Origin of the sequence: Halomonas sp. PAMB 3264, assembly GCF_031954245.1 — a bacterium.
GTDB lineage: Bacteria > Pseudomonadota > Gammaproteobacteria > Pseudomonadales > Halomonadaceae > Vreelandella.
Map to the genome: position 1 here is coordinate 1,653,890 of NZ_CP134866.1, position 112,961 is coordinate 1,766,850.

Consider the following 112,961-nt stretch of genomic DNA (forward strand, 5'->3'; position numbering starts at 1 on the left):
ATCGGCGGGCTGCGCTTGGAGCTCGACGATCTGTTCGCTGCCGGTAGCGAAACTCAGGCGATCGTCAACGATCTCGGGCCGGGCTACATCGGTCGGGACTGGACCTTCACCCAGGGCAGTCTCTTTCAGGCGATCCAGATGGAGAAGCGCATGATCGGGCTGCTGCTGACCGTGATCGTCGCAGTGGCCGCGTTCAATATCGTCTCGACGCTGGTCATGGTGGTCACCGACAAGCGCGCCGACATCGCTATTTTGCGCACCATTGGCGCCACACCGCGCTCGATCATGGGCATCTTCATCGTTCAGGGGTTGACCATCGGCATCATCGGTATCGCGCTTGGCGTGTTGGCCGGGGTGGTGCTGGCGCTAACGATTTCGGACGTGATCGGCTGGTTCGAATCCGTCACCGGCATTCAGTTTTTGGATTCCGGCGTCTACTTCGTCAGTCACCTGCCCTCGAAACTGATTTTCAGCGACATTCGCAATATCGTACTCGCCGCTTTCGGCCTGACCTTCCTGTCGACGCTCTATCCTGCCTGGCGGGCCGCGCGCGTGCAGCCGGCGGACGTACTGCGCTATGAATAAGGACGCGCCCATGACCACAGCCACTTCCCACGCCCCGGTGATGCTCTCCTGTCAGTCGCTCACCCGCATCTATAGCGAAGGGCCCCAGGATTTGACGGTACTCGACGGGCTCACCCTCGAGGTGCGCGCTGGCGAGCGCGTGGCCATCGTCGGAAGCTCCGGCTCCGGCAAGACGACGCTTTTGAACCTGCTCGGCGGTCTCGACCGCCCAAGCCAGGGCAGCATCACCATCGCCGACGAGTCGCTGGCCGGGCTCAACGAGACCCAGCTTGGCCACTTTCGAAACCGCTACATCGGCTTCGTCTATCAGTTTCATCATCTGCTGGCGGAATTCAGCGCGCTGGAGAACGCAGCGCTTCCGCTGATTATTCGCGGTCAGCGCAAAAAGGTCGCCGAAGAGCGTGCCATGCAGATTCTGACGCGGGTAGGAATGAAGGCGCGGGCGGATCACAAGCCCGGCGAGCTCTCCGGCGGCGAGCGCCAGCGCGTGGCGATCGCACGCGCCCTGGTCACCGACCCGAGCCTTGTACTGATGGACGAGCCGACCGGCAACCTGGATCAAACCACCGCCGGCACCATCCTGAGCTTGATGGACGAACTCGCCCGCGAGAGCGCCTGCGCTTTCGTGATCGTGACCCACGATGTGGGCCTTGCCGCTCATCAGGATCGCGTGATGCGCCTGAACGCGGGGCGGCTGGAAAACGACACGCCCGGCGCTACGTTCAAGTAGCGCGTTACTTGTCGAACTCGGATTCGATTTTGGCCCGACGCCGCCGACGCTTTTGTCGGCGGCGTTTCCAGTTGTAGGAGACGTGCCAGCGCCAGAGCAGGCGAATGGCCACGTTGGCGAGAACGGCGAGCACAACGGCCGTGACGATCGAGCCTAAAAACAGCGGCGGCAAGAGATCGTGCATCTGCTCGGCCAGCCAGCGCGTCGAAATACGCGACGGTGCCTCGCGCACCGGCGCGCCCATCAAAAACGTTCCCACCCGGTAGTTGAAGTAAAAAATCACCGGCATGGTCAGCGGGTTGGTGATCCAGACCAGACTCACCGATAGCGCCAGGTTGCAGCGCACGATCCGCGCGCCGAGCGCGGCCACCATCATCTGCAGCGGAATCGGCAGCAGGGCGCAAAAGATACCGACGCTAAAGGCGTTGGCCACGCTTTTACGCGTCAACAGCCAGAGCCCGGGGTCGGCGATCAGGGGCGCCATGAAGCGAAGCGATCGCTGGCGTCTCAGGGTGTCGGGCTTGGGCATGTAGCGCTGCAGGAAACGGCGCGGCATGTCGGTTACTCTTTGAGATAGTGCGCTCCATTATCCACATCGCGCGCCGCGAAGGCTACGCCGGTCGTCACGTACCGGTATGGGGGGGAACATGCGAACAGGGGTGGTCGCGCCGGCGGCCATGGCAGCGCTCGGCGCGGCGATACTTGCCGAGTACAGCGGCGCCGAAGGGCGTTTACTGCCCGCCCTCGGCGCGGTGCTGGTGGCCGCGCTTTTGCTCGTCAATCGCGTTCCCCGGGTGCTGCCCGCGCTGCTGGCCGGCGGCTGGGTACTGTTCGGCGTTCATCTCGAGTGGCAGCGAACCCTGCCGGCGGGGCTCGGCGGCGAGGATCTCAGCGTCATTGCGCGCATCGATGAGGCGCAGCGCGATGAAGGCTTGAGCCGGCTAAACCTGCAGCTGCTCGAGTGCGAAAGCCCGGCGCAGCGCCTGGCGTGCTCCGGGCTCGATCGCGTGCGCGTCAGCGCCTACGGCGATACCGCCTTTGAAGCGGGCCAAACCTGGCGGCTCACGCTTCGCCTGCGCCCGCCCGGCGGGTTCAAAAACCCACATCGCTTCGATTACGCCCGTTGGCTCTGGCGCGAGGGCATCCATGCCACCGGCTACGTGCGCCCGGCCCCGGCCCCGCAGTTGATCACCCCAGAGCGTTCGACGTTGAGGTCACTTGCACTTGCACATATCGACGCCACTTCCCTGGATGCACGCACCAAACGCTGGCTCGCCGCGCTCAGCCTGGGCGCGAGCCAGCGGTTGACCCAGGACGATTGGACGCTCTTGAACGCCACCGGCACCACGCACCTGGTGGTCATCTCAGGCTTGCACGTGGGGCTGGTGGCCTCAATGGTGCTCTGGATCAGCCGGCTGTTGGCCAGGCTGACAACGCCGCAAAACTGGCGGCTGCGCGCCTGGCCCTGGGCCGCGGCGGGGCTTGCCTGCGTGGGTTACGCCGCGCTTGCGGGGCTGGGGCCGCCGGCAATGCGCGCCATGGTGATGACGCTGCTCGGGCTCTGGGTACTCAGCGGGCGCCACGCGCCAAGGGTCTGGCAGGCCTGGTGGCTGGCGCTTTTACTGGTCGTGCTGGTCGACCCACTTGCACCCTGGCGTCCAGGGCTATGGCTATCGTTTGTCGCCGTGGCGTGGCTGATCGTCATTTGGCAGGGGCGAGCGCGCCCTCAGGGCGTCAAGGGCTGGGTCTGGGCGCTGGTGCGAACGCAGCTTTTATTGTCGCCGCTGATGGCAGCGGCGGTGCTGGTCAGCTTTGGTCGCGTGGCGCCGGGGGCGCCGCTGGTGAATCTGCTCGCCGTGCCTTGGGTGAGCGCGGTCATGGTTCCGCTGGCGCTGCTGGGCTGGCTGCTGGCGCCGCTGTTCGGCGCCGGCGAGCTCGTCTGGCGCGGCTTTGGAGCCGCCCTCAACGTTTTTGATGCGCTGTTACGCATCGCCCTTGAAGCGCTACCGCTTTGGGAGCCCGCAATCGAGCTGCGTTTTGCGCTGGCCGCGGCGCTTTTACTATTGGCGCTCTGTTTCGGGCTCGCCTTCGTGCCACGCTGGCTGCGTGCGGCCTCCTGCGCGGTGGCCGCCGCGCTGCTGTTTTTCTCCCAGCCCAAATCGCTTGCGCCCGGGGTTTTGCGCGTCACCGTTTTCGATGTAGGCCAGGGCCAGCTCATCGAGCTTAAAAGCGCCACACAGCGGTTTTTGTACGATACCGGCCCGCGTTTTCGAAGCGGGTTCATGCCGATCGAGTCCTTATGGCCGCCGGGACAGCGCTTCGATCGTGTGATCGTCAGCCACGGTGACAGCGACCACGCCGGCGGCGTTCGGGCGCTTTTGAGCGAACACAAGGTTACGGCCTGGCAGGCGCCCGAAGGCGAGGCGGTAGCCGCACCGTTTACGCCCTGCGCCCGAGGCCAGCACTGGACACACGACGAAATCGCGTACCGCGTGCTCTGGCCACCGGCCGGGGAGAACGCGCTCACGCCTAACGAGCGCTCCTGCGTGCTCGAGGTCAGCGTGGGCGAACATCGGCTATTGATCACCGGTGACGTCGGGCGCCAGACCGAGCGGCGTCTGATCGGTGATTTGAAGTCCCCGGTCAGCGTGCTGGTGGCGGGCCACCACGGCAGCCGCTCGAGCTCCGGGGTACAGTTCGTACGTGAAAGTGCGCCTGGGCATGTGATCTTCAGCGCCGGGCGTGACAACGCCTTTGGCCATCCGGCGGATGAGGTGGTGCGCCGGTATCAAAGCGTGGGGAGCTGCCTTTGGAGCACCGCGGAGGACGGAGCGCTGACATTTCATGTCGAGAGGGGCCAAGCAATACGCGTCGAAACGGCGCGCGCGTCGGTGAAAGGGCGCAAGCGGTGTTGATACGCCGCGCCTTAGGGTAGAATTCGGCGCACTGCACTTTAGGGCTGGAGCACGCGTGACCGATTCGAGCTGGGCGTTGTACAAACGCTTGTTGGAGTACGTAAAACCCCATTGGAAAATGTTTGCGTTGGCGATCATCGGTTTCGTGATCTACGCCGCGTCCAGCACGGCGCTGGCCGAGATGATGAAGCGCCTGATCGACGGGATACAGAACCCGGACGCCGCCTTTCGCTTCTTTTTGCCGCTGTTCGTGGTGCTGATGTTCGCCGCCCGCGGGGTAGGAACGTTCTTGAGCACCTACTACATGGCGTATGTGGGTCGCTACGTGATTCATACGCTGCGCTGCGACGTGTTCGATCACATGCTGCATCTGCCCGGGCGCTTTTTCGATCAGCACTCGAGCGGTCATCTCGTCTCGCGCGTCACCTACCACGTCGAGCAGGTCGCGGGTGCGGCAACCAACGCGGTCACGGTGATTCTGCGCGAAGGGCTCTTCGTCGTCGGGCTGGTGCTCTATCTGCTCTGGACCAATTGGATGCTGACGCTGCTCTTTTTGGCCGTGACGCCGGTGATCGCCGTGGTCGTGAGCTTCGTCAGCAAGCGCTTTCGCAAGATTTCCAAGCGAATACAGAACTCTGTAGGCGATGTGACCCACGTGGCATCAGAGGCGCTCTCCGGCTATCGGGTAGTGCGCACCCACGGCGCCGAGACCTTCGAGAAAAAACGCTTCGAGCGCGCCAGTGAAGAGAACCGCCGCCAGAGCATGAAGCAGGCGATGACCAAGGCGATCAGCTCGCCGGTGATTTTGATGCTGGTGGCGATTTCCATGGCGCTACTGGTGTGGCTTGCCATGGCGCCGGCCTTTTTGGCCGACATGACGCCAGGCGAGTTCGTGGCCTTCATCACCGCCGCGGCGCTGATGATCAAGCCGGTGCGCCAGCTCACCGAAATCAACGGCGACATTCAAAAGGGGCTGGCCGCCGCTTCCGAGCTGTTCGCGGTGGTGGATCTGTCTACCGAGCCGGATAACGGCACTTTGGACCCCGAAACGCTCAAGGGGGAGGTGCGCTTTGAAAACGTGAGCTTTCGCTACGATGAGGAGCAGCCCAACGTGCTCCACGGCATCGACCTGCACATCGCGCCGGGGGAGATGATCGCCATCGTGGGACGCTCCGGCGGCGGCAAGTCCACGCTGGTTGGGCTACTGCCGCGCTTCTATCGGCCTTCCGAGGGGCGCTTGCTCATCGACGGTGCCGATAGTGACGACTACGCGCTCGGCGCGCTTCGTAAGCACATCGCGATCGTCTCGCAGCAGGTGACGCTGTTCAACACCACCATCGCCGCCAATATCGCCTACGGCGAGGACGCGCCAGACCGGGCGCGCATTGAGGAGGCTGCAAAGGCGGCCTACGCCAGCGAGTTCATCGACCAGCTTCCGCAGGGCCTTGATACGGTGGTCGGCGAAAATGGCCTCACGCTTTCCGGCGGCCAGCGCCAGCGCCTGGCGATTGCCCGTGCGATCTATCGCAATGCGCCCATTCTGGTGTTCGACGAGGCGACCTCGGCGCTCGATTCCGAATCCGAGCGCTATATTCAAAAGGCGCTCGAGTACGTCTGTAAAGGCCGCACGACGCTGGTGATCGCTCACCGACTCTCTACCATCGAGCGCGCCGATCGCATCGTCGTGATGGACCAGGGGCGGATCGTCGAGCAGGGCACTCACGAGGCGCTGCTCGAGCGCCAAGGCGCTTACGCCGCGCTCCACCAGATACAGTTTCAGGAGTACGCGTGAGCCTTGCCAGCCGCTGGCTCGACGGGGTCTACCGGGAGCGTCTCTCCCGGGCGCCCTGGCTTCTACCGCTTCTGCCCTTGAGCGCGCTTTATGGCGCCGTGATCAAGCGCCGCGCTCGCGCCTATCGCACGGGTAAAAAAAGCGTCTGGCGCGCGCCGGTGCCGGTCATCGTGGTGGGTAACATCACCCTCGGCGGTACCGGCAAGTCGCCGCTGGTGGCCTGGCTTGCCGCTTTTTTGACGCGTCAGGGCTATACGCCTGGCATCGTCACGCGAGGCTACGGCGGCCGCGCGCCGGCTTATCCGCTGATCGTGGAGGAAACGACCCCGGTCGAGCACTGCGGCGACGAGCCGCTGATGCTCTTTCGCCAAACCGGCGCGTGCGTGGCGGCGGACCCGAACCGTCCGCGCGGCGCCCAGGCGCTCATCGAGCGCGGCTGCGACATCATCATCAGTGACGATGGCCTGCAGCATCTGGCGCTGGGCCGCGATATCGAGCTTCTGGTGGTCGACGGCGTGCGGGGGCTTGGCAACCGGCGCTGCCTGCCCGCCGGGCCGCTGCGGGAGCCGGCGGACAAGCTTGAAAGCGTGGACGCGGTGATCGTCAACGGTACTCTCGCAAGACCGCTGCCCGTCGAGCCGGTCATGATGACGCTCGCCCCGGCGCGATGGCAGCGGGTGGGCAGCGGCGAGCACGCCGCGCTCACACCGCTCCCCTTCGAGTCTCCAGTGCACGCGGTGGCGGGTATCGGCAATCCCGAACGCTTTTTCAAGACGCTGGAGGCCCTTGGCGTCGAAGGCGAACGACACGCGTTTTCTGATCATCACGCGTTCGATGCCAAAACGCTTGCGTTTACTCCGCCCAGGCCGCTCGTGATGACGGCCAAGGACGCGGTAAAGTGTCGGACGTTGGCACCAAAAGAGAGCTGGGCGCTGGAGGTCGAGGCCGAGCTTCCCGACGCGTTTGGCGTTTGGCTTACCGACGCGCTGGCCACGCGGCCCCCGAATGAATCACTATCGACCCACACACACGAGGAAGGCGTTCATGGATAAGGAACTCTTGGCAATGCTGGTTTGCCCGCTCTGTAACGGCAAGCTCGAGTATGACCGCGACGCGCAGGAGCTCATCTGCTACTACGATGGGCTGGCCTACCCGATTCGTGAGGGTATCCCGGTAATGCTGCCGGAAGAGGCGCGCGTACTCAGCGCCGACGAGAAGCTCAACACCTCCCCGGGACGCACGGGGCAGGCGTAAATGGCAGGCTCAACGGATTTCGTCGTCGTCATTCCGGCGCGCTTTGGCTCCTCGCGCCTGCCCGGTAAGCCGCTTCTGGAGATCGCCGGTGAACCAATGGTGGCCCACGTTTGGCGCCGCGCCAACCAGAGCCAGGCCCAGCGCGTGGTGGTGGCCACCGACGACGAGCGTATTCGCGAGGCGCTGGTGCCGCTGGGCGCCGAGGTCGTCATGACCCGCGCTGATCATCCCTCCGGCACCGACCGCCTGGCGGAAGTGGCCGAGCGGCTGGGCCTCGACGACGACACACTGATCGTCAACGTCCAGGGCGATGAGCCCTTGATTCCGCCGGCGCTGATCGACCAGGTGGCCGGGCGGCTGGCCGACGACCCCGAGGCGTCGATCGCCACGCTTGCCGAGCCGATCGTGGATGTCGAGACGCTATTCAATCCGAACGTGGTGAAGGTGACCTGCAGCCACGCCGGGCGCGCGCTCTACTTCTCACGAGCGCCTGTGCCCTGGGATCGCGAGCAGTTCGCGCAGAAGCCGAGCCTTCTGAGTACCGATGCCTGGCTCAGGCACATCGGCATCTACGCCTATCGGGCGAGCTTTTTGCGCGATTACCAAAACATGGCGCCCTCCCAACTCGAGCAGCTGGAGCAACTCGAACAGCTCAGAGCGCTTCAGCACGGCCACTTCATTCAGGTGGCGCTGGCCTGCGCGCAAAACCCCACCGGGGTGGATACGTTTGAAGATCTGGCGCGGGTGCGTTTACTCATCGAACAAACGGAGGCCCAATGACGCGGGTACTGTTCGTCTGTCTGGGCAATATCTGCCGCTCACCGAGCGCCGAAGGCGTGTTTCGCAAGGCACTCTTTGACGGCGGGCTCTCTTGTGATGTCGAGGTCGATTCCTGCGGCATCGGCGACTGGCACGTGGGTAAGGCGCCGGACGAGCGCGCCCAAAAAGCGGCGCTTCGCCGCGGGGTGGATATCAGTGGGCTCAAGGCGCGCACGCTTCGTCGCGAGGATTTCGACGCCTTCGACTACGTGCTTGGCATGGACCGCGATAACCTCGATGCCATTCGAGCAATGGCGCCTGACGGCTGCCGTGCGCGCACCGGGCTCTTTCTGGAGTACTCGGATGCCGGCGAAACCGAGGTGCCGGACCCGTACTTCGGCGGCGAGCAGGGCTTCGAGCACGTCCTGGATCTGATCGAGGCGGCCTCGCACGGGCTGATTAGAGCGCTGAGAAAGCGCTGATGGCTGCAACGCTTGAACAGCGGGTGGATCTGACCCGCGCCAATACGTTGAGACTTCCCTGCACGGCGGACATCGGCGCCCGCCCCAGAACGCCTGATGAGCTTCGCCAGGTGCTGGATACGTGCCGCGAAAACGAGTGGCCGGTCACGCTGCTCGGCGGCGGCAGCAACGTGCTGCTGCCAGAGCATCTTCCTGGTGCGGCGATCACGCTGGAGTTCGATCAGTGGTGGATCGAACGGCGCGGTGATGGGGGCGTCGCTTACGTAGGCGCCGGCGTTCACTGGCATACGCTGGTGATGACGCTCGCCAAGCGCGGCTGGTGGGGGCTCGAGAACCTGGCGCTGATTCCTGGGCGCTGTGGGGCGGCGCCAGTGCAGAACATCGGCGCCTACGGCGTCGAGCTCGGCGACTGCCTCGAAGGCGTACAGGTCATGGCGCTTGACTCCAGACGCGTCTACTGGCTCTCACGGGAGCAGTGTGAGTTGGCCTACCGTGACAGCATCTTCAAGCGCGAACTGTCGGGAAAAGTCGCGATTCTGCGCCTGGCGCTGCGGCTCTCCCGAACCGGAGCGCCCAAGCTTGGCTACGGTGATCTGGCCCAACGAGTCACTAGCGAGGCAACGCCGCTTCAGGTTGCAAAGGCGGTGTGCAGCACGCGTCGGGAGAAACTGCCGGACCCGAACGTGCTCGCCAACGCCGGCAGCTTTTTCAAAAACCCGGTGGTAAGCGACGCCACGGCCCAGACGCTGCGCACTCGGTACCCGGATATGCCGAGCTTTGCACAGCCTGACGGGCGCTATAAGCTCGCCGCGGGCTGGCTCATCGATCAGTGCGGGCTCAAGGGCCAGCGCTTCGGCGCCTTTGGGGTACACGAGCGCCAGGCGCTGGTGATGGTGCATTTTGGCGGCGGCAGCCGTGTGGAGCTGCTCGATGTCGCCCGGCGCCTGGTCGAAACGGTCGAATCCCGATTTGGCGTGCGTTTGGAGCCGGAGCCGCGAAGGCTGTGAGCGCTTTTGTAAGCTCGCGTTTTTCCAGGCACGTCCTGCCAAACACGTGATTCAGACATAAAAAAACCCCGCCAGAGGCGGGGTTTTTCATGGGCGCGGTTTACTCCTGGCCGGTACTGCCTTGCTTGCGCTTCTCGCGCGGGTCGTTGTGCGCCCGGCGGCGGCGCTTCGGCGCCGGTTTGGCGGAGGCGCTGTCGCCTTGAGAGGCAGGCTCGGCGTTTGCCTCGTCAGCGCTCTTTTGCGCCTCGGTTGGCTCGGCCGCTGCGCGTTCTGTCGGCGCAGCAGGCGCTGCCTCCGGCTCGACCTCGGCCGCTACATTGGCGGCGCTGTCAGCGTTCGGATCGGTTTGATCCTCGGCGCTGGCATCGACCGTCGCGGCGATTTCGGCTTTTGGCGCTGGCTCAACGCTTTCGAGCTGCTCCGTCGGGTTTGACGTCTCGCGGCTCACGTTGAGTGAGGTCTCATCGGCAGGGGCTTCGTCCTGAGCCTCGGAAGAGGCGAGGGCTTGCTCCTTCGGCGTCTGAGCATCGTTTTCAACCGGCACGGGTTCGTCGGTCGGCGCCGGCTGCGCTTTGGGCGTTTCCTCGGCAACCGCTTGCCCGGAAGCCGCTTCCTGCTCAGCGGTCGCGGGCGTCTCGACGGCCGGGGTTTTTTCCGGCTGCGGTGCGACGCTTTCCGGCGCGGGAGTCGGCTCGGCGGTTTCGGCGTTTATCAACGCTTCGTCGGCGCTTGAACCCGTATCGGCATCCAGGGCATCGCTGTCGGTCGACGCTTTGGGCGCCTGGGCCGAGGGCTGAATGTCGCTCGGCGTCGGCGCGCTTGCCGCGTCAATCGTTTCCGGCTTGGCGGTGTCTGCCTGCGGCGTTTTTTGCTCAGCAACGGGCTCGCTGGTCTCTTGCAAAGCCTGTGCTTTGCTTTCCTGCTTCAGGGGCTGCGCGGCGAGAGCGTCTTCGGTGCCTGGCGCCGGCGCTGCAGCCGGGGCGTTCTCGGCGGCAGGCGCTTGCTCGCTCTTCGCCTTGTTTGCCGGTGCCTGCTCGCGCTGAGGGGACTCGACGCTTGCGGGCTCGCTTGCCGTACTCTTCACGTCGCTGACGCTTTCAGCGGGCGCCGGCGCGTTGGCGGCATCGCGCTGAAGCGCAAGCTGCTCGGCTTCGGCTTTCGGGTTGATCGCCTGCTTGCGCGAGCGGTTGCGCGGGTTGTTGCGAGTGCGCTTGGGCTTGCCATCGTCCTTGGGCGTGTCCTGCTTCGACTCGGCCTTGACGTCGGCTTTCTGCTCGCCCTTGGGCTCGGGCTTTGGCTCGCTTTTGGGCGCTGCCTTGGCGTCGGTCTCGGCGGGCGCGCGGCTCTCGTTTTTAGGCCTGGCGTCGCGCGACTTGTCGCGGCGGCCGTCGCTTCGTTTGTTGGACTGAGCCTGGCCGGCGTCGCTTTGCTCACCGCCGCGCTCGCCTTGACGCGCAGGCTTGGCGCTATCGCTGGCCTTCGCCTCGCCGGATTGCGCGTTGCTCGCCTGGGCGCTGTTGGACTGGCCGTTGCGACGACGATTACGCGTGCGGTTCGGGCCGCTGCGCTTGTCGCTCGACTCGTCGTCGCCCTTGGCACTTTGGCCACTGCGGGCCTCCGCTTGGCTCGACTCGCTGCGGGCCGCGTCGTTGTCCGGGCGCTTCTCGCGCGCCGGCTTTCCGCGCTCGCTGTTTTGACCGCGCTCACTGCCCTGGCCGCGCTCGTTGGAGGCGCTTTTTTCGCTTGTCCGGGGCTTGCGAGAGGCGGGCTCGGCGGCGGGCTTTTGCTCGCTGGTGGCGGCTTCATCGCTGCCCAGCAGTTTGGCGAAGCCGCGAATCAAGCGGCCCAGTACGCCGGTCTCCGCATTGCCCGGCGCCTCGGATTTGGCGGCGGGAGCGGGGGCGGTATCGGTTTGCAGCGATGCTGGTGCCGGGGCGTTGTGAGCGACGGTCTTGACCGCGGCTTCGGCGCGTTGGGCCGGCGGGGCGAAGCTTACATCCGGCTCCTTGCCGACCTCGGTCTCCATCGAGAGCTCGTAGCTCGAAAGGGTATGGCTTTCGTCCTCGTCGAGGTGATCCGAGCGCAGGCGTTGCACGTCGTAGTGTGGCGTGTGCATGTCCGGGTTGGGTAAGAGCACCACGCGAACGTCCTGACGCGCTTCGATATCGGCGAGCACGCTGCGCTTTTCGTTGAGCAAGAAAGTGGCGACCGGCACCGGCAGAATGGCGCGAATCTGGGCGCTGCGCTCTTTCATCGCCTCCTCTTCGATCAAACGCATGATCGAAAGCGACAGTGAGCGTACGTCACGAATGCTGCCCTGGCCGTCACAGCGCGGGCAGACCCCGCCGCTGGTTTCGCCAAGTGAGGGGCGCAGACGCTGGCGCGACATCTCCATCAGGCCGAAGCGCGAGATACGTCCGATCTGGACGCGCGCACGGTCGAGCTTGAGCGCGTCGCGCATGCGGTTTTCGACCTCGCGCTGGTTGCGCGCTGGGCCCATGTCGATGAAATCGATGACCACCAGCCCGCCGATATCGCGCAGGCGCAGCTGGCGGGCGATCTCGTCAGCGGCTTCCGAGTTGGTCTGAAGGGCGGTTTCCTCGATGTCGCTGCCACGGGTGGCGCGCGCCGAGTTGATGTCGATGGAGACCAGCGCCTCGGTATGGTCGATCACGATCGAACCGCCGGAGGGCAGCTTCACTTCGCGCTGATACGCCGTTTCGATCTGGGATTCGATCTGAAAGCGCGAGAACAGCGGCACTTCGTCGGTGTAGAGCTTGATCTTCTGCTGATACGACGGCATTACCTGGCGAATGAAGCCCAGCGCCTCGGCGTGAATGTCGGGGCTGTCGATCAGCACCTCGCCGATGTCCTGGCGCAGGTAGTCGCGCATGGCGCGAATGATGACGTTGGATTCACGGTAAACGAGAAACGGTGCCGGACGCTTGGAGGCTTCGGCAGTGATCGATTCCCACACCTGGGCCAGGTAGTCCAGATCCCACTGAAGCTCTTCGGCGCTGCGCCCGATGCCGGCGGTACGCACGATCAGCCCCATCTTGTCCGGCACGGTCATCTGCGACATCGCATCCTTGAGCTGGCTGCGATCATCGCCTTCGATACGCCGTGAGATGCCGCCGGCGCGCGGATTGTTGGGCATCAAGACCAGAAAACGTCCGGCCAGGCTGATGAAGGTGGTCAGCGCCGCCCCTTTGTTGCCGCGCTCCTCTTTATCGACCTGAACGATGACTTCCTGACCTTCCTTGAGCACTTCCTTGATGCTGGGGCGCCCGGAAACGTCTTTCAGAAAGTATTCGCGTGAGATCTCCTTGAGCGGCAAAAAGCCGTGGCGCTCGGCGCCGAAGTCGACGAACGCCGCTTCCAGAGAGGGCTCGACCCGGGTGATCTTGCCGCGGTAGATATTGGCTTTTTTCTGTTCGCGGGCGCCGGATTCGATATCCAGATCGTACAGGCGTTGACCGTCGACGAGCGCAACCCGCAGCTCTTCGGGCTGGGTTGCGTTGATGAGCATTCTTTTCATGGTGTCTCGCAATGCGTGTGCACCGATGCGCCGTCAAGGCGTTGGCGTCGACGAATCGCTTTTGCTGCGTGCTTGTGCTCGGCGCATGGCTATGCTGACGCATTGAGCCGGGGGCAGTGTGGCCCACGCGGCTAGGAGGCGTTGAGTACGTGGCGGAGGCAGAACGTGTTTCGGTGGCGTTGACGTCCATCCGGCCCTGCTGACACCGCCGACACCTGGCATTCATCGATTCGTCAACGCCGGTATCGGCACAGCGTTGATCCTGACGCGCCGGGCCGGGTTTTGGATGGCACTTTCGATCGATAACTCGAGCAGTGACATTTGAACCCCGAGCCGGGGCGTAACGTATATTCCAATTTTTCGCGGCGGCCAACCAGGCATCACCACGAACGCTACCGCCTGTCGGGCGGCAGGTTTACTGCGTTTTTTTACATCCGGTAATGGGTAATGCGTACACTATTCCATTGGACCTTCGCTCGGGCCTGCGTGTTGGACGGGCAGGCGCTTGGGCAGAGCGCTTGGGCAGGAAAACAACGGTGTCTGTCGGGCGTACCCAACCTGCATCACGCCCTGCCAATGAGCCATTTGGAATATAACAGGTAAGCCTGGCGCCAGCAATTGACGCAATGGCGCTAGCACTGGGTTAGAATGGGGCGCTTTGGCATTGATGGTTCTACAACCGACCAGACGAGTGTCACAACCGACCAGGAGCATGCGGCGATGGCCGAAGGGCGCGAAGTGCAGTGGGTGGAGATCGCCCCGGAACAGGCGGGTCAGCGGATCGATAATTTTTTGATGACCCGTTTAAAAGGGGCGCCCCGCGCCTTGATCTACCGCATCGTGCGTAAGGGCGAAGTGCGCGTCAATAAAAAGCGCGTCAAGGTGGACTATCGACTCAACGCCCATGATCTGGTGCGCGTGCCGCCGCTTCGCCTGACCCCGCGCGAGGCGCAAAAGGAGGTCAGCGACAGCCTGCGCGATCTTCTGATCGGCAGCGTCATCATGGAAGGCCCGGAATGGATGGTGTTGAACAAGCCATCGGGCCTTGCGGTGCATGGTGGAAGCGGCGTGAAGATCGGGCTGATCGAGGCGCTTAGGCAGGTGCGCGACGACCTGAGCTTTTTAGAGCTGGTTCATCGGCTGGATCGTGACACCTCCGGATGTTTGCTGCTCGCCAAGTCCCGCGAGGCGCTGGTGACGCTCAATGAGTCGCTCAAAAAGCACGCCATGGACAAGCGCTACGTGGCGCTGGTCAGCGGGCGCTGGCCGGCGCGCAAGACCTATGTCAGCGCACGCCTGGACCGGTATGACGCCGGCAACGGCGAGCGCCGCGTGCGGGTCGACCCGAATGGCAAGGTCTCGCGCACCCATTTTCAGGTGCTGGAAGCCTTCGAGAAAGCGACGCTGATCGAGGCGGAGCCGGTGACCGGGCGTACCCACCAGATTCGCGTGCACGCCGCCCACGCCGGCCACGCGCTGTTGGGCGACGACAAGTACGCCACTAAAGAGAGCGGCCACATGTCGCGCCAACTCGGCGTCGAACGGCTGTTTCTGCACGCCCGCGCGCTGACCTTTCCCGAGCCCGGTAACGGCCGCCCTGTTACGGTGAAGGCGCCGCTGCCCGAAGCGCTCGAATCCGCCCTTGCCCGCGCGCGCCGCTAAGGATCGACCATGCGTTATGAGCTGATCATTTTCGACTGGGACGGCACGTTGATGAATTCGGTGCCTAAAATCGTCGCCTGCATGCAGGCCGCCGCCCGGGAGGCCGAGTGGGGCGAACTCGAGGTGGGCGCGATCGAGAACATCATCGGCCTGGGGTTGCCCGAAGCGATTGCCACGCTCTGCCCGGGCATCGACGATGAGCGCGCCGAAGCGCTCAGGCAGCGCTACTCGCACCACTTCGTGGTCGAAAACACCACACCCATGCCGTTTTTCGATGGCGCCCTGGAGGGGCTTTCGCGGCTCAAGTCCCGTTCGGGGCAGCGCCTGGCGGTGGCCACCGGCAAAAGCCGCCGCGGGCTCGACCGGATCTTTCGCGAAACCGGTAGCGGCGAGCTTTTTGATGCCAGCCGCACTGCGGACGAAACCCGCTCGAAGCCCCATCCGCAGATGCTCGAGGAGCTCTTGTGCGAGCTCGATATCGATGTTTCCCGCGCGGTGATGGTCGGCGACACCGAGTATGACCTTGAAATGGCCCGCGCACTCGGTATGGACCGTGTCGGCGTCACCTACGGTGTCCATACCTCTGCCAGACTTCGCCAAAGCGAGCCCCGCTGGGTGGCGCACAGCGTTTCCGATCTTTTCAACTGGCTCGAAGGCGAGTAGCTCGCCCGACCGCCCATCCCGCTGACAGGAACATGCCATGAACAACGACGAGGGACGTTTCGACCCGCCGCCGCGCCGCCGTCTGGACGCGCAGAACGATACGGCGACCGGCCGTGAGGATCGCTGGACTCAGGGGCCGGAAGTGGCCAAAAGCGAGCGCGGCGAGACGCTTGCGGGCGCGCCGGATGACAGCAGCGAGACCCTGCGCGAGCGCCAACGGCTGGCGCAGATCGAAATGATGGATCGCTGGATCGGCGGCGTACTCACCGAGCAGCGCCGCAGCCGGCGTTGGAAGCTCTTTTTCCGTCTTCTCATGCTGACGCTGGTGCTCGCGCTACTCTTTTTTGCGCTCTACCGCGTATTCTTCCCGACTTCCGGTAGCGTGGCGCCAACGCAAAAGCACCTGGCGCTGGTCGAGGTTCATGGCGTGATCGCCGGTGATGCGCCGGCCAACGCGGAGCGCATCATCAAAGGGCTCGACCGCGCCTGGGAGGCGGACAGCGCGGCCGCCATCGTGCTGCATATCGACAGCCCCGGCGGAAGCCCGGTGCAGTCTCAGCGAGTCTACGCGGAGATCATGCGGCTCAGAGAGCAGGGCGACAAGCCGATCATCGCCGTGATCGAGGATATCGGCGCCAGCGGCGCCTACTACATTGCTTCGGCGGCGGACACCATCGTCGCCTCGCCGGCGAGCCTGGTGGGCTCCATTGGCGTGATCTACGCGGGCTTCGGTTTTCAGGAAGCGATCGATGAGCTCGGCGTCGAGCGCCGGGTGATGACCGCTGGCGAGAACAAGGCGTTTCTGGACCCGTTCCAGCCGCTGGATGACGAGATCGCCGCCTTCTGGCAGGGCGTGCTGGAGCAGACGCATCAACAGTTCATCGATGACGTCGTCGCCGGGCGCGGCGACCGGCTGGTGCAGAGCGACGAGCTCTTCTCCGGTTTGATCTGGAGCGGTGAGCAGGCAATCGAGCTGGGGCTCATCGATGAGTTGGGTAGCCTTGAGCAGGTCGCCCGCGCGCAGGTCGACGAGGCCGCCTGGGAGAATTATACCCCGCGCCTCGACCCCTTCGAGCGCTTTACGCGGGGCTTCACCGGCGCGGCGGCAGAGCTTCTGGGCGTCGAAACCACGCGCTCGCCGCTGCGTTTCGAGGCGCGTTAGGCCGTCGCCACGCGCTCGCCGAGCGGGTCCATGCCCGCCTGGCGCAAAAGCGTGCATAGCGCCATGAGCGGAAGGCCGATGAGCGCGTTGGGGTCACGCCCGTCGAAGGCGTCGAACAGCGTGATCCCAAGCCCTTCCATGCGAAAGCTGCCGGCGCTATCCAAGGGCTGCTCGGTCGCAACGTAGCGCTCGATCTCGTATTGAGTCAGCGTTCGAAAGACGACCTCGAAGGGCTCGACGATGACCTCGTGCTGACCGCGGCGGGTGTCGAGCAGCGCCAGGCCGGTCAAAAAGCGCACCCGGTGGCCGGAGAAGCGCGAAAGATTGGCGCAGGCGCGCTCATGAGTGTGCGGTTTGCCGAGGATCTCGCCGTCGAACAGCGCGATCTGGTCCGAGCCGATGATCAGGTGGTCGGGAAACTCATCGGCAACGGCGCTCGCCTTGCCCAGCGCCAGGCGGTGCACCAGCGCCTCTGGCGACTCATTCGACTCAGGCGTTTCGTCGATATCCGGCGAGCGGCACTGGTAAGGAAGCTGGAGGCGGTCGAGCAGCGCTTTACGAAAGCGGGAGCTCGAGGCGAGTACGAGCGGGGCATTGGCGACTTCGGGCACGGTGTTCTCCTTGGGCCTTTAAAGGGCGTTATAAAACGTCAGTATTCAAAAGTCGGTCAGCTCGGTAAAAGCACTCGTCCGGGTTGTATTAAACCGCTGTCGCCCACAAATTTTAAAACGCAGTGCAAGGCGGTTTATAAAAGACTTTGAAAACCTGATCTAAAACAGTAGTTAAAAACAGCCCGCCAGGGTAGTGCCGGATGACTCAACGTAGCTTTAGGCAGGCGGGCGCTTAAAGAGGAGAGCGCTTTTTAGAACGTTTTAATACCCATTGATAACGCTTTTTATACCGCCTTGCGTAAAACGTGTGAGATTAACGCCTAAAAGGGCAAAGAAATGGCGGTACGGCTTTGACAGGGCCGCGGCGAGTGCCTATCATTGCGCGCCTATGTTGACCTCACAACTCCCCAGTCGGGTCGAGCCTTATAAGCTCGCCGCCCGCGACGAACGACTCGAAGGCCAGGTGGCGCTCGATAGAATGCCCCGTTTGGCCGAAGAGGCTGGTGAACAAACCGGCGAATGCTTTGCATCGCTTGCGTTTGGTATCGATGCCCAGGGTCGTCGTGAAATTCGTGGCCATGTGCGTGCAACGCTCTCGCTTGCGTGTCGCCGCTGTCTGGTGCCGCTAAGCCAGGACGTGTCGAGCGACTTCCTGCTGGGAATGATTGCCGACGAGGCGCTGGCGTCCGAGCTTCCTGCCAGTCACGAGCCGGTACTGGTGGAAAACGAACAGCTGGACTTGCTGACGGTTCTCGAGGACGAACTCATCCTCAGTTTGCCGCAAGTGGTCTATCACGACGAGGCCGAGTGTCATGTCTCGTCAGATCAGCTGGTCAGCAAGACGGACGGCGCAGCCGATGCGCCTGCCCCCGCATCGAATCCTTTCGCGGTGCTTGGCGCCTTGAAAGGAAAGGACTCATCCGACGGTAAGAAGTAAGCGGTACTTACCTACTTAATCCAGGAGTAACATCCCATGGCAGTTCAAAAAAGTCGTAAAACTCGTTCCAAGCGCGGCATGCGTCGTAGCCACGACGCCCTGACGGGCCCGACCCTGTCCCAGGACAAGGAAACCGGCACTACCCACCTGCGCCACCACGTTGCGCCGGACGGCTTCTATCGCGGTCGCAAGGTCGTCGAGGTATAAGCCTCACGTCTTGTTTAAACGGCAAAACGGAGCCAGTCTCACGTGCGCCTGGCGATTGATGCAATGGGGGGCGATGAAGGCCCCCGTTGTATCGTCGAAGGGTCTGCCAGGGCGGTAGTCGAACGCCCGGAGCTTGAACTGGTTCTGTTTGGCCCTGCTCAGCGCCTGGCGACTGAGCTTAAGCGCTTGCCGCGGCCTTTGGCTGCGGCAGCGTCGCGTTTGGTGGTTCGTGATACGCCGGATTATGTGCGTCCGGACGCCACTGCGGCCTGGGCGCTACGCTACGGCCACGCCACCAGCATGGCCGCCATGCTGTCGATGGTCAAAAGCGGCGAGGCGAGCGCAGGCGTGAGCGCAGGCAACACCGCCGCGCTCGTCGCGCTGGCCCGACGCGACGTGGGGCTTTGCGGTGGGCTCTCGCGCCCGGCGATCAGCACGTCGATTCCGTCCGGGCAAAACGGGCGCTGCTATTTACTGGATCTCGGCGCCAACGTGGACTCGCCGCCGGAGCGGCTGGTGGATTTCGCCCTGATGGGGGCGGCGATGGCGCAGTGTCTGGACGGCATCGAGAAGCCCAGCGTTGCGCTATTGAACGTGGGAGTCGAGGCAGTCAAGGGCAGTGCCAGCGTGCGAAAGGCCGATGCGTGTCTTCGCGAGCGCGCCGAGTCGCTCGGTCTTGATTATCGCGGCTATGCCGAGGGCGGCGATATCTACCAGGGCGAGTTCGACGTGGTGGTCTGCGATGGTTTCATCGGCAACGTGACGCTCAAGGCGAGTGAAGGTCTGACCCGTATGCTCGTAAAGCGTTTGCAAACGGCGCTTGGGTCGCGTCCGAGCGGGCGGCTGGCGAGTTGGCTGGCAAGGCCCTTGTTGCGCCAGCTTCAGCATGAATTGAGTCCGGTGCGCTATAACGGTGCCACTCTTTTGGGTCTTAAAGCGAGCGTGGTGAAAAGTCACGGCAGCGCCGACGCCGAAGGTTTTTACTACGCGATCGAACGCGCGCTACACCAGGTAGCGCACAGTCTGCCCGCCCGTGTCGAGCGCCTGCTTTTAGAGCGAGGCCCGCGCGGGGCGAGCAATAAAACAACGCATTGAAAGTTGATTGGACGGCCGGCTGCCAGCGGCGCCGTCTTGTCCATGTGCTCGAATGAGCAAATGCCTACTAGAGCAAAGGTGAACGATATGTCACAACCCCTTGCCTTCGTGTTTCCCGGTCAGGGTTCGCAGCAGCCAGGCATGCTGCGCGAGCTGGCCGAGCGCTACAGCGTGGTGGGAACGACATTCGAGGAAGCGTCGGATGCCCTGGGCTTCGATCTGTGGAAAATCGTCCAGGATGGACCGGAGGAGGCGCTCAACAAAACGGCGTGCACTCAGCCGGCGCTTTTGACCTCAAGCGTTGCGATCTGGCGCGTCTGGCAGGAGCTCGAAGGCCCGCGGCCCGGCATCATGGCCGGCCACAGTCTGGGTGAGTACAGCGCCATGGTGTGCGCTGGGGTCGTGGGGTTTGCCGAAGGCGTGCGCATGGTGCGCCTGCGCGGCGAGGCGATGCAGGATGCCGTGCCCGACGGTGAGGGCGCGATGGCTGCGATTCTGGGCCTTGGTGACGACGCCGTGGAAGCGGCGTGCGCAAGTGCTGCCCAAAACGAGGTGGTCGCCGCCGTCAACTACAATTCGCCCGGCCAGGTCGTGATCGCTGGCCACAAGGGCGCGGTGGAGCGGGCGATCACTGCCTGCCAGGAAGCCGGTGCCAAGCGCGCGATGGCGCTACCGGTATCGGTGCCATCACACTGCGCGCTGATGCGTCCGGCCGCCGAGCGGCTCAGCGCCCACATGAAAGAGATCGAATTTCGCGCGCCACGCTATGAGGTCGTGCAAAACGTCGATGCAAAGGCTCACGCCGACATCGACACGCTGCGCACGCGGCTGATCGAGCAGCTCTATCAGCCGGTGCGCTGGTCGGCCTGCGTCGAAAAGATGGTCGACCAGGACGCAAGCGTTTTCATCGAGTGCGGGCCGGGCAAGGTATTGACCGGGCTCAACAAGCGTATCGTACGCTCGATCAAGGGGTTGGCGGTCAACGATCCGGACAGTCTCGAGCAGGCCCTCGAGCTTGCCCGCGAAGCGGTCGCCGACCATCGCGCGTAGGCGCTACACTGGTCAGATTCTCAAACGGTTAAAGGCAAAGCGTTATGACCATCGAAAGTAAAGTTGCGCTGGTAACCGGCGCCAGTCGCGGCATCGGTCGCGCCATCTCGCACGAGCTCGGCCGCCAGGGTCGCATCGTCATCGGTACGGCCACCAGCGAGTCCGGTGCGCAAAAGATCGATGCGGATTTGAAAGAGCAGGGTATCGAAGGCGCGGGTATCTGCTTGAACGTCACCGATCAAGCGAGCATCGATTCTGTGCTCAAGGAGATCGGCGAGCGTTTTGGTGCCCCGACCATTCTGGTCAATAATGCCGGCATCACGCGCGATAACCTGTTGATGCGCATGAAAGAAGACGAGTGGGATTCGGTCATGGATACCAATCTCAAATCCGTTTATCGTGTAAGTAAAGCTTGCCTTCGCGGTATGACAAAGGCACGCTTTGGGCGTATCGTATCGATCAGCTCGGTAGTGGCCACCATGGGCAATCTGGGCCAGACCAACTATGCGGCCGCCAAGGCGGGCATGGAGGGCTTTAGCCGGGCGCTGGCGCGGGAAGTCGCGTCTCGTGCGATCACCGTCAATACCGTGGCGCCAGGGTTTATCGCAACCGATATGACCGAGGCGCTGCCCGAAGCGCAGCACGAAGCGCTGTTGAAACAGATTCCTCTGGCGCGCCTGGGCGGGCCGGAAGAGATCGCTGCGGCGGTGGGCTTTTTGACCAGCGACGCGGCAGGCTACATTACCGGCGAGACGCTTCACGTGAACGGCGGTATGAATATGCGTTGATGGCCCGGATTCGACGGTTGCGTCGACCCTGGGGCGTCTATAAACTACCCGCAGCTTTTGGCTAGCGGTTCCCGATATAGCTGGTTATCAATAACGGCTAACTGTGAATGACTGGAGTACGTTGATGAGTACCATTGAAGAGCGCGTTAAAAAAGTCGTGGCCGAGCGCCTGAACGTCAAGGAAGAGGATATCCAGAATAGCTCTTCGTTCACCGAAGATCTGGGCGCTGATTCGCTTGACACCGTAGAGCTCGTTATGGCGTTGGAAGAGGAATTCGACACCGAAATTCCTGACGAAGAAGCCGAAAAGATCACCACGGTTCAGGAAGCGATCGACTACGTCAACGCCCATCAGTAAGGGCTGATCGACGCGATCGTCCAGACAGGCAGTCGATGTCTGGAGAAAAAAGAGCCGCCCCCATCCGGGGCGGCTTTTTTGTGTCGGCGGTTAAGTGAATTCGTTGGCCAATCTCCGGTATACTAGGCGAAATTTTTTACAGCAGGCCGTTTGGGTCTTGTACCAAGGATGCCGGGAGGAAAGCTGATGGCGCGTAGAAGGGTAGTGGTAACCGGGCTTGGCCTGGTCACGCCAGTGGGCAATACGGTCGAGCAAACGTGGGCCAATATCGTGGCGGGTAAAAGCGGCATTGCGCCGATCGAGCATTTCGATGCCAGCAGTTTCAATACTCGTTTTGGCGGGTCGGTGAAGGATTTCGATATCGGCGAGTACCTTAATCCCAAGGACGCTCGCAAGATGGATCTGTTCATCCAGTACGGCATGGCCGCGGGTGGACAGGCAATCAGCGACGCCGGGATCGAGTGCACCGAAGAGAACGCCGCGCGTATTGGTGTGGCGATCGGCTCGGGCATCGGCGGGCTTCCGATGATTGAGCAGAACCACAACGCGCTCAACAAGGGCGGCGCGCGGCGTGTGTCGCCGTTTTTCGTGCCCGGCTCGATCATCAATATGATCTCAGGCAACATGGCGATCCAGCACGGCTTCAAGGGCCCGAACATTGCGATCACCACCGCCTGTACCAGCGGCACGCATAACATCGGCTACAGCGCACGCACCATCGCCTATGGTGACGCCGATGTAATGATCTGTGGCGGTGCCGAAATGGCGACTACGCCACTGGGTCTGGGCGGCTTTTCTGCAGCGCGAGCGCTCTCCACGCGTAACGACGACCCGCAGGCGGCCAGCCGCCCCTGGGACGTGGATCGCGACGGCTTCGTGCTCTCCGACGGCGCTGGCGTGCTGGTGCTCGAAGAGTACGAACACGCCAAGGCGCGCGGCGCGAACATCTACGCCGAGCTTTCGGGCTTTGGCATGAGCGACGACGCCTTCCATATGACCGCGCCGCCGGAAGACGGCCGCGGCGCGGCGCTCGCCATGAGCAACGCCATCAAGGATGCCGGCATTGACCCGGAGAAAGTCGACTATATCAACGCTCACGGCACCTCGACCGCGGCGGGCGATCTCGCCGAAAGCCGGGCCATCGAGCGCGTCATCGGCGCGGGGGCCAAAAACGTGGCGGTGAGCTCGACCAAATCGATGATCGGCCATCTTCTTGGCGCGGCGGGCGCGGTCGAAGCGGTCTTCAGCATTCTGGCGATTCGCGACCAAATCGCGCCGCCGACCATCAACCTGGACAACCCGCAGCCGGGCTGCGATCTCGACTACGTGCCGCACACGGCGCGCGAGATGCGCATCGACACTACGCTCTCCAACTCCTTTGGGTTTGGCGGCACCAACGGCTCGCTGCTGTTCACGCGGGTATAAACGCCGATGCCCGAGGCCTGCCACGTACCCGGCGATGACCGCGGGCTCGCGTTTGGCGACGGGCTGTTCGAGACGGTGCTGATGCGCGCGGGCCAGCCGCTTTTGTGGTCTTCCCACGTCAAGCGTCTGGCCCGCGGTTGTCAACGGCTCGACCTTCCCATGCCTTCGCTCGATGCGCTGGAGGCGAGCTTTACGCTTGACCCGGCGCGCGGGCTCGAAGTGTTCAAGCTGGTCGTGACCCGGGGCAGCGGTGGCCAGGGGTACCAAACGCCCGAGGTATCCGAGCCGCGCCTGCTGGTGAGCTACCGCCCCTTTACCGCTCCGGTCGAGCGCTGGCGCCACGGCGCCTGCGTGCGACTTTGCGAGCTTCGCCTGGGCCATCAGCCCCGGCTTTCGGGCATCAAGCATCTGAGCCGGCTCGAGAACGTGCTGGCGCGCCAGGAGTGGCGTGACCCGGACATTCACGAAGGACTTTTGCTCGATACCCAGGGGCTGCTCATTGAGGCGGTCAGCATGAACGTGTTCTGGCGTGACCGCGGGCGAGTGTTCACCCCAATGCTCGAGCAGTGCGGCGTGGCGGGAACGCTTCGCGACGCGCTGATCGAGCAGGGCCACGTCGAGGTTGCCGAGATCGACGCGCGCGCGCTTTTGGGCGTCGAGGCGCTGTGGGTCGGCAACTCCGTTCAGGGGCTTTGGCCGATTCATACCCTGCTCGACGCCGGTGGTGCCGCGCTTGCGCACTGGCCGCTCACGCCAGGCAGCCTTCAGCGCGAGGCGCATCGTCTTCTGGGCTACCCGGATTCATTTTGACAAGAGGCAGCGAGTGACATGGTGAAACGACTGCTGGGGGCGCTGCTGGTACTAGCGCTGCTCGTCGGGGCGGCGCTGGCCGGCGGCTACGTGTACTGGCAAAGCCGGCTCGACGCGCCGGTGACCCTCGATGAACCGACGCTTTATTACGTAGCCCCCGGTACCGGGTTCAACCAGGCGATCGCCGATCTCGACGCCCAGGGCGTGGTCGACGATAGCTGGGCGTTTCGCCTGCTGGCGCGCATCGCACCCGATGAGGTGCCACGGCTTCGCGTCGGCGAGTACCGCATCACGCCGGACATGAGTGCGCGCGAGGTCATGGCGCTACTGGGCAGTAATGACGTGGTGACTTACGCGCTGACCGTGCCCGAAGGATGGACGTTTCGTCAGATGCGCGAACGTCTGGACCGCGCCGAAAAGCTCGACAACCGCACTGCCGGCATGAGCGATGACGAGGTGATGGCGCTTCTGGGTCGCGAAGGCACCTACCCGGAAGGCTGGTTCTTCCCGGATACCTACCGCTATCACTTAGGCATGAGCGACGTCGACATCCTTCGCCAGGCGCTCGAGCGTATGGAGCAGATGCTCGATGAGGCCTGGGAAGACCGCGCCGATGATCTCACCATCGAGTCGCCCTATGAGGCGCTGATCATGGCTTCGCTCATCGAGCGTGAAACCGGGGCGCCGGAAGAGCGTCGCGAAATCGCGGGCGTGTTCAAGCGGCGCATGGAGCAGGGCATGCGCCTGCAAACCGACCCCACGGTGATCTACGGTATGGGCGAGCGCTACGATGGGCGCATCACTTACGCGGATTTGCGTGAAGCCACGCCCTACAATACCTACGTGATCGACGGCATGCCGCCCACGCCCATCGCAATGCCTGGCCGGGCCTCACTCGAGGCCGCCGTCAACCCGCTTCCCGGTGAGACGCTCTATTTCGTCTCCAAGGGGGACGGCACGCACCATTTTTCGCGCACCCTGCGCGAGCATAACAACGCCGTCAATCGCTATATACGCAATCAGTAAGGCAGCGCCGGGGAGCCCGGCGCTGCTCACGGTTTTACGAGGTGTCAATGACCCAGCGCGGTCGCTTTATTACCCTGGAAGGGGGCGAAGGGGTGGGCAAATCCACCAACGTTGCCTTCGTGGCGCAGTGGCTTCGAGCACAAGGGCGTGAGGTCATCATGACCCGCGAGCCCGGCGGCACCCCGCGGGCCGAGTCGATCCGCGAGCTGCTGCTGGCCACCACGTTTGATGAGCCGCTCGATAGCGACGCCGAGCTTCTTTTGATGTTCGCCGCCCGCGCCCAGCACCTGGCCGAGAAGATCGAGCCGGCGCTGGCCCGCGGGGTTTGGGTGGTGTGCGACCGCTTCACCGATGCTACCTTTGCCTACCAGGGCGGCGGGCGCGGCATCGATCCCGCACGCATTGAAATTCTCGAGCGCTTCGTACAAAAGGGGCTCGCGCCGGATCTGACCCTGCTGCTCGATATGCCGCCGGAGGCGGCGAAGGCGCGTTTGGAGGGCCGTCGACAGGCCAGCAATACCGAGCCGGATCGCTTCGAGCGCGAGCAGGCCGCCTTTTTCAGCGCCGTACGCGATGCCTACCATGCGCGCGCCGCGGCCGACCCAAAGCGCTTTGCCTTGATCGATGCGCAAAAGCCGCTCGATCAGGTTCAAGCCGCCCTGACGCGGGCGCTGAGCGAGCGGGTGGCGGCATGGCGCTAGCGGATCTTCTGCCTTGGCATCGCGAGATGTGGCAGCAGTTTCTGCGGCTCTCACGCGAGGGGCGCATGCCCCACGCGCTGCTGCTCAGCGGCGCCCGCGGGCTTGGCAAACAGCAGCTTGCCGATGCGCTGGTGGCGCGTACGCTGTGCCTGGACCCTGGTGAGCAGGCCTGCGGCCACTGCCACAGCTGCAGCATGCTCGCCTCGGGCTACCATCCTGATCTGATGCGCATTAGCCTGGAGGAGGGCAAGCGTCAGATTCGGATCGACCCGATTCGTGAGGTCAATCGCTTCGTTCATCAGACCGCCCAGCAGGGCGGCTACCGGGTGATCGTCATCAGCCCGGCCGAGGCGATGAACAGCGCCGCCGCCAACGCGCTGCTCAAGAGTCTCGAGGAGCCCGGCGAGCAGACGCTGTTTATTCTGCTGTCGGACGTGCCCTCGCGCATGCTGCCCACCATACGCTCGCGCTGTCAGCAGTGGTCGCTGCCGAGCGTGCCTTTCGAGCAGTGTCAGGGCTTTTTGACCGAGCAGTTGGGCAGCGACGAGGCACTTTTCTGGTGGCAGGTGTCCGGGGGGCTGCCGCTCTTGGCCGTCGAGCTTGCCGCCCCGGACGAGCGCGCGCTGCGCCACCAGATTCACGATAGCTTCGAGCAGCTGGTGCGCGGCGCGGAGCCGGTTTCTGAAGCGGCGCGGCTGGACCGCCAGATGATCGACGCCATATTATGGTACGGTATCGCCTGGCTCGAGGATCTGATCCGGCTCGGCCTGACCGGCCAAACCACGGCGCTGCACAATCCGGATCTGGAGCCGCTCTACCGGCAGGCGGTCAAGAATGCCCGTGTTCAGGACTGGTTTCGCCTGCTGGATTACGCGCGCGAGCAGCGCCGGCTATTGTCGATGGGTACCAACCCCAATCCTCAGCTGGTGCTCGAGGCGTGGCTGGTGCGCTGGTCGGCGCTTCTGCGCTCCTGACCGCTGCCTGGCCGCCACCACCCGTTTAACGCCACTGCACGAGGTGTCGATGACCGCTCAAAAAGCCCTTTCGCTGACGGTGCCGGATATTCCCACGCTGCTCTCGGCCTACATGCCTTATCTTGAGCGCGGCGGCATGTTCGTTCCTGTCGACACGTTCTATCGCCTCGGGCAGGTAGTGCACCTGCTGATCACGCTGCCCGGTGAAAGCGAGCGGCTGAGCGTGACCGGCACGGTCGTTTGGGTCTCGCCGGCCGGTATCAGCGGGCGGCGTATGGCGGGTATCGGCGTGCATTTTGGTCTTCAGGACTACGCGGTACGCGACAAGATCGAAACCCTGCTCGCCGGCCAGCTCGACGATGCGCCGCCCTCCTTTACGCTCTAGCTAATACGTCATACCTTCGCACCCAACGTGTCGTTTTATCCGAGGCCTTAATGTTTGTTGACTCGCACTGCCATCTGGATCGTCTTTCCGAACACACCCACGACGGCGATGTAGACGCTGCCCTCGCGGCGGCGCGCGCCGCCCACGTGAGCCAGTTTCTGGCGATTGCGGTCACGCTCGACGATATGCCCGGTCTGGCCGCGCTGGCACGCCGCCATCAGGACGTGGCGATCTCTGCGGGGCTTCATCCGCTGGCCAGTGTCGAGCGCGAGCCCGATGTCGAGATGATCAAGGAAGCCGCGGAGCAGTTCGCAGCGGTGGCGATCGGTGAAACCGGGCTCGACTATCACTACCGCGATCGCGTGAGCATCGAGGTGCAGCACGAGCGTTTCAAACGCCACCTGATCGCCGCCACCGAGCTCGAGCTTCCGGTGGTGGTACACACGCGCGAGGCGAAAGAAGAGACCCTGGCGCTTTTGCGCGAGCATACCGACCCTAATGTCGCCGGGGTGCTGCACTGCTTCACCGAAGATATCGAGATGGCCCGCGAGGCGATTCGCCTCGGCTTCTACATCTCGCTTTCCGGCATCGTCACGTTTGCAAGCGCGAAGTCGCTTCGCGAGCTCGCTCGAGTGCTGCCGCTGGATCGGCTGTTGATCGAAACCGATAGCCCATATCTTGCCCCGGTACCTCATCGCGGTAAACCCAACGAGCCCGCCTGGGTAGTAGAAGTCGCCGAATGCATCGCCGCCGAGCGCGGTATCAGCGTCGACGAAGTCGCCATGCAGACGACGGCCAACTTCTACCGTCTGTTTCGCGGCGCCTCCCCCGATGCGCCGCCCCACGTTCAACAGGCACTCGCTCAGGCCGGGCTCGTGTGAGCCCCGCCTGCGTATGCCCCGTCGAGAGAACGCCATGAACATCGATCGTCTGCTCACGCACCGCCCGGACTCGGCCACTGTGCCGCCGGTGGATCAGTGGCACCCGGCGCTTAGCGGCGATATCGATATCGTCATCGACGCCGACGGGCGCTGGCGACACGAAGGCGAGCCTTTCGGCCGCCCGGAAATTCCACACCTTCTGGCCACGCTCTTGCGCCGCTTCGACGAGGGGGTATGTCTGGTCACGCCGGTCGAACGCTGGCGAGTCACGGTCGAGGATTTACCTTTCGTGATCGTCGAGGCGGATTTCAGCGAGGGCGCCTGGTGGTTCACCACCCAGTTCGACGACGTCGTGCGCCTCGATGACGCCCGCCCGATGACGCTCAGCGAAGCCCCGAACGGCGAGCTCATGCCGGAAATCCCGGTGCGCTTTGGCCTGGCCGCCAGGCTTCACCGCAACGTTTTCTACCGGCTGGTCGACGAGGCGGTGCTCGAGGAGCACCCGGCTGGGGCAAGGCTGTGTCTCGAGAGTGCCGGCGCGCGCTACCCGCTTGGCGAACTTGGCGGCGACGAGCGCGCCCGCGAGACGCCGTGAACCTGACGCCGGAACAGCGCGCGGTCATCGAACACGCAGATGGCCATGCCCGGGTGGCGGCGGTGGCCGGTGCGGGCAAAACCACGACGATGGCCGCCCGTGTGCTGCGCCTTCTCGAGCGCGGTGTCGCCCCCAGGCGTATTCTGGTGCTGATGTTCAACCGCTCCGCGCGAGAGGATTTTCAGCGTCGCCTGACGAGCATGGCGCCCGCCGGCCAAGCGCTTCCCGACGTGCGCACGTTTCACTCGCTGGGGCACCGGCTCACCCAAAGCCTGGGCCGGTGGGGGGCGCTGGAGCAGCGCCAGCTTCTATCGGCGGAGTGGCAGCTCGAGCGGCTGCTGCGCCAGGCGAGTCTCAACGTGCTGGCGGATCAGCCCGAGCGGCGCGAAACCGCGCTCGACGCCGACCGGCTCGAAACGCTGGCGCACTTTTGCGGGCTGGTGAAGGCGGAGCTCTGCACCCCGCAGATGCTTTTCGAACGGTTGGAGCTCGAGCAGGAGAGCGATTACTTTCCCGACGCCTTTGTCGAGGCCGAGCGGCTTTTGAAGGATCACGCGCTGATGACCTACGCGGATCTTCTCTATCGCCCGCTGAACGCGCTGGAGGCAGACGCAGCGCTTCGCGCGCGCGTCGAGGGCTTTCTCGACCACGTCATCATCGATGAGTATCAGGACATCAATACCGCCCAGCAGCGGCTTTTGAAGGTGCTGGCAGGCAACACGGCGAGCGTGATGGCGGTAGGAGATGCCAACCAGTGTATCTACGAGTGGCGCGGCGCCCGGCCGGACACCATGCTCGATGATTTTACCGCGACCTTTGGTGCAGCCACCGACTATCCTTTGTCGACCACCTTTCGTCACGGCCACGCGCTGGCGCTGACGGCCAATCACGCGATCATGCAAAACGCTCGCCGCCCGGACCAACTTTGCCTGGCCGCACCGGGCAATGTCGCTACCCGGATCGAGGCCGGCCAGGGCAATCGGCTGCTGCTCGAGGTGCTCGGTCAGTGGCAGGCGTCAAACAGAGCGCTCGACGAGGTGAGCCTTCTGGTGCGCAGCTGGGCGCTGTCGGTGCCGTTTCAGCTGGCGCTGCTGCAAGCGGGCATTCCGTTTCGTTTGGCACGCGAGGACCGCTTCGTGTTCCGCCTGCCGCTGGTGCAGGCGCTGGCCGGGTATCTCAAGCTTTCGCGCCGCCCGGCGCTGTTGAAGGACCCGAACCATCTCATGCTGCTGCTCGCCCAGCCCACGCCCTTCGTGGCGCGAGAGCGGCTGAGCCGTCTGGCGCACCGGCTGGCCGAGACCCAGACCTTTCCCGAGCGCAGTGACCCGCTTCTGGCCTCGCTCAAGCCGATCCAGCAGCGCACGCTGAAAAAGCGCTGGGCACTGCTGTGCGACCTGCCGACGCTCAGCGCCTGGCCGCCGGCGAAACTTTTGCAGCACGTGGTGACGACCATCGAGGCGGAAAAGACGCTCAAGCGCGCCGCCGCGCGCCGCGATAAAGGTGAAGAGGACGTGCGTCTTCTGGACGTGCTGATCGAGCAGGCGCAGAGCGTGCAGGACCCGGACGCCTTCATCGAGCTGCTGGAGCGCCCGGTGGAAAATCAGGCCGGCGGCGTGCTGATCAGCACGGTGCATGGGGCGAAGGGCCTGGAGTGGCCGCTGGTCGTGGTCGCCGGGGTCAACGAAGAGGATTTTCCCCATTACAGCCGCGACAACCCGCTTTCCGATGCGCGCCTGGAAGAAGAGCGTCGGCTTTTCTACGTGGCGATCACTCGCGCCCAGGAGCGGCTTTTGATTCTCAACGACGCGGGGGCGCACCGTGCCAGCCGCTTCATTGCCGAGAGCCGCTGGCACGACGGCGTGCGGGTGGCCGAGGCGCTTAAGGCACCGTCCCCGCCGGAAGCGGCGCTTAGCGTCGAGTCGACGGCGCTGATCGAGCGCTATCTCACGCGCCTGGGGCGTGAGGACATCCCCTTGACGACGGCCCCGGCAGGCAAAGCGCCGGCGCAAGGCGCGGGCGAGTTCTATCCGGGGCAGCGGTTGATGCACGAGGTATTTGGCGAAGGGGAGGTCGCCGCGGTGGAGGGCAATCCTCAGGATCCGGTGATCGACGTGCGCTTTACGCAGGCCGGGCGGCGCCGGCTGATTGCCCGGCGCGCGCCGATTACGCTGCTGGAAACCGCCAGGCCCGCCTGATCGGCGGGCCTGGCGGTTTGAGAAGGCTCGGCCTCGTGAGGCCGAGCTGATACATGCAAAGGTGCTACATGTTGGGGTAGTTCGGCCCGCCGCCGCCTTCTGGTGCCACCCAGGTAATGTTCTGGGCCGGGTCCTTGATGTCGCAGGTCTTGCAGTGCACGCAGTTCTGGAAGTTGATCTGAAAGCGCGGTTTGCCCTGATCGTCCTCCACCACCTCGTACACCCCGGCCGGGCAGTAGCGCTGCGCCGGTTCGGCGTATTTGGGCAGGTTGTGCTCGATGGGAATCGACGGATCCTCGAGTTTCAAGTGACAGGGCTGGTCCTCTTCATGGTTGGTGTTGGAGAGAAACACCGAGGAGGGCTTGTCGAAAGAGAGTTTGCCATCCGGTTTGGGGTAATCGATCTTCTCGAACTCATCGGCGGGCTTTAAAGCGCCGTGGTCGGTGGTGGTGTCATGAAGCGTCGGCAGCTTGTTGCCAACGAGCTGGTTGACGAAATTGAACGCGCCGCCGCCGACGTTACCGTACTTGTGCATCGCCGGGCCAAAGCTCGCATTCTCCTTGAGCTCCTGATAGGCCCAGCTCGACTCCCACTTCGCGGTGAAGCTTGAAAGCTCGGCACCACCTTCATCATTTGACTTGATCGCCTCGAATACGCTCTCGGCGGCCACCAGCCCGGATTTCATCGCGGTATGAATGCCCTTGATCTTGGCGAAGTTCAGCGTGCCGGCATCGCAGCCGATCAGAAGCCCACCGGGGAAGGTCATTTTCGGCAGGCAGTTGTAACCACCCTTGGTAATGGCGCGCGCGCCGTAGGCGACGCGTTTGCCGCCTTCCAGATACTGGCGTAGCACCGGATGGTGCTTCATGCGCTGGAATTCGTCGAAGGGCGAGAGCCACGGGTTTTTGTAACCCAGGTCCATGATCAAGCCGACCACGACCTGCTGGTTTTCGGCGTGGTAAAGAAACCAGCCGCCGTGGGTGTCATTTTGAAGCGGCCAGCCGGAGCCGTGGACTACCAGCCCCGGCTCGTGCTGTTCGGCGGGCACGTCCCAAAGCTCCTTCAAGCCAATACCGTAGTGCTGGGGGTCGCGGCCTTCGTCGAGGGAAAACTCGCGGATCAGGCGCTTGCCCAGGTGCCCGCGCGAGCCCTCGGCAAAGAGGGTGTATTTCGCCCGCAGCTCCATGCCCGGCATATGGCCATCCTTGGGCGTGCCGTCGGCGGCAACGCCCATGTCGCCGATGAGAATGCCGCGCACCGCGCCATCTTCGATAATCACGTCCTGAGCGGCAAAGCCGGGAAAGATTTCGACCCCCAGGGCTTCGGCCTGCTCGGCCAGCCAGCGACACAAATTGCCCGCGCTGATCACGTAGCGGGTCTGGTCGCCGCCGGTGTTGTGCATGCTCTTCGGCACCAGCGCGTGGGGCAGTTTGCGAGCGTTCTCGCTATCCTTCAACAGGTAAAGGTCGTCGCGGGTGGCCGGCGTGTTGAGCGGGGCGCCGCGCTCTTGCCAGTCCGGGAAGAGCTCATTCAGCGCGCGCGGCTCCAACACCGCGCCGGATAGAATATGGGCGCCGACTTCGGAGCCTTTCTCCACGACGCATACGCTGAGCTCCTGCTCGGCTTCGTTGGCTTGCTGCATCAGGCGACACGCCGCCGCCAGGCCAGAGGGCCCCGCACCAACGATGACAACGTCCATCTCCATGACATCGCGCTCTGCGTTTTCCACTGGTCTCTCCTTATTCTCGTTAGTACCGTATCTTATAAAAACACGGACTTAATACTAAACGGTCGTTTGCTTCTGGTTATACCCCATGATAGGCATAATACCGGGCCTGGGTCATCACGACGATGGTCTGCCGGGCATTTGTGGCGCCTTGACCAGCGTTTCGGCTTTGTCGGAGCGCCGGATTTATCGTTTCAAAAGCGCTATATTAGCGTCAGACGGCATTTTAACGGTCTGGCGTTGTCGGGCGTAGACAAGCTGTGGCACATTGATGTGAACACTCGTCTGTCAAACGCTTGAATGAATATCGTATCGAGCAGGCCTTTTTCATTTTTTAGAGCCAGGCGGCATTAGCCACCGCCACAACGCACTGGCCGCCGAGTTACTCACGCCAGCGCCCGGGCTTCTTATCAGCCAAGCGAGGAAACCATGAAAGTACTAGTCGCGGTCAAACGCGTCATCGACTACAACGTGAAAATTCGCGTCAAGGCCGATCATTCGGACGTGGATCTGACCAACGTCAAGATGGCCATGAACCCCTTCTGCGAGATCGCCGTGGAAGAGGCGGTGCGCCTGAAGGAGCAGGGCGTGGCCACGGAAGTGGTCGCCGTGAGCATCGGCCCGAAAGCTGCCCAGGAGCAGCTGCGCACCGCGCTGGCGCTGGGCGCCGACCGGGCGATCCAGATCGAGACCGACGAGCGCGTCGAGTCGCTGGCAGTGGCGAAGCTGCTGGCGAAGGTGGTCGAACAGGAGCAGCCGGGGCTGGTGATTCTCGGCAAGCAGGCGATCGACACCGACAACAACCAGACCGGGCAGATGCTCGCAGCACTGTCCAATCTGCCCCAGGCCACCTTCGCCTCGAAGGTTGCCGTCGACGGCGACCGGGTCAGCGTCACCCGCGAGATCGACGGCGGCCTGCAGACGCTGTCACTGTCGCTTCCGGCGATCGTCACCACCGATCTGCGCCTCAACGAGCCGCGCTACGCCAAGCTTCCCGACATCATGAAAGCCAAGAAGAAGCCGATGGACGTCAAAACGCCGGCGGACTACGGCATCGAGGTGGCCTCGAAAGTGAGCCTGGTGAAGGTCGAAACGCCGGCCGAGCGCAAGGGCGGGGTAAAAGTGGCCTCGGTCGACGAGCTGGTCGACAAGCTCAGGAACGAAGCGAAGGTGCTTTGATCCCCCCACCTTCCGCTTGCCTCTTTCACCGTTATTCCAGGGAGTACACTCCATGAGCATTCTGGTACTGGCCGATCTTCACGACGGCCATCTGCTTGACGCCACCGCCCACGTGGTGGCCGCCGCCCGCGAGATCGGCGGCGATATCGATGTGCTGGTCGCCGGCGACGGCGTCCAGGCCGCGGCGGAGGCCGCCGCGAAACTCGACGGCGTCACCCGGGTTCGCCTGGCGGATAACGCCGTCTACGCCCACCAGCTCGCCGAGCCGCTGGGTGCGCTGGTGGTGTCGCTGGCCGACGACTACAGCCATATTCTCACCAGCGCCTCGACCACGGGCAAGAACGTGCTGCCGCGGGTCGCCGCGCTCAAGGACGTCAGCCAGCTTTCCGAAATCGTCGCGGTTGACGGCCCGGACACCTTCAAGCGTCCGATCTACGCCGGCAACGCCATCGCCACGGTGAAAAGCGACGACACGCTCAAGGTCATGACCGTGCGCACCACGGCGTTCGATGCCGTGGGCCGCGACAACGCGGCCGCCATCGAGGCCCTCGACACCGTGGTCGAGAACGACCAGTCGCAGTTCGTCGGTGAGGAGCTCGCGCAGTCCGACCGCCCGGAGCTGGGGGGCGCGAAGGTCGTGATCTCCGGGGGCCGTGGCATGGGCAACGGCGAGAACTTCAGACTGCTCGACGGCATCGCCGACAAGCTCGGTGCGGCGGTCGGCGCCTCCCGGGCGGCGGTGGACGCGGGCTTTGTGCCCAACGACATGCAGGTGGGTCAGACGGGCAAGATCGTCGCGCCGGATCTGTACATCGCGGTGGGCATCAGCGGCGCCATCCAGCACCTGGCGGGGATGAAGGACTCGAAGGTGATCGTGGCGATCAACAAGGACGAGGAAGCGCCGATCTTCCAGGTGGCGGACTACGGCCTGGTGGGGGATCTGTTCGAGCTTCTGCCAGAGCTCGAGAGCAAGCTCTGATCACGTCTTGACGTTTTTCCGCCTGTTGGCGGATGATCGAAAGCCGGCTGCCGGGCAGCCGGCTTTTTATTGCGCGCCTATTAGATAAAGCGCTGATTGTTAGCTAGAGTGCTAGGGCGCGCAGCGCCAATGCACGTTTGCGTTTCGAGGAAAATTCCGCCCAAGCGGTTGAAAAGAGTAGGGCGTGACCGCACCTATTCGATGAACATCAAAAGTCACTCAAGGAGATGATGACATGGCACATACACTACCCGAACTGCCGTATGCCTACGACGCACTCGAGCCGAACATCGACGCGATGACGATGGAAATTCACCATTCGCGTCACCACAACACCTACGTGACCAACCTGAACAGCACGCTCGAAGGCACTGGCCTTGAAGATCTGTCGATCGAAGAGCTGGTGTCCAACCTGGACCGCGTGCCGGAAGAGAAGCGTCAGGCCGTGATCAACAACGGCGGCGGTCACGTCAATCACTCCATGTTCTGGCAAATGATGTCGACCAACGGCGGCGGTCAGCCCAAGGGTGACGTTGCCAAGGCGATCGACAGCGAACTGGGTGGCTTCGACACCTTCAAGGAAGAGTTCAAAAAGGCCGCGACCGGCCGTTTTGGCAGCGGTTGGGCGTGGCTCTCCGTGACGCCGCAGAAAAAGCTGGTCGTCGAGAACACGCTGAACCAGAACAGCCCGCTGATGGACGGCAACACGCCGATTCTGGGTCTCGACGTGTGGGAACACGCCTACTACCTGAAGTATCAGAACAAGCGCCCGGACTACATTGCCGCCTTCTTCGAAGTCGTCAACTGGGATGAAGTCGAGCGTCGCTACCAGGCCGCTATTGCCTAAGACGTTGACCGATCAGCAAGGCGCTTTGAGCGCCTTGTCGAAAGCCCGGCTCCGGCCGGGCTTTTTGCTGCGCGCTTGACGCATACGCTGTTTTTCATCGCGGCTCTTTCGCCGCCTCGCTGCCTTCTCCATCGCCGTAGGGCCTGGGTATTCATTGTCGGCATTCATCCCGACATGCCACCACGCACATTCTTGCGTTTTCACACGGCTCGATTTTGCTGGAAGCGTGTTTTTTTGACGTCAAAACTGAGGTGGATAACCTTTCAAAACCCGGTCATTAACGTCGCTCAAAACGGCTTTAATCGATGGATATCGCGCTTGCAGTTCGCTTTTTTTCAAAGCCCTTTTTGGCTGAGCCGCGCCGCTGCGCTGGGTACACTTTGTCAATAACCTGTGGATTAAAAAATACCATATATGCTTGAATTGATTTTGCAGTGGTCTATATATAGTATGCGTAGTCTGTTTAGAGGGGGTCGGGCACAACCGGTGCTCTAGCCCAAAAACGCCGCTATGAAAAGGAAAAAATAGCCATGGCCATCCAGATTTACAGCAAGCCCGCCTGCGTTCAGTGCACCGCCACTTACCGCGCGATGGACAAGCAGGGAATCGAGTACACCGTGATAGATATCACCGCTGAAGACGGCGCCCAGCAGGAAGTCGAGGCGCTGGGTTATCGCCAGCTGCCCGTCGTCGTGGCCGGTGACGATCACTGGTCGGGCTTTCGTCCGGATCGTATTCAGGCACTGGCTTAATTTCGTGCCATGCTGACGGACGCTCACGCACCGTTGGTTGGCACGCTGGTGTATTTTTCCACCCGGTCAGGCAACACCCATCGTTTCGTGGAAAAGCTGGGGTTGGCGGCGCACCGGCTGCCGATCAACCGCAACGACCCGGTTCCTCATATCGACGCCCCTTACGTGCTCATTACCCCGACGTATGGTGGGGGCGGCACTAAAGGGGCGGTGCCGGGCCCGGTGATCCGCTTTTTGAACGATGAGCACAACCGGCGCCTCATCCGAGGCGTCATTGCCGCTGGCAATACCAATTTTGGCGAGGCTTACGGGCTGGCGGGGCGTATCGTCGCCCAGAAGTGCCAGGTGCCGCTGCTTTATCGATTTGAGCTTTTGGGCACTGACGATGACGTCGCCAGGGTTCGCAAAGGAGTAGAAGAGTTTTGGAAACGACAAACGTAGCCACTACCAACGTGCCTGAAACGAAAAAACCGGCGGCAGAAGCGAGCCAGACGCGTACGCTGGACTATCACGCGCTGAACGCGATGCTGAATCTTTACGGTGCCAATGGCGAGCTTCAGCTCGACAAGGACCGTGAAGCGGCGCGCCAGTACTTTCTGCAGCACGTCAATCAAAACACGGTTTTTTTCCACTCGCTGGAAGAGAAGCTCGACTACCTGGTGGAAGAGGGCTACTACGAAGCCGAGGTGCTTGGCCAGTACGCGCCGACTTTCGTCAAGGCGCTGTTCGAGCAGGCCTACGCCTACAAGTTTCGTTTCCCAAGCTTTCTGGGCGCGTTCAAGTACTACACCAGCTATACGCTGAAAACCTTCGATGGCAAACGCTATCTCGAGCGCTACGAAGACCGCGTATGCATGGTGGCACTCACGCTTGCCCGCGGTGACGAGGCGCTTGCCAAATCGCTGGTCGACGAGATCATCAGCGGGCGCTTCCAGCCGGCTACGCCAACGTTTTTGAACTGCGGTAAGCAGCAGCGCGGCGAGCTGGTGTCGTGCTTTTTGCTGCGTATCGAAGACAACATGGAGTCGATCGGCCGTTCCATCAACTCGGCGCTGCAGCTCTCCAAGCGCGGCGGCGGCGTGGCGTTCTTGCTGAGCAACATTCGCGAGTCCGGCGCACCGATCAAGCGCATCGAGAACCAGTCCTCCGGCATCATTCCCATCATGAAGCTGCTGGAAGACGCCTTCTCCTACGCCAACCAGCTCGGCGCGCGCCAGGGCGCGGGTGCGGTCTACTTGAACGCCCACCACCCGGACATCCTGCGCTTTCTGGATACCAAGCGCGAAAACGCCGACGAGAAGATTCGTATCAAGACGCTCTCGCTCGGGGTGACCATTCCGGATATCACCTTTGAGCTTGCCAAGCGTAACGACGACATGTATCTGTTCTCGCCCTACGACGTGGAGCGGGTCTACAGCAAGCCGTTTGGCGATATCAGCGTCAGCGAGCACTACCACGAGATGGTGGCAGATGCGCGCATTCGCAAGCAGAAGATCAACGCACGCGCCTTCTTCCAGACGCTGGCGGAGCTGCAGTTCGAGTCCGGCTACCCCTACATCATGTTCGAAGACACGGTGAACCGGGCCAACCCGATCGCCGGGCGCATCAACATGAGCAATCTGTGCTCGGAGATTCTGCAGGTCAACACGCCGACCGAGTACGATGAAAGCCTGAACTACAGCAAGATCGGTCAGGACATCTCCTGCAACCTGGGCTCGATGAACATTGCCAAGGTCATGGACTCCGGCGATATCGGCACCAGCGTGGACATCGCCATTCGTGGCCTGACCGCCGTCTCCGAGATGAGCAACCTCAAAAGCGTGCCCTCGATCGCCGAAGGCAACGCCAAGTCGCGCGCCATCGGTTTGGGTCAGATGAACCTGCACGGCTTTTTGGCTCGCGAGCACATCTACTATGGCTCGGAAGAGGGGCTGGATTTCACCAATCTCTACTTCTACTGCGTGGCGTTTCACGCCATTCGTGCGTCGAATCAGTTGGCGATCGAGCACGGTGATACCTTTGCAGGCTTTGCCGACTCCACCTACGCCTCGGGCACGTTCTTCGACAAGTACACTGACGAGGCGTGGCTACCGAAGACCGAGAAGGTGCGCGAGTTGTTCGAGCGCAGCGGCATCGCGCTTCCGACTCAGGGTGACTGGGAGCAGTTGAAGACGTCGGTCATGGCGCACGGCCTTTACAACCGTAACCTGCAGGCCGTACCGCCGACCGGTTCGATCTCGTACATCAACCACTCCACCTCGAGCATTCACCCGGTAGCGGCGAAGATCGAGATTCGCAAGGAAGGCAAGCTTGGCCGCGTTTACTACCCGGCGCCGTTCTTGAACGAAGAGAACTTCGACTACTTCCAGGATGCCTACGAGATCGGCCCCGAGAAGATCATCGACACCTACGCCGAGGCGTCCAAACACGTCGATCAGGGCTTGTCGCTGACGCTGTTTTTCCCGGATACCGCCACCACGCGCGATATCAACAAGGCGCAGATCCACGCGTGGCGCAAGGGCATCAAAACGCTTTACTACATTCGTCTGCGTCAAAGCGCGCTGGAAGGCACCGAAGTCGAAGGCTGTGTTTCCTGCACGCTGTAACCACGTAACGAAAGAGACCACTCAATGAACACCATGCAACGTCTATCACGGGTCGACGCCGTTAACTGGAACCGGCTGCAGGACGACAAGGACCTGGAGGTCTGGAACCGTCTGACGAGCAACTTCTGGCTGCCGGAAAAAGTGCCGCTGTCCAACGATATCCAGTCCTGGAACACGCTGACTCAGCAGGAAAAGCAGCTGACCATCCGTGTGTTCACGGGCTTGACGCTTCTGGACACCATCCAGGGCAGCATCGGCGCGCCAACGCTGATGGAGGATGCGCGCACGCCCCACGAAGAAGCGGTGTACACCAACATCGCCTTCATGGAGTCGGTGCACGCGCGCTCCTACAGCTCGATCTTCTCGACGCTTTGTACCACGCGCGACGTCGACGACGCGTTTCGCTGGAGCGAAGAGAACCCGATGCTCCAGGCGAAATCCGAGCTGATTCTCGAGCGCTACCGCGCAGACGATCCCTTGATGCGCAAGGTGGCCAGCGTTTTTCTGGAGTCGTTTCTGTTCTACTCCGGCTTCTACCTGCCCATGTACTGGTCGAGCCACGCCAAGCTCACCAACACGGCGGATTTGATCCGCCTGATCATTCGCGATGAGGCGGTGCACGGCTACTACATCGGCTACAAGTTCCAGCAGGCGCTCGCCGAGGCCACCCCGGAGCGCCAGCAGGCGGTCAAGGATTACGCCTACGAGCTGCTTTTGGAGCTTTACGACAACGAGGTGCGCTACACCGAGTCGCTTTACGACGCGGTCGGCCTGACCGAGGACGTGAAGAAGTTTTTGCACTACAACGCCAACAAGGCGCTGATGAACCTGGGCTTCGAGCCGCTCTTTCCGAGCAGCGTGACCGACGTGGACCCGACCATCATGGCCGCGCTTTCGCCAAGTGCCGATGAAAACCACGACTTCTTCTCCGGCTCCGGTTCGTCCTACGTGATCGGCAAGGCGGTCGCCACTGAAGATGACGACTGGGCGTTCTAGCGTACTTTGGCGCCGGTGTCTCGCCGCCTGAAAGTCTGCTAGGCTACGCGCCTGCTCATCAATGGGCAGGCGCTTTTGCGTTTGAAACGAACCCTCAAGCCATTGATAGCGATATGTGATCCCTGGTATGGATCACCACTGCGCTCAAGGAACACCCGAATGCCCATAGTGACACTGCCCGACGGCAGCCAACGTACGTTTGACGAACCGCTTTCCATCATGGCTCTCGCCGAGTCCATTGGCCCTGGTTTGGCCAAGGCGTGCGTGGCCGGAAAGATCGACGGTGTGCTGGTCGATGCGGCCGATGTAATCGAGCACGACGCCGAGGTCGCGATCATTACCGCCCGCGACCCGGAAGGCATCGACATCATTCGCCACTCCAGCGCGCACCTGATTGGGCATGCGGTAAAGCAGCTCTACCCGGACGCCAAAATGGCGATCGGCCCGGTGATCGAAAACGGCTTCTATTACGATATCGATTTTGGCCGCTCGGTCACGCCGGATGATCTGGAAGCGATCGAAAAACGCATGCAGGCGCTGATCGACACCGAATACGACGTGGTCCGCGAATACGTCGACCGCGACCAGGCGCTGGAAACCTTCGTTGCCCGCGACGAGCCCTACAAGCAGGAGATCGTGCGCGAGATCCCGGACGGCGCGGCTATCCGCCTGTACCACCACGAAGAGTACACGGACATGTGCCGGGGCCCGCACGTGCCCAACACGCGTCATCTTAAAGCGTTCAAACTGACTAAGCTGGCCGGCGCCTACTGGCGCGCAGACGCCTCCAACGCCATGCTCACGCGCATCTACGGTACGGCTTGGGGCGACAAAAAGCAGCTCAAGGCCTACCTGAAGCGCCTGGAAGAGGCGGAAAAGCGCGACCACCGTAAGCTGGCGCGCAAGCTCGATCTCTTCCACATGCAGGAAGAGGCGCCGGGCATGGTGTTCTGGCATCCCAACGGCTGGGCGCTGTGGCAGCAGGTCGAGCAGTACATGCGCGGCGTCTATAAAGAGGGCGGCTACCAGGAAATCCGCTGTCCGCAGGTCATGGACGTGTCGCTGTGGAAGAAGTCCGGCCACTGGGACAACTACGCCGACGGCATGTTCTTCACCGAATCGGAGAAGCACGAGTACGCGCTCAAGCCGATGAACTGCCCGGGCCACGTCCAGGTGTTCAACTCCGGGCTTAGAAGCTACCGCGAGCTTCCGGTACGCTTTGGCGAGTTCGGCGGCTGCCACCGCAACGAGCCGTCCGGCGCGCTGCACGGTATCATGCGCGTGCGCGCCTTTACCCAGGACGATGGCCACGTCTTCTGCACCGAGGCTCAGGTCGAGCCGGAAGTCACGAGTTTCCATCGCCAGGCGCTGAAGGTGTACCAGGACTTTGGCTTCGAGGACATCGCGATCAAGATCGCGCTGCGCCCGGAAAAGCGCATCGGCAGCGACGAGGTGTGGGACCGCGCCGAAGACGCTCTGCGCGGTGCGCTCAAGGCCTGTGACGTCGAGTGGCAGGAACTTCCCGGCGAAGGCGCGTTCTACGGCCCCAAGATCGAGTATCACATGAAGGACTGCCTGGGTCGTGAGTGGCAGGTCGGCACCATGCAGGTCGACTTCATGATGCCCGAGCGTTTGGGCGCGCAGTACGTGACCGAAGAGGGCGAGCGCAAGGCGCCGGTCATGCTGCACCGGGCGATCGTCGGCTCCATGGAGCGCTTCATCGGCATCCTGATTGAACATTACGCCGGGGCTATGCCATTATGGCTGGCACCCGAGCAAATGGTCATCATGAATATCACCGATTCGCAGCGTGATTACGCGCTGGAATTGGAGAAACGCTTGCAAAAAAGCGGTCTTCGCGTCAAGGCAGACTTGAGGAACGAGAAGATCGGCTTTAAAATCCGTGAGCATACGTTACAGAAAATTCCCTATCTCCTTGTGGTCGGAGATAAGGAAGTCGAAGCTGACTCAGTGGCCGTGCGAACTCGCAGCGGCGAAAACCTCGGCACCATGACCGTCGATGACTTCATCGAACGCGCAAGCGCCGAGAGAGCAGCCCTGGCGACATCGTCAATTGCCTAAGGAGACAGAGCAATCAAGCGAAGCAACCCGCGCGGGCGTCCTGCAGACAAGCGCCCACCAATGAACGAGCGTATTACCGAAGAAGAAGTCCGTTTGATCGACGCTGAAGGTGAGCAGCTGGGCGTTGTGCCCACTACCGAAGCGTTGGAACGTGCTGAAGCTGCCGGTTTGGACCTCGTGCAAATTTCAAATGCCGATCCTATCGTCTGCAAGATCATGGATTACGGCAAGTTCGTTTTTGAGTCGAAAAAGCAAAAAGCGGCTCAAAAGAAAAAGCAAAAGCAAATCCAGGTCAAGGAAGTCAAATTCCGGCCCGGCACTGACGAAGGCGATTACCAGGTGAAGCTCAAAAACCTGATTCGCTTTCTCGAAGGTGGTGACAAGGGCAAGGTCACTTTGCGTTTTCGTGGTCGCGAAATGGCGCACCAGGACATCGGCCGCAAGCTGATGGAACGGATCGCGGCAGACCTCGAAGAGATCGGTTCGGTGGAATCCTTCCCGAAAATGGAAGGCCGCCAGATGATCATGATTCTTGCCCCCAAAAAGAAGTGATCCAACGGCGAATTTAACGGGTCAGCGCTTGGCGCTGACCGGCCCTGGGTTTTCTAAAAAACATCGAGCGGAGTTATTCTCATGCCGAAAATCAAAAGCAACAGCGGCGCTGCCAAGCGCTTCAAGAAGACGGCTAACGGCTTCAAGCACAAGCAGTCTTTCCGTAGCCACATCCTGACCAAGAAATCGACCAAGCGTAAGCGTCAGCTTCGCGGTATGAAGCAGATTCACGCAGCAGACAAGCCGCTGATCCAGCGCATGCTGCCGAATCTGTAAGTCGTTTTCGAATTTTTTTAAAGTCAGGAGTGTGTCATGACTCGAGTCAAGCGTGGCGTTGTCGCCCGTCGTCGTCATAAGAAAGTACTGAAGCAGGCTAAAGGCTACTACGGTGCTCGTTCGCGCGTTTTCCGCGTTGCCAAGCAGGCCGTCATCAAGGCCGGCCAGTACGCGTACCGCGACCGTCGTAACCGTAAGCGTCAGTTCCGTGCCCTGTGGATCCAGCGTATCAACGCCGGTGCCCGCATTAACGGCATGTCTTACAGCCGTTTCGTTGGCGGCTTGAAGAAAGCCGGCATCGAAATCGACCGTAAGGTACTGGCGGATCTGGCGGTTCACGAGAAAGCAGCGTTCGCTGCCATCGTGGAAAAAGCCAAGGCTGCCCAATAAGGTTTTAGGCCCGCTTTGGCTTGAAACCAGGGTCATGTCCCGATGACCCATGCAGGGGAAGAGCAGCCGCTCTTCCCCTGTTTTTTTTGCCATCGAAAAATCATTGCTATTGAAACCCTGGCTATTGAAAATTCATCCAATAAGGTCCCGTTCTGGCGACGCCTTATTGGATGAAAACCGCTTAATTCGGAGTTTAATGGATGGACCACCTGCCTACGCTGGTATCAGAGGCGCGCGACGCGATCAAGGCCGCGCAGAGCGTCGCTGAACTGGACGAATTACGAGTTCGCTACCTGGGCAAGAAGGGCGAGGTCACCGCGCTGTTGAAGGGGCTCGGTAAGCTCAGCGCCGAGGAGCGCCCGGCGGCGGGCGAGCGGATTAACCAGGCGAAACAGACGTTAGCTGGGGAAATCGACGCCAAGCGTGAGGCGCTGGAAAGCGAAGCGCTCAACGCGCGCCTGGCGGCAGAGAAGATCGACGTGACGCTGCCGGGGCGCGCCCACGCGCCGGGTGGACTGCATCCGGTGACGCGTACCCTCGAGCGTATCGAGAGCCTGTTTACCCGTATCGGCTATGACGTAGCGGTGGGGCCTGAGATCGAGGACGACTACCACAACTTCGAAGCGCTCAATATTCCCGCGCACCATCCGGCCCGCGGTATGGCGGACACCTTCTATTTTGACGCCACGCGCCTTCTGCGTACCCACACCTCGCCGGTGCAGGTGCGTACGATGAAAGAGAGCGAGCCGCCGATTCGCATTGTCTGCCCCGGGCGGGTCTATCGCAGCGACTCGGATCTCACCCACACGCCGATGTTTCATCAGGTCGAGGGGCTGCTGGTCGATGAGGGCGTAAGCTTCGCCGATCTCAAGGGCACTATCGAAGACTTCCTGCAGGCGTTTTTCGAGCGTGACGATCTGATGGTGCGCTTTCGTCCCTCCTACTTTCCGTTCACCGAACCCTCTGCCGAGGTGGATATTCAGTGCGTAATGTGTAGCGGCGATGGCTGTCGGGTCTGCTCGCACAGCGGCTGGCTCGAGGTCATGGGCTGCGGCATGGTGCATCCGGAAGTGTTCAAGCACTCTGGCATCGACACCGAGCGCTACACCGGTTTCGCCTTTGGCATGGGCGCCGAGCGCCTGGCGATGCTGCGCTACGGCGTCAACGACCTGCGACTGTTCTTTGAGAACGATCTGCGTTTTTTACGTCAGTTTGCCTAACCACGCCGCCAGACACAGGAACGAGCATGAAATTTTCAGAACAGTGGCTGCGTGAATGGGTATCGCCGCAGCTGGACACCCAGGCGCTTGCCGACCAGATCACCATGGCGGGCCTCGAAGTCGACGCCGTCGAGCCCGTGGCCCCCGCCTTTGAAGGCGTGGTAGTCGCCGAAGTCATCGCCAAGGAGCCGCATCCGGACGCCGACAAGCTCAACGTGTGCCGCGTCAACGACGGCACCGGTGAGGTGCAGGTGGTGTGCGGGGCACGCAACGTGGCCGTTGGTCAGCGTGTGCCTTTCGCCCAGGTCGGCGGGTTGCTGCCCGGCGACTTCAAGATCAAGAAAGCGAAGCTTCGCGGCGTCGAGTCCTTCGGCATGATTTGCTCCGCCTCGGAGCTTGGCCTCGAAGAAGAGACCTCCGAGGGTATTTTCGTCCTGCCGGAAGACGCTCCAATCGGCGACAGCGTGCGTGCCTACCTGATTCTCGATGACGCGACCATCGAAGTGGACCTGACGCCTAACCGGGGCGATTGTCTGAGCGTCAAGGGCATGGCCCGAGAAGTCGGTGTGCTCAACCGTCTGCCGGTCCAGGCGCCCGCCTGTGAGCCGGTGGCGCCGAGCATCGAGCAGCGCTTTCCGGTCAGCGTCAGTGCCGGTGAGCAGTGCCCGCGCTACGTATCGCGGGTGATCGACGGTATTGATCTGACTCGGCCCACGCCGCTCTGGATGGCCGAGCGCCTGCGCCGTAGCGGCGTGCGCACCATCGACCCGGCGGTCGACGTCACCAACTACGTCATGCTCGAGCTCGGCCAGCCGCTTCACGCCTTCGATCTGAATAACCTGAGCGAGGGTATTCAGGTGCGTATGGCAGAAGAGGGCGAGCGACTGACGCTGCTCGACGGTCAGGACATCGCGCTGCGCCCGGATACGCTGGTGATCGCCGACGCCTCTGGGCCGCTGGCCATGGCCGGCGTCATGGGGGGTGAGTCCTCCGGCGTCAGCGCCACCACGCGCACGCTGTTTCTCGAGGCCGCCTACTTCACCCAGCTGGCGGTCGCCGGCCAGGCACGCTCCTACGGGCTGCACACCGACGCCTCTCACCGTTTCGAGCGCGGTGTCGACCCGTCGTTGACCGTTCAGGCGATCGAGCGGGCTACCCGTCTTTTGATTGATATTTGTGGCGGTCAGGCGGGGCCCGTGTGTGAAACGCAAAACGAGGTGGATCTACCCAAGGCGCGCCGTATCACGCTGCGTGAGACGCGCCTTGGTCAAGCGCTCTCCAAGGAGCTCGCGGTTGACGAGGTCAGCGATATTCTCGACCGTCTCGGGCTTACAAGCTCGTATGCCGACGGCGAGTGGCAGGTCGCGGTGCCGAGCTGGCGTTTCGATATTGCCATCGAAGAGGATTTGATCGAAGAGATCGCCCGCATCCACGGCTACAACAACCTGCCGGTACGCCGCCCGGCGGCGCGTTTGGCGTTGCGCTCGGCCAACGAGGCGCGGCTGACCCAGTCAGCGCTCAAGAACCGGATGGTCGCCCGCGGCTATCAGGAGGCGATCACCTACAGCTTCGTTGCGCCGGAGCTGCAAAAGACGCTGCTGCCCGAGGCGGTTTCGCCGGTGCTGGCCAACCCGATCTCGGCGGATCTGTCGGTCATGCGCGCAAGCCTCTTCCCGGGGCTGGTGCGCGCGCTTTCGCACAACCTGAACCGCCAGCAGCACCGTGTACGCCTGTTCGAAACCGGGCTGGTTTTCCAGGGCGAGCTCGATTCGCTCACCCAAGCGCCGATGCTGGGCGCGCTTGCGTGCGGGCCGCGCGAGCTCGAAGGGTGGAGTAGCGACAAGACCGCGGTGGATTTCTTCGATCTCAAGGGCGATCTCGAAAGCCTTCTGGCGATGGGCGACGACAGCGCCTGGCGCTTCGAGCCCGGCGAGCACCCGGCGCTACATCCGGGCCAGTGCGCCGAGCTGTTCCACGGCGATCAACCCGCCGGCTGGATCGGTACGCTACACCCGAAAGTGCGCGCGGAGCTTGGTTTAAAAGTCGACGCGGTACTGTTCGAGGTGCGCCTCGATGCACTGAGCGAAGGCGTGATTCCCGCCTTCGCGCCGCTGTCCCGCTATCCGGAAGTGCGCCGCGATCTCGCCTTTAGTCTCGATGCGCAAACGCCGGTGCAGGCGCTTCTCGACTGTGTGAGCCGCGAGGCCGGCGATCATCTTGAGGATCTCAAGCTTTTCGACGTCTACACGGGTAAAGGGGTGGAACCGGGGCAGAAGAGTATCGCCCTGGGCTTGACCTGGCAGCATCCATCGCGCACGCTGAATGATGATGAAATCAATCAGCGGGTGGATTCGATCGTGGCCGAGGCAAACGCCACGTTGAATGCGCAGCTTCGCGGCTGACACGTAGCGGTCGCAAGCAACATCGTTGGCAATGGTGGGCGACAAGGAGAAGCGATATGGGGGCGTTGACCAAAGCGGAGCTGGCCGAGCATCTACACACTGAGCTTGCGCTGTCCAAGCGCGAAGCCAAGGCCATGGTAGAGACGTTTTTCGAAGAGATTCGTGCCTGCCTGCGGGAAAACGAGCAGGTCAAGCTTTCCGGTTTTGGCAACTTCGATTTGCGCGACAAGCGCGAACGGCCGGGTCGAAACCCGAAAACCGGCGAGGAGATCCCGATTTCCGCCCGCCGCGTGGTGACCTTTCGCCCGGGCCAGAAGCTCAAGCAGCAAGTCGAGCACTTCACCGACGCTTGAAGGTCCATACCTGAGTCGTTGCGCGCGACGCGCGTGCCCGTATCAGGCGCCTCTTAACGGGGGCGCCTTTTTTGTGCGCTGCCTTGCGTCAGCGGGCGGGCGCCAACGCGCCCGAAATGCGTTTTGCGGTCAAGTCGTGTTAATATCCGAGCAAATTCATCGGGTATAGGTCGGATACTGTCCGCCCCGTGCTTTCATCGTTTATAAGAACGTTTATCGAGAACGTTTTTCAAGAATTGCTTACCGAGGAGTTCATCAATGCCTCAGCTCAATATTCTGGTGGGTACCATGTACGGCGGGGCGCTCGATGTGGCCGAGCAGGTCAAGCCGCTGTTCGAAGCCGCCGGGTATACGGTCGCCATCAAGGAGCAGCCGGTCGTTGAGGACGTCAAGGAGCAGGCGCTGGCGCTTTTTTGCGTCTCCACTACCGGCAGCGGCGATTTTCCGGGTAACTTCGTTCCCTTCGTACGCCAGCTCAAGGATCAAAGCCCGGCGCTAACAGAGCTCAATTACGGGCTCATCGCGCTTGGCGATAGCTCCTATGACGATACCTTCTGCGGTGCCGGCCGGGCGCTTGACGCGCTGCTCGAGGATCTGGGCGCAAAACGCCTGGGCGAGCGTCTGGAAGTGGACGCCATGGAGACCTTCATGGCGGACGACGCCGCGCTCCCCTGGGTCGAGGCCTGGATCGACGAGCAGTCGCTCAAGGTCGCCTGATGCAGCCGGGACGCTGTGAACGGGTAGGGGTAGCGATCGGCCTGTGCGTGCTCATGTTGTCGGTGATGCCACGCTACGTGGCCGGCGGTTTCGATACGCGTTTGACCCTACTGCTGGTCGCCATCGTTTTGGTGGCCGGCGCGGCGATTGCCAACTGGCGCATGCTTTCCAAAGAGGAGCGCAAGCGCCTGCCGTCGCTGTTGAAACGGCTGGTGTTGTCGCTGGGTCTTGGCACCGCCGCTATGGGAGTGTGGCATCTGCTGATGACCGACTGGCTAAGCTGGCAGCAGTTCATCTCCCACGCCGCCACCTGTGGACTTTTACTGTTTGCCGTCAGTCTTGGCTGGCAGCGAAAACCGTCTGACTGAAAAGGGAGCGCGGAATTTCACTGAAACTCCCTTGTAATTACGCAGTACGCCCCCATCTTGCGAACATGGTGGGCACCCCGGCGCTTGCCAGTTCGCGCCGGGGTTCTTAAAATCGCCCCTTTAACTATCGATACATATTCACTACAACGCCCAGCCGCTAGAGGACAATTCATGCAAGTTTCTGTCGAGACGACCTCCCCCATCGAACGTCGCATCACCATCCAGGTACCGGCGGCGGACATCGACGAGGCCGTCAGCGCTCGCTTGAAAGACACCGCGAAAAACGTTCGCTTGAACGGTTTCCGCCAGGGCCGGGTTCCGATGGACGTCGTGCGTCAGCGCTATGGCGACAGCGTTCGCAGCGAAGTGGTGGGCGAAGTCATGCGCGAGCGCTACGTCCGCGCCATTACCGACGAGGGTTTGAACCCCGCCGGCTACCCGCAGATCGAGCCGAAGGTCAACGAAGCGGGTAAGGATTTCGAATTCGTGGCGGTCATGGAAGTGTACCCGCAGGTCGAGCTGAACTCGATCGAGGGTACCGAGGTGGAGCGCCCGGTCGTTGAAGTCAGCGAAAGCGACGTCGACGAGATGATCGAAACCCTGCGCAAGCAAAATGCCGAGTGGCAGGAAGTGGACAAGGCCGCGGCAGACGGCGACCAGGTCACCATCGATTTTCAGGGCTACCTGGGCGACGAGCCGTTCGAAGGCGGCAGCGCCGAGAACCATTCGCTGGTCATCGGCTCCAACAGCTTCATTCCGGGCTTCGAAGAGCAGCTGATCGGCGCCAAGGCGGGTGAAGAGAAGACGCTCAACGTCACCTTCCCGGAAGATTACCAGGCCGAACATCTGGCCGGTCAGCAAGCGTCCTTCAAGGTCACGGTTCATAAGGTCAGCGCCCAGGAACTTCCGGCGGTCGATTCCGCGTTCTTCGAGCGTTTCGGTGTCGAAGATGGCGACGAGTCCAAATTCCGCGCCGAAATCAAGAAGAACATGACCCGCGAAGCGTCCCAGGCGGTTGATAACCGCGTCAAGCAGCAGGTGCTAGACGCGCTTAAAAACGCCAACGACATTTCCGTTCCCAGTGCGCTGGTGCAGCAGGAAACCGACGGTATGAAGCGTCAGGCCGCTCAGCAGTTCGGCCTCGGCGAAGACTTCGACGTCAGCCAGCTGCCGAACGAATTGTTCGCCGACCAGGCCAAGGGGCGCGTTCAGGTCGGCCTGCTGCTTGCCGAAGTCATCAAGGCCAACGAACTTGACGCCTCTGACGACGAAATCAAGGCGAAAGTCGAGGAGTTGGCCGAGCAGTACCAGGACCCCTCTGAAGTGGTCGAGTACTACATGGGTAACAACGAGCTCAAAACGCAGGTCAAATCCGCTATTCTCGAAGAGAAAGCGGTCGACAAACTTCTTGAGCAGGCAAACGTCAAGGATGTCGAAATGAGCTACCAGCAGGCGCTGGCCGCGGCTCAGCAGCAGGCGGAGCAGGGCGAGGAAGAGAGCGAAGAGTCCAACGCCTGACCTTGATCCTGAATGATCTCGTGGCGCACTCCCTCCGGTGCGCCTCTCCCTTACCGGACGCAAGGAATCACCCGTATGAGTGAGTTTGATATTCAAAACGCCGGCGGTTTAGTGCCCATGGTGGTTGAGCAAAGCGCCAAAGGGGAACGAGCTTACGATATTTATTCACGGCTTTTGAAAGAGCGCGTCATTTTTCTCGTTGGCCCGGTCGAAGACTATATGGCCAACCTGGTCGTGGCGCAGATGCTCTTTCTCGAGTCGGAAAACCCGGATAAAGACATCCACCTGTATATCAACTCGCCGGGTGGCTCGGTCACTGCAGGAATGTCGATTTACGACACCATGCAGTTCATCAAACCGGACGTGTCGACCGTGTGTATCGGTCAGGCCGCCAGCATGGGCGCGCTACTTTTGACCGCAGGTGCCGCGGGCAAGCGTTACTGTCTGCCCAACTCACGCGTCATGATCCACCAGCCGCTGGGCGGCTATCAGGGGCAGGCCTCTGACATCGAGATCCACACGCGGGAAATTTTGGGTATTCGCGAAAAACTCAACCACATTCTTGCCCATCACACGGGCCAGGATATCGAGAAAGTCGCCCGCGATACCGACCGCGACAACTTCATGAGCGCCAACCAGGCTCAAGAGTATGGCCTGATTGACGCAGTGCTGGATAAGCGGCCTGCATCCTGATAGCGTAAACGGATTTCCGCTTTTCCAACGAGCTTTTCCGGCGGCGAAAGCCGCCGCAGTGATAGGGGTACGCCAATGGCCGACGGCAAAGGCAAGGACGAAGGTGGCAAACTGCTTTACTGCTCGTTTTGTGGCAAGAATCAAAACGAAGTTCGTAAGCTGATTGCTGGCCCGTCCGTATATATCTGCGATGAGTGTGTCGATCTGTGTAACGACATCATTCGCGAGGAAGTTCTCGAAGCCGATGCCGAGAGCGACGAAGAGCGTCTGCCTACACCTCGCGAAATTCGTTACACCCTGGATGACTACGTCATTGGGCAAGACCGCGCGAAAATGGTGCTTTCCGTTGCGGTGTACAATCACTATAAGCGGTTGAAGACCGACGTGCGCGAAAGCGATGTGGAGCTTGGCAAGTCCAACATCCTGCTGATCGGCCCGACCGGTAGCGGCAAGACGCTTTTGGCCGAAACCATGGCGCGGCTTTTGAACGTGCCGTTCACGATTGCCGATGCCACCACGCTGACCGAAGCGGGCTACGTGGGTGAAGATGTCGAAAACATTATTCAAAAGCTTTTGCAAAAGTGTGATTACGACGTCGAGAAAGCCGAACGCGGTATCGTCTACATCGATGAGATCGACAAGATCTCGCGCAAGTCGGACAATCCCTCGATCACTCGCGACGTGTCCGGCGAAGGCGTGCAGCAGGCGCTTTTGAAGTTGATCGAAGGCACGACCGCGTCGGTTCCGCCCCAGGGCGGGCGCAAGCATCCGCAGCAGGAGTTCGTGCAGGTCAACACGGCGAATATGCTCTTCATCGTAGGTGGCGCCTTTGCCGGCCTCGACAAGGTCATTCGCGACCGCTCCGAAAAGGGCGGTATTGGCTTCAACGCCAGCGTGAAGAGCAAGGAAGCGTCCAAGGGCGTGGGCGAGCTTTTGGCCGCTGTCGAGCCGGACGATCTGGTCAAGTTTGGTTTGATTCCCGAGTTCGTCGGGCGTCTACCGGTCATCGCAACGCTCACCGAGCTTAACGAAGACGCGCTGATTCAGATTCTGACCGAGCCGAAGAACTCGCTGGTCAAGCAGTACGCCAAGCTCTTCGAAATGGAAGATGTGACGCTTGAGTTTCGCGAAGAGGCGCTTCGCGCCGTGGCCGCCAAGGCCATGGAGCGCAAGACCGGCGCGCGGGGCCTGCGCTCGATTCTCGAATCGGTACTGCTCGACACCATGTACGAGATTCCCTCGCTCGAGGACGTCAGCAAGGTAGTGATCGACAAATCGGTCATCGAGGGCGAAAGCCAACCGCTTTTGATCTACACCAATCAGCAAGAGAAGCGCGTTGACGGAACCGACGGCTAATCGCCCCGCGTTCGATCCAGGATCTGCTTGCACCACCGTCAAGGGGTCGCCTATGCGACCCCTTGTTGTTGTAGAAAGGTCGCCGACGCAAGGTTCTTGACCGAAGGTTGACCCAGCGCCGATCGCGTGGCGCTTTACCAGTGCGCCGCGCCGGGCCGAACCCGGATCACTCAGCGAGCCAGCGGCTGACGTTACCAGGCCGCGTCTTCCACATTGTTGGGCGCTTTGAAGTGGTAACGCTTTATCGAGCGCCTATCCGATTTGAGGAACGTCTGCGATGCAGCAGAACGCCGATCAGACACAGTGTTTACCCATGTTGCCGCTGCGCGACGTGGTGGTATACCCGCAAATGGTGATTCCGCTGTTTGTGGGGCGGGAAAAATCCATCCATGCGCTGGAAGCAGCCATGGAAGCGGACAAGCGCGTCCTGCTGGTGGCCCAGCGCGAAGCCTCCCAGGACGAGCCCGATAACGACGACCTGTACCGCATGGGTACCGTCGCCGACATCATGCAGCTTTTGAAACTGCCCGACGGCACCGTCAAGGTGCTGATCGAAGGCAGTTTCCGCGCCGACGTGGTCGATATCGAAGAGAACGAGGCGGGCTACACCCAGGCCCATTTGACGCCGCGGGAAAGCGAGCCCTTGACCTCGCGCGAGCAGGAAGCGCTGGTGCGCGTGCTGCTCAATCAGTTCGAGCAGTACGTCAAGCTCTCCAAGAAGGTGCCCAACGAGGTGCTCAATTCGCTTTCCGGCATCGAGGATCCGAGCCGGTTGGTGGACACCATTTGCGCCCACCTGTCGCTCAAGATCGGCGACAAGCAGGAGCTTTTGGAGATGGATCGCGTGCGCGATCGCATCGAGCACCTGATGGCGCTGATCGAGTCCGAAATCGATCTGCTGCAGGTCGAAAAGCGCATCCGCTCCCGGGTCAAGGAGCAGATGGAGAAGACCCAGCGCGAGTACTACCTCAACGAGCAGATGAAGGCCATCCAGAAAGAGATGGGCGAGCTCGACGACGTGCCTAACGAAGCCGAGAAGTACGAGAAGGCGATTGCGGACGCCGGTATGCCCAAGGAGGCCGCCGAGAAAGCCACTCAGGAGCTCAACAAGCTCAAGATGATGGCCTCGAACTCCGCCGAAGCCACGGTGGTGCGCTCTTATCTTGACTGGCTGATCGCCGTGCCGTGGAAAAAGCGCACCCGGGTCAAGCACGACCTGATCAAGGCCCAGGAGGTACTCGACGAGGACCACTACGGGCTTGAAGAGGTAAAGGCGCGCATTCTCGAGTACCTGGCGGTACAAAAGCGTGTGAAGAAGATGAAAGGGCCGGTGCTTTGTCTGGTCGGCCCGCCCGGGGTGGGCAAGACCTCGCTGGGTCAGTCGATTGCGCGGGCCACCAACCGCAAGTACGTGCGTTTGGCGCTCGGTGGGGTGCGCGACGAATCCGAGATTCGCGGCCACCGGCGCACCTACATCGGCTCGCTTCCGGGTAAGCTGATGCAGCGCATGGCGCGCGCCGAAGTGAAAAACCCGCTGTTTCTGCTCGACGAAGTCGATAAACTCGGTATGGATCACCGTGGCGATCCGTCTTCGGCGCTGCTCGAGGTGCTCGACCCGGAGCAGAACAACAGCTTCAGCGATCACTATCTCGAGCTCGATTACGATCTCTCGGAGACGCTGTTCATCTGCACCGCGAACTCGATGAACATTCCCGGGCCGCTGCTGGACCGGATGGAGATCATTCGCCTACCGGGTTACACCGAAGACGAGAAGCTCGCGATCGCCAAGCGCTATCTGTTGCCCAAGCAGCTCAAGGCCAACGGCCTGAAGAGTGAAGAGCTGGCGCTCGATGACGAGGCGCTATTAGAACTCGTGCGCTACTACACCCGCGAGGCGGGTGTGCGTGAGCTCGAGCGCCAGATCGCCAAGGTGTGCCGTAAGGTGTTGCGTGAGCGTGTCGAGGCAGAGGTAAGCAAGTCAAAAGACGCCAAGGAGCCGCCGCGCACGCTCGAAGCCGAGCACATCGAGACCTACGCCGGCGTGCGTCGCTACAGCTACGGCCTGGCCGAGCAGGAAGACCAGGTGGGCCGCGTAACCGGGCTTGCCTGGACCTCAGTGGGCGGCGAAATTCTCAACATCGAATCCGTGGTCACGCCGGGCAAGGGGCGGATCAACAAGACCGGCTCGCTTGGCGATGTGATGAAGGAGTCGGTGAGCGCTGCGCACACGGTGGTCAAGGCGCGGGCGGCCACCTTTGGTATCGCTGCAGAGCGCTTTGAGAGCGAAGATCTGCACATCCACGTGCCAGAGGGCGCTACGCCGAAAGATGGCCCCAGCGCCGGCGTTGCCATGGTAACGGCGATGATCTCTGCCTACACCGGTCGCCCGGTTCGCTGCGATGTGGCGATGACCGGCGAGGTCAATCTGCGCGGCGAAGTGATGCCGATTGGCGGGTTGAAGGAGAAATTGCTGGCAGCGCGCCGGGGTGGTATAAAGACCGTCCTGATCCCTGAGGAAAACCGCCGTGATCTCAAGGAGGTACCGGATAACATCAAGGGAGCGCTTGATATTCGCCCGGTACAGTGGATAGATGACGTGTTAGCGGTAGCCTTGGCCGAGGAGCCGGTAGCGGGGGCGCCTGCGCTTAAAAACGCCGATCCGTCGTTTACCGGCAGTACCACGGCCAGTACGCATTAAGCGTTAGAGCCCGTAGAGGCTTGCAAGTATAAGGAGCGCCCGGGCCCTTCGTTGGGGCGGGCGCTCGTATCCGGGTCGCTTGACAGGTATTTCAAGGCATTGCTATAAAACGCAGCTATGCTTTGAGCTTGTACCCGCCGGTGACCGCGCCGTTCAGAGCCATTTTTTCGAAACATTTAAGGGGTGAAGTGTGAATAAGTCCGAGCTGATTGAAGCTATTGCCGCGTCTGCAGATATTCCGAAAGCAGCGGCAACCCGCGCATTGGATGCCATGGTCGAGTCTGTCACCGATAGCCTCAAAAAAGGCGAGAGCGTTTCACTGGTGGGCTTTGGTACGTTCGCCATCAAGGAGCGCGCCGCGCGCACCGGCCGTAACCCGCAAACCGGCAAGCCGATCCAGATCAGCGCTGCCAAGGTGCCCAACTTCAAGGCGGGTAAAGCGTTGAAAGACGCCGTCAACTGATTGACCCGCGTTTGCTGTAACGTAATGGGCGCATCGCGAAAGCGATGCGCCCATGTTATTTAAAGGGCCCTCACCGGGCGCGACAAATGGCTGTGACGATCTGAGGCAAGCATGCTGCAAAGTATTCGCAACGGTTCCCGAAGCTGGGGGGCTAAAATCATCATTGGGCTCATGGTGGCCGCCATGGCGCTGTTTGGCGTGGAGTCGCTGTTCAGCGCCTTCGGTCGCGACCCCAATCAAGTGGCAAGCGTCAATGGCGAACCCATTATGCGCCAGCAGGTAGAGGTCGAGGTGCAGCGAGCGATGCGCTCGGGCCAGGTACCGCCGGAGCAGGAGCGCGCGCTTCGAAACGACGTGCTCGACCAGCTGATTACCCAGGAACTGTTGGGCCAGTACGCCGACAACGGCGGCTTCCATCTGTCCGACGAGCAGATCGATCAGGTCATCGTCACGCTGCCTGAGTTTCAGGACGGGCAGGGCCGCTTCAACGCAGATATCTTTCGCAACCAGCTCGGCCGTGCAGGCTATACCCCACTGGCATTTCGCGAAGAGCTAAGAAACGATCTCAAGCGCAGCTACCTGCAACAGGGCCTGGCCCAAAGCGATTTCGTGCTGCCCAGCGAACGCGAACGCATGCTCGCGCTGCAAAACCAGCAGCGCAGCTTTCGCTACGTGATGCTCGACCAGGGCGATATCGACTTCAATCCGAGCGTCACCGACGAGCAGGTCAGCGACTACTACGATACCCACCCGGAGCGCTTCGAGCGTCCAGAGCAGGTGAAGGTGGAGTACGTGGTGATCGACCGTCAGGAGATGGCTGAGAGCGTCGAGGTCGACGATGCGGCGCTGCGCCGCGCTTACCGCGCCCAGAGCCAGACCAGCGACCGCCAGATGTCCCACATCATGGTCACGTTTGGCGACGAGCGCAGCCGTGAAGAGGCAAAGGCGCGCGCCGAGCAAGCGCTGGCTGCCATCGAAGGCGGCGAATCCTTCGAGCAGGTCGCCCAGGAGTACTCCGACGATACCGCCAGCGCCGAGCAGGGCGGTGATCTGGGCGTCGTCTCCCCGGGCATCATGGGCGAGGCGTTTGACGACGCCGCGTTCTCACTGGCAGAAGGTGAAACCTCGGGGCTGGTGGAAATGGGCAACGCCTTCCACGTGCTGCGCGTGACCAGCGTCGAAGGCCCGAGTTTCGAGGAGCAGCGCGAAAGTCTTGAGCAGGCCGCCGCCCTCGATGAGGTCAACGACGACTTCAACCGCCAGGTACAGCGTTTGATCGACGAAAGCTTCGCCGCCGACGATCTGCAAAGTGTGGCGGAGGATCTCGGCTTGACGCTATACCAGACCGACTGGATCACCCGCGATGGCGGTACCGGCGTGCTTTCAGAGCCCGGCGTCATGGACGAGGCCTTCACCGACGACGTGCTGGAAGAGGGTTACAACAGCCAGGTCATCGAGCTCGACGACGACCGCCGGCTGGTGCTGCGCGCGGCGGATCACCGTGACGCCACGCTGCTGCCTTTGGACGAGGTACGAAGCGACATCGAAGGATACGTCGCCGCCGCCCAGCGCCAGGATGCGCTGCAGGAAGAGGCCCAGCGGCTTATCGAGGCGCTGAGAGATGATGAGTCGGTCGACATCGACTGGCAAGAGGCCAGCGATATTTCCCGCCAGGGGCCGACGACGCTGCCGGCGACGCTGGTCGACGGCGTGTTTGCCATGCCGCGCCCGGTTGACGGTGACTCAAGCTACGCAAGCGTACTGATGCCCGCAAGCGTGGCCGTGGTGGCGCTCGATAGCGTGAGCACGCCGGAGAGCGGCGAAGGCGATCAGGCGAGTGAGTTCGTCGCCCGCATTTCCGAGCAGCTTCGCGCCCAGGCCGCGGTCCAGGGTCTGATCGAGCAGCTCAGAGACGACGCCGACATCGAGCGTTAGACACTCAATCGAGCCCTCGTTATCACTGGAGGGCTCTCTTGAATGATACGAAAAAGCCGATCCAGTGGATCGGCTTTTTCATGTCCGCGGGTTGCGTGCCTTTGGCGCCGCGCCGGTCGTGTTTAACCGGCGTCCGGCTCGGGCGGCGCATCCAGCGCGAAGCGGCGAAGCCGCGGGGTCGGCAAGCCATCACAGGCTTCGATCACGATGTCCCACCCCTGGTGCGGCTGCCAATCGCCCAGCACAAAGCGCCGGGCCGGTACGTCCTCGACGGTCAGCTCGTGCACCATCGGGCGATGGGTGTGGCCGTGAATCATGGTGCTCACGCCGGTTTGGCGCAGTAGCGCCGTCACCTCTGACGGGGTGACGTCCATGATCGCCTCGGCCTTGCCGGCATTGGCGCTGTCCGACTCCAGGCGCAGCTTTTTGGCCAGCGCCAGGCGCTCGCCCAGCGGCATGGCGAGAATGTGCGCCTGCCACTCGGGGTTTCGCGACTGGGCGCGAAACGCCATGTAGCTCTCGTCCTGAGTGCAGAGACTGTCGCCGTGCAGCAGCACGACGGGCAGGCCCTGAAGCTCGGTCTCGAAGGTGTCGGGCAAAAGCGTGGCGCCGCAGTCGCTTAAAAAGCGCTCGCCAAGCAAGAAGTCGCGGTTGCCGTGCTGAAAATAGACGGCGGTACCGGCATCGACCAGCGCGCGCAGGCGCGTGGCGACCTCGCTTGCCACCTGGGCGCTGGGGTGCGGGGCGTCGAGGGTGTCGTCGCCGATCCAGGCGTCGAACAGATCGCCCAGAATGTAGAGCGCCTCGGCCCCCTGGGCGGTGTGTTCAAGATAGCGAAAGAACCCCCGGTTGATCTCGGGGGTATCGCCGCTCAAGTGCGTATCGGCTACCAGCAGCGTGCGCATAGGCCTCCCGGTGATCACTCGTCTTTGACGTAGGCGCGCTCGATGACGACGTCCTCGGCGGGTACGTCGGCGTGCATGCCGCGGCGGGTCGTGGAGACGCCCTTGATGGCGTTGACCACGTCCATGCCGTCGACCACTTCGCCGAACACCGCGTAGCCCCAGCCCTGCAGGTTCTTGCCGCTGTGGTTGAGAAAGCTGTTGTTACCCACGTTGATGAAAAACTGCGAACTCGCCGAGTGCGGGTCCTGGGTGCGCGCCATGGCGAGTGTGCCAACGGTGTTCTCAAGGCCGTTGTCGGCTTCGTTTTCGATCGGGTCGCGGGTTGGCTTTTGCTCGAAGTTGGTGTCGAAGCCGCCGCCCTGGACCATGAAGCCGTCGATCACGCGGTGAAACAGCGTGCCGTCGTAGAAGCCGTCACGCACGTACTGCTCGAAGTTGGCGGCGGTGTTCGGGGCCTTGTCGTGATTGAGCGCAACGGTGATGTCGCCCATGCTGGTCTGTAATACGATCATGGTTAAATTCCTGTTGAATGAAGGCGTTCGCCTTGGCGCTGTGCATCGGCGTCGCGTTATAATAGCGGTTTTGCCCGGCGCCGCGAAGCGCTACGGTTTTACTCCGGGACGACGCGCACTGCTTTTCGTCCGGCACGCCATCCACTGTGAGGTTATCAACACCGCCATGACCAACGAGACCACCAAAGCGCCGAACTTCATTCGCAACCAGGTACGCGACGAGATCGAAAGCGGGCAGGTCAGCACGATCGTGACGCGTTTCCCCCCGGAGCCCAACGGCTTTTTGCACATTGGCCATGCCAAGTCGATCTGTCTCAACTTCGGGTTGGCCCGTGAACTCGGTGGTGACTGTCATCTGCGGTTCGACGATACCAACCCCGCGAAGGAAGAGCAGGCCTACATCGACGCCATCAAGGAGGACGTCGAGTGGCTGGGGTTCGAGTGGGCGGGCGAGGTGCGCTTTGCATCGAGCTATTTCGACCAGCTCTACGCCTGGGCGCAGCACCTGGTGCGCGAAGGCAAGGCCTACGTCGATGACCTGAATCCTGATGAGATTCGCGAATACCGCGGCACGCTGACCGAACCCGGCCGCCCGAGCCCTTATCGCGAGCGCGGGGTCGAGGAGAACCTGGATCTGCTCGAGCGCATGCGCCTGGGTGAGTTCGGTGAAGGCGAGAAGGTGCTGCGCGCCAAAATCGACATGGCCTCGCCGAACATCAACCTGCGCGACCCGATTCTTTACCGCATTCGCCACGCAAGCCACCACCAGACCGGCGATGCCTGGAAAATCTACCCCTCATACGACTTCACCCACGGCCAGTCGGATGCGCTCGAAGGCGTCACCCACTCGATCTGCACCCTGGAGTTCGAGGATCACCGCCCGCTTTACGAGTGGTTTCTGAACAACCTGCCGGTGCCCAGCAAGCCGCGCCAGATCGAGTTTGCGCGCCTGAACCTGAACTACACGCTCACGTCCAAGCGCAAGCTGAAACTGCTGGTCGATGAGAAGATCGTCGAGGGCTGGGACGATCCGCGCATGCCGACCATCTCCGGCATGCGCCGGCGCGGCTACACTCCGGCCTCGATTCGCAAGTTCTGTGAAATGATCGGCGTGACCCGCGCCGACGGCGGTCTGGTCGACATCGCCATGCTGACCCACGCGATCCGCTCGGATCTCGAGGACAATGCCCCGCGCGCGATGTGCGTGATGAAGCCGCTCAAGGTGGTGCTGACCAACGTCGACGAAGGCTTCGAGGAGGTGTACGAGGTGCCCGGTCACCCGGCCCGCGACGACATGCCCGTACGCCGCGTGCCGCTGACCCGCGAGCTCTATATCGATCAGGAAGACTTCATGGAGGATGCCCCCAAGAAGTTCTTCCGCCTGGCGCCGGGCAAGGAAGTGCGCCTACGTAACAGTTACGTGATCTGCTGTGACGAAGTAATCAAGGATGACGCCGGCGAGATCGAGGAGCTTCGCTGCTCGGTGGATTTCGACACCTTGGGCAAGAACCCGGAAGGTCGCAAGGTCAAGGGTGTGATCCACTGGGTGAGCGCGGTTCACGGCGTGCCGATGGAAGTGCGCCTCTATGACAACCTGTTCATGGTCGAGCAGCCGGACCGTGACAAGGACGCCGACTTCCTCGATCACCTGAACCCTGAGTCGCTGGTCGTCTGCCAGGCCGTCGGCGAGCCGAGCCTTGCGGATGCCACGCCGGAGTCACGCTACCAGTTCGAGCGGGTGGGCTACTTTTGCGCCGACCGCCACCTCTCGACGCCGGAAAAGCTCGTCTTCAACCGCACCGTCGGGCTGAAGGACAGCTGGGCGAAAATTCAGAAAAAGGGCTGAGGTGGCCATGCAGATCTACAATACGCTTACCCGGGCCAAGGAAACCTTCACCCCGATCGAACCCGGCAAGGTGCGCATGTACGTGTGCGGCATGACGGTGTACGACTACTGCCACCTGGGTCACGCCCGGGTGATGGTGGCGTTTGATGTGATCACCCGCTACCTGCGCGAGCGCGGGTTCGAGGTCGACTACGTGCGCAATATCACCGACATCGACGACAAGATTTTAAAGCGCGCCGAAGAGAACGACGAGCCGATCGGCGCGCTCACCGAGCGCATGATTGCCGCGATGCACGAGGACGAGGCGCGTCTTGGGGTGCTTCCGCCGTCACGAGAGCCGCGGGCCACTGGCCACATCGACGACATCACCGCGATGATCGAGACGCTGATCGACAAGGGCTTTGCTTACCGTGCCGACAACGGCGACGTCTACTACCGGGTGCGCAAGTTCGCAGGCTACGGCAAGCTCAACAACCGCCAGCTCGACGACATGCGCGCGGGTTCTCGTATCGAGGTGGACACGCACAAGGAAGACCCGCTCGATTTCGTACTCTGGAAAGCCGCCAAGCCGGGTGAGGCGCACTGGGGCTCGCCCTGGGGCGACGGTCGGCCTGGCTGGCACATCGAGTGCTCGGCGATGTCGACGTGCTGCCTGGGCAATACGTTCGATATTCACGGCGGCGGCCCGGACTTGACCTTCCCGCACCACGAAAACGAGATCGCTCAATCCGAGGCCGCCACCGGCCAGACCTACGTCAACACCTGGATGCACGCGGGCGCGGTGCGCGTCGACCAGGAGAAGATGTCCAAGTCGCTCGGCAACTTCTTCACCATCCGCGACGTGCTCGAAGAGCATGACCCAGAAGTGGTGCGTTTTCTACTGGTGGCGAGTCACTACCGAAGCCCGATCAACTACTCGGTGGGCTCGCTGGTCGAGGCGCGAAAATCGCTGATCCGCTTCTACACCGCGCTTGACGGTGTCGAACTTGCCTCTGCGTCGCAGCCGATGGAGGAGACATCGTTCGATGCTCGCTTCAAGGCGGCGATGGACGACGACTTCAACACCCCGGAAGCGCTGGCGGTGCTGTTCGATCTGGCCCGCGAAGTGAACCGCGCCAAAACGGAGGCGCCGTCGAGCGCGCCGGCGTTGGCTTTTGAGCTCGTGCGCCTGGCCGGCGTGCTGGGGCTTTTACAGCAGGCACCGAGCGCGTTTCTCAAGGGCACCGCGAGCGCGGCGATCAGCGACGCCGACATCGAAGAGAAGATCGAGCAGCGCAAGCAGGCCAAGATGGACAAGGACTTCGCCCGGGCCGACGCCATTCGCGACGAGCTGGCAGCGCTCGGTATCGTGCTCAAGGACTCCCGCGAGGGCACGACCTGGGTGGTCGAGGCGAGCTAGAGCGGGGAGTGGGTGTGGCGCTTGACGGCGCGGCACCTATACTCAACGCTTTGATGAGCCAATTGAATAAAGGATGATGACAATGCGCTCCATGGTTAAACCCACGCTTGCAACGCTGGCGCTCGCCCTCACAACCAGCGCCGCCCAGGCCGATGATCCGGTGGTCGTCGCGTCGAAAATCGATACCGAAGGCTCGGTGCTTGGCGAGCTGATCATTCAGACGTTGGAGCGCGAAGGGATTCCGACGGAAAACCGTCTGCAGCTCGGTGCCACCAGCGTGGTACGAAGCGCCATCGAAGCCGGCGAAATCGATCTCTACCCGGAGTACACCGGCAACGGCGCGTTCTTTTTCGACATGACCGACAGCCCGGTCTGGAACGACGCCGATCAGGCTTTTGAAGCCGTGCGCGAGCGCGACGCGCAAAATGGTCTGGTGTGGCTGCGCCCGGCCAGCGCCAACAACACCTGGGCGATCAGCGTGCGCGGCGACCTGGCCGAGGAGAACGATCTCAAGACGCTGGACGATTTGGCCGAGTACCTGGAGCAGGGCGGTGAATTCAAGTTCGCCGCCAGCGCCGAGTTCGTCGAATCCGAGCAGGCGCTGCCGGCGTTCCAGAACGCCTATGGCTTCGAGCTGTCCGACGATCAGCTGCTGGTGCTTTCCGGCGGCAACACGGCTGCCACCATGCGCGCCGCCGCTCAGCAAACCAGCGGCGTCAACGCGGCGATGACCTACGGCACCGACGGCGGACTCAACGCGCTCAACCTCGTCGTGCTCGAGGACACCAAAGGCGTGCAGCCGATCTATCAGCCCGCGCCGCTGGTGCGTGAAAGCGTACTCGACACCTACCCGGCCATCGAGGAGAGCCTGGAGGCGGTGTTCGAGACGCTTGATCTCGAAACCCTGCAGCGCTTGAACGCCGACGTAGCGGTCAACGGACTGTCGCCGGATCAGGTGGCCCGCGACTACCTCGATAGCCTGGGCGACTGATCGATGCCATTACGGGCAGTGGCCCGGCTCAAGGCCGGGGCGCGAACGCTTGCGCCCAATGCGGTACTGCTGACGCTTTCGATCGTCATGCTCGCGGCGCTTTGGCTGACCTCCACGGTCAGCGTTGCGCCCAACCGTATCGTCCCCGGTAGTGCGTTTGGCGTCGTCGATGCGTTCGGCTTAGTGGGAGCGCTTTTGATCTCGCTGCTGCTGCTGGCGCTGGCGGCGCTGTCGCTCAAGGCCGAGCCGGTCAATTACCAGGCGATGCTGCTGCTCGTGGTGCTGATTTTGCTGCTGATGCCCTTCGGGTTGATGGTCGCTGGCCATTTACTGATCGACCCGGCGCTTGCCCAGGCGCGACTCGGTATCGGTGCGGGCTACTGGACGCTGCTGTTCGTGCTGCTGTTGTGTCTGATCGAGCTTCGCCTGCGGCTTGGGCTCAAACGCCTGGCCACCGCCGCGCTGCTGGTCGGCGTGACGCTCATCTGGTGGCTCTGCGCTCGCCTCTGGCTCGACGAGCTGGCGCTGGTACAGGAGTTTCATTCGCGTCAGAGTGCGTTTTACGCCGCCTTGTCCCAGCATCTGGTGCTGGTCGCCAGCGCCGTGGGCGTAAGCCTGGTACTGGGCATGACGATTGCGCTGTTGATGCGCCGTTTCACTCGAGTGGAAAAAGTCGGGTTTGCGCTACTGAACTTCTTTCAAACCATCCCCAGTCTGGCGCTTTTCGGGCTCTTGCTGGCGCCGCTTGCCTGGCTTGGTGCCAACGTGACTTTTTTGCGCGATCTCGGCGTGAGCGGCATCGGCAATACGCCGGCGCTGGTCGCGCTGATCGCCTATAGCCTGCTGCCCATTGCGCGAAACACCTATATTGCGCTGGGCGAGGTGCGCCCGGACACGCTGGAAGCCGCTACCGCCATGGGGATGCGACCGGCCCAACGGTTCTGGCAGGTTCGGTTTCCGCTGGCGCTGCCAGTGCTGCTGGAAGGCGTGCGTATCACCACCGTTCAGGCCGTGGGACTTACCGCGGTGGCCGCACTGATCGGCGCCGGTGGATTGGGCACGTTCATTTTTCAGGGGCTGGGCCAGGCCGCCATGGACATGGTGCTGCTCGGGGCGCTGCCGATCGTGGTCATGGCGCTGATCGTGGATGCCGGGCTCGGGGCGCTGGCCGAACTCACCCGTCACGGAGGACAGGCATGATCGAGCTCTCTCACGTTTCCAAGCGCTTTGGTGAAGCCACCGCGGTCGACGATATCTCGCTGACCGTCGGCCAGGGCAAGTTCTGTGCGCTGGTCGGCACGTCCGGCTGTGGGAAGTCGACCACGCTTCGCATGATCAACCGGCTGATCCCGCATAGCGACGGCGAGATCACGCTGAATGGCGAGCCTCTCGAGAGCTTCGATCCGGTCAAGCTAAGACGGCGTATCGGCTACGTTATCCAGAGTACCGGGCTGTTTCCCCACTGGAGCGTGGCGCGCAATATCGGCCTGGTGCCAAGGCTTTTGAAATGGCCCGCCGAGAAGGTCAACGCGCGGGTGGAGGAGCTGATGGGCGTTTTCGGACTGCCCGTGAACGAGTTCGCCCACAAGTACCCTCACCAGCTCTCCGGCGGTCAGGCGCAGCGAGTGGGCGTTGCCCGGGCGCTGGCCGCCGACCCGGATATTCTGCTAATGGACGAGCCGTTTGGCGCGCTCGACCCACTGACGCGCGAAAAACTCCAGGACGAGCTCTTACGCCTGCAGGCCAAACTGCACAAGACCGTAGTGTTCGTTACCCACGACATGGACGAGGCGTTGAAGCTTGCCGACCACCTGGTGGTGATGCGCGATGGTCGCATCGTGCAGCAGGGCAGCCCGCTGGCGCTTTTACAGCACCCGGCGGACGCCTTCGTGGAATCCATGCTCGGCGGGCTCGAGCGCGGGCTCAAGCAGGCCGCGCTGACCAGGGTGAGGGATCACATGACCTCGCTTGGCTCGGCCATTCCTGCCCATGCGCGTATTCCCGGCGACTTCACCCTGCGCCAGGGGCTTTCGATGATGATGCGCGATCACTGCGACCGGCTCACGGTGGTCGACTCAAGCGACGTGCCCATCGGTGAGCTCACGCTTCGCCGGTTGATCAAGGAAGCCCAGACCGAGCGGGGCGCTCACCGTGCAGGCTAATGTTGAATCGTTGCGCCCCGGTTGTTCACCGCGCTGGCTGGTGCCGCTTGGCTGGGTGGCGCTGCTGGCGCTGGCGGTCTTCGGCATGCCCTATGTCGACGGTTTTTTTCGCTGGGTTGCACCGGATGCCCGCCAGGTCATCTATAGCCGCGCCAGCTTTCTCGACCTGTTGGGCCGCCATTTACTGGTGGTCGGCGTGGCCGGAGCGGTCACTATCGTGGTCGGCGTGCTGGCGGGCATCGGCGTCACCCGCCGGCGTGGGCGCGACTTTTTGCCGCTGGCGGGTCAGCTTGCCTCCATTGGCCAGACCTTTCCGCCGGTAGCGGTACTGGCGCTGGCGGTGCCGGTGCTGGGCTTTGGCACGCTTCCGATCATCGTTGCGCTCATGCTGTACGGGCTTTTGCCCATTTTGCGCAACACGCTGGCGGGTCTACAGGGCGTGGACGTTGGTACCAAAGAGGCGGCGCTCGCCATGGGCATGACCCAGCGACAAATTCTCTGGCGTGTGGAGCTGCCGCTCGCTGCTCCGGTGATTCTCGCCGGCATCCGCACTTCGATCACGATCAATATCGCCACCGCCGCGCTGGGGGCAACGGTCGGGGCGAGCAACCTGGGCGACCCGATCATCTCCGGCATCGTCAATGCCAACATGGCTTACGTCCTCCAGGGCGCGCTCTTGATCGCGCTGCTGGCACTCACCGTCGATAGCCTTTTCGACCTTTTCCAGCAGGCGCTGGCCAGGCGCTCCGCCGCTTAACCCCCATCTTGTTAGCGCTTTCCAAGCGCGCGCTTGGGCTCTGCGCCCTAAGTCGTATCTCTAAAAGTGGTTCGCTGCGTTACTGTTCACGTGTTGCGTTGATCGCTGCCGGTTATATCCACTGGCAAAAACGGTCGACACCGACAACACTGCCTTCAAAAGGGGCATACAAGGATAAAAAATGACACGCTTCGATCACCAGCCGAGTTTCATGACCGGCGACGAGTTTTCCATCCCGACCTTTGGCCTGCTCGACCCGGAAGGGACGCTTTATGACGGTGCCACGGCCCCGGCGCTCGAGCGCGACCACGCTCGGCGCTTGTACAAGGCGATGCTCGCCACCAGGCTTCTCGACGAGCGGATGCTCGCCGCCCAGCGTCAGGGCCGGCTGAGCTTTTACATGCAGTGTACCGGTGAGGAGGCCGCCATCGTCGGTGCCACCGCTGCCCTCGATGAGCGCGACATGATCATGGCGCAGTACCGCGAGCAGGGCGCGCTGATGTATCGCGGCTTCACCATCGATGAGTTCATGAACCAGCTGTTCGGCAATGAGCTGGACTACGGCAAGGGCCGGCAGATGCCGGTGCACTACGGCTCGCGCAAGCTGCACTACATGACCATTTCATCGCCTCTGGCAACCCAAATCCCCCAGGCTACGGGCTACGCCTACGGCCAGAAACTCGCCGGTGACGGCCTCTGCACGCTGACCTTTTTTGGCGAAGGCGCGGCCTCGGAAGGCGACTTTCACGCCGCGCTCAACATGGCGTCGGTCCACCAGGTACCGGTCATCTTTTTTTGCCGTAACAACGGCTACGCCATCTCGACGCCCGCGGTCGAACAGTTCGCCGCCGACGGTATCGCCCCACGGGCGATGGGCTATCGCATGCACGTCATTCGGGTGGATGGCAACGACGCGCTGGCGGTGTTCGAGGCGACCCGCCAGGCGCGCGTCATCGCCGTCGAACAGAACAAACCGGTGCTGATCGAGGCGATGTCCTATCGTCTCGCGGCCCACTCTTCGTCAGACGACCCGTCGGGCTACCGCGCCAAGAGCGAAGAGGAGACCTGGCGGCTCAAGGACCCGGTGCTGCGCTTTAGAAAGTGGCTTACCCACCAGGGGTGGTGGAGCGACGATGAGCAGAGCGAGCTCGAGGAGTCGCTGCGCCGCGAGGTGCTGGAGACCCTGAAGCGCGCCGAGAAGCGTGCCGCGCCGCCGCTGGACTCCCTGATTACCGACGTTTACGCCGAGGTGACCCCGGAGCTTACGCGCCAGCTCGACGGGCTCAAGCGCCATATCCGCCGCTACCCGGAGGCCTACCCGAAAGGCGCCAAATCGCTGGATCTGGACATCGCGCCCGCCGCGTCCACGGATGAGGAAGTGTAGCCATGGCTAAAATGAATCTGCTTCAGGCGATCAACGGGGCGCTGGATATCGCCATGGCCGAGGATGACAAGGTCATCTGCTTTGGCGAGGACGTGGGCGTGTTTGGCGGCGTTTTCCGCGCCACCAGCCATCTTCAGGAGAAGTACGGCAAGGCGCGCTGCTTTAATACGCCGCTGGTCGAGCAGGGCATCATCGGCTTCGCCAACGGCCTGGCCGCGCAGGGCTCGGTGCCGGTGGCCGAGATCCAGTTCGCCGACTACATCTTTCCGGCGTTCGATCAGATCGTTAACGAAACCGCCAAGTTTCGCTACCGCTCCGGCGATCTTTTCAACGTCGGCGGTTTGACCATCCGAACGCCCTACGGCGGTGGCATCGCCGGCGGGCTCTACCACTCGCAGTCGCCGGAAGCCTATTTCACCCATACGCCGGGGCTCAAGGTGGTGGTGCCGCGAAACCCCTACCAGGCCAAGGGGCTTCTGCTCGCCGCGATCCGTGACCCGGACCCGGTGCTGTTTCTCGAGCCCAAACGCCTTTACCGCGCCGCCACCGGCGAGGTACCGGAAGAGGACTACCAGCTCCCCCTCGGACAGGCGGAGATCACCCGCGAAGGCGGCGACATCACGCTGGTCGGTTGGGGCGCGCAGATGGAGGTGATTCACAAGGCCGCCGAGCTTGCCGAGGAGCAGGGCATCGACTGCGAAGTGATCGATCTTCGCACGCTGGCGCCCTGGGATAGCGACGCCGTAGTCGAGTCGGTGCTAAAGACCGGGCGGCTGGTGATTAGCCACGAGGCGCCGTTGACCGGCGGGTTTGCCGGCGAGATCGCCGCCACCGTGGCCGAGCGCTGCTTTCTCTACCTGGAATCCCCCATTCGCCGCGTGACCGGGCTGGACACGCCGTTTCCGCTGGTGCTCGAAAAAGAGTATCTGCCGGATCACCTCAAGATCTTCGAGGCGATCCGTGAAAGCGTCGATTTCTAATCCGGGAGAGACACCATGAGTGATTTTGTACTGCCGGACATCGGCGAAGGGATCGTGGAGTGTGAAGTGGTCGAGTGGCGCGTCCAGGAGGGCGACCGGCTCGAAGAGGACCAGCCGGTCGTCGAGGTGATGACCGACAAGGCGCTGGTCGAGATCACCGCCGCCGAGGCGGGCGTGGTCACCAGGCTTTACGTGCAAAAAGGCCAGATCGCCAAGGTGCACGCGCCGCTCTACGCCTACCAGGCCGATGACGCTGAACCCGATGAGGAGAGCGCTGGCGCAGCGAACGAGAGCAAGGTCGAGGCATCCCCGAGTGAACAGCCGGCGTCACGACCGACAGCGCCGGAAGCTTCATCCGTCTCCAATACTGATACCCAAAAGGCGCCGGATGCTTCGCCTCAACAGCGCCATAGCAAAACGCCGGCGAGCCCGGCTGTGCGTCGGCTAGTGCGCGAGCACGATCTCAAGCTCGACGAGATCAAGGGCAGCGGTAAGGACGGCCGGGTGCTGAAAGAAGACGTGCTGGCGCATCTGAACGGCGTAAGCAGCGATAAGAACCAGGTGCCAGCCGAGAACACTTCTGGCGAGCGCACCGAGCCACTTCGCGGAATGCGTGCCGCGATGGCCAAGCGCATGGTGTATTCGGTCAGCACCATTCCCCACTTTCACTACGGCGAAGAGATCGACGTCACCGAGCTTCTGGCGCTTCGCGAGCGGCTCAAGCCTGCGGTCGAGGCAGGCGGCGAGCGGCTGACCCTGATGCCGTTTTTCATGAAAGCGATGGCGCTGGCGATCGCGTCCGAGCCGCTGGTCAACGCCCGGCTTAATGAGGCGGCAGACACCCTTCACTACGCCGCCCACTGTAATATTGGCATGGCGGTGGATGGCAAGGCGGGGCTGATGGTGCCCAACGTCAAAGGGGTCGAGGCGCTCACGCTGATGGAGCTTGCCCGGGAGATTGGCCGGCTGACCCAAGCGGCGCGAGAAGGGCGCGTCGATCAGGCGGATCTCAAGGGCGGCACGATCACCGTCTCGAACATCGGTGCGCTTGGCGGCACCTACGCCGCGCCGATCATCAACGCCCCGGAGGCGGCGATCGTCGCCATCGGCAAAAGCCAGTGGCTGCCGCGTTTCGATGCAGCGGGGACGGTCGAGCGCCGGGCGATCATGACGGTGACCTGGGCAGGCGATCACCGCTTCATCGATGGCGGCACCATTGCGCGCTTTTGTAATGCCTGGAAAGGCTTTTTGGAGGCGCCGGAGTCGATGCTTTTGCATCTACGCTAGCCACTGACCGCAAAAGCCCGACGAGGGAGCGATGCCCAAGGCGCTACAGCAGTTCTACATTCCCGAAGAGCAGTCGGTTTATCTTCTCAACCATCGGGATGCGCGAAAGCTCAAGGACTGGGTAGCGCTTTGCCAGGCCGAGCTCGGCCAGCTCGGGTTCGAGGCGATCGAGCTGATCGGCAAGGGCGCCTACGGCTTCGTCTTTGCCGGCCGCGCCGAGCAGGGCGCCACCCTCCGCCATTACGTGTTCAAATTCTCGCGTATCACCCTACCCACGCATCTGCAGGAGCGCCTCGAGGAGGAGGCGTTCATGCTCGATCAAATTGATCATCCGCGCATACCGCGGCTGATCAGCTATCAGCGCATTCGCGGCCAGTCGATTCTGGTCATGGAGCGGGCGCCGGGCCTGAATCTGGAGGAGATTTCGCTGCGCTACGGGCGGCTATCGCCCCGGCTGGTCGTCAACATCGCCGCGCAGCTCGCCGATATTCTGCTGGCGCTGCGTCAGGAGACCGGCCCCCACGGCCGTCCGCTAGTGCATGGCGACATCAAACCCTCGAACCTGGTGTATGACGCCGCTCGTGAGACCGTGGCGCTGATCGACTGGGGGTCATCGGTCTTCGCCCAGTTGGATAGCGATCTGCAGCCGGTCGGCAGCAACGTCATGGAGCTGATGTCCAATCATCTCCAGCACACCAACGCGCGCCTGGGCGACGTCTATTTCATTGGCGAGGAGCAGCTGGGCGGAGCGCTGTCGTCACCGCGTTTTGATGAGCAGGGCGTGGCCGGCACGCTCTACGCACTCGCCTCGGCTCAGTCCTGCCGATTCGGCCACCGCGCCATTCCGGCAAGCTCGCTGGGCCTTCCCGTCGAGTTCGCCCGCACGCTCGACGCCATGCTCGACCCGGACCCCGCTACGCGCCGCCAGGCCGGCGACTACTTTCTCGCGCGCATGCCCGCCATGGCGCGCACGGTGATGGTGGATCTGCCTGAAAAGCCCGCCGTGGCGCTGATTCCGGTCTGGGCACGCCCGGGCGGCGCCGAGATCGATACCGTGGTATACAGCTCGCGCAAGGCGTTTCTGCGCGAAGCCAACGTCGAGCCGGCGCTGGATGACGTCAATGACGTGCAGCTCGACCGCTACTACAAGCAGTTCATGCAGGGGATGGGGGAGACCGAAAAGGCGTTTCTCGCCTCAGTGAGCCGGCTGGGCAGATACCCGGTCGTGGGGGGGCTCGCCATTCGCTGGGAAGCCGACGGGGTCTATATCGACTCCTCCTTGAACCTGCACGACCCGGCCAAACGCCCGGCGTTCACTCAGGCAGTCAACAACATGGTACACCTGGCCCGCGCCATTCATCGTCAGGGGGTGTTCAAAAGCTGCCTGTTCGACGCCCGCCAGACGCTGCATCTGGAGCGGGCGAGCGAAGCTGAGCCTTTTGAGCGCCAGCCAGACACCCGTATTCGCTTCGAGCAAAGCGCCACGCCGGAGGAGAACCGCACCCGCCAGCACAGCTACTTCGAGGACGGCCCCGATCCGGAAGAGCTTTTGGCGCTGCCTGAGACCATCATGGCGCTGCTCAAACGGCTCAACGAGATCCACCACACCGGCATGATCATCTTCGAGGCCCATCCGCGACACCTGAAGATTCACAGCTACTACCGGCTGCTCGACCCGGACCAGGAGCACGCCTTTACAGCGCTACTGGATCGGATACTCGACGCGGTCAATTTGATCGACGGGTTGGGGGTCTCCGGCTTCATGAAAATGCCCTATAAGGACACCCGGTTTTTTTCCCACCTCGAGCGCCAGCCCGAACGCTTTTACCCCAAAAACCCGCGGGCGCTTTGACGTTTCAATTCAGGCGCTCGGATTCGAGCGCGTCGCTTGAAAGGTTGGCGAGCCACTCGACGAGCGCAGCGCTCAAGCGGTCGCTGGCCTCGCCAAAGGCGTCGACGACATCGGGAATTTCGACGCTTGCCGCGCGGGCGCTAGCGATCAGGGTTTCGTTGGCGATCGGCTGTCGCTTTCCATCGACGAGCTGAACGTCGAGCTGGATGCGCGCCATCGGCGGTGTGCGGTCATACTCGCTTTGAAAGTGCCTGAGCTCGCTCACCAGCAGCAGATCCGACGGCAGCCGGTCGACGCTAACACCTTCGAACAGACCGCTTTGCGAAAGCGCATCGATCAGGCGGGTTTGTATCAGCGCTGGAGCGTCTTCGTGCCAGCGCGCTCCTTCGTAAACGTTGACCACGTTGCGATCCGGATAGACCACGATGCGGTTGCCGCTGAACAGATGCCCCGCTTCCGGGGCGGCGACGCCCAGGCGCTTATCGCCGAGCAAGGGGTTGTTCGCCGGGGTTTGACTGGCGGCGACCGGCAGGCGGTAGAGCGTGGCCGGTTCGCTTTCCGGCAGCACCGAGCAGCCCGCCAGCAGCGCGGCCGCGAAAAGGCCAAGGCCTGCGCGAATCTTCATGGGCGAAACTCCTCTATTTGGTCACGACCCAGTAAAAAGTCGGTCGGGTTCTCTTCGAGATCGCGGGTGATACGGTCAAGCGTGGTCAGCGTCGAGCGCAGCGCTGACAGCGCCGGGGCGACGTCCTGAGTGCTGGCAAGGGTACTTTCGACCGCGGCGGCGTTGTCGTCGACCAGCTGCTCGATGCGCTGAGCGGCCCGGGCAACGTCCTGGCTGGCGCTGGCCGCGCTCGCCATTACCTGCTGGCCATCCTCGCGCAAAAGCCGGGTGGTCTCGTCGCTGAGCACCTCGATGCGTTCAAGTGTGGCGGTAGCCTGGCGGGACGTATCGCCAAACAGCGCCATGTTCTCGTCGAGCGCGGCGCGCTGGGACGCGATCATGTCAGTGATCTCGGCAATATCGGTCAGAATGTTGCCCGCCTGCTCGCGGCTCTCGTCGTTGAACAACCGGTTCACGTTCTCGAGAATGGCGTTGACGTTGTCGATCATCTCCTCACCCTGCTCCATGAACGTGGCAATGGGCGAAGGATCCGCCTGGATGAACGGCACCGCATCATCGGACTGCGCGTACAAAAGCGGACTTTCCGGCGCGCCGCCTTCAAGCTGTACCGACATGCTGCCGGTGATGCTGGGAATCGAGAGCTTGGCGCGGGTATCGATCTTGATCGGCGTCTCCCTTTCGACGCGAATCGACACCACTACCTGGCGCGGGTCGGTCGGGTCGAGCGCCATATGGGTGACCTCGCCGACCTCAATGCCGTTGTATTGCACCGAGCTCCCTTCGGATAGCCCGCTGACGCTTCTGTCGAACAGAATGCGGTAGGGCCGATACTCCTGTTCACCGGCGGCCTGGCTCATCCAGAGCGCGAACACGAGCGCGCCGGCCGCGGTCAGCAGGGTAAAAAGGCCAATTAAAACGTGATGCGCACGGGTTTCCATGAGCGTGTCACTCCTGATCGAAAGAGGAAGCGGCGGCGCGACCCCGCGGGCCGTTGAAGTACTCCTGAACCCACTCGTCGTCGGTTTGGGCAACGTTTTCCAACGTATCCGCCACCAGCACGCGCTTTTGCGACAGCACCGCGACCCGGTCGCAGGCCGCATGGAGCGTGTCCAGGTCGTGGGTCACCAGAAACACGCTGAAACCGAGCGCATCGCGCAGCGTCTTGATCAGCTGATCGAAAGCGGCGGCGCCGATGGGGTCGAGCCCTGCGGTGGGCTCGTCCAGAAACAGGATATCCGGGTCCAGTGCCAGCGCGCGGGCCAGCGCCGCCCGCTTGATCATGCCGCCGGAGAGCGATTCCGGCGACTTGCGTGCGCCCTCTGGTGAAAGCCCCACCAGCGAGAGCTTGATGCGCGCCAGATATTCGGCCTCCTCGCGCGGCAAGCCGCTGTGCTCGATCAGCGGCAGGGCGATGTTCTCCTGCAGGTTCAGCGAGCTAAACAGCGCCCCCTGCTGAAACAGCACGCCGAAGCGACGCTCGACCCGGCTGCGCGCCTCATTGTCCAGCGTCGAGAGATCCGTCCCCAGCACCTCGATGGTGCCTTCGTTAGGACGCTGCAAACCAACGATGCTTCGAAGCAGCACCGACTTGCCGGTGCCCGAGCCACCCACGACACCGAGAATCTCGCCTTTTTCGACGGTCAAATCGAGATGCTCGTGCACGGTGTGATCGCCGAACCGGTTGACCAACCCCTGAACGCGGATGACCGGCTCGCGACCAGCTTCTGTGCTTTTTGCGGTCGTGCCATCGTCGCGACTCACCAGCCCATCTCCATGAAAAAGAGCGCGGCCAGCGCGTCGATCAAAATCACCATGAAGATCGACTGCACCACGCTCGAGGTGGTGTGAGCGCCGACCGACTGGGCGCTCCCGGCGACCTTGAACCCCTCGAGACAGCCAATGACCGCGATGATGAAGGCGAACACCGGCGCCTTTACGAGCCCGACGAGTAAATGATTGAGCGAGACGCTCTCCTGCAGCGTACTCATGAACTGATAGAACGGTATATCGAGCGACACCGCACAGACCACCGCACCGCCGAGCAGACCGCTGAGCATGCCGATGAACGCCAGAAGCGGCAGACTCACCAGCATCGCCAGAATGCGCGGCAGCACCAGAAGCTCGATCGGGTCGAGTCCCAGCGCCTTGAGCGCATCGATCTCCTCGTTGGATTTCATTGCGCCAAGCTGGGCGGTAAAGGCGCTGGCCGTGCGCCCGGCCAGCAGAATGGCGGCCAGGAGCACGCCGAATTCGCGCAGAAACGAGAACGCTACCAGATTGATGGTATAGACGGTCGCGCCGAAGCTCTGCAGCACCGTTGCGCCTAAAAAGGCGACCACTGCACCCACCATGAAGGTGAGCAGCATGACGATGGGCACGGCGTTCAAACCACTTTGCTGAACATGGGCGACGGTCGCCGTTACCCGCCAGCGCCGCGGATTGACCATCACCGGCAGCGCCGTTGCCAGCACCAGCCCGATAAAGCCTAAAAGCTCGCGCTGCTGACGATAAAGCGCCTCGACCTTCTCGCCGATGCCGGCGAGCATCGACACCAGCCGATTCGGCGTGTCGGTCTCCAGGGTCAGCGAAACGTCCATGGCGCTGGCAATACGCATGATCAGCGCGCGCTGCGAGTCGGGTAAATCGCTTGCCCACTCATCGACCTGAACGGCGCGCTCGACGCCTAGAAGATCGACCAATAGCGCCGCGCCGGCAGTATCAATGCGATCAAAGCCCTCGAGCTTTACCTCGGGTTCGGGCTTTTGACCAAGGTCGTCGAGCGCCTTTTTAAGCGCCATGTAATGCTCGAGCGTCCACTCCCCCTTGAGAGTGAGCGTGTCTCCCTCGCGTTTGATCCACTCCGTTGGCATTGCCGCTCCCGCGTCCTTTCGATCTCGCGCTTTTCATGATGCATTCAAACGAACGTTAGTGAAAAGCTCTGGACGCAAGCTTAGCGCACTATGCGCGGTTTGGGAGCGATCAGTAAAATTCGCGCCAAGCGGTGTAGGTACTCAAAAACACCCGTCCGGTGAGCGCATCCAGAAAGTCGCTCTGCTTGAGCCGGTCCATGACCGGCCCCTTTACTTCGGAAAGGTGGAGCTTCACGTTTGAGTCTTTTAGACGTGCGTTGATCGCATCCAGACTTTCGAGTGCCGAGGCGTCGATCAGGTTGACTGCCGAGCAGATCAACACCACGTGCTCAATTTCCGGGCGGCTGGCCACCAGATTGTAGACGGTATCTTCCAGGTAGCGCGCGTTGGCGAAATAGAGGCTTTCGTCGATACGCAAGAGCGCGGCGCTCTTCGGCGCCTGCACATCGTGGCGCTGGATATTGCGGAAGTGCTCGGTGTCCGGCACCCGCCCGACCAGCGCACTGTGCGGCCGGCTGGTACGGTAGAGAAACAGCGCAAGCGAGAGCGTTACGCCGCCGATAATCCCCGCCTCGACGCCTTCCACCAGCGTCAGCACGATGGTGAGCGCCATGGCGGCAAAGTCACTGCGGGAGTAGCGCCAGGTCTGAAGCAACATGGGGATGTCCACGAGGGTCAAAATCGACACCGTGATGGTCGCGGACAGCGTCGCGATAGGGAGATAAAACAGCCAGCCGGTGAACGCCAGCGTGACCAGCGCAATGCCGAGGGCAGTAAAAGCGCCGGCCGCGGGCGTTTGCGCGCCGGCATCGAAATTGATTACCGTGCGCGAGAGCCCACCGGTCACCGGCATGCCGCTGGTCACCCCAGCGGCCAGGTTCGCCGCACCCAAACCCACCAGCTCCTGATTGGGTGAAATGCGCTGGCGCCGTTTGGCGGCGAGCATCTGTCCCATCGAGACCGACTCTACAAAGCCCACCAGGCTGATCAGTAGTGCGGGAATAAACAGCGCCTTCCACAGCGTAATGTCGCTTAGCGGAAAGCTGAACGCGGGAAGGCCGCCGGGTACGTCGCCGACCACGGCCACACCTTGTGACGCCAGATCCCAATGCCAGCAGACGATCGTAGTCACGATCACTGCGAATACCGGCCCCGCTTTGGTCAGAAGATCCGCAAGCCCCGCTGGAACGCCAATCTTCGCAAACGCCCGTTTGCCAAATCGACGCATGCCGACCAAAAAGAGCAGCGTGCCCACGCCGATCACGACCGTGAAAACATTGATGGACATCAGGTTGGGCGCAAGCGTTACGACGCGCTCGACGAGGGTGAAGCCGCTGCTCTGGATGCCCAGCAGGCTTCCAAGCTGACTGGCGGCGATCAAAATGCCCGAGGCGGTCAAAAAGCCGGAAATCACCGGATGGCTCAAAAAGTTGCTAAAAAAGCCCATGCGGGCGATGCCCATACCCACGAGTATCAGCCCGGAAAGTAGCGACAGCACCAGCGCCGCCTCCAGGTACATTGCGGAGCCGGGCTCGGCGACTGCGCTCAGCGCCGCGCCGGTCATCAGCGCGATGATCGCCACTGGCCCGACCGCCAGCGTGCGGCTGGTGCCCATCAAGGTATAGAAAAGCTGCGGCAGAATACTGGCGTAGAGCCCCACCACCGCAGGCAGGCCCGCCAGCAGCGCGTAGGCGAGTGATTGCGGAATCACCATGACCGTCACGATGAGTCCGGCCAGAAGGTCCGCGCTAAAAAGCCCCCGGTGGTAGTGGGGCAGCCAGGTAAGGATGGGGAAGTAACGCTTGAGCATAAAAAAGGAGTCGGCCTCTGAAACGTTGCATTACGCCTCTATAGTAGCGCGTTCGATCTAACCTTAGAGCTTATCGATAAAAAAAGAGCGCCATTCTCCCAAAGTGCTACTTTCAGACCGCGCATTACGGGGTAATCTCGGTGGCAAGTACCAGGCTTTTCGAGGGTGCACTGTCAGTAAAAAGTACTGCCACACGTTTTAATAGACGCCACCTTTATAACCATAATAATCATGTTGAAAAGGGAATTTTATGTTTTTACTCCGATGGCTGATGCCAGCTGTGCTTTTAATGCTTGCTTTTTGGCTGGTGACGCTTGGGGGGCATTTTGGCTATCTTGCCCAGCTTCCAGGCGTGCTGGCAGGCGCGCTGGCGCTCGCCGCTTTTTTACAGCGTGTGTACGACTCGCGGGATCAGGGGGCGGCCCGCGCGGGGCACTTCAAGCCGCTTGCCGACTACGCCTCGCTCAAGGCGATGGCCTACCGGTTGATGGGGCGAGCCAGCAGCACGGCGATCGCCTCGGCACAGGTGTCGCACACCGCCGATCTGATGGATCAGCGGCTTGTCAATCAGGAGCGCATGGCAAGCAAGGCGGCATCGAGCATGGCGTCGATCAACGCGACGATTCTACAGGTCAGCGCCAGTGCGACGCGGGTCGCCGAGCTCGCCGAAAAGGCACGCCATGCAAGCCATCATCATCAGTCGAGCCTAACGGCGATCGTGGACGACATGAACGACGTGGCGAAGCAATCCGTCGAGGCCCTCGATGAGCTGGCCGCACTCAACGATAGAATCGAGCGAGTGCGCAGCGTGACGTCGATGATCGAAGCCATTTCCGAGCAAACACATCTTCTTTCGCTCAATGCGTCGATCGAGGCGGCCCGCGCCGGTGAGCACGGCCGTGGCTTTGCCGTGGTGGCCGGCGAAGTACGAAGTCTGGCACAGAAAAGCTCTGAAGCGACTCAGCGGGTCGACGAGCTGGTGCGTGACATGCACCAGAGCGGTCAACGCGTCATGTCGACCATGAACGAACTGATGGTACGGGTTCGCGAGCGCTCCAGAGGCATGCAGGCGGTCGGGGCTGGGCTTGATGACACGACCCGCGAATTCGATGATGTCGGTGAGGAGATCGGCGGGGTGGCAAAGGCAATGGAGAATACGAAGTCTCACAGCGAGACGGTGACCCGAACGCTCTCCCAGCTCGAGCGCGATGTAGACGAGGGCAATCGCGACATGCACGACCTGGCGGTTCAGGCGCGAGAGCTCATGGCCGCCGCCGAAGGCGTGGATGGTGAACTTGCTCAGCAGCGCCTGCACGGCCGCCATCAAACGGTTTTCGCCGCCGCGCGCGAAAGTGCCGATCGCATCCAGGCCCTGTTTGAAAAAGCGATCGCCCGCGGCGAACTCACTCAAGAGGCGCTGTTTGCCCAGAATTATCAGCCCGTGGCGAATACCGACCCACCGCTTTATCGAACCGGTTTCGATGCCTTCACCGATGCGCATCTACCCACGCTTCAGGAGCCGCTGCTGATGTCGCTGGGGGTGAACTACGCCATCGCCTGCGACCGTCAGGGATACGTACCCACTCATAACGCGGCGGTGAGCCGCGCGCCCACCGGCGACCCGGCCCACGATCTGAAGTATTGCCGCAGCAAGCGAATTTTCGACGACCCGACGGGAAAGCGCTGCGGCGCGCACACCCAGCCACTTCTGCTGCAAACGTACCGGCGCGACACCGGCGAGATCATGCACGATCTGTCGGTGCCGATTTTCATCAACGGCAAACATTGGGGTGGTTTTCGCGTGGGCTACCCGCCCGAACGCATCGAGCGCGAGCAAGGCGAGAAGCTCAGGCCCCCGGCGCTTGCCTCGCTAAGCGCCGGCGCGCGGACGTGACTGCCAGGAGGACCACGAGTAGAGCGCAAGCCCCAGCCAGATCATGATGAACGTGATGAGTTGGATGGTGCCGAGCGGCTCGTCGAACACGGTCAACGCAATCAGAAACTGCATGCTCGGGTTGATGTACATCAAAAAGCCGATGGTCGACAGGCGCAGCCGTCGGGCGGCGCCAGCAAAGGCCAAAAGCGGAAGCGCCGTTGCGACACCACAGCTGATCAAAAGCGCGCTGGTCGGCGCATCCATTAGGAAATGCGAGGCGCCCTGGGCGCTGAGCCAGGCCAGCGCGAGCAGTGCCAGTGGCAACAGCAATAGCGTTTCGACGAACAGCCCCGAAAGGCCGTCCAAAGGCACCTGCTTGCGAAAGAGCCCGTAGCTTCCGAAACTCAGTGCCAGCATCAGACTAATCCAGGGCAGCTCGCCAAGCGTGACGAGCTGAATGACGATCGCGATGCTCGCAAGCCCGAGGGCGGCGAGTTGCGTTTTGACCATCGTTTCACGCAGCACGATCACCCCGAGGGCGACGTTGATTAGCGGCGTCAAAAAATAGCCAAGGCTCGCCTGAAGCACCTGGTGGCTTTCCACCGCGTAGATATAGAGCCCCCAGTTGGCGCCGATCAGCACCGCGCAGATCAATACCCGCCCCAGCCGCCTGGGCGCTCTCAATGCACTCGTCACCGGCGCCCAGCGCTTGAGCAGCGTGATCACCGCGATCAAAAACACGCAGGACCAGACGATGCGGTGAAGCAGCACCTCAAAAGCGGGCACGCCGCTAAACAGTGCGAAATAGAGCGGAAAACAGCCCCACATCACATAGGCGGTCAGTCCAAAGGTAACGCCCTTGACGGCTTCCGGGTCGCGAGTAGGGGGCGATAGCATGACGGCCTCATCATCAAAAAATGCTAATCTAGCACACAATGTCATCATTCATCGGTAGAGCAACAAGGAGACCCGGTATGGCCGAGTTGAAAACGAGCCTGGTGCAGTGCGACCTGCGCTGGGAAGACCCCAGGGCCAATCACACGCATCTTCAAACGCTACTTGGCGAGCTCGACGGCCGCGATACCGACCTGATCGTGCTGCCGGAAATGTTTGCCACCGGCTTTACCATGAACTCCCGAGACATGGCCCAGCCCATGGCGCAGAGCGAGAGCGTGGCCTGGCTCTTGGACCAGGCGAAGGCGCGCGACTGCGTGATCACCGGGAGCGTGGCAATCGTCGATGACGGTGAGTACTACAACCGCATGATCTGGGCCACTCCGGACGGCAAGATCGACTATTACGACAAGCGCCATCTGTTTCGCATGGCCGGCGAGCACGAGCGTTACGGTATGGGCCGCGAGCGCAAACTCGTCGAACTCAAGGGCTTCAAAATCCTGCTCAGCGTCTGCTACGACCTGCGCTTTCCAGTCTGGTCGCGCCAGCAGCCGGGCGAGGGCGAGCACTTCGAGTACGACGCGCTTTTGTGCGTGGCCAACTGGCCGGCGCCGCGGCGCAGTCCCTGGCGCACGCTGCTTCAGGCGCGGGCCGTCGAGAACCTGAGCTACGTCATCGGCGTCAACCGCGTGGGCGAAGACGCCAAGGGGCTCGCCTACAGCGGCGATTCGATGCTGGTCGACTTCAAGGGCGAGCCGCTCATTGACCGGCCCGCGCATAGCGCCTTCATTGAAACCGGCACGCTCGATAAAACCGCCCTCGATGAATTTCGTGAGAAGTTTCCCGCCTGGCAGGACGCGGACCGCTTCGAGCTTTTGCCAGGATTGGGCCAGTAATGCGTCTGGATCGTTTTCTTAGTGAAACCACCGAACTCACGCGAAGCCTGGCCAAGCGCGCGCTCAAAAATGGCGAAGTGACGCTCAACGGCGAACCGGTCAAGCAGGCATCCATTCACGTCGATACCGCCCAGGATGTCATCGAGTTAAGCGGTGAACGGCTGGCGCTCGTTGGGCTTCGTTACGTGATGCTCCACAAGCCCGAAGACGTGGAGTGCACCGCACGGCGCGGGCTCTACCCGCGCGCGATAGATTTGATCGATCTGCCCAGGGCGGAGCGGCTACAGCCGGTCGGACGCCTCGATGTGGATACCACCGGGCTTTTGCTGTTGACCGATGACGGACAGTGGTCTCACCGCATCACCTCACCGAAGCACCGCTGTGCCAAGGTTTACATTGCTGACCTTGCCGAGCCCGTCGAAGGGGCCGCAGCAGAGCGCGCCGTTGCGCAAATCGCCGAAGGCGTGCTGCTCGATGACGACGATACGCCTACCGCACCGGCGACACTCGAATTTCTGAGCCCGACGCGGGCATCGCTTGTGATCACCGAGGGGCGCTATCACCAGGTCAAGCGGATGTTCGCCGCGCTCGGCAACCGCGTGGTGTCGCTTCATCGTCAATCGATCGGGCCGATCGCGCTGCCCGACGAACTCGCCCCGGGCGAGTGGCGCGAACTGACGGCGGAGGAGATAGCGCGTTTCTGAGTATTTCAGAGGCCACCCATAACTGCGTACTCATAAGCTCAATTTATACCGTTATCTTGCTTGCTGCTTACAAGCTACAGGGTAGTGGCGAAATTAAAAATCGTTAAACAGGGTACTCGAGCAGTGCTATGCACCGGTCTTGAAAACCGGTGCATTTGAGTCGACGCAATGCCCGTTTTGGGCTGAAACCCGTTCTAGTCGCGCCCGCTAGGGTTCTACGGCAGCGAGCTGAGCGGCGTCGAGCAGTGCGCGGGTGTAGGCGTGCTGCGGGTTTGCCAGCACCTCGTTGGTGGGCCCCTGTTCGACGACTTCACCATCCTTTAATACCAGTACGCGGTGCGCCATGGCGCGGACCACGGCCAAGTCGTGGCTGATGAACAGATAGCTGAGCTGGCGCTTGGCCTGCAGCTCGCGCAGAAGGGCGATGAGCTGCTTTTGCACCGTGCGGTCCAGCGCCGAGGTCGGCTCGTCCAGCACCAGAAGCTCGGGCTCCAGAATGATCGCCCGGGCCACCGCGATGCGCTGGCGCTGGCCGCCGGAGAACTCATGCGGGTAGCGCGCCGCACAGCTTTCGGGCAAACCCACCTCTTTGAGCGTGTGCGTCACGCGGCGCGCGACCTCTTCGCTTGAGAGTTTTGGGTAGTGAAAGCGCAGCCCTTCGCTGACGATATCGAACACCGACATACGCGGTGACAGTGCGCCGTAAGGGTCCTGAAACACCATCTGCAGGCGGTGGCGCTCGGCTCTCAAGGCGCGACCGCCCAGCCTACCCAGCGGCGTCTCGCCCAGGGTGATTTCACCCCGAGAAGGCACCAAACGCATGATCGCCGAGGCCAGTGTCGTTTTGCCAGAGCCGGATTCGCCCACTACGCCCAGGGTTTCCCCCGGGGCGATGTCGAGGTCTACCGTTTTGACTGCCTCGAACGCGGGGCGCTTGCGTTTGAATAGCCCGGCGGCGGGGCGCTCGAAGCGCACGCTGAGCCCGCGGGCACGCAAAAGCGGCTTGGTGGCGCTGACCGGCGCTGGCTGCCCGGTAGGCTCGGCATCGATCAGCGCCTGGGTATAGGCGCTTTGTGGGTGGCGAAACACCTCCTCGACCCGGCCGGTCTCCTCAACGCGGCCCGCCTTCATGACACACACCCGCTCGGCGAAGCGGCGTACCAGGTTCAAGTCGTGGGTAATGAACAGCATGCCCATGCCGTACTCGTCGCGAAGTGCTTTCAACAGCGCCAGAATCTCCTGCTGCACGGTAACGTCGAGCGCGGTGGTGGGTTCGTCGGCGATCAAGAGGGCCGGGTTGTTGGCGATCGCCATGGCGATCATCACCCGCTGGCGCTGCCCACCGGAAAGCTGGTGCGGCCAGGCACTCAAAAGCTCGTCGGCGCGGGGCAGTTTGACCTGCTCCAGTAGCTCCTTCGCCCGCCGGTGGGCGGCCTGGCCTCTCAATCCCTGATGCAAGCGCAGCGCCTCAAACAACTGCTTGCCGATGCGGTGCAGCGGATTCAGTGAGGTCATGGGCTCCTGAAACACGAAGCCCACGCGGCTGCCCCGAAGTCCGCTCCACTGCGCCTTGCTTTGACGGTTCAGGTCGGTGCCCTCCAGCCAGCGCTCGCCGCTCACCCGGGCGCTGGCGGGCAGCAGATCGATCGCTCCCAGCGCCGACACCGACTTGCCCGAGCCGGATTCCCCCACGATCGCCAGCGTTTCGCCGCGATGAACCTCGAGTGAAAGCCCGTCCACCACCGGCTGACCGTCGAAGGCAACGCTAAAATGGTCGAGGCGAAAAAGCGGTTCAGGCATGCGAGGCTCCCGGCGCAGGCGTGGCGCAGTGGCTGACGTGGCGAGGATCGAAAGCGTCTCTCAAACCCTCGCCGATGAACACCAGCAGTGAGAGCATGATGGCAAGCGTCATGAAGGCCGTGATGCCAAGCCAGGGCGCGTGCAGGTTGTTCTTGCCCTGGGCCGCCAGCTCACCAAGCGAGGGCGCGCCCGGCGGCAGGCCAAAGCCGAGAAAGTCCAGCGCGGTTAGCGTGCCGATGGCACCAGTGAACAGAAACGGGATGAAGGTGAGCGTGGCGACCATGGCGTTGGGGAGCACGTGGCGCCACATGATCAGCCGTGAGGGTAGCCCCATGGCTTTGGCCGCGCGCACGTACTCCAAATTACGCGCGCGCAGAAACTCGGCGCGCACGATATCGACGAGCCCCAGCCAGGAGAAGAGCAGCATGATGCCCAACAGCCACCAGAATCCGGGTTGCACGAAGCTTGCCAGAATGATCAGTAGAAACAGCACCGGAAGCCCCGACCAGATCTCGGTAATGCGCTGGCCGATCAGGTCCACCTTGCCGCCAAAATAGCCCTGCACGCCGCCGGCGAGTACGCCCATCACGATCGACCCGGCGGTGAGCACCAGGGCGAACGCCACCGACAAACGAAAGCCGTAAATGACCCGAGCCAGCACGTCGCGGCCCTGGTCGTCGGTGCCCAGCCAATGGCGCGAATCCGGCGGTGCCGGCGAGGGCCGGCTCATCTGCATGTCGAGCGTTTGATAGGAGAACGGAATTAGCGGCCACAGCGCCCAGCCGTTGTCCGCGATCTGCTCGCGAATGAAGGGGTCGAGGTAGTCGGTGCGGGTCGGTAAGAAGCCGCCGAACTCGGTTTCAGGGTAGTCGATGAGAAGCGGGGCGTACCATTGGCCATCGAAGTGCATGACCAGCGGCTTATCGTTGGCGATCAGCTCGGAGGCTAAGCTTACGACGAACAGTACGCCGAAGATCCAGAGCGAGACCCGGGCGCGGCGGTTGGCGCGAAACGCTGCCAAGCGGCGTCGGGTAATGGGCGAGAGGCGGTGAGCAGCGGCCATGGTCAGGACTCCCTGGTCGCAAAGTCGATGCGCGGATCGACCCAGACGTAGGTCAAATCGGACAGCAGCTTCAATAGCAGCCCGATGACGGTATAGAGAAACAGCGTGCCGAAAATCACCGGGTAGTCGCGCTGCATCACCGCTTCGAAGCCGAGCAGGCCCAGCCCGTCGAGCGAGAAGATGACCTCGATCAAGAGCGCCCCGGTGAAGAAAATGCCGATCAGCGCCGCGGGAAGCCCCGCGATAATGATCAGCATCGCATTACGAAACACATGGCCGTAGAGAATGCGATTTTCGCTTGCGCCCTTGGCGCGGGCGGTGAGCACGTACTGCTTGTGGATCTCGTCGAGAAAGCTGTTCTTGGTCAGCATGGTGAGCGTGGCGAAGCTGCCAATCGCGGTGGCCGCGACCGGCAGCGCAATGTGCCAGAAGTAGTCCTTGATTTTGCCAAGCGTCGAGAGCTCGTCGAAATTGGGCGAGGTGAGGCCTCTGAGCGGAAACCAGTCCAGGTAGCTGCCGCCGGCGAACACCACGATCAGCAGGATCGCGAATAGAAAGGCGGGGATCGCATAGCCCACGATGACAAGCCCCGAACTCCACACGTCAAAGCGCGAACCGTGGTGCAGCGCCTTGCGAATGCCCAGTGGGATCGAGATCACATAGACCAGCAGCGTCGACCAGAGCCCGAGCGAAATCGACACCGGCAGGCGCTCGATCATCAGGTCGATCACTGGGCGGTCGCGAAAGAAGCTGGTGCCGAAATCCAGCCGCGCGTAGTCCCACAGCATGGTGAAAAAGCGCTCGTGAGCGGGCTTGTCGAAGCCGAACTGCTGCTCGAGCTGTTCGATGAAGCGCGGGTCGATCCCTCGCGCCCCGCGGGAGTCGTCGTTGACCTGGATGTCGGCGCCGCCCATGTCCAGTCGCGTGCTGGCCATGGCGTTCGCGCCTTCGAAGCGCGCCAACATCTGATCGATCGGCCCGCCTGGCGCGGCCTGCACGATGATGAAGTTGAGCAGCATGATCCCCAGCAGCGTGGGGATCATCAGCAGCAGTCGGCGAAGAGTGTAGCGGGCCACGGTGCGCTCCTGGCGGTGGTCGAAAAAGCCCTAGCGGTGGCGCTCGAGCCGGGCTTCGCGTTCGCGGTCCACCCACCAGGCGTCGAGGTCCATGGCGTAGGCGGGAAACGGCTCCGGATAGCCGAACTTGTCCCACACGGCGATACGCGTCTCGCCGGAGTAGTAATGCGGGATGGCATAAAAGCCCCAGCGCAGCACGCGATCCAGCGCTCTTGTCGCGGTGTCGAGCTCCTCGCGGTCGGAGGCCGAGATGATGTGGTCGACCAGATCGTCCACCGCCGGGTGGGCCAGCGCCATGCGGTTGCGGCTTTGCGGCGCCTCGGCGGCGGCGCTCGTCCAATAGTCGCGCTGCTCGTTGCCCGGGTTGTTCGACTGCGGATAGTGGCTGATGACGATATCGTAGTCGTAGTTGCGCACCCGGTTCAGGTACTGGTTGATATCGACGATGCGCATCGAGGTCTCGATACCGAGGCGCGCCATGTTCCGGAGCATCGGCTGCACCACGCGCTCGAGCGCGGCGTCATACATCAGCACTTCCAGCCGCAGCGGCCTGCCCGTTTCACGGTGGATCAGCTCGCCGTCCTCCACCTCGTAGCCGGCCTCGCGCAAAAGCGTGAGCGCCCGGCGCAGGCGTTCGCGAAGCGCGGTAGGCTCATCAATGGGCAGCGGCTCGGTGAAAAGCCGATCCGAGCCGTGGGAGGCCAGCAGTTCCTCACGGTGCGGCTCCAGAAGCGCAAGCTCGGCTTGCGAGGGCAGCCCGGTGGCTTCCATCTCGGAGTCCTGGAAGTAGCTTTCGGTACGCTGGTAGGCGTTGTAGAAAATATTGGTATTGAGCCAGGGGAAATCGAAGGTGAGCGAGAGCGCCTCGCGTACCCGCGGGTCCTGGAATTTCTCTTTTTTCAGGTTGAAAACGAAGGCCTGCATCATGGCCGGGTTGACGTCCGGCACGGTGATACGCTTGATCAACCCTTCGTTGTAGGCGGTAAAGTCGTAGCCGATCGCCCAGGTCGCGGCGCGGGCGTCTTCGCGAAAATCGATCAGTCCCGCCTTGAACGCCTCCCAGGCGATATCGCGGTCGCGATAGTAGTCGTAGACGATGCGATCGAAATTGTAGCGGCCGATATTGACCGGCAGGTCCTTGCCCCAGTAGTTCTCGTCGCGCTCGAACACGATACGTCGGCCCGGGTCGACCTCGCCGATGCGGTAGGGCCCGGAGCCCGGGTGGGCGGCGAGGGTGGGCGAGGTGAAATCCCTGGGCTCCCAGTAGTGGCGCGGCAGGATCGGCAGCTGCGCCACGATCAGCGGAAGCTCTCGGGAGGTGGTGTCGCTGAACTCGAAGCGTACCTGGTGCTCGCTCTGGGCGATCACGTTCGAGACCCCCGCGTAGTAGCTGGCAAAAAACGGGTTACCTTCTTCGCGCAACAGGTTGAACGTAAACACCACGTCGTAGGCGGTGACCGGTTCGTTGTCCTGAAAGCGCGCCTCCGGGCGCAGGTCGAACTCGATCCACTCGCGCTCCGGGTCCAAGCGTACGCCTTCGGCGAGAAGCCCGTAGAGGCTGAAGGGCTCGTTCGGGTTGCTCGCCATGAGGGTATCATAGACGTAGCTGCTCACCCCGGTGGCAGGGGTGCCGCGAATGATGAACGGGTTGGTCGAATCGAAGCTCGACCCCACCGCGGTGTGCACGATGGAGCCGCCCTTCGGCGCCTGGGGATTGACGTGGGGAAAATAGGCGAAGCTGTCGTCAAGCTCCGGGCTATCGTAGAGCGAGAGCGCATGAGTGGTTTCGACCATCGCGCTTTCGGGTTCGTCCAGAAGTGCCTGGGGCACGTGCTCGCTCTGCCCCAGCGCCGGTAGCGCTAGCGCCCAGGCGGTAAGCGCCAGCGCGCGCAAGCTCGTTACCCGTAAGCTCTTTATCCAAAAGCTCTTTACAAAGGCCACACCGCTTCGCATCGAGGATGTCCTTGGGGTTAAAAAGTCACGACGCAGCAGCCTGAAAGCGTTATGTGTTGCTCTCCTGACGCGCCGACAGTGCCAAAAGCTGGCCCGGCTGGATCGCACTCGGCCGCTCGAGTGCATTCCAGCGAATCAGGTCGCGCTGGTCAAGATTATAGCGCGCAGCGATGGCAGAAAGGCTATCGCCGCTTTCAACGCGATGCACCGACGGCGTCTGCGTCGAGGCGAGCACCGGGGCGCTGTTTTGCGAAAGCTCGGCGATTAGCGCGGTGTCGGCCTCCTCGGGAACCAGCAGCGTCTGGGCGCTGCGCGGGCCGGCCTGTGCTGCCAGAAGCCCCGGGTTCAGCTCCACCAGACGCTGCTGGCTGACGTCCAAAAGGGCCGATGCCTCGGCCAGGCTCAAGGGCGTTGCCAGCTGCACCTTGGCGAAGGCTGGCGAGGCGTGAATGTCGGGTAGCGTCACACCGTAGCGCTCAGGATCCTGAATGATGGTCGAAATCGCCTTGAGCTTGGGCACGTACTGCAGCGTCTCCGAAGGCAGACTGAGATCCCAGTAGCTGCCTTCCAGCCCTTGTCCCTGGGCGCGGCGCACCGCCTTGTTCACCGTACCGGCGCCAGCATTATAGGCGGCAAGCGAGAGCATCATGTCGCCGTGGTACCACTGCTCGGCCTGGGATTCGAGATAGTCGAGCGCCGCCTGGGTCGAGGTTAGTACGTCCAGCCGGCCGTCGTAGCGGCTGTTGCGGGTCAAGCCCAGCGCGTCGCCGGTCCGTGGCATGAACTGCCAAAGCCCCGCCGCGCCCATGTGGCTTTTCGCGCTGGGGTCAAACGAGCTTTCCACAAAAGGAATCAGCGCAAGCTCGCCGGGCAAGCCGCGTTCGCTGACCTGCTCGGTGATATAGGCAAGCCAGGGCGTTGCCCGCTCGATAATGGCGACGATGTTTTCCGGGCGCGCGCGGTAGTGTTCGATCCACTCGTCGACACGGGCCTGGGCGTCCGGGCGCAGTGTTTTGTCCTGCCACTGAAAGGAGGTGCGAAGCGTGGTCCAGACGCTTTGCGGCTCCAGAGTGAGTGAATCCCAAAAGTGAGCGTGATAGGCATCGAGTCTGGCCGGGCGCTCGGCGGCGCGCTGTGAAACGCTCGGCGCGGTTGGGGCCGGCGTGAAAGTCGGGCGGTTGGCAGAGGCTTCGGAGTTCGTCGCAGCGGCCATCAAAAGGCCCATGATGACGGTGCTGCCAGCGCTTAGCACAAAGCGCTGGCGAATCGTTTGATAGGTCATAGCAAATCTTGTCGGGTAAAGGCGTTAGAAACGGTTTTTCCACTCGCGAAGCGTGGTAAACGTCGCGAGGTCGTCACCATTTGGGCCCTGTTCCCCGGCGGCGCGGCGCACGCTGTCGGTGCCCACGCGCAGATAGGGATTGATGGCAAGCTCGCGCCCAATGGTGCTTGGGAGGGTGGGGCGATCCATCGCACGCGCTTTCTCGCACTCATCCAGTGCGTTGGGAATGGCCTTGTTGTCCGGGTCGGCCGCCCGGGCGAAGGTGAGGTTGGCCTTCGTATATTCATGCCCGCCAAACACCAGCGTATCGTCGGGAAGTTTTGCAAGCGTTTGGAGCGAGGCGTGCATCTGCGCGGGCTCGCCTTCGAACAGCCGCCCGCACCCGGCGCAAAAGAGCGTGTCGCCGCAAAACAGAAGCGCTGGAATGCCCGCGGCAAAGTAGCTCACATGATCCAAGGTGTGGCCGGGGGTGGCGATGACCTCGAACATGCGGCCCATGACGCGAATTTCGTCGCCGTGACCGACCACCTCATCGAGTCCTTCGATGGTGGAGTCCTTCGGGCCGATGACGTGAGGCGAATAGCGTTTTTTGAGCTCCTTGATCCCACCGGTATGGTCGTGATGGTGGTGGGTGATCAGGATAGTGGCGAGCGTCAGGCCCTCACGCTCCAGAAGCTCGATGACGGGGGCGGCTTCACCGGGGTCCACGACACAAACGTTGGGGCTGGTATCCTGTCTTAGCAACCAAATATAGTTGTCGCTAAGGGCGGGAATCGGTGTCACGCTCATCATGGGCGAGATCCTTTAACGTTTTTCAAAACGCTACTGCGTGTGCCTGCCGCGTCTGCAAGAATTCGCACGTAGCCGCGCAAAAAAGTCGCTACTTTGGAGGGAAGCGCGTTTCATGTCAAATTCCCCGATGGCCGCAGAGCTTGCTCGGCGTATGGTCCAAAGCCAACCTTATTGGCAGGGCCCGGCGGGTCGCTCGCTTTGGGAAGCCCAGCGCGCCTGCCTTGGGCCGGTAGTCGAAAATCGCCGCGGCCAGCACTGCCTGGAGATGAGCATGGGCCGTTCGCTGATGTCGCTTTCTCAAATTCCTCATCGCGTGCGCTGGGCGCCGACTCATGAGCTTGCCGAGTCGGACTCGACACTGGTGTGTCCGCCGGACTGCTTTGCGCTGCCGGAGCGGTCCATGGATACCGTGATCCTCCATCACTGGCTCGAACAGCTGCCGGATGCCCACTTCACACTCAAGGAAGCCGCCCGGGTGACGAGTGACCACGGCGTACTGGTACTATTTGGCTTCAACCCACTGTGCGCCAGCGGGCTTTTGAAGCGCCGGCGCCAGGGCCACTCGGCGTTTCCTTTCAACGGTGACTGGCAGGGCGTGAACCGGCTGCGCGACTGGCTGGCGTTTGTCGACTTCGAGGTGAAACGCGTAGACTACTGCTGTTTTCGCGCCCGTATGAGCGCAGCCTGTGGCGAGCGCTGGGAGGCCTGGGGGCGGCGCCATAACCTGCCGCTGGGGCAAAGCTACATGATCCAGGCCTGCCGGCGAGAGCGCGGCGCGCCTATCGAGCGGGTTCGGTTCAAGCTGCCCTCGCGGGCGCCGTCCTCATCGCTTGGCGCCTCGCGCCACGGTGCCCGACTTGCGCCCCCAGGCGAATCCTCCTCTCGTATGTCAAAGGAACGTCAGTGACCAAGCAAGATAAAGAGCCCGGTGTGAAAGAGCCCCGTGTGGTGGTGTACACCGACGGCGCCTGCCGTGGCAATCCAGGCCCCGGCGGCTGGGGCGTGGTACTTGAAAGCGGCCCGCACCAAAAGACCCTCAAGGGATTCGAGCCGCAGACGACCAACAATCGTATGGAGCTGATGGCCGCCATCATGGCGCTGCGCACGCTCAACACTGCCTGTCAGGTCGAGCTCTGGACCGACTCCCAGTACGTGCGTCAGGGCATTACCCAGTGGATTCACAACTGGATCAAGCGCGGCTGGAAAACTGCCTCGAAGCAGCCGGTCAAAAACGCCGAGCTTTGGAAAACCCTGCACGAGGAGACCAGGCGTCACCGCGTCGAGTGGCACTGGATCAAGGGGCACAGCGGTCACCCGGGCAACGAAAAAGCCGATGACCTGGCCAACGAAGCGATCGATGAGGCCAGCGACGATCAGAAAAGGAGTAGCGCATGCGGCAAGTAATCCTCGACACCGAAACCACGGGTATCGAAACCCGAGACGGCCACCGCATGGTCGAGATCGGCGCGGTAGAGATGATCAACCGCCGCCTGACCGGACGCACCTATCACCAGTACATCAACCCAGAGCGCCACATCGACGCAGAAGTCGTGGCGGTCCACGGTATTGACGACGCGAAGGTGGCCAACGAGCCGGTGTTTTCCCAGATCGCCGATGAGTTCTGGGCGTTCATCGAAGGGGCGGAGCTGGTCATACACAACGCACCGTTCGACGTAGGCTTTATCGATCACGAGCTGAACCTGGCCAATCAGCGTCGCCAGGGCCCGGCGCTTGGCCCGGTGCGCGATCACTGTCGCGTGCTCGATACGCTGACCATGGCGCGCCAGATGCACCCGGGCCAGCGCAACAGCCTGGACGCGCTGTGCAAGCGTTATGATATCGACAACGGCCACCGCGTCCTTCACGGCGCTCTGCTTGACGCCGAGATTCTCGCCGACGTCTATCTGGCGATGACCGGCGGCCAGACCGCGCTTAGCCTCGATGCCGAAGCGAGCGCCGAGCGCAAAGAGTCTTCCGCGGCAAGCGAGGGGCTATCGATCCAGCGCCTGTCGCTTAAGCCCGGCGCGCTCAAGGTGGTTCGCCCCACCGAGGAAGAGGAGGCGGCCCACGCTGCCAAGTGCCAGGCGCATTCGCTTCACTGGCTTGAGAGCGCTACCCCCAATGCTTAAACGCAACATCCCCCTGAATGCCGGCGAAGGTCATGTGATTCGCCTGGCGCGTGGGCGGCTGGCGCCCGGCGTCAGCACGCAAGAGGGTACGCTGACGCCGCTTCAGCCGTGGCAGCCCTGGAGCGCCGATATGCAGCCGCTTTGCTATTGGGATGACGAGCCGGTGGCGCTCTCTATCGAGCAGACGCCGCAGGAGAACTGGATCGAAGGTCGGGAGTGGCTCTCGCTGTTGCCGGAGAGCTGGTTCAGTCTGCTATCGACGGCGCTGCAGGTCAGCGCGTGGCTCGACAACCACCGTTTCTGCGGGCGTTGCGGCGCGCAGGCAACGCGGCTGGGCGCCGAGTTCGCCATGCACTGTGACGCCTGCGGCCACCGCAACTACCCGCGCATTTCGCCTTGTATCATCACGCTGGTGACCCGGGGCGAGGCGATGCTGCTGGCGCGCAGCCCGCGCTTTGCGCCCGGGCGCTACTCCACGCTTGCCGGCTTCATCGAACCCGGCGAATCGGCGGAGGAGGCGGTTCACCGTGAGGTGTTTGAAGAGGTGGGTGTGTACATCGATAATCTGCGCTACCACAAGAGCCAGGCGTGGCCGTTTCCGCATTCGCTGATGCTGGGCTACTTTGCCGAGGCCACGACCCGGCGCATCCACATTGACGGCGTCGAGATCAGCGATGCGGCCTGGTTTTCACCGCGCAAGCTGCCAACGCTTCCTCCGGCCTACTCCATTTCCCGCGAGTTGATCGAGACACACCTGGCGCGCGTGCGCGGCGACGACTACTTGACTGAATAGGCGTCTACTGGCTGGGGAACAGGCTCGTCAGTTTGGTTGCCAGCATGACGTTGCCGGAGGCCTTGAGTTTACCGCTCATGAACGCGCTCATGCCGCTGATGTCGCCGGTCATGATGCCGCGTAGCGTCTCCGTGCTGGTGGTCAACGTCACCGACGGGTCATCGTGCTCGCCTTCGTGAATGCCGAGGGTGCCGTCCTGAACGTGCAGGTAGTGGCTCTGCTCGTCAGTGAAGTGAAACTGAAAGATTTCATCCATGCCCTTCGCCGCTTGTGGGTCGAAGCGCGATTCGAGCTTTTCAAAGGTGGTCGAGGACATCGAGGGTTTCCTGTAGCGTGTCGTTTCAAAAATTGGGCGATGTTTCGCCACGATAGGAGGATACTGGATAGAAGGAGTCTAGCGTGGCGCCCGCGAAGAGCCTATTTAAAACACGCGTTTTAATCAAGCGAGTATATTGGGCTATCCTGGCTTCGTACTTGCGCATTGAGGCGTATCGACCCAAAGGAGAGGGACATGAGTGAATGGACGGCTGAGATAGGCACCTTTCTGGTTCAGAGCGTGATTCTTACCCTGCTGGTGCTGTTGGCAGGCTTTCTTCTCATGCGCGGAAAACGTGGTGGGGAGCGCGGCGCCTCGCTAAAGGTCGAGTCGCTCAACGATCAGCGCCGCGCGCGCAACCGGCGGCTCAAGGTGAACGCCACCGCTCAGGGCGCGCGTAAGAAGCTGATCAAGCAGCTGCGCCGCGAGGAGAAGGAGCGCCAGAAAACGGCCAAAAAGAGCGAAGAGGGCGCGGCCGCGCGCCTCTGGGTGCTCGATTTTCACGGCGATATCAAGGCCTCTCGCACCGAGCAGTTCGCCGAGGAAGTATCGGCGGTGATCGAAGTGGCGGGCGCTCAGGATGAAGCGGTGATCCGTCTCGAGTCCGGCGGCGGGCTGGTGCATGCCTATGGGCTTGCCGCCGCACAGCTCGACCGACTTCGCGAGGCGGGTATTACCACCACGGTGTGTATCGACAAGGTCGCCGCCAGCGGTGGCTACATGATGGCGTGCACGGCGCATCATATAAAGGCCGCACCCTTTGCGGTGATCGGCTCGATCGGCGTGGTCGCCCAAGTGCCCAACATCCATCGTTTGTTGAAACGCAATGATATCGACGTCGAGATGCTCACCGCCGGGCGCTACAAACGCACGTTGACGGTGCTGGGTGAAAACACCGAAGAGGGCCGGGCCAAGTTCATCGACGATCTTGAAAATACGCATAAACTCTTCAAGCAGTACGTGGCCCGTCATCGTCCGGCCATGGACATCGACCGTCTGGCCACCGGCGAGATCTGGTACGGCAGCGAAGCGCTGGACGAGCGGCTAATCGATAGCGTCGGCACCAGCGAAGCGTATCTGGTCGAGCGTATGAAAGAGGTTGAAGCGTTCACGGTCAAGCTCGAGCCGCCCAACACCCTGGGGCGGCGCATTAGTATCGCAGTATCCAGCGGTATCGAGCAGGCCGTGACCAAAGCGCTGGGCGCTATCGACGCGACCGGCTGGCAGCGGCGTTAGCGCCTGTCGATATCGGTCTTTGAAAATCAAGCCGCGTAGTGAAGCGCCAGGGCGGAAAGTATCGCCCTGGCGCTTTCGCTTTTGAGCGAGTAATAGATGGTTTGCGACTCCCGCCGGGTTTGTACCAGCCCATCGCGACGCAGAATGGCCAGATGCTGGGAAAGCGCGGACTGGCTTAGCGCAAGCTGCTGGTTGATCTGCGTGACCGAAAGTTCGGCCTCGGCCAGCAGGCAAAGAATCTGCAAGCGTTTTTCATTGGCGAGCGCCTTGAGAAGCAGGGTGCCCGCTTCCAACGCCTGCCCATTATGCTCGAGAAGGCGAGCGGCGGCGCTTGAGTGAGTAGCCATGGTTTTCTCCTTGCCGAGACGAGGGAAACGCGTGTTCCCGTCAAAATGCCATCGCGGCGATGCGGTTTGGTAGCGGTCAGCGGTCTTTCGTTGAAATATTGTTAATCAATAGTCGGTAAATTAGCGAATTTTGTCCAAATCGGCGTTTAACGCTGAGTCAATGATAGTAAATACAGCTGACTGTCGACAATTTTCACCATTTCGCACCCAAGGGTGCCGGATTATCCGATGGTTTAACGGCGAAGCTCCCGGTTTTGTGGTTAAAGTGTCAACAACAGGGGTTGACCGCTAACACAATAAAGACAGGGTGACCATGAGCCGCTATCACGCTACCCACGCATACTCCATCGAATCACCCGCCGAGTTTTGGCAGGAGCAGGCCCAACGCATTCCCTGGAAGCGCTTTCCCGAGACCATTCTTTCCTGGGACGAACAGCGCCACGCCCGCTGGTTCGAGGACGGCACGCTCAACATCTGTTACGCCGCGCTCGATCACCATGTTGAAAAAGGCCGTGGCGAGCAGGTGGCACTCTACTACGACTCGCCGGTCACCGGCGCCCGGGAAGTGCTCACCTACCGTGCGCTGCGCGACCGGGTGGCCTACGTGGCCGGCGGGCTCGAGAAGCTGGGCGTTGGCAAGGGCGACCGGGTCGTGATCTATATGCCCATGGTGCCGGAGGCGGTCATCGCCATGCTGGCCTGCGCGCGGATCGGCGCGGTTCACTCGGTGGTGTTCGGCGGCTTCGCCGCCAGGGAGCTTGCGCTTCGTATCGAGGACGCCGAGCCCAAAGTGGTGATCAGCGCTTCCTGCGGGATCGAGGTGAACACGGTGCTGCCTTACAAGCCAATCGTCGATCAGGCCATTGCCCAGAGCGTCTTCAAACCCGAGGCGCTGGTAGTGTTCCAGCGCGAGGCCGAGCGCGCCCCGTTGAACGAGGGCGAACACGACTGGCAAACTCTCGAGCAGAGCGGCGTGTTCGCCGAGTGCGTCGAGGTCGAGGCGACCCACCCGCTCTATATCCTTTACACCTCCGGCACTACCGGCAAGCCCAAGGGCGTGGTGCGCGATACCGGCGGCTACGCCGTGGCGCTTGCCTACTCCATGGAGGCGGTGTATGGCCTGGCGCCGGGGGACGTATGCTTTACCGCCTCTGACGTCGGCTGGGTGGTGGGCCACTCCTATATCGTCTACGGGCCGCTTTTGCGCGGCTGCGCAAGCGTGGTGTATGAGGGCAAGCCGGTAAAAACGCCCGACGCCGGCAGTTTCTGGCGCATCATCGATGAATACAGGGTGAAAAGCTTTTTCACCGCGCCCACCGCCTTTCGCGCGATCAAGAAGGAGGATCCGGAGGCGCTCGAGCGGCGCCGCTACTCGCTTGCGAGCCTTGAGCACGTCTTCGTTGCCGGCGAACGCCTCGACCCGCCAACGTTTCACTGGCTAAGCGACGTGTTGAACGTGCCGATCATCGATCACTGGTGGCAAACCGAAACCGGCTGGCCCATCGCCGCCAATTTGGCGGGCATCGAGCTCGCCCCGGCCAAAGCGGGTTCGGCAACCTACCCGGTGCCGGGCTTCAACGTCGAGATCATTGGCCGCGAAGGCGAAAAGAGCGCGGCGATGGAGGAGGGTAGCGTATTGATCAAGCAGCCGCTGCCGCCAGGCTGCTTGAGCGGTATCTGGCGCGACCCGGCGCGTTTTCACAGCGCCTACATGGCCGCGTTTCCCGGCTACTACCTGACCGGCGACGGCGGCTATTTCGACGACGACGGATATCTCTTCATCATGGGGCGCACGGACGACGTGATCAACGTGGCCGGCCACCGGCTCTCGACCGGCGAGATGGAGGGCGTGCTCGGTGCGCACCCGGCGGTGGCCGAGTGCGCGGTCATCGGTATTCATGACGACCTGAAAGGCCAGCGCCCGGTGGGGTTTGTGATTCCCAAGGACGGCTTCGACGGCGACGAGGCCGCTTTGGAAGCCGCGCTCATTCAGCAGGTGCGCGAGACGATCGGCCCGGTAGCCGCGTTCAAGCAGGTGCTGATCGTCAACCGCCTGCCCAAGACCCGCTCGGGCAAGATTTTGCGCAAACTGCTGCGCACGTTGGCCGACGGCAAGCCCTATACCGTACCCTCGACCATCGACGACCCGACAAGCCTCGACGACGCCCAGGTCGCCATGTCTCGCCACGGCGTAGGGCGTGTCGATGAAGCCAGACCGGCGGAGCAGTAAGCCAGGCGCGGCCCTGAAGTGGCCAAGAGCAATATCCTGCAGGCCGGTAAGCAGGTAAAATCGCATGCTAAAGGATGCGAGCCAAATAGAGATCGTTTAAGCACACATGCGGAGTGAATGGGATGATGAAACCGGTAGGCTTGCTCGCGGCGCTGTTGCTGATGAGCGCGGCCCACGCTCAGGACAATCGCTACACCTTCGATGACATGGAGCAAACGGTGAACGAAGCCTTCGCTAAAGGAGTGGAGTGCCAGGCCAGCACCGATGAGGTGATGACGCCCGAGTGCGAAGCGTTCAGGGAGTTTCACATCGAGCGTTACTCCACCGGGCTTTTGAAATTCGGCCAGGAAATGAACACGGCTGATTACAACGTCTACGGCGGTATCAAGGAGTCACGGATCGATGAGATGTTTCGAAAAATCGATGAAATCGGCAAGATGGAAACGTTTATCGACTCGCTATCGCCGCGCTCAAGGATTTAAGCGAACGAGTCGCTAGCGGCCAGCGAGAGCCTGGCTTTTTCTTTGGTTACCCCTGGCCGATGCTGGCGCCTGACTCGGAATAGTGCCCCAGCGTTCGGGTATGACGCTGCGAATACCCTAAAAAGTGGGTCAGAAGAATAAAAGACATCAAAAAAGCCACTTCAATGGGCGGCCTTGAGTGGAGGCGCTGGCTGCGTTAACAGTCTTCTGAAACCCAATGGCTCTCTTGCGATGAGGTCATGGTGTCGACGTTTGTGACGTGAGTTCTCGTAGAGAAATGTTTATCGCTATGCCGTGTTGACGATATAGCGATATCGACATTCAAATCAGGCGTGAACTTTGAGGCTTTAACCTCCAGCGTGTCCGTATCATCCGAGATATCGATTTCTTGAAAGCCTTCTTCAGAGAAGTGTTGTCGTATAGTGGGCTTGAAATCCCGCGCTTCCTCCGCGGTGATGCATTGGTGTTCGATGTAGGTTCCTTGCTGTACTTCTGGAGGCGCTTCCCCTTCGATCGTGACCGTTGTTTCCCATAGGCCAGGTTTAACTTCAAAGGCCCCGGCTGGTAGAGAAACCGCTACAAGCAATGAGCCAAGCAGGCATTTCTTCAGCATATTTCCTCCATACATAAATCAAAAAGCGCCATGGATAGCCCAAGTCGTGGGCGGCTTTAAGCGTGACGAGATTAGGCAGCTCAAACGCACGTGTAGTGCTCAAGTAATTAGGCCACTATTTTTTTGAGCTTTCCAATAGAGCCGCTCAGCCACATTGGGCGGCAGCCCATCATTATGCTTGTGGGGCCGGTGGTCACTGTAACAGCCGATTAGATAATCCGTGATTGACCGCTTCGCCGGGACAAAGCACGAATAACCGGTCTCCGATGTCCATTCCGTTTTCAAACTTCTGAAAAAGTGCTCTGTCGGGGCGTTATCCCAGTAGTTCCCTCGATGGCTGGGGCTCTGCGTGATCTGATATCGCCAGAGTAGCTGGCGGCGACGTCACCCCCTGATTGAGTAGCGCTACACTTTAGAGTCCGATCCTATGCGTAAGGAGATTGGACATGAAGAAGCGTTTCAGCGAAGAACAGATCATCGGTTTTCTGGGCGAAGCCGAAGCAGGACTGCCCATCAAGGAGCTATGCCGTCGGCACGGTTTCTCAGAAGCCAGTTACTATCTATGGCGCAGCAAGTTTGGCGGCATGAGCGTCCCCGATGCCAAACGACTCAAAGAACTCGAAGCCGAAAATGGGCGCTTGAAAAAGCTGCTCGCGGAGTCGCTACTGGAAATGGAGGTCACTCGGGAGGCGCTGAGAAAAAAGTGGTGAGTGCCCCGGCACGCCGAGACGTGGTGCGCTTTATGGTGTCACGTGGTCTGAGTGAACGCCGAGCGCTCCGTGTCATCCATATGAGTGCCAGTGCATTGCGCTATCAATCGGCCCCTGACCGCAATGGGGCATTGCGTGAACGCATTACGGCCCTGGCCCATCGGCATCGTCGCTATGGCGCTGGCATGATCTACCTGAAGCTGCGTCAAGCCGGTGAACAGGTCAATCATAAGCGCGTCGAACGCCTCTACGCGGCGGCTCGATTGCAGGTAAAGCGCCGCAAGCGCAAGAAGGTTCCTGCGTCTGAGCGAAAGCCCCTTGGCCGTCCTTGTGCCGCCAACCAGGTCTGGTCAATGGATTTTGTATTTGACCGTACGGCAGAAGGACGCGTGATAAAGAACCTCACCGTTGTCGACGACGCCACCCATGAAGCCGTGGCGATCGTACCTGAACGGGCCATTGGCGGCCTGTCGTTAACACGGATTCTGGATCATCTGGCTATACAACGTGGCCTGCCAAGCGCCATTCGTACGGATAATGGAAAGGAGTTCTGCGGACGCGCCATGCTGACGTGGGCTCATCAGCATGGTGTCGCCCTGTTTTTAATCGAACCTGGAAAACCCAATCAAAACGCCTACATCGAATCGTTCAATGGGCGTTTTAGAGACGAATGTCTAAATGAGCACTGGTTCACCAGCCTGAATCACGCGAGGATCATCATCGAGGCGTGGCGACGGGAATACAACGAAGAAAGACCGAAGAAAGGGCTTGGAGGGTTAACGCCTTCCGCCTATGCCGAGCAACTGGTGTTAAAACACGATAAAGTAACTTCAGACTCTAAACCCGGGTGCTACTGAAGATGGGGTGACGTCGGGAAGAAGTAATTTCATTCCATAGCTCGTATGCATGCCGCTCCTCGTCAATAGACCTGAAGTTATGACCGGCGAGGGCGGTTCACGATTCATGGTTTTCGAGGAGTTCTAAAGACTGCCTTTGACGAGCTTGGGCTGCTCTTTGATGCGCTGCCGAAACTGAATAATGTGTTCGACCGCCGCCGCCGCCTCCTCGGTCGGCTGCTCCGACTTCTTGCTATCTGCTTCCGGAAACTTGGCATCCATCGCGCTGAAACTTGATCATGGTCAAAGACCAGACTTCGCGGGCGGATAGTCCAAGATGCGTCTGTACGGCGGCCACGAACTCGGCAGAGTCGAAGGCGTTCATCGGTTTGCCACCACCCTTACGCGGCTTGGGCGCGCCGACAATACCGGCCACTGCCAGCCCGGCGCCCAGCACATAGACGTTTTGCAGCGGCAGTGCGGCCATGACATACCCCGGCCTGCGGTCTTCTTGCTGTACCCGGCACGGATCGCAGTTTGAGTTGCGCTAATGTCAATAATGTACTCATCAACGAAACGAGACTGCCGGGCTGTCAGCGCGGCAGCACTTATGGCAGTCTTCATGGTTTTCCTAATATTCAAACAGCCATGCAATGAAGGCTGGCTTAGTTTTATGAGGTAGGCACGATGGGGGAAAGTTACCTGCAAGTCTTTGTGGCTTCGCTGCCAGTAATAGGGGCTCTAATAACGTGGATCACTCATTCTCGAAGCTACAAATTGACCCAAAGCAATATCCAAACGAATTTCAGGCTGAAGATCTTTGACTTTTGGTTATTACACCAAAATGAAGCTGTACTGTCAGACGATCCTGATAAGCAGTTGAAGCATCTATTCTACCTCTACTCGGGTAAAAGCGTGGATGGTCGTCTCGTATGGGCCGCATTACGTGGACATCCTGACCCGGAGGCTCTTGAACGGTTGCCTTTAGCTTATACTGATGTAGAGGTGGATGAGTCTTCAGGATTAATACGTCAGAAACAGCCGCCTTGGAAGATCGACGGCAAGGAGGCCGTCCTTTTCATATTCTACTTCCTTGCTGCAGCGTGCTGGGTGTTTCTTTTATGCCCTTGGCCTGGATGGGTTTACCAAGAGCCTGAGGCGATAAGCTTTGGGCGGAAGATTGGCGTTGCCGCAGTTGTCATATTAGTAAACGCTGTCTTCTTGATGTACGTAAGGTATTGTTTCCATTTCATGGGTAAAGCGAGAGCTGTGAGACTGCTGACCCAGACTAAGCGCATGAAGATAAGGCACTCGATTCGTCTCTGGTGGCTTAATTTATTTCAGAGGATTAAAAGGCTTTCCTGTTGGTTTAGGAAGCGAGATTCACTCTGAAACAGCTATTTCTGAATGTACTGGTAGATTTTTTGTGGGGCACGGGCCTGCTTTTTCGCGACTTGGCCTTGCTGCCAAGTAGTAATGCCGTGTTCGGCGGTTTGGCCGGCAATATACCCACCCACGCCCAACTTCATCAGATTCCAAAGCGCTTCGGGCACGGGCAGCGTGACCCCGGCGCCGAACATTGCGCTCAGGTAGGGCGCGATGAGGTAGTTGTTCGCCACGATGGTCAGCATCAGAATCGGTCGCCAGTTGCGCTGCATCCAGCTTTCGCCGGCGGCCTCGCCCAGAATTACCTACATCGGGCTCTTAAGCGCGCTGTTCTCCCTATCGATGAGCTGGGTCTCGTACTTAAGTCTAGAGGCTTCTTCCTTGTCCGTGATTGAGTGGGCACTGCCCACCCAACCAAGGCGGGGACTCAAGGAGCTGCCCGTGCGTGTTCGCTGGATTACGGAGTCAGATGCTGATCGACTAATCGAAGCCGCGCGTACGACTCGAGAGGGCGACTGCCTTGCTGACTTTATCGTGCTGGCACTGAATACTGGCGGCAGAAAAAACGAGTTGCTCAAGCTCGAATGGCGGCGAGTGGACTGGGAGAACGCGTTGATAACGCTGGAGCCGGATGACATCAAGTCAGCGAAGCGGCGAACCATACCGCTAAATGATAACGCGATGGTCGCTTTGAAGCGACGATACCGGTACAGCCAAACGTATCGCGCGGCATCGCCCTGGGTTTTCTGCAAGCGTGATGGCAGCCGTTACGTTTACCCGAAACCGGTGTTCAAGAAGGCATGGGAGAAGCCGCGGATTGTTGATTTCCGGATTCACGACTTGCGATATACCTGCGCTAGCTGGTTGGTTTCCAAGGGAGTGCCGTTGGCTGACGTCAAAGACGTGCTGGGCCACTCCACGATCAACATGACTGAGCGGTATGCCCAGCTGGCAACTCACCGGGCGAGGGATGTCGTAGCTAGACTGGGATCACGTTCCAGTCACGCTGGATCACCGGTAGGGAATACTGAAGAGTTGATGGTTAGGAAAGGCGAAGGGCAGTAACGAAAAAAGCCCCGTAGAAACGGGGCTTTATAATCGATTTGGCGGAGGGACAGGGATTCGAACCCTGGATAGGCTATTAACCTATGCCGGTTTTCAAGACCGGTGCATTCAACCGCTCTGCCATCCCTCCGGCTTATGGGTGCGTATACTACCACTATTTCCTTGGAAGTCAACGCCTTTGGCCAAATTAGTAAAGCCTTAGGCCGACGCGGGTGATATTGCCACCCTGCATTTCGCTCACGACCCAGTGGATGCCGTGCCAGTCGATGTCGTCGCCGACCACCGGGTGGCCGCCCACGCGCAGCGAAACGAATTCCGCCAGGCTCATTTCCTGTTCGCCGGGACTCAAGGTCAGCCCGTAGGCCTGGGCGATGTCCCGCATGTAAGCGCTGCCTTCCAGAGTGAAGGTACCGAAGAAAGCGCGCTCCTGCTTGAGCTTGGCGTCGCCGTTGAACAGACGGTTGAGCGCGGTCAAATCTTCCGATCGACCGATGACGCAGATCACATCCTCGAGTTTCAGCCGGGTGTTGCCCTTGGGGTGGAGCATGACGTGATTACGAAACAGCGCCGAGATGAGCGCGCCGGAAGGGAAGCGCAGTAGGCGGATCGGCACGTCCTCGAGATCCTGGTTTTCGACCACGTAGACGAACATCTCGAAGTCGTTCTCCGGCAGAATGCCCAACGGCCCGCGCCGGTTGGGCGTCGTGCCGGCGGGCACCTGGATCTTGAGCCAGCGGGCGACCAGCGTGAGCGACCCCCCTTGGATCAAAAGCGACATCAGCACTACCGCAAAGGCGACGTTGAAGTAGAGCGAGGCGTTCTCCACGCCGCCGATCACCGGAAAGATCGCCAGCACGATCGGCACCGCGCCGCGAAGCCCGACCCAGGCGATGAAGAACGTCTCGCGCCAGCGAAACTTGAAAAAAGGCTTGATGGTGATGAACACCGCCAGGGGGCGAGCGATGAAAATCAGCGCCAGCGCCACTAGCCCCGCCGGCAGGATGACCTCGACCAGCTGGCTCGGCGTAACCAAAAGCCCCAGCACCAAAAACAGGCCGATCTGGCTAAGCCAGGCCAGGCCGTCGTGGACGGGCAGGATGAAGTTCAAATGCCGCCCCGGCTGGTTGCCGATCATTAGCCCCGCCAGATAGATCGCCAAAAAGCCGCTGCCGCCGAGAACGCTGGTCAACCCGAAGACGCTAAAGCCCAGCGCCAGAGCCAGCATGGCGTAGAGCCCCGGCGCCAGGTCGAGCCAGCGCAAGAGCTTCGCAGAAAGCCAGCCGCCGCCCAGGCCCACGACCAGGCCGATGCCAAATTGCGAAACGAAGAATACGAGGGTTTCGACGATGCCGCCCATGTCGCCGACGAGCAGCTCGACCAGCATCAGCGTGAGAAAGATCGCCATCGGATCGTTGGTACCGGACTCGATCTCGAGCGTGGCGCTGACCCGCTCGTTGAGGCTGACTCCGCGGCCGCTGAGCATCGAGAACACCGCCGCCGCGTCGGTGGAGCCGACGATCGCCCCGACCAACAGGCCTTGAATCAGGCTGAGCTGAAACACCCACATGGCGATGATGCCGACGATGGCGCTGGTGATGAACACCCCGGCGGTGGCCAGCGACAGCGCCGGTTTGAAGCCGACCCTAAAAGTTTTGAGGCGAGTGCGAAGCCCGCCGTCGAGCAGAATCATCGCCAGTGCCAGGTGGCCGATGACGAAGGCCATGCTGTAGTCGTCGAATACGACGCCAAGCAACCCCTCTTCGCCGGCGAGCATGCCCAGCCCCAGAAAGATCAGCAGCAGCGGAACGCCAAACATTGATGAGAGCCGGCTGGCCAGAATGCTCAGCGTCATGAGAATGCCGCCGATCAAAAAAAAGGTATACAGTGCGTCCATGTCTCTCCGTCTCTACATCAATGCCGCTCTATTATTGCACGCCCCCTGCTATTTTACTGCGCCTTAAGGCTTTATGGCGGGCCAGGGCTGGTCAGGGCCGGCGGCCACCCGCTACACTCCGGCTTCACGCCCCTGGAGTGTAGCGATGCCTCACCTGACTATCCGCCGGCAAGCGCGCTTGCTGTTCGCCGGTGCGTTTTGTCTATTGTTTTTTTCCTGGCCGGCGCTGGCCGCAGAGGGGGAGGCGGGGTCTGATCAAGATGCGGGGGCTGTGTCGCTCGAAAGCGAGGTCATGCTACCGCCCGAGCTATGGCCCGACGCCGCCCCCCTGGCCCGCGATGAAAGCACCGCCGGCGCCGAGCCTCAAGCCGCGCCGCCGGCTCAGTCCGAGCCGGTGCCTTCGGCCACCCTGGCGCTGCCGCCGCCGCTTGATCCGCCGCCGCTGACCGAAGTGACGGTCATGCTGGACTGGTACCTGAGTCCACAGCACGCCATGCTTTTGATCGCCCAGGCGCGGGAACTGTTCAAGGCGCAGGGGCTGGCGGTAGAGCTTTTGAGCCCGGCGGACCCGACCATTCCGCTCAAGCTATTGGTGGCCGAAGAGGTGGACCTGGCGCTGACTCGCCAGCCCATACTGCATCTGCAGGCACATCAGGGCGAGCCTCTTACGCGGGTGGGAACGCTGATCGAAACGCCCTTGAACGCGGTGATCGTGACCGGCAGCGTTGCCGAAACGGACGACGTTGCCTTGCTGGCCGGGCGCGATTACGGCTTTTCTACCCGAGAAGGCGAGACCATCGTAGCCGAGCGGCTCATCCCTCAGTCGCTGCGTCAAACCGATGGCTTCAAGGCGCCGGTCAATGTGCACTTCGACGCCGCCGCTGCCGTGGTGCGCGGTGAAGCCAACGTGATCGCCGACGGCTACTTTGCCTCGCTTCCCCAGCAGCTCGCACCTGAGGGGATCGAGAGCCACGTCATTCGTTTTGAGGAGATCGACATTCCCCGTCACGATGGCGTCATCGTCGTGGCCAACAGCCAAACGCTTGGTCGTCATGGCGCGACCTGGGCGCGCTTCATGAGCGCCGTCGAGCAGGCGAGCCACTGGATGATCGAAAACCCCGAAGCGTCCTGGACGCTGGTCGCCGAGCAGCACCCGATTCTCGATAATGCGATCAATGAGGCGAACTGGGAGTCGCTTCTGCGCCGCCTGTCGTTGAGCCCGGCGGCGGTGAACACGCGCCGCTACCAGGCGTTTGAGACCTACTTGCAAAAGCGAGGCCTTATCGAGGAGACGTTACCGGTATCGCGGCTGGCGGTCGACCCGCACACGCTGGGCGCAGAGCCATGAGCGAACCCGCCCTGACGTTTATCGACGTGGAAACCACCGGTACGAGAGCCACCCGCGATCGCATCACCGAAATCGCCGCGCTGAAGGTGGTTGAAGGGGAGATCGTCGATCGCTGGGTGAGCCTGATCGACCCGGGCACCAGCATTCCGCCGTTCATCTCGAAGCTCACTGGCATTCATGACGATATGGTCGCCGACGCCCCGCGTTTCGAGACGATCGCCGAGGCGTTCAAAACGTGGCTTGGTGAGAGCTGTCTGGTGGCGCATAACGCCCGCTTCGACGCGAGCTTTTTGCGCAACGCCTTCAAGCGCGCCGGGCTCGACTATCGCCCCCGGCTGATGTGTACCCTGCGTATCTCGCGAAGGCTCGAACCCGAGCAGCGCCAGCACAACCTGAAAAGCCTGCTCGCGCGCTTCGATATTCAGACCTCGCGCGCCCACCGTGCCGAGGACGATGCCGAGGCGCTTTGGCGGCTGTGGCAGGCCTGGCAGCAGCGCTTTCCCGCCGAGCAGTGGCAGGCCGCTACCGGTCAGGAGCGAGAGCACCGCAACCTGCCAGCGCATCTCGACAGCGCTCTGGTGAGCGAGCTCCCGCCGCGTCCGGGGGTGTATCTCTTCTATGGCCACAATCGGCTGCCGCTTTACGTGGGTAAAAGTATCAACCTGAAAAATCGGGTGAAGGGGCACTTTCAGCGCGACCACCAGGACGACAAGGCGATGCGCATGCTCCAGCAGATTCAGCACATCGAGTGGGAGGAGACCGCCGGCGATTTGGGCGCCCAGCTCCGCGAGGCGCAGCTGATCAAGGAGCTGATGCCGATCATGAATCGCCAGCTACGCCGTCAGGGCGGTCTGAAAACCTGGTTCTGGCCCGACGGCGAGCACGTGCCGACGCTTGCCGGAAGCGCCGTACTGATCAGCTCGGCGCCGGGCGAGCGTTTCGGGCTTTTTCGCCACGCGCGCGAGGCCAAACAGGCGCTCAAGACGATCATCGAGGAGCACAAGCTCTGCCCGCAGGTGCTGGGGCTCGAGAAGGGAAAAGGGCGCTGCTTTGCCAATCAGCTCGGCAAGTGCGCCGGCGCGTGCTGTGAGAAGGAGTCGCTCGAGGCACATACCCAAAGAGCGCAGGCGGCACTCGAGCGTTTGAAGGTGAGTGCCTGGCCCTGGCCCAACAGGATCGTCATCCGCGAAAAAAGCGTTCATACCCGTAAAAGCGCCTATCACACGGTGGATCACTGGTGCTACCTCGGCAGCGCGGTGTCGCTTGCCAAGGCCAGACGGCTCGATTTCGAGGCAGTTCAGTTCGACGTGGATACCTATCGCATCCTGAACCGCTTTTTGCGAAGCCCCGAGGAGCATGGGCTAAGCATCACGCCGCTCTAGGCCTTATTTATCCTCTTCATTCATGAAAGCGCTGACCGCTTGCTGGAACGCCTCGGGCTGGTCGGCGTGCAGCCAGTGGCCCGCCTCTTTTAGCGTGATCACTCGCGCGGTCGGCAGCATCTCTTTCAAGGCCGGGATCATGTCATCGGTGACGTAGTGTGAGTCGGCGCCGCGCAGCACCAGCGTTGGGCCCTGGTAGGGCTCTTCGCCGGCGGGCAGGCCGATGATGGCGTCATAACCTGCCTGAATCTCGTCGAGGCCCACGCGCAGCGACATCTGTTTGTCGTCATTGCGCACCAGATTGGTCGCCAGAAAGAGTCGAGTAGGGCGAGCGCTAACGTGCTCGGCCATGACCGCATCGGCACGCTTGCGATCGGTAGGTTTGGCTTCGCGCACCGCGTTCAAGGCGCTAAAAACGTCGTCGTGGCCGTGGTCGTAGCGCACCGGGGCGATGTCGCCGACGATCAATGATGCCGTAAGCTCCGGCGCCAGCCGCGCCAGGCTGATGGCGACTTTGCCGCCCATCGAGTGACCCAGGATGTGTGCCCGCTCGATCTTCTCCTTTTTGAGCAGCGCAATCACGTCCTGACTCATCGCCTGGTAGTCCATGCCGTCGGCGTGGGGGGAGCGGCCGTGGTTGCGAAGATCCACCGCCAGCACTCGGCGCTGCTGTTGCCATACCTTCAGGTGCGAGCGCCAGTTGTCGGCGCTACCGAGAAGGCCGTGCAGCACGACGAGCGGCGTTTTGTCGGGGTCAGCGCCTTCGAGGGCCTCGATGAAATGAAGATCAACCGGAGTAACGCGGCTCATTGAGCCTCCTTGATGGGCACGTTTTTTTGAATCAGGCGACTCGTGGGGCGCGGTCGCGCTGTCCTGTCCAGACCACGAGACGCCGGGTTAGCCAGGCCAGCAGCAGGCCGTACAGCGGCAAAAAGAACAGGAGGCTGATGGCCAGCTTGATCGCATAGTCCACCGCGGCGATTTCCACCCAGTGGGCCGCCATGAACGGGTCCGGGCTATTGTAGAAAGCGGTGAAGAAAAAGGCGAACGTGTCCGCCAGGTTGCCCAGTACCGTCGAGAAGACCGGCGCGACCCACCAGGCCCACTGGCGCAGCCGGTCGAACACTTGAACGTCGAGCAGTTGGCCGAGAAAGTAGGCCAGAAAGCTTGCCAGTGCGATGCGCGCCACGAACAGGTTCCACTCACCAAGCGCGCCGATGCCGGCGAAGCTTCCTTGAGGGAAAATGACCGATACCACGTAGGAGATCGCAAGCGCCGGGAACATGACACGCAAGATGATCGACCGCGCCGGCCCCTTGCCGAACAGGCGAACGGTCAGATCGGTGGCCAGAAAGATGAATGGAAAGCTAAACGCCCCCCAGGTGGTGTGAAACCCGAAAAGCGTGAAAGGTAGCTGAACGAGGTAGTTGCTGGCGGCAATAACGCCAATATGAAACAGCACCATGATCAGAAGGCAGCGGCGGTGCTGAGCGTCGGTCAGTGCAAACATGTGAACGGCCTTTTTAATAGCAGGAGGGGTTAGGGAACCCTCTGATAGGCGCAAGCGCCGGGGCCGCGCATTATACGCAAACCCCCGGCCAATTAAAGCGGATGCCTCTTTTCGAGGCTTGCTCTTTTTGGCAGGTGCTCCCTTGTTTCCAAACTGCGGCTATACGCCGCGTCCTGCAGGCGTGGCAAGGTGGTTATTCTTGAGTATCGAAGCCTGTGGCCAAGCGCGCTAATAAACCTCGAAAAGCGAGATGTTGGCGAGTAAAACCAAAGGTGTTGAGTTGCCGCTGACTTTATCGGGCGGTGGCATCGAGGGTTATCTATAAGATTGAATTAGAAAGATAGTTGAATAGACGCGACCATGGATGATGGGCGACACTCGCTTGAATACCGCGATAAAAAATGGCCGGAACCACTCACACCGCGTCAGCGGTGATTGAGGGTATTTTCAGGAACCTATTGGCACTTGGCGTGTTCAATATCATCAGGTGGTCAGGAAAGGAGAAACCAATGAAGCATCTTGAGAAGTGCGAGCAGTGTGGCAAGGAGTATGACCCCTCTGAACCCAAGGGAGCGCCGGAAGACCCGGACAATTGCGGTAGCTGCGGCGCCGACATCAAGCCCAAAGGGCGTCATTCGAGCTTTCTGGTCGATGACAGCAACGAAGAAGACGGCGGCGAGCACAGCCTTGAAAAAACGCTGAGAGAAGCCTCTCACAAGGCCGACACAGACGATTAAACAAAAACGGTTCAGCTTAAGCTGAACCGTTTTTTTATGCGGTCGAGGCGTTTAGATGCGTAGCCTAGTAGGTCGCCTCCGTACGTGAGCCGCGCAGGCAGTCGCCATAGTGCATGGTATCACCAAGCTGTTCTGCCTGTTTACGACACTCTGCCGAGCGCGAAGAGCTAGTGCCAGAGGCGCAGCCGGCGCTTACCAGCATGATGGCCACCAGACCCAGAGCGAACATGGACTTCATAACTTTCTCCTGACATTGACTTGTTTAACACCGTGCGATGATAGCAGTCCTGCCTCTCTTTGGGCATCGGCTGTATGCATACGAACCCGCAAGGAGGACCGATGGATAAAATCTATGCCTGGGATGTCAAGCGCGAACGCATCGTATACCGCGTTCCCGGACAAACCCTCGAGGACGGCCGCGAGGATAGCGATCTACACCCGGTTTGGCTGCCCGCCGAAGCAGACGACCTGCCCGAGGGCGTCGAGATCGAGGACTTGCGGGAGGTTGAAAGCTAAAAAATCCGCCCCTCCAATTTTTCAAAAGGGGCGGGTACGAAGAAATGGGCGTTTCTAACCCGATGGATTCAAAGCATCTCCTCGAGCCACTGCTGGAACGTGGCCCAGGAGCGTTGATCGGCGCGTTCGTCATAGCGGTCGCTGCCAAAAACGCTAAAGGCGTGGGGGGCTCCAGAGTAGATGCCGATCTCATAGGTGATGTTGGCCTCTTCCAGCTCTGAGGCCAGCGTTGCAACATCGTCCAAACTCGCCATTTCATCAGCGCCGCCGTGAGCGATAAAAATCGGCGGCGCATCGCTTGCGTAGGACTGACCCTCGGGCGTATCCAGGCCGCCGTGAAAACTCGTGTAGGCGGCGATGTCATCGGCTTCACCGGAGCGTGCCATCTCAAGCGCCACGGTGCCGCCGAAACAGTAGCCCATAATGACGGTTGCGCTTGCCGCACCCTGCTCGCGCGCCTGCGTCAAGCCTGCCAGCGTCAGTTCGCGCATCCGCTCACGATCTTCGTATAGCGCGCTGGTAGCGGCCTGCTTCGCTTCCACTTCCTGGGGGCGGTTACCCTGACCGAAGAGATCTACCGCGAACGCATCGTAGCCCTGTTCGGCTAGCATGTCGGCGCGCTCGCGCTCGTAGTCGTCGACGCCGTCCCAGTCGTGGACGATCAATACGCTGCCTTTCGACTCGCCCTGGGCTTCGACGAAATAACCTTCGAAGCTCTCGTCACCGACCTGGTAGGTAACGTCTTCCCCTTGAGGGTGAAAGCCAAATGCCTGGGTACTTAGAAGAACTGCAACAGTCAGCGCGTTGAGTTTCAGGATACGATGAGTGGATAGCGTCATGGTGACTCCTTTTATCAGGTGTAAGTAGAGCGAATAAACTCGCATTTATTCGGGGCGTGGTATATCCATTAAGTTAGCATAGACACATTGCGTTGAATCTTCGTCCAACGATGAGCTTTTTTTGAATTTGAAGGGCTTGCACCGGGAACTACGTCACGGCATGCTTGTCCGTTGTTAGTACGACTACCAGGGAGTTTATAACCATGGCGTTCAACGATTCGCACACCGTACGACCGCAGCAGGATCAGGCGGTTAGCGGCGCTAGAGCCAACAAGGTACTGCGTAATACCTACGCACTTTTGGCCATGACGCTGCTGTTCTCGGCCGTTACCGCTGGCGCTTCTGTCGCGCTCGGCGTACAGCAGATGAACATTTTCGTCTTCTTCATCGGCGCTTATGGGCTGATGTTTTTGGTGCATAAAACCGCCAACTCCGCCGCTGGGCTTCTGGCCACGTTTGCCTTCACCGGTTTCATGGGCTTTACCCTTGGCCCGATCATCTCGGCCTATCTGACGCTGCCCAACGGCGGTGCGCTGATCATGAACGCGCTGGCCATGACCGGCCTGACCTTCATCGGTCTTTCCGCCGTCGCGCTGATGACCAAAAAGGACTTCAGCTTCCTTGGCAACTTCCTGATGGCGGGCGCCATCGTGCTGATCCTGGCCATGGTGGCTGGACTGATCTTCCAGATTCCGGCGCTGTCACTGATGGTGTCTGCCGGTTTCGTACTTTTCGCCTCGGCGGCGATTTTGTACCAGACCAGCGAGATCGTTCACCGCGCGGGCGAAACCAACTACATTCTGGCGACCGTTACGCTCTATGTCTCCATTTACAACCTGTTCATAAGCCTTCTCTCCATTCTGGGCATCATGAGCAGCGACTGATTTTTTGGTCGACCCGCTACCCAAACAGACCCTACTTCGGTAGGGTCTGTTTTTTTATAGGCAGTTCATGCCCGCAACGAGAGCGAAATGAAATACGGACTACTGGTGACCGGCGCACCCTATACGAGCCCGGCACCGCATTCGGCGCTACGCTTCGCCCACGCCGTAATCGACAGGGGCCACACGCTAATCGGCGTGTTTTTCTATCAGGATGGCGTGCACAATGCCTCGTCGCTAATGAGCCCGCCCCAGGATGAGCTTAATTTAAGAGAGGCGTGGGTAGCGCTCAATCGTGATCACGCCACGGCGCTTGACGTATGCGTGGCGGCGTCGCTTCGCCGAGGCGTGCTCGACCGAGCCGAGGCCAAACGCCATGGTCTGACCCAGCACACGCTTGAAGCGCCCTTCGAGCTCACGGGGCTGGGCCAGCTTTTGACGCTGCAAAAAAGCTGCGACCGATTCATTACCTTCGCCTGACGCTTCACTCCCCGAGCGTGATTCCCGAACTCTCCACTCGAGGCAAACGATGACCGAGCCCCCCGCCCGCCTGATTACGCTAAGAAGCGCCCCCTTTGCGTCCAACGCGCTCAGAGAAGGCCTTGACGTGGCGCTGGTGGCCGCGGCGTTCGGTGAGCCGGTCACGCTTTTATTCGCCGGCGAGGGCGCTTTGGCACTACTGAAATCGCAACAGGCCGGTGCGCCGGGGCAGAAGGCCGTGCTACCCACGCTCGAGATGTTAGAGATGTACGATATCGAGGAACTGCTGGTGCCCGAAAGCAGCCTGGTAGAGCAAGGGCTCGACGCCGGTCTGCTGATCGATGCCGCGCGCGTGATTTCTGAAAGCGAGCTGGCCGCGCTTTATCAGCGCGCGCGAGACGTTCTTCATTTCTGATGGTTGCCGATATTAAAGAGGACGCATGCTGCATATCTTGAATCAGCGGGTCGATGCGAATTGCGCAACGAACATGCTGCGCGTGGTCGCCAAAAGCGACGAGGTCGTGCTGATCGAAAAAGCCGTCCAGGCGTGCCTGAAGCCTGAGTGGACGGGGTTCGAGCAGTGCAAGGGCCGTGTATATTTACTCCAGGAAGACCTGGCATCACGAGGGCTCTTTGATGTCGCCAAGCGGCAGGCGGTTTCCATAGTGGACATGGCAGGATTTTTAGCGCTCTCGGAGCGCCATGAACAGTGTGTGACCTGGTATTGATATGAAAGATGAAAATTTATACCGTTATCTTGATTGCAACGAAAATCTGAAACTGGATCCTGAGGGATATCTAGTAGATCAAGAGTCATGGAGCAATGAGGTTGCCGAGGCGTTGGCGCGTGATGAAGGGTTGGCGCTGACGCCGGCACATTGGGAAATCATTGCCGTCGTGCGGGAATTCTACGCTCGTTTTGAGATGGCACCGGCCATGCGTGCGCTGGTCAAAGCTACGCGCCAAGCGCTGGGTGAAGAGAAGGGCAATTCGCTTTATTTGATGTCGCTTTTCCCGGAAAGTCCGGCGCGGCGCGTGGCGCGTCTGGCCGGGCTCCCCAAACCGACCAACTGCCTTTGAGAGCCGGGGCTAGATCAAGTCGCCCCGCGTACATACGGACAGTACCACCGCATCCTCGACGCTGGTCGATACCAGCGCGTGGCCCATGTCGCTGTCGAAGTAGATGCTGTCGCCCTCGGTGAGCGCCTGCGGGGCGTAGAACTCGCTGTAGAGCAGTATGTCGCCTTCCAGCACCATCAAAAACTCCTCACCGTCATGGCGTACCCACTGCTGGTACGCCTCGAAACTCCGCGCCCGCACGACCGTCTTGAAAGGTATCATGCGCTTTTGCGCCAACTGGTGGCCCAAAAGCTCGTGTTCATAAGTCGGGGTAGGGTGAAGCTGTCCTTTACCCTTGGGCGTCAAGTCACGCCGGCCCATGGTGTAATGTTCGCGCTTGGGCGGGGTGAATAGTTGGGGCAGGTCGATGGCAAGCCCGGAGGTGAGTTTCTGGACGACGCTAAACGTCGGCGAGACCTGGTCATTTTCGATTTTTGATAGCGTCGAGCGGGCGATGCCGGTGCGACGGCTGACGTCTTCGAGTGTCCAGGTATTGGCCAGGCGAATCTCCTTTAGCCTGGCGCCCAGGCGCAGCGGCTCGACGAACTCCTTGCGCCCCGATGCGATCCTTAAGGCCGCGTGCTCGTCATACGTCTCGGTCATGAATCAGCGCCGTCCTGTTTGCCTGTCGTTACCATGATCAAGGCGCCATGTTAACACGATTGCCTTTTATACCGTTTCCATGCACGGTCTTTCATGCGCCAGCCCCGGGGGCGGCCTCGAAAGGCAGACCCAATAGTGCCTTGAGATGCGCGCTGCAGCCGCTGGCCAACGACTTCGGGTTGTAGCCGCCCTCGAGAACAGACACCAGTCGGTTTTCAGCGTAGAGTTTTGCAATCTCCATGGCCTGGCACGTGATCCAGTAGTAATCCTCGTCATCGAGCTCGAGCTCGCCCATGGGGTCGTCGCGGTGGGCATCAAAACCGGTGGAGAGCAGTACCAGATCCGGCTTGAAGTCGTGAAGCGCGGGCAGCCATTGCTGCTCGACGGCCGATCGAAAGCCTGCGCTTTTGGTCCCTGCCTCCAGCGGCGTATTGACTACATTCGGCCACTCGCTTTTGAGATAGCGCCAGGGGTAGAAGGGAAACTGGTAGCTTGTGCAGATCAACACGTCTGGGTCGTTTTTGAAGATATCGATGGTGCCGTTGCACTGGTGAACGTCGAAATCCAGAATCGCGACGCGCTTTGCGCCGTAATGTTCGCGGGCGTGGGCCGCGCCAACGGCGACGTTGTTGTAAAAGCAAAATCCCATGGCGTCGGCGGCCTCGGCGTGGTGGCCCGGCGGGCGCACGGCGCAGAACACGTTGTCGGCCTGACGCTTGAACACCTGGTCGATGCCCTTGACCACCGCGCCCGCCGCCACCCGGGCGGCTCTAAGCGTATCCGGGTTCATCAGCGTGTCGCTATCGAGCGATGTGAGGCCTTGCTCGGGGAGGCAGCGCTCCAGCGCCTCGAGATGGCGCTTTGCGTGAACCCGCGCAAGCGCTGCCGGCTCGACTTCCCTGGCTTCGCCCTGCATGGTTTGCTGCAAGAGCCCGTCCAGCGACAGGCGCGCCCGTATGGCCTCGAGCCGCGCAGGGCTTTCCGGGTGGTCCGGGCCCATGTGGTGCAACACGCAGTCGGGATGGGTAAGGTAGGCGGTAATCATGCAGGCGCTCCATTCAATGTCAGGCTACCTTAATCGCTATGAGTGCGTGCGCG

General features: G+C 61.6%; 111 protein-coding genes, 1 tRNA gene and 1 pseudogene (1 of these 113 cut by a window edge). 80 read left to right on the forward strand and 33 right to left on the reverse strand.

What is annotated here, in order from left to right; all coding sequences use genetic code 11:
• On the forward strand, window positions 1-585 hold the 3' end of the coding sequence (locus RN347_RS07345) for a lipoprotein-releasing ABC transporter permease subunit (protein WP_263584272.1). It extends 657 nt beyond the left edge of the window; the window shows 585 of its 1,242 coding nt (coding positions 658-1,242); its start codon lies off the left edge, out of view; the stop codon is at window positions 583-585.
• Between the two features lie 10 nt (window positions 586-595).
• Window positions 596-1,315 carry an ABC transporter ATP-binding protein gene (locus RN347_RS07350; protein ID WP_263584271.1) on the forward strand — a complete coding sequence of 240 codons (720 nt, stop codon included), beginning with the start codon at window positions 596-598 and terminating at the stop codon, window positions 1,313-1,315.
• Window positions 1,316-1,319: 4 nt separating this feature from the next.
• On the opposite strand, the gene RN347_RS07355 is transcribed toward RN347_RS07350, so the two are convergent.
• Window positions 1,320-1,871, reverse strand: coding sequence for a DUF2062 domain-containing protein (locus tag RN347_RS07355; protein WP_263584270.1), 552 nt, complete (start codon window positions 1,869-1,871; stop codon window positions 1,320-1,322).
• A 91-nt stretch (window positions 1,872-1,962) separates the two neighbouring features.
• Between RN347_RS07355 and RN347_RS07360 the strand changes: the two genes are divergently transcribed.
• Genes RN347_RS07360 through murB form a run of 7 tightly spaced genes read left to right on the forward strand, consistent with a single transcriptional unit; the run spans window position 1,963 to window position 9,524 of the window.
• Entirely contained in the window at window positions 1,963-4,230 is a 2,268-nt protein-coding gene (locus RN347_RS07360) for a DNA internalization-related competence protein ComEC/Rec2 (RefSeq protein WP_311960697.1), read from the forward strand.
• A gap of 55 nt (window positions 4,231-4,285) precedes the next feature.
• Window positions 4,286-6,022 carry a lipid A export permease/ATP-binding protein MsbA gene (msbA, locus tag RN347_RS07365; RefSeq protein ID WP_311960698.1) on the forward strand — a complete coding sequence of 579 codons (1,737 nt, stop codon included), beginning with the start codon at window positions 4,286-4,288 and terminating at the stop codon, window positions 6,020-6,022.
• Complete coding sequence (gene lpxK / locus RN347_RS07370; RefSeq protein WP_311960699.1) at window positions 6,019-7,074, forward strand: tetraacyldisaccharide 4'-kinase; 1,056 nt, start codon at window positions 6,019-6,021, stop codon at window positions 7,072-7,074. Before msbA ends, lpxK begins: the two co-directional genes overlap by 4 nt.
• On the forward strand, window positions 7,067-7,276 hold the full coding sequence (locus tag RN347_RS07375; protein WP_252107600.1) for a Trm112 family protein: 210 nt from the start codon (window positions 7,067-7,069) through the stop codon (window positions 7,274-7,276). Before lpxK ends, RN347_RS07375 begins: the two co-directional genes overlap by 8 nt.
• Entirely contained in the window at window positions 7,277-8,056 is a 780-nt protein-coding gene (gene kdsB, locus RN347_RS07380) for a 3-deoxy-manno-octulosonate cytidylyltransferase (RefSeq protein WP_263584266.1), read from the forward strand.
• Window positions 8,053-8,517: a low molecular weight protein-tyrosine-phosphatase gene (locus RN347_RS07385; RefSeq protein WP_263584265.1), complete on the forward strand. Its 465-nt coding sequence runs from the start codon at window positions 8,053-8,055 to the stop codon at window positions 8,515-8,517. The genes kdsB and RN347_RS07385 overlap by 4 nt, the downstream gene beginning before the upstream one ends.
• Window positions 8,517-9,524, forward strand: a complete 1,008-nt coding sequence (murB, locus tag RN347_RS07390; RefSeq protein ID WP_311960700.1) for a UDP-N-acetylmuramate dehydrogenase — start codon at window positions 8,517-8,519, stop codon at window positions 9,522-9,524. The genes RN347_RS07385 and murB overlap by 1 nt, the downstream gene beginning before the upstream one ends.
• Before the next feature lie 100 nt (window positions 9,525-9,624).
• On the opposite strand, the gene rne is transcribed toward murB, so the two are convergent.
• Window positions 9,625-13,062, reverse strand: a complete 3,438-nt coding sequence (gene rne / locus RN347_RS07395) for a ribonuclease E (protein ID WP_311960701.1) — start codon at window positions 13,060-13,062, stop codon at window positions 9,625-9,627.
• A gap of 720 nt (window positions 13,063-13,782) precedes the next feature.
• Between rne and RN347_RS07400 the strand changes: the two genes are divergently transcribed.
• Genes RN347_RS07400 through sppA form a run of 3 tightly spaced genes read left to right on the forward strand, consistent with a single transcriptional unit; the run spans window position 13,783 to window position 16,549 of the window.
• A complete protein-coding gene (locus RN347_RS07400; RefSeq protein WP_311960702.1) occupies window positions 13,783-14,724 on the forward strand; it encodes an RluA family pseudouridine synthase in 942 nt (313 codons plus the stop codon).
• Between the two features lie 9 nt (window positions 14,725-14,733).
• Window positions 14,734-15,387 (forward strand): HAD family hydrolase, encoded by a 654-nt coding sequence (locus RN347_RS07405; protein ID WP_263584261.1) that lies wholly within the window; start codon window positions 14,734-14,736, stop codon window positions 15,385-15,387.
• A gap of 37 nt (window positions 15,388-15,424) precedes the next feature.
• Window positions 15,425-16,549, forward strand: a complete 1,125-nt coding sequence (gene sppA / locus RN347_RS07410; protein ID WP_263584260.1) for a signal peptide peptidase SppA — start codon at window positions 15,425-15,427, stop codon at window positions 16,547-16,549.
• Here sppA and RN347_RS07415 read toward each other — a convergent pair.
• Window positions 16,546-17,160, reverse strand: coding sequence for a Maf family protein (locus RN347_RS07415; protein WP_311960703.1), 615 nt, complete (start codon window positions 17,158-17,160; stop codon window positions 16,546-16,548). The two genes, sppA and RN347_RS07415, sit on opposite strands and share 4 nt — an antisense overlap.
• A 388-nt stretch (window positions 17,161-17,548) precedes the next feature.
• Here RN347_RS07415 and RN347_RS07420 point away from each other — a divergent pair, with 388 nt between their 5' ends.
• From RN347_RS07420 to RN347_RS07490, 15 genes are all read left to right on the forward strand, one after another.
• Window positions 17,549-18,097 (forward strand): YceD family protein, encoded by a 549-nt coding sequence (locus RN347_RS07420; RefSeq protein ID WP_263584258.1) that lies wholly within the window; start codon window positions 17,549-17,551, stop codon window positions 18,095-18,097.
• Window positions 18,098-18,133: 36 nt separating this feature from the next.
• Window positions 18,134-18,304 carry a 50S ribosomal protein L32 gene (gene rpmF / locus RN347_RS07425; RefSeq protein ID WP_252107626.1) on the forward strand — a complete coding sequence of 57 codons (171 nt, stop codon included), beginning with the start codon at window positions 18,134-18,136 and terminating at the stop codon, window positions 18,302-18,304.
• Between the two features lie 42 nt (window positions 18,305-18,346).
• Complete coding sequence (gene plsX / locus RN347_RS07430) at window positions 18,347-19,399, forward strand: phosphate acyltransferase PlsX (RefSeq protein ID WP_311960704.1); 1,053 nt, start codon at window positions 18,347-18,349, stop codon at window positions 19,397-19,399.
• Between the two features lie 87 nt (window positions 19,400-19,486).
• Entirely contained in the window at window positions 19,487-20,449 is a 963-nt protein-coding gene (gene fabD / locus RN347_RS07435) for an ACP S-malonyltransferase (RefSeq protein ID WP_311960705.1), read from the forward strand.
• Window positions 20,450-20,493: 44 nt separating this feature from the next.
• Window positions 20,494-21,237: a 3-oxoacyl-ACP reductase FabG gene (gene fabG / locus RN347_RS07440; RefSeq protein ID WP_263584255.1), complete on the forward strand. Its 744-nt coding sequence runs from the start codon at window positions 20,494-20,496 to the stop codon at window positions 21,235-21,237.
• A 124-nt stretch (window positions 21,238-21,361) separates the two neighbouring features.
• Entirely contained in the window at window positions 21,362-21,595 is a 234-nt protein-coding gene (gene acpP, locus RN347_RS07445; RefSeq protein ID WP_008956801.1) for an acyl carrier protein, read from the forward strand.
• Between the two features lie 186 nt (window positions 21,596-21,781).
• Window positions 21,782-23,020, forward strand: coding sequence for a beta-ketoacyl-ACP synthase II (gene fabF / locus RN347_RS07450; RefSeq protein ID WP_311960706.1), 1,239 nt, complete (start codon window positions 21,782-21,784; stop codon window positions 23,018-23,020).
• 6 nt (window positions 23,021-23,026) lie between these two features.
• Window positions 23,027-23,830 (forward strand): aminodeoxychorismate lyase, encoded by an 804-nt coding sequence (pabC, locus tag RN347_RS07455; protein WP_311960707.1) that lies wholly within the window; start codon window positions 23,027-23,029, stop codon window positions 23,828-23,830.
• Window positions 23,831-23,848: 18 nt separating this feature from the next.
• Window positions 23,849-24,856, forward strand: coding sequence for an endolytic transglycosylase MltG (gene mltG / locus RN347_RS07460; RefSeq protein ID WP_263584252.1), 1,008 nt, complete (start codon window positions 23,849-23,851; stop codon window positions 24,854-24,856).
• Window positions 24,857-24,903: 47 nt separating this feature from the next.
• Window positions 24,904-25,557 (forward strand): dTMP kinase, encoded by a 654-nt coding sequence (tmk, locus tag RN347_RS07465; protein WP_311960708.1) that lies wholly within the window; start codon window positions 24,904-24,906, stop codon window positions 25,555-25,557.
• The gene (locus RN347_RS07470; protein ID WP_263584250.1) at window positions 25,548-26,531 is read left to right on the forward strand and encodes a DNA polymerase III subunit delta'; all 984 of its coding nucleotides are present in this window, start codon (window positions 25,548-25,550) and stop codon (window positions 26,529-26,531) included. Before tmk ends, RN347_RS07470 begins: the two co-directional genes overlap by 10 nt.
• Before the next feature lie 49 nt (window positions 26,532-26,580).
• Complete coding sequence (locus tag RN347_RS07475) at window positions 26,581-26,916, forward strand: PilZ domain-containing protein (RefSeq protein WP_311960709.1); 336 nt, start codon at window positions 26,581-26,583, stop codon at window positions 26,914-26,916.
• Between the two features lie 50 nt (window positions 26,917-26,966).
• Window positions 26,967-27,797 (forward strand): TatD family hydrolase, encoded by an 831-nt coding sequence (locus tag RN347_RS07480; protein WP_311960710.1) that lies wholly within the window; start codon window positions 26,967-26,969, stop codon window positions 27,795-27,797.
• Window positions 27,798-27,831: 34 nt separating this feature from the next.
• Window positions 27,832-28,392 (forward strand): DUF1285 domain-containing protein, encoded by a 561-nt coding sequence (locus RN347_RS07485; RefSeq protein ID WP_311960711.1) that lies wholly within the window; start codon window positions 27,832-27,834, stop codon window positions 28,390-28,392.
• On the forward strand, window positions 28,389-30,587 hold the full coding sequence (locus tag RN347_RS07490; RefSeq protein ID WP_311960712.1) for an ATP-dependent helicase: 2,199 nt from the start codon (window positions 28,389-28,391) through the stop codon (window positions 30,585-30,587). Before RN347_RS07485 ends, RN347_RS07490 begins: the two co-directional genes overlap by 4 nt.
• 64 nt (window positions 30,588-30,651) lie before the next feature.
• Here the strand turns inward: RN347_RS07490 and RN347_RS07495 are convergent, their stop codons facing one another.
• Window positions 30,652-32,316 (reverse strand): electron transfer flavoprotein-ubiquinone oxidoreductase, encoded by a 1,665-nt coding sequence (locus tag RN347_RS07495; RefSeq protein WP_263584245.1) that lies wholly within the window; start codon window positions 32,314-32,316, stop codon window positions 30,652-30,654.
• A gap of 426 nt (window positions 32,317-32,742) precedes the next feature.
• On the opposite strand from RN347_RS07495, the gene RN347_RS07500 reads away from it, so the two are divergent.
• The 22 genes from RN347_RS07500 (at window position 32,743) to RN347_RS07605 (ending at window position 56,695) form a co-directional block, all read left to right on the forward strand.
• A complete protein-coding gene (locus RN347_RS07500) occupies window positions 32,743-33,492 on the forward strand; it encodes an electron transfer flavoprotein subunit beta/FixA family protein (protein WP_263584209.1) in 750 nt (249 codons plus the stop codon).
• Between the two features lie 52 nt (window positions 33,493-33,544).
• Window positions 33,545-34,471, forward strand: coding sequence for an FAD-binding protein (locus RN347_RS07505; RefSeq protein ID WP_311960713.1), 927 nt, complete (start codon window positions 33,545-33,547; stop codon window positions 34,469-34,471).
• A gap of 235 nt (window positions 34,472-34,706) precedes the next feature.
• On the forward strand, window positions 34,707-35,318 hold the full coding sequence (locus RN347_RS07510; RefSeq protein WP_311960714.1) for a superoxide dismutase: 612 nt from the start codon (window positions 34,707-34,709) through the stop codon (window positions 35,316-35,318).
• Window positions 35,319-35,848: 530 nt separating this feature from the next.
• Entirely contained in the window at window positions 35,849-36,070 is a 222-nt protein-coding gene (nrdH, locus tag RN347_RS07515; protein WP_252109812.1) for a glutaredoxin-like protein NrdH, read from the forward strand.
• A gap of 9 nt (window positions 36,071-36,079) precedes the next feature.
• Window positions 36,080-36,511 (forward strand): class Ib ribonucleoside-diphosphate reductase assembly flavoprotein NrdI, encoded by a 432-nt coding sequence (nrdI, locus tag RN347_RS07520; RefSeq protein ID WP_311960715.1) that lies wholly within the window; start codon window positions 36,080-36,082, stop codon window positions 36,509-36,511.
• Between the two features lie 11 nt (window positions 36,512-36,522).
• Complete coding sequence (gene nrdE / locus RN347_RS07525; protein WP_409365780.1) at window positions 36,523-38,676, forward strand: class 1b ribonucleoside-diphosphate reductase subunit alpha; 2,154 nt, start codon at window positions 36,523-36,525, stop codon at window positions 38,674-38,676.
• A gap of 24 nt (window positions 38,677-38,700) precedes the next feature.
• Window positions 38,701-39,672 carry a class 1b ribonucleoside-diphosphate reductase subunit beta gene (nrdF, locus tag RN347_RS07530; protein ID WP_263584242.1) on the forward strand — a complete coding sequence of 324 codons (972 nt, stop codon included), beginning with the start codon at window positions 38,701-38,703 and terminating at the stop codon, window positions 39,670-39,672.
• A gap of 159 nt (window positions 39,673-39,831) precedes the next feature.
• The gene (thrS, locus tag RN347_RS07535; protein ID WP_311960717.1) at window positions 39,832-41,754 is read left to right on the forward strand and encodes a threonine--tRNA ligase; all 1,923 of its coding nucleotides are present in this window, start codon (window positions 39,832-39,834) and stop codon (window positions 41,752-41,754) included.
• A gap of 60 nt (window positions 41,755-41,814) precedes the next feature.
• The gene (infC, locus tag RN347_RS07540; RefSeq protein WP_263584239.1) at window positions 41,815-42,306 is read left to right on the forward strand and encodes a translation initiation factor IF-3; all 492 of its coding nucleotides are present in this window, start codon (window positions 41,815-41,817) and stop codon (window positions 42,304-42,306) included.
• Window positions 42,307-42,387: 81 nt separating this feature from the next.
• On the forward strand, window positions 42,388-42,582 hold the full coding sequence (gene rpmI / locus RN347_RS07545; protein WP_311960718.1) for a 50S ribosomal protein L35: 195 nt from the start codon (window positions 42,388-42,390) through the stop codon (window positions 42,580-42,582).
• A 36-nt stretch (window positions 42,583-42,618) separates the two neighbouring features.
• On the forward strand, window positions 42,619-42,972 hold the full coding sequence (gene rplT / locus RN347_RS07550; protein ID WP_009097607.1) for a 50S ribosomal protein L20: 354 nt from the start codon (window positions 42,619-42,621) through the stop codon (window positions 42,970-42,972).
• 200 nt (window positions 42,973-43,172) lie between these two features.
• On the forward strand, window positions 43,173-44,192 hold the full coding sequence (gene pheS / locus RN347_RS07555; protein ID WP_263584237.1) for a phenylalanine--tRNA ligase subunit alpha: 1,020 nt from the start codon (window positions 43,173-43,175) through the stop codon (window positions 44,190-44,192).
• A gap of 26 nt (window positions 44,193-44,218) precedes the next feature.
• Window positions 44,219-46,594: a phenylalanine--tRNA ligase subunit beta gene (gene pheT, locus RN347_RS07560; RefSeq protein ID WP_311960719.1), complete on the forward strand. Its 2,376-nt coding sequence runs from the start codon at window positions 44,219-44,221 to the stop codon at window positions 46,592-46,594.
• 56 nt (window positions 46,595-46,650) lie between these two features.
• Complete coding sequence (locus RN347_RS07565) at window positions 46,651-46,947, forward strand: integration host factor subunit alpha (RefSeq protein ID WP_252109802.1); 297 nt, start codon at window positions 46,651-46,653, stop codon at window positions 46,945-46,947.
• 258 nt (window positions 46,948-47,205) lie between these two features.
• Complete coding sequence (locus RN347_RS07570) at window positions 47,206-47,664, forward strand: flavodoxin domain-containing protein (RefSeq protein WP_263584235.1); 459 nt, start codon at window positions 47,206-47,208, stop codon at window positions 47,662-47,664.
• The gene (locus tag RN347_RS07575; protein ID WP_263584234.1) at window positions 47,664-48,032 is read left to right on the forward strand and encodes a hypothetical protein; all 369 of its coding nucleotides are present in this window, start codon (window positions 47,664-47,666) and stop codon (window positions 48,030-48,032) included. Before RN347_RS07570 ends, RN347_RS07575 begins: the two co-directional genes overlap by 1 nt.
• 171 nt (window positions 48,033-48,203) lie before the next feature.
• Entirely contained in the window at window positions 48,204-49,550 is a 1,347-nt protein-coding gene (gene tig, locus RN347_RS07580; protein ID WP_263584233.1) for a trigger factor, read from the forward strand.
• A 75-nt stretch (window positions 49,551-49,625) separates the two neighbouring features.
• Window positions 49,626-50,243: an ATP-dependent Clp endopeptidase proteolytic subunit ClpP gene (gene clpP / locus RN347_RS07585; RefSeq protein ID WP_252109798.1), complete on the forward strand. Its 618-nt coding sequence runs from the start codon at window positions 49,626-49,628 to the stop codon at window positions 50,241-50,243.
• Window positions 50,244-50,318: 75 nt separating this feature from the next.
• Complete coding sequence (gene clpX / locus RN347_RS07590) at window positions 50,319-51,599, forward strand: ATP-dependent Clp protease ATP-binding subunit ClpX (RefSeq protein WP_263584232.1); 1,281 nt, start codon at window positions 50,319-50,321, stop codon at window positions 51,597-51,599.
• Window positions 51,600-51,876: 277 nt separating this feature from the next.
• On the forward strand, window positions 51,877-54,297 hold the full coding sequence (gene lon / locus RN347_RS07595) for an endopeptidase La (RefSeq protein WP_311960720.1): 2,421 nt from the start codon (window positions 51,877-51,879) through the stop codon (window positions 54,295-54,297).
• A gap of 190 nt (window positions 54,298-54,487) precedes the next feature.
• Entirely contained in the window at window positions 54,488-54,760 is a 273-nt protein-coding gene (locus RN347_RS07600; protein WP_252109795.1) for an HU family DNA-binding protein, read from the forward strand.
• Window positions 54,761-54,871: 111 nt separating this feature from the next.
• The gene (locus RN347_RS07605) at window positions 54,872-56,695 is read left to right on the forward strand and encodes a SurA N-terminal domain-containing protein (RefSeq protein WP_311960721.1); all 1,824 of its coding nucleotides are present in this window, start codon (window positions 54,872-54,874) and stop codon (window positions 56,693-56,695) included.
• A gap of 122 nt (window positions 56,696-56,817) precedes the next feature.
• On the opposite strand, the gene RN347_RS07610 is transcribed toward RN347_RS07605, so the two are convergent.
• Together RN347_RS07610 and RN347_RS07615 are read right to left on the reverse strand one after the other, a co-directional pair.
• Window positions 56,818-57,600 carry a UDP-2,3-diacylglucosamine diphosphatase gene (locus tag RN347_RS07610; protein WP_263584229.1) on the reverse strand — a complete coding sequence of 261 codons (783 nt, stop codon included), beginning with the start codon at window positions 57,598-57,600 and terminating at the stop codon, window positions 56,818-56,820.
• A gap of 14 nt (window positions 57,601-57,614) precedes the next feature.
• Window positions 57,615-58,112: a peptidylprolyl isomerase gene (locus tag RN347_RS07615; RefSeq protein WP_311960722.1), complete on the reverse strand. Its 498-nt coding sequence runs from the start codon at window positions 58,110-58,112 to the stop codon at window positions 57,615-57,617.
• Between the two features lie 166 nt (window positions 58,113-58,278).
• On the opposite strand from RN347_RS07615, the gene RN347_RS07620 reads away from it, so the two are divergent.
• The 10 genes from RN347_RS07620 to RN347_RS07665 all read left to right on the forward strand — a co-directional run bounded on the left by RN347_RS07620 (window position 58,279) and on the right by RN347_RS07665 (window position 70,770).
• On the forward strand, window positions 58,279-59,958 hold the full coding sequence (locus tag RN347_RS07620; protein ID WP_311960723.1) for a glutamine--tRNA ligase/YqeY domain fusion protein: 1,680 nt from the start codon (window positions 58,279-58,281) through the stop codon (window positions 59,956-59,958).
• 7 nt (window positions 59,959-59,965) lie between these two features.
• Window positions 59,966-61,357 (forward strand): cysteine--tRNA ligase, encoded by a 1,392-nt coding sequence (cysS, locus tag RN347_RS07625; protein WP_311960724.1) that lies wholly within the window; start codon window positions 59,966-59,968, stop codon window positions 61,355-61,357.
• A gap of 82 nt (window positions 61,358-61,439) precedes the next feature.
• Entirely contained in the window at window positions 61,440-62,348 is a 909-nt protein-coding gene (locus tag RN347_RS07630) for an ABC transporter substrate-binding protein (protein WP_311960725.1), read from the forward strand.
• A gap of 3 nt (window positions 62,349-62,351) precedes the next feature.
• Window positions 62,352-63,548, forward strand: coding sequence for an ABC transporter permease (locus RN347_RS07635; RefSeq protein ID WP_311960726.1), 1,197 nt, complete (start codon window positions 62,352-62,354; stop codon window positions 63,546-63,548).
• Window positions 63,545-64,510, forward strand: coding sequence for an ABC transporter ATP-binding protein (locus RN347_RS07640; RefSeq protein ID WP_263584224.1), 966 nt, complete (start codon window positions 63,545-63,547; stop codon window positions 64,508-64,510). The genes RN347_RS07635 and RN347_RS07640 overlap by 4 nt, the downstream gene beginning before the upstream one ends.
• Window positions 64,500-65,267: an ABC transporter permease gene (locus RN347_RS07645; protein ID WP_311960727.1), complete on the forward strand. Its 768-nt coding sequence runs from the start codon at window positions 64,500-64,502 to the stop codon at window positions 65,265-65,267. The genes RN347_RS07640 and RN347_RS07645 overlap by 11 nt, the downstream gene beginning before the upstream one ends.
• Before the next feature lie 181 nt (window positions 65,268-65,448).
• On the forward strand, window positions 65,449-66,651 hold the full coding sequence (locus RN347_RS07650) for a thiamine pyrophosphate-dependent dehydrogenase E1 component subunit alpha (protein WP_263584223.1): 1,203 nt from the start codon (window positions 65,449-65,451) through the stop codon (window positions 66,649-66,651).
• Between the two features lie 2 nt (window positions 66,652-66,653).
• A complete protein-coding gene (locus RN347_RS07655) occupies window positions 66,654-67,631 on the forward strand; it encodes an alpha-ketoacid dehydrogenase subunit beta (protein WP_263584222.1) in 978 nt (325 codons plus the stop codon).
• Window positions 67,632-67,646: 15 nt separating this feature from the next.
• Window positions 67,647-68,918, forward strand: coding sequence for a 2-oxo acid dehydrogenase subunit E2 (locus tag RN347_RS07660; protein ID WP_311960728.1), 1,272 nt, complete (start codon window positions 67,647-67,649; stop codon window positions 68,916-68,918).
• 31 nt (window positions 68,919-68,949) lie between these two features.
• Window positions 68,950-70,770: a protein kinase domain-containing protein gene (locus RN347_RS07665; RefSeq protein WP_311960729.1), complete on the forward strand. Its 1,821-nt coding sequence runs from the start codon at window positions 68,950-68,952 to the stop codon at window positions 70,768-70,770.
• Window positions 70,771-70,774: 4 nt separating this feature from the next.
• Here RN347_RS07665 and RN347_RS07670 read toward each other — a convergent pair whose 3' ends face one another.
• The 5 genes from RN347_RS07670 to RN347_RS07690 all read right to left on the reverse strand — a co-directional run bounded on the left by RN347_RS07670 (window position 70,775) and on the right by RN347_RS07690 (window position 76,075).
• A complete protein-coding gene (locus RN347_RS07670; protein WP_311960730.1) occupies window positions 70,775-71,395 on the reverse strand; it encodes an ABC-type transport auxiliary lipoprotein family protein in 621 nt (206 codons plus the stop codon).
• Window positions 71,392-72,333, reverse strand: coding sequence for an MlaD family protein (locus RN347_RS07675; RefSeq protein WP_311960731.1), 942 nt, complete (start codon window positions 72,331-72,333; stop codon window positions 71,392-71,394). The genes RN347_RS07670 and RN347_RS07675 overlap by 4 nt, the downstream gene beginning before the upstream one ends.
• Window positions 72,334-72,340: 7 nt before the next feature.
• Complete coding sequence (locus RN347_RS07680; RefSeq protein ID WP_311960732.1) at window positions 72,341-73,156, reverse strand: ATP-binding cassette domain-containing protein; 816 nt, start codon at window positions 73,154-73,156, stop codon at window positions 72,341-72,343.
• Window positions 73,153-74,265 (reverse strand): ABC transporter permease, encoded by a 1,113-nt coding sequence (locus RN347_RS07685; RefSeq protein ID WP_263584216.1) that lies wholly within the window; start codon window positions 74,263-74,265, stop codon window positions 73,153-73,155. Before RN347_RS07685 ends, RN347_RS07680 begins: the two co-directional genes overlap by 4 nt.
• Before the next feature lie 109 nt (window positions 74,266-74,374).
• Window positions 74,375-76,075: a sulfate permease gene (locus tag RN347_RS07690; protein WP_311960733.1), complete on the reverse strand. Its 1,701-nt coding sequence runs from the start codon at window positions 76,073-76,075 to the stop codon at window positions 74,375-74,377.
• Window positions 76,076-76,325: 250 nt separating this feature from the next.
• Between RN347_RS07690 and RN347_RS07695 the strand changes: the two genes are divergently transcribed.
• Window positions 76,326-77,969 carry a methyl-accepting chemotaxis protein gene (locus RN347_RS07695; protein ID WP_409365775.1) on the forward strand — a complete coding sequence of 548 codons (1,644 nt, stop codon included), beginning with the start codon at window positions 76,326-76,328 and terminating at the stop codon, window positions 77,967-77,969.
• Here the strand turns inward: RN347_RS07695 and rarD are convergent.
• Complete coding sequence (gene rarD, locus RN347_RS07700) at window positions 77,946-78,848, reverse strand: EamA family transporter RarD (protein WP_311960735.1); 903 nt, start codon at window positions 78,846-78,848, stop codon at window positions 77,946-77,948. The two genes, RN347_RS07695 and rarD, sit on opposite strands and share 24 nt — an antisense overlap.
• A 77-nt stretch (window positions 78,849-78,925) precedes the next feature.
• Between rarD and RN347_RS07705 the strand changes: the two genes are divergently transcribed.
• Window positions 78,926-79,741, forward strand: a complete 816-nt coding sequence (locus RN347_RS07705; RefSeq protein ID WP_311960736.1) for an amidohydrolase — start codon at window positions 78,926-78,928, stop codon at window positions 79,739-79,741.
• Window positions 79,741-80,445, forward strand: a complete 705-nt coding sequence (locus tag RN347_RS07710; RefSeq protein ID WP_311960737.1) for a pseudouridine synthase — start codon at window positions 79,741-79,743, stop codon at window positions 80,443-80,445. Before RN347_RS07705 ends, RN347_RS07710 begins: the two co-directional genes overlap by 1 nt.
• 207 nt (window positions 80,446-80,652) lie before the next feature.
• Here the strand turns inward: RN347_RS07710 and RN347_RS07715 are convergent, their stop codons facing one another.
• The 6 genes from RN347_RS07715 to gloB all read right to left on the reverse strand — a co-directional run bounded on the left by RN347_RS07715 (window position 80,653) and on the right by gloB (window position 88,411).
• Window positions 80,653-82,245, reverse strand: a complete 1,593-nt coding sequence (locus tag RN347_RS07715; RefSeq protein ID WP_311960738.1) for a dipeptide ABC transporter ATP-binding protein — start codon at window positions 82,243-82,245, stop codon at window positions 80,653-80,655.
• Entirely contained in the window at window positions 82,238-83,308 is a 1,071-nt protein-coding gene (locus RN347_RS07720; protein ID WP_311960739.1) for an ABC transporter permease, read from the reverse strand. The genes RN347_RS07715 and RN347_RS07720 overlap by 8 nt, the downstream gene beginning before the upstream one ends.
• 2 nt (window positions 83,309-83,310) lie before the next feature.
• The gene (locus tag RN347_RS07725) at window positions 83,311-84,384 is read right to left on the reverse strand and encodes a microcin C ABC transporter permease YejB (RefSeq protein ID WP_263584192.1); all 1,074 of its coding nucleotides are present in this window, start codon (window positions 84,382-84,384) and stop codon (window positions 83,311-83,313) included.
• Between the two features lie 30 nt (window positions 84,385-84,414).
• Entirely contained in the window at window positions 84,415-86,214 is a 1,800-nt protein-coding gene (locus RN347_RS07730) for an extracellular solute-binding protein (protein ID WP_409365781.1), read from the reverse strand.
• A 172-nt stretch (window positions 86,215-86,386) separates the two neighbouring features.
• Complete coding sequence (locus RN347_RS07735) at window positions 86,387-87,619, reverse strand: transglycosylase SLT domain-containing protein (RefSeq protein ID WP_263584190.1); 1,233 nt, start codon at window positions 87,617-87,619, stop codon at window positions 86,387-86,389.
• Between the two features lie 24 nt (window positions 87,620-87,643).
• Entirely contained in the window at window positions 87,644-88,411 is a 768-nt protein-coding gene (gene gloB / locus RN347_RS07740) for a hydroxyacylglutathione hydrolase (protein WP_263584189.1), read from the reverse strand.
• A gap of 112 nt (window positions 88,412-88,523) precedes the next feature.
• On the opposite strand from gloB, the gene RN347_RS07745 reads away from it, so the two are divergent.
• Genes RN347_RS07745 through nudC form a run of 4 tightly spaced genes read left to right on the forward strand, consistent with a single transcriptional unit; the run spans window position 88,524 to window position 91,333 of the window.
• Window positions 88,524-89,318, forward strand: a complete 795-nt coding sequence (locus RN347_RS07745; protein WP_311960741.1) for a methyltransferase domain-containing protein — start codon at window positions 88,524-88,526, stop codon at window positions 89,316-89,318.
• On the forward strand, window positions 89,315-89,815 hold the full coding sequence (gene rnhA / locus RN347_RS07750; RefSeq protein WP_263584187.1) for a ribonuclease HI: 501 nt from the start codon (window positions 89,315-89,317) through the stop codon (window positions 89,813-89,815). The genes RN347_RS07745 and rnhA overlap by 4 nt, the downstream gene beginning before the upstream one ends.
• Window positions 89,803-90,540: a DNA polymerase III subunit epsilon gene (gene dnaQ / locus RN347_RS07755; protein ID WP_311960742.1), complete on the forward strand. Its 738-nt coding sequence runs from the start codon at window positions 89,803-89,805 to the stop codon at window positions 90,538-90,540. The genes rnhA and dnaQ overlap by 13 nt, the downstream gene beginning before the upstream one ends.
• Window positions 90,533-91,333: an NAD(+) diphosphatase gene (nudC, locus tag RN347_RS07760; protein ID WP_311960743.1), complete on the forward strand. Its 801-nt coding sequence runs from the start codon at window positions 90,533-90,535 to the stop codon at window positions 91,331-91,333. The genes dnaQ and nudC overlap by 8 nt, the downstream gene beginning before the upstream one ends.
• A gap of 4 nt (window positions 91,334-91,337) precedes the next feature.
• On the opposite strand, the gene RN347_RS07765 is transcribed toward nudC, so the two are convergent.
• A complete protein-coding gene (locus RN347_RS07765) occupies window positions 91,338-91,649 on the reverse strand; it encodes an SCP2 sterol-binding domain-containing protein (protein ID WP_263584184.1) in 312 nt (103 codons plus the stop codon).
• 195 nt (window positions 91,650-91,844) lie between these two features.
• Here RN347_RS07765 and sohB point away from each other — a divergent pair, with 195 nt between their 5' ends.
• A complete protein-coding gene (gene sohB / locus RN347_RS07770) occupies window positions 91,845-92,885 on the forward strand; it encodes a protease SohB (protein ID WP_263584183.1) in 1,041 nt (346 codons plus the stop codon).
• A gap of 26 nt (window positions 92,886-92,911) precedes the next feature.
• On the opposite strand, the gene RN347_RS07775 is transcribed toward sohB, so the two are convergent.
• Window positions 92,912-93,232 (reverse strand): metalloregulator ArsR/SmtB family transcription factor, encoded by a 321-nt coding sequence (locus RN347_RS07775; protein ID WP_263584182.1) that lies wholly within the window; start codon window positions 93,230-93,232, stop codon window positions 92,912-92,914.
• A gap of 313 nt (window positions 93,233-93,545) precedes the next feature.
• On the opposite strand from RN347_RS07775, the gene RN347_RS07780 reads away from it, so the two are divergent.
• Window positions 93,546-95,462: an acetate--CoA ligase gene (locus RN347_RS07780; protein WP_311960744.1), complete on the forward strand. Its 1,917-nt coding sequence runs from the start codon at window positions 93,546-93,548 to the stop codon at window positions 95,460-95,462.
• A 122-nt stretch (window positions 95,463-95,584) separates the two neighbouring features.
• A complete protein-coding gene (locus RN347_RS07785) occupies window positions 95,585-95,944 on the forward strand; it encodes a hypothetical protein (protein WP_311960745.1) in 360 nt (119 codons plus the stop codon).
• A gap of 196 nt (window positions 95,945-96,140) precedes the next feature.
• Here the strand turns inward: RN347_RS07785 and RN347_RS07790 are convergent, their stop codons facing one another.
• On the reverse strand, window positions 96,141-96,557 hold the full coding sequence (locus RN347_RS07790; protein ID WP_311960746.1) for a DUF3617 family protein: 417 nt from the start codon (window positions 96,555-96,557) through the stop codon (window positions 96,141-96,143).
• Window positions 96,558-96,656: 99 nt separating this feature from the next.
• Window positions 96,657-96,935: pseudogene (locus RN347_RS07795) on the reverse strand (integrase core domain-containing protein); the annotation flags it as partial.
• Between the two features lie 68 nt (window positions 96,936-97,003).
• On the opposite strand from RN347_RS07795, the gene RN347_RS07800 reads away from it, so the two are divergent.
• Window positions 97,004-98,124, forward strand: a protein-coding gene (locus RN347_RS07800) for an IS3 family transposase (protein WP_311958820.1) whose coding sequence is annotated in 2 segments (ribosomal slippage) — window positions 97,004-97,262 and window positions 97,262-98,124 — 1,122 coding nt in all. Because the reading frame shifts where the segments join, the coding sequence is not laid out codon by codon here.
• Window positions 98,125-98,356: 232 nt separating this feature from the next.
• Here the strand turns inward: RN347_RS07800 and RN347_RS07805 are convergent.
• The 3 genes from RN347_RS07805 to RN347_RS07810 all read right to left on the reverse strand — a co-directional run bounded on the left by RN347_RS07805 (window position 98,357) and on the right by RN347_RS07810 (window position 99,761).
• Window positions 98,357-98,590, reverse strand: coding sequence for a DUF6246 family protein (locus RN347_RS07805; RefSeq protein ID WP_311960747.1), 234 nt, complete (start codon window positions 98,588-98,590; stop codon window positions 98,357-98,359).
• Window positions 98,485-98,727 (reverse strand): terminase small subunit, encoded by a 243-nt coding sequence (locus RN347_RS17115; protein ID WP_409335797.1) that lies wholly within the window; start codon window positions 98,725-98,727, stop codon window positions 98,485-98,487. Before RN347_RS17115 ends, RN347_RS07805 begins: the two co-directional genes overlap by 106 nt.
• 773 nt (window positions 98,728-99,500) lie before the next feature.
• Entirely contained in the window at window positions 99,501-99,761 is a 261-nt protein-coding gene (locus RN347_RS07810; protein ID WP_311960748.1) for a hypothetical protein, read from the reverse strand.
• 169 nt (window positions 99,762-99,930) lie between these two features.
• On the opposite strand from RN347_RS07810, the gene RN347_RS07815 reads away from it, so the two are divergent.
• Complete coding sequence (locus tag RN347_RS07815; RefSeq protein WP_311960749.1) at window positions 99,931-100,554, forward strand: site-specific integrase; 624 nt, start codon at window positions 99,931-99,933, stop codon at window positions 100,552-100,554.
• Window positions 100,555-100,593: 39 nt separating this feature from the next.
• Here RN347_RS07815 and RN347_RS07820 read toward each other — a convergent pair.
• Together RN347_RS07820 and RN347_RS07825 are read right to left on the reverse strand one after the other, a co-directional pair.
• A tRNA-Ser gene (locus tag RN347_RS07820) sits at window positions 100,594-100,684 on the reverse strand.
• Between the two features lie 57 nt (window positions 100,685-100,741).
• Window positions 100,742-102,448, reverse strand: a complete 1,707-nt coding sequence (locus tag RN347_RS07825) for a potassium/proton antiporter (protein WP_263584179.1) — start codon at window positions 102,446-102,448, stop codon at window positions 100,742-100,744.
• A gap of 145 nt (window positions 102,449-102,593) precedes the next feature.
• Here RN347_RS07825 and RN347_RS07830 point away from each other — a divergent pair, with 145 nt between their 5' ends.
• Together RN347_RS07830 and RN347_RS07835 are read left to right on the forward strand one after the other, a co-directional pair.
• Window positions 102,594-103,796 (forward strand): ABC transporter substrate-binding protein, encoded by a 1,203-nt coding sequence (locus RN347_RS07830; protein WP_311960750.1) that lies wholly within the window; start codon window positions 102,594-102,596, stop codon window positions 103,794-103,796.
• Window positions 103,793-105,178 carry an exonuclease domain-containing protein gene (locus RN347_RS07835; protein ID WP_311960751.1) on the forward strand — a complete coding sequence of 462 codons (1,386 nt, stop codon included), beginning with the start codon at window positions 103,793-103,795 and terminating at the stop codon, window positions 105,176-105,178. Before RN347_RS07830 ends, RN347_RS07835 begins: the two co-directional genes overlap by 4 nt.
• A 3-nt stretch (window positions 105,179-105,181) precedes the next feature.
• Here the strand turns inward: RN347_RS07835 and RN347_RS07840 are convergent, their stop codons facing one another.
• Together RN347_RS07840 and RN347_RS07845 are read right to left on the reverse strand one after the other, a co-directional pair.
• Window positions 105,182-105,988 (reverse strand): alpha/beta fold hydrolase, encoded by an 807-nt coding sequence (locus tag RN347_RS07840; protein ID WP_263584176.1) that lies wholly within the window; start codon window positions 105,986-105,988, stop codon window positions 105,182-105,184.
• A gap of 31 nt (window positions 105,989-106,019) precedes the next feature.
• On the reverse strand, window positions 106,020-106,688 hold the full coding sequence (locus RN347_RS07845) for a 7-cyano-7-deazaguanine/7-aminomethyl-7-deazaguanine transporter (RefSeq protein WP_263584175.1): 669 nt from the start codon (window positions 106,686-106,688) through the stop codon (window positions 106,020-106,022).
• 509 nt (window positions 106,689-107,197) lie between these two features.
• On the opposite strand from RN347_RS07845, the gene RN347_RS07850 reads away from it, so the two are divergent.
• Window positions 107,198-107,425 (forward strand): hypothetical protein, encoded by a 228-nt coding sequence (locus RN347_RS07850; RefSeq protein ID WP_263584174.1) that lies wholly within the window; start codon window positions 107,198-107,200, stop codon window positions 107,423-107,425.
• Window positions 107,426-107,489: 64 nt separating this feature from the next.
• Here the strand turns inward: RN347_RS07850 and RN347_RS07855 are convergent, their stop codons facing one another.
• Window positions 107,490-107,663 carry a hypothetical protein gene (locus tag RN347_RS07855; protein ID WP_263584173.1) on the reverse strand — a complete coding sequence of 58 codons (174 nt, stop codon included), beginning with the start codon at window positions 107,661-107,663 and terminating at the stop codon, window positions 107,490-107,492.
• Between the two features lie 101 nt (window positions 107,664-107,764).
• Here RN347_RS07855 and RN347_RS07860 point away from each other — a divergent pair, with 101 nt between their 5' ends.
• Window positions 107,765-107,941 (forward strand): hypothetical protein, encoded by a 177-nt coding sequence (locus tag RN347_RS07860; RefSeq protein WP_311960752.1) that lies wholly within the window; start codon window positions 107,765-107,767, stop codon window positions 107,939-107,941.
• Window positions 107,942-108,009: 68 nt separating this feature from the next.
• Here RN347_RS07860 and RN347_RS07865 read toward each other — a convergent pair whose 3' ends face one another.
• Window positions 108,010-108,780, reverse strand: a complete 771-nt coding sequence (locus RN347_RS07865; protein WP_311960753.1) for a dienelactone hydrolase family protein — start codon at window positions 108,778-108,780, stop codon at window positions 108,010-108,012.
• Window positions 108,781-108,983: 203 nt separating this feature from the next.
• On the opposite strand from RN347_RS07865, the gene RN347_RS07870 reads away from it, so the two are divergent.
• The 5 genes from RN347_RS07870 to RN347_RS07890 all read left to right on the forward strand — a co-directional run bounded on the left by RN347_RS07870 (window position 108,984) and on the right by RN347_RS07890 (window position 111,221).
• Window positions 108,984-109,664: a Bax inhibitor-1/YccA family protein gene (locus RN347_RS07870; RefSeq protein ID WP_311960754.1), complete on the forward strand. Its 681-nt coding sequence runs from the start codon at window positions 108,984-108,986 to the stop codon at window positions 109,662-109,664.
• A gap of 87 nt (window positions 109,665-109,751) precedes the next feature.
• Window positions 109,752-110,141, forward strand: coding sequence for a sulfurtransferase complex subunit TusD (tusD, locus tag RN347_RS07875; protein WP_311960755.1), 390 nt, complete (start codon window positions 109,752-109,754; stop codon window positions 110,139-110,141).
• A gap of 49 nt (window positions 110,142-110,190) precedes the next feature.
• Window positions 110,191-110,556, forward strand: a complete 366-nt coding sequence (locus RN347_RS07880) for a DsrE family protein (protein WP_311960756.1) — start codon at window positions 110,191-110,193, stop codon at window positions 110,554-110,556.
• A gap of 25 nt (window positions 110,557-110,581) precedes the next feature.
• Entirely contained in the window at window positions 110,582-110,869 is a 288-nt protein-coding gene (tusB, locus tag RN347_RS07885; RefSeq protein WP_311960757.1) for a sulfurtransferase complex subunit TusB, read from the forward strand.
• A gap of 1 nt (window position 110,870) precedes the next feature.
• Window positions 110,871-111,221 carry a TusE/DsrC/DsvC family sulfur relay protein gene (locus RN347_RS07890; RefSeq protein WP_263584166.1) on the forward strand — a complete coding sequence of 117 codons (351 nt, stop codon included), beginning with the start codon at window positions 110,871-110,873 and terminating at the stop codon, window positions 111,219-111,221.
• A 9-nt stretch (window positions 111,222-111,230) separates the two neighbouring features.
• Here the strand turns inward: RN347_RS07890 and RN347_RS07895 are convergent, their stop codons facing one another.
• Window positions 111,231-111,863: a helix-turn-helix domain-containing protein gene (locus tag RN347_RS07895; RefSeq protein ID WP_263584165.1), complete on the reverse strand. Its 633-nt coding sequence runs from the start codon at window positions 111,861-111,863 to the stop codon at window positions 111,231-111,233.
• Window positions 111,864-111,954: 91 nt separating this feature from the next.
• Complete coding sequence (locus RN347_RS07900) at window positions 111,955-112,908, reverse strand: histone deacetylase family protein (RefSeq protein WP_311960758.1); 954 nt, start codon at window positions 112,906-112,908, stop codon at window positions 111,955-111,957.
• Window positions 112,909-112,961 lie beyond the last annotated feature (53 nt).

Bases quoted from the DNA above. Each gene is read 5' to 3' on its own strand.
- RN347_RS07825 (WP_263584179.1), bottom strand. From the start codon at position 102,448: ATGGACGCACTGTATACCTTTTTTTTGATCGGCGGCATTCTCATGACG.
- tmk (WP_311960708.1), top strand. From the start codon at position 24,904: ATGACCCAGCGCGGTCGCTTTATTACCCTGGAAGGGGGCGAAGGGGTG.
- RN347_RS07865 (WP_311960753.1), bottom strand. From the start codon at position 108,780: ATGACGCTATCCACTCATCGTATCCTGAAACTCAACGCGCTGACTGTT.
- RN347_RS07615 (WP_311960722.1), bottom strand. From the start codon at position 58,112: ATGATCGTATTACAGACCAGCATGGGCGACATCACCGTTGCGCTCAAT.
- RN347_RS07655 (WP_263584222.1), top strand. From the start codon at position 66,654: ATGGCTAAAATGAATCTGCTTCAGGCGATCAACGGGGCGCTGGATATC.
- cysS (WP_311960724.1), top strand. From the start codon at position 59,966: ATGCAGATCTACAATACGCTTACCCGGGCCAAGGAAACCTTCACCCCG.
- RN347_RS07785 (WP_311960745.1), top strand. From the start codon at position 95,585: ATGATGAAACCGGTAGGCTTGCTCGCGGCGCTGTTGCTGATGAGCGCG.
- RN347_RS07830 (WP_311960750.1), top strand. From the start codon at position 102,594: ATGCCTCACCTGACTATCCGCCGGCAAGCGCGCTTGCTGTTCGCCGGT.
- infC (WP_263584239.1), top strand. From the start codon at position 41,815: ATGAACGAGCGTATTACCGAAGAAGAAGTCCGTTTGATCGACGCTGAA.
- RN347_RS07355 (WP_263584270.1), bottom strand. From the start codon at position 1,871: ATGCCGCGCCGTTTCCTGCAGCGCTACATGCCCAAGCCCGACACCCTG.
- mltG (WP_263584252.1), top strand. From the start codon at position 23,849: ATGGTGAAACGACTGCTGGGGGCGCTGCTGGTACTAGCGCTGCTCGTC.
- RN347_RS07805 (WP_311960747.1), bottom strand. From the start codon at position 98,590: ATGGCCGCACTGCCGCTGCAAAACGTCTATGTGCTGGGCGCCGGGCTG.
- RN347_RS07715 (WP_311960738.1), bottom strand. From the start codon at position 82,245: ATGCCTGAACCGCTTTTTCGCCTCGACCATTTTAGCGTTGCCTTCGAC.
- nrdI (WP_311960715.1), top strand. From the start codon at position 36,080: ATGCTGACGGACGCTCACGCACCGTTGGTTGGCACGCTGGTGTATTTT.
- RN347_RS07485 (WP_311960711.1), top strand. From the start codon at position 27,832: ATGAACATCGATCGTCTGCTCACGCACCGCCCGGACTCGGCCACTGTG.
- fabD (WP_311960705.1), top strand. From the start codon at position 19,487: ATGTCACAACCCCTTGCCTTCGTGTTTCCCGGTCAGGGTTCGCAGCAG.
- RN347_RS07685 (WP_263584216.1), bottom strand. From the start codon at position 74,265: ATGCCAACGGAGTGGATCAAACGCGAGGGAGACACGCTCACTCTCAAG.
- RN347_RS07385 (WP_263584265.1), top strand. From the start codon at position 8,053: ATGACGCGGGTACTGTTCGTCTGTCTGGGCAATATCTGCCGCTCACCG.
- acpP (WP_008956801.1), top strand. From the start codon at position 21,362: ATGAGTACCATTGAAGAGCGCGTTAAAAAAGTCGTGGCCGAGCGCCTG.
- pheS (WP_263584237.1), top strand. From the start codon at position 43,173: ATGGACCACCTGCCTACGCTGGTATCAGAGGCGCGCGACGCGATCAAG.
- rpmI (WP_311960718.1), top strand. From the start codon at position 42,388: ATGCCGAAAATCAAAAGCAACAGCGGCGCTGCCAAGCGCTTCAAGAAG.
- nrdH (WP_252109812.1), top strand. From the start codon at position 35,849: ATGGCCATCCAGATTTACAGCAAGCCCGCCTGCGTTCAGTGCACCGCC.
- pabC (WP_311960707.1), top strand. From the start codon at position 23,027: ATGCCCGAGGCCTGCCACGTACCCGGCGATGACCGCGGGCTCGCGTTT.
- pheT (WP_311960719.1), top strand. From the start codon at position 44,219: ATGAAATTTTCAGAACAGTGGCTGCGTGAATGGGTATCGCCGCAGCTG.
- RN347_RS07775 (WP_263584182.1), bottom strand. From the start codon at position 93,232: ATGGCTACTCACTCAAGCGCCGCCGCTCGCCTTCTCGAGCATAATGGG.
- RN347_RS07895 (WP_263584165.1), bottom strand. From the start codon at position 111,863: ATGACCGAGACGTATGACGAGCACGCGGCCTTAAGGATCGCATCGGGG.
- rpmF (WP_252107626.1), top strand. From the start codon at position 18,134: ATGGCAGTTCAAAAAAGTCGTAAAACTCGTTCCAAGCGCGGCATGCGT.
- RN347_RS07900 (WP_311960758.1), bottom strand. From the start codon at position 112,908: ATGATTACCGCCTACCTTACCCATCCCGACTGCGTGTTGCACCACATG.
- RN347_RS07470 (WP_263584250.1), top strand. From the start codon at position 25,548: ATGGCGCTAGCGGATCTTCTGCCTTGGCATCGCGAGATGTGGCAGCAG.
- nrdF (WP_263584242.1), top strand. From the start codon at position 38,701: ATGAACACCATGCAACGTCTATCACGGGTCGACGCCGTTAACTGGAAC.
- RN347_RS07705 (WP_311960736.1), top strand. From the start codon at position 78,926: ATGGCCGAGTTGAAAACGAGCCTGGTGCAGTGCGACCTGCGCTGGGAA.
- RN347_RS07835 (WP_311960751.1), top strand. From the start codon at position 103,793: ATGAGCGAACCCGCCCTGACGTTTATCGACGTGGAAACCACCGGTACG.
- RN347_RS07565 (WP_252109802.1), top strand. From the start codon at position 46,651: ATGGGGGCGTTGACCAAAGCGGAGCTGGCCGAGCATCTACACACTGAG.
- RN347_RS07840 (WP_263584176.1), bottom strand. From the start codon at position 105,988: ATGAGCCGCGTTACTCCGGTTGATCTTCATTTCATCGAGGCCCTCGAA.
- RN347_RS07790 (WP_311960746.1), bottom strand. From the start codon at position 96,557: ATGCTGAAGAAATGCCTGCTTGGCTCATTGCTTGTAGCGGTTTCTCTA.
- lon (WP_311960720.1), top strand. From the start codon at position 51,877: ATGCAGCAGAACGCCGATCAGACACAGTGTTTACCCATGTTGCCGCTG.
- RN347_RS17115 (WP_409335797.1), bottom strand. From the start codon at position 98,727: ATGAAGACTGCCATAAGTGCTGCCGCGCTGACAGCCCGGCAGTCTCGT.
- tig (WP_263584233.1), top strand. From the start codon at position 48,204: ATGCAAGTTTCTGTCGAGACGACCTCCCCCATCGAACGTCGCATCACC.
- murB (WP_311960700.1), top strand. From the start codon at position 8,517: ATGGCTGCAACGCTTGAACAGCGGGTGGATCTGACCCGCGCCAATACG.
- RN347_RS07880 (WP_311960756.1), top strand. From the start codon at position 110,191: ATGACCGAGCCCCCCGCCCGCCTGATTACGCTAAGAAGCGCCCCCTTT.
- dnaQ (WP_311960742.1), top strand. From the start codon at position 89,803: ATGCGGCAAGTAATCCTCGACACCGAAACCACGGGTATCGAAACCCGA.
- tusD (WP_311960755.1), top strand. From the start codon at position 109,752: ATGAAATACGGACTACTGGTGACCGGCGCACCCTATACGAGCCCGGCA.
- RN347_RS07870 (WP_311960754.1), top strand. From the start codon at position 108,984: ATGGCGTTCAACGATTCGCACACCGTACGACCGCAGCAGGATCAGGCG.
- RN347_RS07505 (WP_311960713.1), top strand. From the start codon at position 33,545: ATGAGCATTCTGGTACTGGCCGATCTTCACGACGGCCATCTGCTTGAC.
- nudC (WP_311960743.1), top strand. From the start codon at position 90,533: ATGCTTAAACGCAACATCCCCCTGAATGCCGGCGAAGGTCATGTGATT.
- gloB (WP_263584189.1), bottom strand. From the start codon at position 88,411: ATGATGAGCGTGACACCGATTCCCGCCCTTAGCGACAACTATATTTGG.
- RN347_RS07630 (WP_311960725.1), top strand. From the start codon at position 61,440: ATGCGCTCCATGGTTAAACCCACGCTTGCAACGCTGGCGCTCGCCCTC.
- RN347_RS07475 (WP_311960709.1), top strand. From the start codon at position 26,581: ATGACCGCTCAAAAAGCCCTTTCGCTGACGGTGCCGGATATTCCCACG.
- RN347_RS07690 (WP_311960733.1), bottom strand. From the start codon at position 76,075: ATGCTCAAGCGTTACTTCCCCATCCTTACCTGGCTGCCCCACTACCAC.
- RN347_RS07405 (WP_263584261.1), top strand. From the start codon at position 14,734: ATGCGTTATGAGCTGATCATTTTCGACTGGGACGGCACGTTGATGAAT.
- RN347_RS07610 (WP_263584229.1), bottom strand. From the start codon at position 57,600: ATGCGCACGCTGCTGGTAGCCGATACGCACTTGAGCGGCGATACCCCC.
- RN347_RS07710 (WP_311960737.1), top strand. From the start codon at position 79,741: ATGCGTCTGGATCGTTTTCTTAGTGAAACCACCGAACTCACGCGAAGC.
- RN347_RS07605 (WP_311960721.1), top strand. From the start codon at position 54,872: ATGCTGCAAAGTATTCGCAACGGTTCCCGAAGCTGGGGGGCTAAAATC.
- RN347_RS07890 (WP_263584166.1), top strand. From the start codon at position 110,871: ATGAAAGATGAAAATTTATACCGTTATCTTGATTGCAACGAAAATCTG.
- rarD (WP_311960735.1), bottom strand. From the start codon at position 78,848: ATGCTATCGCCCCCTACTCGCGACCCGGAAGCCGTCAAGGGCGTTACC.
- RN347_RS07510 (WP_311960714.1), top strand. From the start codon at position 34,707: ATGGCACATACACTACCCGAACTGCCGTATGCCTACGACGCACTCGAG.
- fabG (WP_263584255.1), top strand. From the start codon at position 20,494: ATGACCATCGAAAGTAAAGTTGCGCTGGTAACCGGCGCCAGTCGCGGC.
- RN347_RS07575 (WP_263584234.1), top strand. From the start codon at position 47,664: ATGCAGCCGGGACGCTGTGAACGGGTAGGGGTAGCGATCGGCCTGTGC.
- RN347_RS07675 (WP_311960731.1), bottom strand. From the start codon at position 72,333: ATGGAAACCCGTGCGCATCACGTTTTAATTGGCCTTTTTACCCTGCTG.
- RN347_RS07360 (WP_311960697.1), top strand. From the start codon at position 1,963: ATGCGAACAGGGGTGGTCGCGCCGGCGGCCATGGCAGCGCTCGGCGCG.
- clpP (WP_252109798.1), top strand. From the start codon at position 49,626: ATGAGTGAGTTTGATATTCAAAACGCCGGCGGTTTAGTGCCCATGGTG.
- RN347_RS07375 (WP_252107600.1), top strand. From the start codon at position 7,067: ATGGATAAGGAACTCTTGGCAATGCTGGTTTGCCCGCTCTGTAACGGC.
- RN347_RS07650 (WP_263584223.1), top strand. From the start codon at position 65,449: ATGACACGCTTCGATCACCAGCCGAGTTTCATGACCGGCGACGAGTTT.
- sohB (WP_263584183.1), top strand. From the start codon at position 91,845: ATGAGTGAATGGACGGCTGAGATAGGCACCTTTCTGGTTCAGAGCGTG.
- RN347_RS07665 (WP_311960729.1), top strand. From the start codon at position 68,950: ATGCCCAAGGCGCTACAGCAGTTCTACATTCCCGAAGAGCAGTCGGTT.
- clpX (WP_263584232.1), top strand. From the start codon at position 50,319: ATGGCCGACGGCAAAGGCAAGGACGAAGGTGGCAAACTGCTTTACTGC.
- tusB (WP_311960757.1), top strand. From the start codon at position 110,582: ATGCTGCATATCTTGAATCAGCGGGTCGATGCGAATTGCGCAACGAAC.
- RN347_RS07635 (WP_311960726.1), top strand. From the start codon at position 62,352: ATGCCATTACGGGCAGTGGCCCGGCTCAAGGCCGGGGCGCGAACGCTT.
- RN347_RS07810 (WP_311960748.1), bottom strand. From the start codon at position 99,761: ATGCAGCGCAACTGGCGACCGATTCTGATGCTGACCATCGTGGCGAAC.
- kdsB (WP_263584266.1), top strand. From the start codon at position 7,277: ATGGCAGGCTCAACGGATTTCGTCGTCGTCATTCCGGCGCGCTTTGGC.
- RN347_RS07480 (WP_311960710.1), top strand. From the start codon at position 26,967: ATGTTTGTTGACTCGCACTGCCATCTGGATCGTCTTTCCGAACACACC.
- RN347_RS07735 (WP_263584190.1), bottom strand. From the start codon at position 87,619: ATGACCTATCAAACGATTCGCCAGCGCTTTGTGCTAAGCGCTGGCAGC.
- RN347_RS07350 (WP_263584271.1), top strand. From the start codon at position 596: ATGACCACAGCCACTTCCCACGCCCCGGTGATGCTCTCCTGTCAGTCG.
- sppA (WP_263584260.1), top strand. From the start codon at position 15,425: ATGAACAACGACGAGGGACGTTTCGACCCGCCGCCGCGCCGCCGTCTG.
- RN347_RS07640 (WP_263584224.1), top strand. From the start codon at position 63,545: ATGATCGAGCTCTCTCACGTTTCCAAGCGCTTTGGTGAAGCCACCGCG.
- rplT (WP_009097607.1), top strand. From the start codon at position 42,619: ATGACTCGAGTCAAGCGTGGCGTTGTCGCCCGTCGTCGTCATAAGAAA.
- RN347_RS07720 (WP_311960739.1), bottom strand. From the start codon at position 83,308: ATGGCCGCTGCTCACCGCCTCTCGCCCATTACCCGACGCCGCTTGGCA.
- RN347_RS07660 (WP_311960728.1), top strand. From the start codon at position 67,647: ATGAGTGATTTTGTACTGCCGGACATCGGCGAAGGGATCGTGGAGTGT.
- RN347_RS07695 (WP_409365775.1), top strand. From the start codon at position 76,326: ATGTTTTTACTCCGATGGCTGATGCCAGCTGTGCTTTTAATGCTTGCT.
- RN347_RS07745 (WP_311960741.1), top strand. From the start codon at position 88,524: ATGTCAAATTCCCCGATGGCCGCAGAGCTTGCTCGGCGTATGGTCCAA.
- RN347_RS07420 (WP_263584258.1), top strand. From the start codon at position 17,549: ATGTTGACCTCACAACTCCCCAGTCGGGTCGAGCCTTATAAGCTCGCC.
- RN347_RS07780 (WP_311960744.1), top strand. From the start codon at position 93,546: ATGAGCCGCTATCACGCTACCCACGCATACTCCATCGAATCACCCGCC.
- RN347_RS07570 (WP_263584235.1), top strand. From the start codon at position 47,206: ATGCCTCAGCTCAATATTCTGGTGGGTACCATGTACGGCGGGGCGCTC.
- rne (WP_311960701.1), bottom strand. From the start codon at position 13,062: ATGAAAAGAATGCTCATCAACGCAACCCAGCCCGAAGAGCTGCGGGTT.
- thrS (WP_311960717.1), top strand. From the start codon at position 39,832: ATGCCCATAGTGACACTGCCCGACGGCAGCCAACGTACGTTTGACGAA.
- RN347_RS07620 (WP_311960723.1), top strand. From the start codon at position 58,279: ATGACCAACGAGACCACCAAAGCGCCGAACTTCATTCGCAACCAGGTA.
- RN347_RS07855 (WP_263584173.1), bottom strand. From the start codon at position 107,663: ATGAAGTCCATGTTCGCTCTGGGTCTGGTGGCCATCATGCTGGTAAGC.
- RN347_RS07500 (WP_263584209.1), top strand. From the start codon at position 32,743: ATGAAAGTACTAGTCGCGGTCAAACGCGTCATCGACTACAACGTGAAA.
- RN347_RS07845 (WP_263584175.1), bottom strand. From the start codon at position 106,688: ATGTTTGCACTGACCGACGCTCAGCACCGCCGCTGCCTTCTGATCATG.
- RN347_RS07670 (WP_311960730.1), bottom strand. From the start codon at position 71,395: ATGAAGATTCGCGCAGGCCTTGGCCTTTTCGCGGCCGCGCTGCTGGCG.
- fabF (WP_311960706.1), top strand. From the start codon at position 21,782: ATGGCGCGTAGAAGGGTAGTGGTAACCGGGCTTGGCCTGGTCACGCCA.
- RN347_RS07860 (WP_311960752.1), top strand. From the start codon at position 107,765: ATGGATAAAATCTATGCCTGGGATGTCAAGCGCGAACGCATCGTATAC.
- RN347_RS07850 (WP_263584174.1), top strand. From the start codon at position 107,198: ATGAAGCATCTTGAGAAGTGCGAGCAGTGTGGCAAGGAGTATGACCCC.
- RN347_RS07765 (WP_263584184.1), bottom strand. From the start codon at position 91,649: ATGTCCTCGACCACCTTTGAAAAGCTCGAATCGCGCTTCGACCCACAA.
- RN347_RS07400 (WP_311960702.1), top strand. From the start codon at position 13,783: ATGGCCGAAGGGCGCGAAGTGCAGTGGGTGGAGATCGCCCCGGAACAG.